This is a genomic window from Chryseobacterium culicis (assembly GCF_002979755.1).
Taxonomy (GTDB): Bacteria; Bacteroidota; Bacteroidia; order Flavobacteriales; family Weeksellaceae; genus Chryseobacterium; species Chryseobacterium culicis_A.
The window spans coordinates 230,686-346,028 of sequence record NZ_PCPP01000003.1 but is presented as its reverse complement, the minus strand read 5'-3'; the positions used below and the strand labels follow the sequence as shown (position 1 = coordinate 346,028).

At 36.2% G+C, this 115,343-nt stretch carries 114 protein-coding genes and 1 riboswitch (2 of these 115 only partly in view); of the genes, 66 read left to right on the top strand and 48 right to left on the bottom strand.

All coding sequences use genetic code 11. The annotated features are described in order from the left end of the window. From CQ022_RS18130 to CQ022_RS18105, 6 genes are all read left to right on the top strand, one after another. On the top strand, positions 1-1,881 hold the 3' portion of the coding sequence (locus CQ022_RS18130) for a family 20 glycosylhydrolase (protein WP_105683703.1). 384 nt of this gene lie to the left of the window's left edge; 1,881 of the gene's 2,265 nt are visible here — the last part of the coding sequence; the start codon falls outside the window, past its left edge; it ends in the stop codon at positions 1,879-1,881. Between the two features lie 8 nt (positions 1,882-1,889). After that, a complete protein-coding gene (locus CQ022_RS18125; RefSeq protein ID WP_105683702.1) occupies positions 1,890-2,531 on the top strand; it encodes a Crp/Fnr family transcriptional regulator in 642 nt (213 codons plus the stop codon). Positions 2,532-2,793: 262 nt separating this feature from the next. Next, positions 2,794-3,588: a sulfite exporter TauE/SafE family protein gene (locus CQ022_RS18120; protein ID WP_105683701.1), complete on the top strand. Its 795-nt coding sequence runs from the start codon at positions 2,794-2,796 to the stop codon at positions 3,586-3,588. Positions 3,589-3,671: 83 nt separating this feature from the next. Beyond that, entirely contained in the window at positions 3,672-5,093 is a 1,422-nt protein-coding gene (locus CQ022_RS18115; protein WP_105683700.1) for an MBL fold metallo-hydrolase, read from the top strand. Positions 5,094-5,103: 10 nt separating this feature from the next. Then, positions 5,104-5,667, top strand: a complete 564-nt coding sequence (locus tag CQ022_RS18110) for a YeeE/YedE family protein (protein ID WP_105683699.1) — start codon at positions 5,104-5,106, stop codon at positions 5,665-5,667. Positions 5,668-5,695: 28 nt separating this feature from the next. Then, entirely contained in the window at positions 5,696-6,178 is a 483-nt protein-coding gene (locus CQ022_RS18105; RefSeq protein ID WP_105683698.1) for a DUF6691 family protein, read from the top strand. 53 nt (positions 6,179-6,231) lie between these two features. Here the strand turns inward: CQ022_RS18105 and CQ022_RS18100 are convergent, their stop codons facing one another. From CQ022_RS18100 to CQ022_RS18085, 4 genes are all read right to left on the bottom strand, one after another. Continuing rightward, positions 6,232-7,632: a TolC family protein gene (locus tag CQ022_RS18100; RefSeq protein ID WP_105683697.1), complete on the bottom strand. Its 1,401-nt coding sequence runs from the start codon at positions 7,630-7,632 to the stop codon at positions 6,232-6,234. Between the two features lies 1 nt (position 7,633). Next, positions 7,634-8,791, bottom strand: a complete 1,158-nt coding sequence (locus CQ022_RS18095) for an HlyD family secretion protein (protein ID WP_105683696.1) — start codon at positions 8,789-8,791, stop codon at positions 7,634-7,636. A gap of 5 nt (positions 8,792-8,796) precedes the next feature. Beyond that, positions 8,797-9,162, bottom strand: a complete 366-nt coding sequence (locus CQ022_RS18090; RefSeq protein ID WP_105683695.1) for a DUF3302 domain-containing protein — start codon at positions 9,160-9,162, stop codon at positions 8,797-8,799. A gap of 225 nt (positions 9,163-9,387) precedes the next feature. Beyond that, positions 9,388-9,993, bottom strand: a complete 606-nt coding sequence (locus tag CQ022_RS18085) for a Crp/Fnr family transcriptional regulator (RefSeq protein WP_228421773.1) — start codon at positions 9,991-9,993, stop codon at positions 9,388-9,390. 108 nt (positions 9,994-10,101) lie between these two features. Here CQ022_RS18085 and CQ022_RS18080 point away from each other — a divergent pair, with 108 nt between their 5' ends. The 8 genes from CQ022_RS18080 (at position 10,102) to CQ022_RS18045 (ending at position 22,700) form a co-directional block, all read left to right on the top strand. Next, a complete protein-coding gene (locus tag CQ022_RS18080) occupies positions 10,102-11,100 on the top strand; it encodes an isoaspartyl peptidase/L-asparaginase family protein (protein WP_105683694.1) in 999 nt (332 codons plus the stop codon). Between the two features lie 196 nt (positions 11,101-11,296). Beyond that, positions 11,297-11,851, top strand: a complete 555-nt coding sequence (locus CQ022_RS18075) for a hypothetical protein (protein WP_185126826.1) — start codon at positions 11,297-11,299, stop codon at positions 11,849-11,851. A gap of 20 nt (positions 11,852-11,871) precedes the next feature. Next, positions 11,872-12,534 carry a copper homeostasis protein CutC gene (locus CQ022_RS18070; RefSeq protein ID WP_105683693.1) on the top strand — a complete coding sequence of 221 codons (663 nt, stop codon included), beginning with the start codon at positions 11,872-11,874 and terminating at the stop codon, positions 12,532-12,534. Positions 12,535-12,663: 129 nt separating this feature from the next. Further along, entirely contained in the window at positions 12,664-15,132 is a 2,469-nt protein-coding gene (locus CQ022_RS18065) for a beta-mannosidase (protein WP_105683692.1), read from the top strand. A gap of 234 nt (positions 15,133-15,366) precedes the next feature. Then, positions 15,367-16,275 carry an AEC family transporter gene (locus CQ022_RS18060; protein ID WP_105683691.1) on the top strand — a complete coding sequence of 303 codons (909 nt, stop codon included), beginning with the start codon at positions 15,367-15,369 and terminating at the stop codon, positions 16,273-16,275. A gap of 331 nt (positions 16,276-16,606) precedes the next feature. Further along, a complete protein-coding gene (priA, locus tag CQ022_RS18055) occupies positions 16,607-19,054 on the top strand; it encodes a primosomal protein N' (RefSeq protein WP_105683690.1) in 2,448 nt (815 codons plus the stop codon). 161 nt (positions 19,055-19,215) lie between these two features. Next, on the top strand, positions 19,216-20,685 hold the full coding sequence (gene dacB / locus CQ022_RS18050) for a D-alanyl-D-alanine carboxypeptidase/D-alanyl-D-alanine-endopeptidase (protein ID WP_105683689.1): 1,470 nt from the start codon (positions 19,216-19,218) through the stop codon (positions 20,683-20,685). 83 nt (positions 20,686-20,768) lie between these two features. After that, positions 20,769-22,700 carry a M1 family metallopeptidase gene (locus tag CQ022_RS18045; protein ID WP_105683688.1) on the top strand — a complete coding sequence of 644 codons (1,932 nt, stop codon included), beginning with the start codon at positions 20,769-20,771 and terminating at the stop codon, positions 22,698-22,700. A gap of 65 nt (positions 22,701-22,765) precedes the next feature. Here the strand turns inward: CQ022_RS18045 and CQ022_RS18040 are convergent, their stop codons facing one another. Beyond that, a complete protein-coding gene (locus CQ022_RS18040) occupies positions 22,766-23,644 on the bottom strand; it encodes a cupin-like domain-containing protein (RefSeq protein WP_105683687.1) in 879 nt (292 codons plus the stop codon). A gap of 158 nt (positions 23,645-23,802) precedes the next feature. Here CQ022_RS18040 and kbl point away from each other — a divergent pair, with 158 nt between their 5' ends. The 5 genes from kbl to gldG all read left to right on the top strand — a co-directional run bounded on the left by kbl (position 23,803) and on the right by gldG (position 29,001). Continuing rightward, entirely contained in the window at positions 23,803-24,999 is a 1,197-nt protein-coding gene (gene kbl, locus CQ022_RS18035; protein WP_105683686.1) for a glycine C-acetyltransferase, read from the top strand. A gap of 243 nt (positions 25,000-25,242) precedes the next feature. Continuing rightward, on the top strand, positions 25,243-25,893 hold the full coding sequence (locus CQ022_RS18030; protein ID WP_105683685.1) for a hypothetical protein: 651 nt from the start codon (positions 25,243-25,245) through the stop codon (positions 25,891-25,893). Positions 25,894-25,986: 93 nt separating this feature from the next. After that, entirely contained in the window at positions 25,987-26,538 is a 552-nt protein-coding gene (locus CQ022_RS18025) for a CopD family protein (protein WP_105683684.1), read from the top strand. A gap of 59 nt (positions 26,539-26,597) precedes the next feature. Beyond that, positions 26,598-27,326: an ABC transporter permease gene (locus tag CQ022_RS18020; protein ID WP_105683683.1), complete on the top strand. Its 729-nt coding sequence runs from the start codon at positions 26,598-26,600 to the stop codon at positions 27,324-27,326. 4 nt (positions 27,327-27,330) lie between these two features. Further along, positions 27,331-29,001, top strand: coding sequence for a gliding motility-associated ABC transporter substrate-binding protein GldG (gldG, locus tag CQ022_RS18015; protein WP_105683682.1), 1,671 nt, complete (start codon positions 27,331-27,333; stop codon positions 28,999-29,001). 225 nt (positions 29,002-29,226) lie between these two features. On the opposite strand, the gene CQ022_RS18010 is transcribed toward gldG, so the two are convergent. Continuing rightward, complete coding sequence (locus CQ022_RS18010; protein WP_105683681.1) at positions 29,227-29,865, bottom strand: hypothetical protein; 639 nt, start codon at positions 29,863-29,865, stop codon at positions 29,227-29,229. A 110-nt stretch (positions 29,866-29,975) separates the two neighbouring features. Further along, entirely contained in the window at positions 29,976-30,404 is a 429-nt protein-coding gene (locus tag CQ022_RS18005) for a DUF4268 domain-containing protein (RefSeq protein WP_105683680.1), read from the bottom strand. A 152-nt stretch (positions 30,405-30,556) separates the two neighbouring features. On the opposite strand from CQ022_RS18005, the gene CQ022_RS18000 reads away from it, so the two are divergent. The 4 genes from CQ022_RS18000 to CQ022_RS17985 all read left to right on the top strand — a co-directional run bounded on the left by CQ022_RS18000 (position 30,557) and on the right by CQ022_RS17985 (position 32,500). Next, on the top strand, positions 30,557-30,964 hold the full coding sequence (locus tag CQ022_RS18000) for an RrF2 family transcriptional regulator (protein WP_105683679.1): 408 nt from the start codon (positions 30,557-30,559) through the stop codon (positions 30,962-30,964). 88 nt (positions 30,965-31,052) lie between these two features. Then, positions 31,053-31,232 (top strand): hypothetical protein, encoded by a 180-nt coding sequence (locus CQ022_RS17995; RefSeq protein WP_105683678.1) that lies wholly within the window; start codon positions 31,053-31,055, stop codon positions 31,230-31,232. Between the two features lies 1 nt (position 31,233). Continuing rightward, positions 31,234-32,121: a sulfite exporter TauE/SafE family protein gene (locus CQ022_RS17990; RefSeq protein ID WP_105683677.1), complete on the top strand. Its 888-nt coding sequence runs from the start codon at positions 31,234-31,236 to the stop codon at positions 32,119-32,121. An 88-nt stretch (positions 32,122-32,209) separates the two neighbouring features. Continuing rightward, positions 32,210-32,500, top strand: a complete 291-nt coding sequence (locus CQ022_RS17985) for a putative quinol monooxygenase (protein WP_047376912.1) — start codon at positions 32,210-32,212, stop codon at positions 32,498-32,500. A 134-nt stretch (positions 32,501-32,634) separates the two neighbouring features. Here the strand turns inward: CQ022_RS17985 and CQ022_RS17980 are convergent, their stop codons facing one another. Together CQ022_RS17980 and CQ022_RS17975 are read right to left on the bottom strand one after the other, a co-directional pair. Beyond that, a complete protein-coding gene (locus tag CQ022_RS17980; protein WP_105683676.1) occupies positions 32,635-33,927 on the bottom strand; it encodes a T9SS type A sorting domain-containing protein in 1,293 nt (430 codons plus the stop codon). Positions 33,928-34,122: 195 nt separating this feature from the next. Continuing rightward, positions 34,123-34,929, bottom strand: coding sequence for a T9SS-dependent choice-of-anchor J family protein (locus CQ022_RS17975; protein WP_105683675.1), 807 nt, complete (start codon positions 34,927-34,929; stop codon positions 34,123-34,125). Between the two features lie 95 nt (positions 34,930-35,024). On the opposite strand from CQ022_RS17975, the gene CQ022_RS17970 reads away from it, so the two are divergent. The 9 genes from CQ022_RS17970 (at position 35,025) to CQ022_RS17930 (ending at position 44,560) form a co-directional block, all read left to right on the top strand. Beyond that, positions 35,025-37,130, top strand: a complete 2,106-nt coding sequence (locus tag CQ022_RS17970; RefSeq protein WP_105683674.1) for a TonB-dependent receptor plug domain-containing protein — start codon at positions 35,025-35,027, stop codon at positions 37,128-37,130. A 16-nt stretch (positions 37,131-37,146) separates the two neighbouring features. After that, entirely contained in the window at positions 37,147-38,262 is a 1,116-nt protein-coding gene (locus CQ022_RS17965) for an HmuY family protein (RefSeq protein ID WP_228421771.1), read from the top strand. 21 nt (positions 38,263-38,283) lie between these two features. After that, positions 38,284-39,162 carry a hemin ABC transporter substrate-binding protein gene (locus CQ022_RS17960; RefSeq protein ID WP_105683672.1) on the top strand — a complete coding sequence of 293 codons (879 nt, stop codon included), beginning with the start codon at positions 38,284-38,286 and terminating at the stop codon, positions 39,160-39,162. Beyond that, positions 39,146-40,186 carry a FecCD family ABC transporter permease gene (locus tag CQ022_RS17955; RefSeq protein WP_105683671.1) on the top strand — a complete coding sequence of 347 codons (1,041 nt, stop codon included), beginning with the start codon at positions 39,146-39,148 and terminating at the stop codon, positions 40,184-40,186. The genes CQ022_RS17960 and CQ022_RS17955 overlap by 17 nt, the downstream gene beginning before the upstream one ends. Continuing rightward, positions 40,186-40,959 carry a heme ABC transporter ATP-binding protein gene (locus CQ022_RS17950; RefSeq protein WP_105683670.1) on the top strand — a complete coding sequence of 258 codons (774 nt, stop codon included), beginning with the start codon at positions 40,186-40,188 and terminating at the stop codon, positions 40,957-40,959. Before CQ022_RS17955 ends, CQ022_RS17950 begins: the two co-directional genes overlap by 1 nt. Before the next feature lie 2 nt (positions 40,960-40,961). After that, positions 40,962-41,612: a class I SAM-dependent methyltransferase gene (locus CQ022_RS17945; protein WP_105683669.1), complete on the top strand. Its 651-nt coding sequence runs from the start codon at positions 40,962-40,964 to the stop codon at positions 41,610-41,612. A gap of 4 nt (positions 41,613-41,616) precedes the next feature. Then, the gene (locus CQ022_RS17940) at positions 41,617-42,645 is read left to right on the top strand and encodes a hemin-degrading factor (protein WP_105683668.1); all 1,029 of its coding nucleotides are present in this window, start codon (positions 41,617-41,619) and stop codon (positions 42,643-42,645) included. 162 nt (positions 42,646-42,807) lie between these two features. Beyond that, positions 42,808-43,680, top strand: coding sequence for a ChaN family lipoprotein (locus CQ022_RS17935; protein ID WP_105683667.1), 873 nt, complete (start codon positions 42,808-42,810; stop codon positions 43,678-43,680). Between the two features lie 244 nt (positions 43,681-43,924). Further along, positions 43,925-44,560 (top strand): peptide deformylase, encoded by a 636-nt coding sequence (locus tag CQ022_RS17930; protein WP_105683666.1) that lies wholly within the window; start codon positions 43,925-43,927, stop codon positions 44,558-44,560. A gap of 168 nt (positions 44,561-44,728) precedes the next feature. Here CQ022_RS17930 and CQ022_RS17925 read toward each other — a convergent pair whose 3' ends face one another. Genes CQ022_RS17925 through CQ022_RS17915 form a run of 3 tightly spaced genes read right to left on the bottom strand, consistent with a single transcriptional unit; the run spans position 44,729 to position 46,256 of the window. Further along, positions 44,729-45,154: an organic hydroperoxide resistance protein gene (locus CQ022_RS17925; RefSeq protein ID WP_105683665.1), complete on the bottom strand. Its 426-nt coding sequence runs from the start codon at positions 45,152-45,154 to the stop codon at positions 44,729-44,731. Then, positions 45,155-45,589: a MarR family winged helix-turn-helix transcriptional regulator gene (locus CQ022_RS17920; protein ID WP_105683664.1), complete on the bottom strand. Its 435-nt coding sequence runs from the start codon at positions 45,587-45,589 to the stop codon at positions 45,155-45,157. A gap of 34 nt (positions 45,590-45,623) precedes the next feature. Continuing rightward, positions 45,624-46,256, bottom strand: a complete 633-nt coding sequence (locus CQ022_RS17915) for an NAD(P)H-dependent oxidoreductase (RefSeq protein WP_105683663.1) — start codon at positions 46,254-46,256, stop codon at positions 45,624-45,626. A gap of 254 nt (positions 46,257-46,510) precedes the next feature. Here CQ022_RS17915 and CQ022_RS17910 point away from each other — a divergent pair, with 254 nt between their 5' ends. Next, a complete protein-coding gene (locus tag CQ022_RS17910) occupies positions 46,511-47,263 on the top strand; it encodes an SDR family oxidoreductase (RefSeq protein ID WP_105683662.1) in 753 nt (250 codons plus the stop codon). Between the two features lie 6 nt (positions 47,264-47,269). Here the strand turns inward: CQ022_RS17910 and CQ022_RS17905 are convergent, their stop codons facing one another. The 14 genes from CQ022_RS17905 to CQ022_RS17840 all read right to left on the bottom strand — a co-directional run bounded on the left by CQ022_RS17905 (position 47,270) and on the right by CQ022_RS17840 (position 59,342). Then, a complete protein-coding gene (locus CQ022_RS17905; RefSeq protein ID WP_105683661.1) occupies positions 47,270-47,581 on the bottom strand; it encodes a hypothetical protein in 312 nt (103 codons plus the stop codon). Between the two features lie 69 nt (positions 47,582-47,650). Further along, entirely contained in the window at positions 47,651-48,610 is a 960-nt protein-coding gene (locus CQ022_RS17900; RefSeq protein WP_105683660.1) for a protein-glutamine glutaminase, read from the bottom strand. Between the two features lie 513 nt (positions 48,611-49,123). After that, positions 49,124-49,852 (bottom strand): lipoyl(octanoyl) transferase LipB, encoded by a 729-nt coding sequence (gene lipB / locus CQ022_RS17895; RefSeq protein WP_105683659.1) that lies wholly within the window; start codon positions 49,850-49,852, stop codon positions 49,124-49,126. 31 nt (positions 49,853-49,883) lie between these two features. Beyond that, entirely contained in the window at positions 49,884-50,618 is a 735-nt protein-coding gene (gene trpA / locus CQ022_RS17890; protein WP_105683658.1) for a tryptophan synthase subunit alpha, read from the bottom strand. Positions 50,619-50,740: 122 nt separating this feature from the next. Then, positions 50,741-51,919 (bottom strand): tryptophan synthase subunit beta, encoded by a 1,179-nt coding sequence (gene trpB / locus CQ022_RS17885; protein ID WP_105683657.1) that lies wholly within the window; start codon positions 51,917-51,919, stop codon positions 50,741-50,743. Between the two features lie 4 nt (positions 51,920-51,923). After that, positions 51,924-52,469 carry a GNAT family N-acetyltransferase gene (locus tag CQ022_RS17880; RefSeq protein WP_105683656.1) on the bottom strand — a complete coding sequence of 182 codons (546 nt, stop codon included), beginning with the start codon at positions 52,467-52,469 and terminating at the stop codon, positions 51,924-51,926. After that, a complete protein-coding gene (locus CQ022_RS17875; protein WP_105683655.1) occupies positions 52,466-52,978 on the bottom strand; it encodes a hypothetical protein in 513 nt (170 codons plus the stop codon). The genes CQ022_RS17880 and CQ022_RS17875 overlap by 4 nt, the downstream gene beginning before the upstream one ends. Positions 52,979-52,993: 15 nt before the next feature. Further along, entirely contained in the window at positions 52,994-53,677 is a 684-nt protein-coding gene (locus CQ022_RS17870; protein ID WP_105683654.1) for a phosphoribosylanthranilate isomerase, read from the bottom strand. Positions 53,678-53,688: 11 nt separating this feature from the next. Then, positions 53,689-54,462: an indole-3-glycerol phosphate synthase TrpC gene (gene trpC / locus CQ022_RS17865; protein WP_105683653.1), complete on the bottom strand. Its 774-nt coding sequence runs from the start codon at positions 54,460-54,462 to the stop codon at positions 53,689-53,691. A 183-nt stretch (positions 54,463-54,645) separates the two neighbouring features. Beyond that, positions 54,646-55,632: an anthranilate phosphoribosyltransferase gene (gene trpD / locus CQ022_RS17860; protein ID WP_105683747.1), complete on the bottom strand. Its 987-nt coding sequence runs from the start codon at positions 55,630-55,632 to the stop codon at positions 54,646-54,648. Positions 55,633-55,676: 44 nt separating this feature from the next. Next, positions 55,677-56,276, bottom strand: a complete 600-nt coding sequence (locus CQ022_RS17855) for an anthranilate synthase component II (protein ID WP_105683652.1) — start codon at positions 56,274-56,276, stop codon at positions 55,677-55,679. A gap of 51 nt (positions 56,277-56,327) precedes the next feature. Beyond that, positions 56,328-57,752, bottom strand: a complete 1,425-nt coding sequence (locus CQ022_RS17850; protein WP_105683651.1) for an anthranilate synthase component I family protein — start codon at positions 57,750-57,752, stop codon at positions 56,328-56,330. A 253-nt stretch (positions 57,753-58,005) separates the two neighbouring features. After that, positions 58,006-58,647, bottom strand: coding sequence for a hypothetical protein (locus CQ022_RS17845; RefSeq protein WP_105683650.1), 642 nt, complete (start codon positions 58,645-58,647; stop codon positions 58,006-58,008). A gap of 242 nt (positions 58,648-58,889) precedes the next feature. Next, the gene (locus tag CQ022_RS17840; protein ID WP_105683746.1) at positions 58,890-59,342 is read right to left on the bottom strand and encodes a cupin domain-containing protein; all 453 of its coding nucleotides are present in this window, start codon (positions 59,340-59,342) and stop codon (positions 58,890-58,892) included. A gap of 194 nt (positions 59,343-59,536) precedes the next feature. Between CQ022_RS17840 and CQ022_RS17835 the strand changes: the two genes are divergently transcribed. The 4 genes from CQ022_RS17835 (at position 59,537) to lysS (ending at position 63,057) form a co-directional block, all read left to right on the top strand. After that, positions 59,537-59,755 (top strand): hypothetical protein, encoded by a 219-nt coding sequence (locus CQ022_RS17835; RefSeq protein WP_105683649.1) that lies wholly within the window; start codon positions 59,537-59,539, stop codon positions 59,753-59,755. After that, on the top strand, positions 59,755-60,129 hold the full coding sequence (locus tag CQ022_RS17830) for a c-type cytochrome (RefSeq protein WP_105683648.1): 375 nt from the start codon (positions 59,755-59,757) through the stop codon (positions 60,127-60,129). The genes CQ022_RS17835 and CQ022_RS17830 overlap by 1 nt, the downstream gene beginning before the upstream one ends. A gap of 3 nt (positions 60,130-60,132) precedes the next feature. Continuing rightward, on the top strand, positions 60,133-61,062 hold the full coding sequence (rlmF, locus tag CQ022_RS17825) for a 23S rRNA (adenine(1618)-N(6))-methyltransferase RlmF (RefSeq protein WP_105683647.1): 930 nt from the start codon (positions 60,133-60,135) through the stop codon (positions 61,060-61,062). A gap of 297 nt (positions 61,063-61,359) precedes the next feature. Then, a complete protein-coding gene (gene lysS / locus CQ022_RS17820; protein WP_105683645.1) occupies positions 61,360-63,057 on the top strand; it encodes a lysine--tRNA ligase in 1,698 nt (565 codons plus the stop codon). A 36-nt stretch (positions 63,058-63,093) separates the two neighbouring features. On the opposite strand, the gene CQ022_RS17815 is transcribed toward lysS, so the two are convergent. Genes CQ022_RS17815 through CQ022_RS17805 form a run of 3 tightly spaced genes read right to left on the bottom strand, consistent with a single transcriptional unit; the run spans position 63,094 to position 65,961 of the window. Next, positions 63,094-63,609 (bottom strand): ClbS/DfsB family four-helix bundle protein, encoded by a 516-nt coding sequence (locus tag CQ022_RS17815; RefSeq protein ID WP_105683644.1) that lies wholly within the window; start codon positions 63,607-63,609, stop codon positions 63,094-63,096. 7 nt (positions 63,610-63,616) lie between these two features. Continuing rightward, complete coding sequence (locus tag CQ022_RS17810; RefSeq protein ID WP_034695999.1) at positions 63,617-64,621, bottom strand: cytochrome d ubiquinol oxidase subunit II; 1,005 nt, start codon at positions 64,619-64,621, stop codon at positions 63,617-63,619. Then, positions 64,618-65,961 (bottom strand): cytochrome ubiquinol oxidase subunit I, encoded by a 1,344-nt coding sequence (locus CQ022_RS17805; RefSeq protein ID WP_105683643.1) that lies wholly within the window; start codon positions 65,959-65,961, stop codon positions 64,618-64,620. The genes CQ022_RS17810 and CQ022_RS17805 overlap by 4 nt, the downstream gene beginning before the upstream one ends. Positions 65,962-66,195: 234 nt before the next feature. Between CQ022_RS17805 and gyrB the strand changes: the two genes are divergently transcribed. The 7 genes from gyrB to CQ022_RS17770 all read left to right on the top strand — a co-directional run bounded on the left by gyrB (position 66,196) and on the right by CQ022_RS17770 (position 76,748). Next, positions 66,196-68,130 carry a DNA topoisomerase (ATP-hydrolyzing) subunit B gene (gene gyrB, locus CQ022_RS17800; RefSeq protein ID WP_105683642.1) on the top strand — a complete coding sequence of 645 codons (1,935 nt, stop codon included), beginning with the start codon at positions 66,196-66,198 and terminating at the stop codon, positions 68,128-68,130. An 82-nt stretch (positions 68,131-68,212) separates the two neighbouring features. Next, positions 68,213-68,635, top strand: a complete 423-nt coding sequence (locus CQ022_RS17795) for a DUF5684 domain-containing protein (RefSeq protein WP_105683641.1) — start codon at positions 68,213-68,215, stop codon at positions 68,633-68,635. 509 nt (positions 68,636-69,144) lie between these two features. Then, the gene (locus tag CQ022_RS17790; protein WP_105683640.1) at positions 69,145-71,067 is read left to right on the top strand and encodes a DUF3857 domain-containing protein; all 1,923 of its coding nucleotides are present in this window, start codon (positions 69,145-69,147) and stop codon (positions 71,065-71,067) included. 36 nt (positions 71,068-71,103) lie between these two features. Then, the gene (locus CQ022_RS17785) at positions 71,104-72,996 is read left to right on the top strand and encodes a DUF3857 domain-containing protein (RefSeq protein WP_105683639.1); all 1,893 of its coding nucleotides are present in this window, start codon (positions 71,104-71,106) and stop codon (positions 72,994-72,996) included. Continuing rightward, complete coding sequence (locus tag CQ022_RS17780) at positions 72,996-74,936, top strand: DUF3857 domain-containing protein (protein ID WP_228421769.1); 1,941 nt, start codon at positions 72,996-72,998, stop codon at positions 74,934-74,936. The genes CQ022_RS17785 and CQ022_RS17780 overlap by 1 nt, the downstream gene beginning before the upstream one ends. Positions 74,937-75,028: 92 nt before the next feature. Then, on the top strand, positions 75,029-75,853 hold the full coding sequence (locus tag CQ022_RS17775; protein ID WP_105683638.1) for an RsiV family protein: 825 nt from the start codon (positions 75,029-75,031) through the stop codon (positions 75,851-75,853). Between the two features lie 43 nt (positions 75,854-75,896). Next, a complete protein-coding gene (locus CQ022_RS17770) occupies positions 75,897-76,748 on the top strand; it encodes a diacylglycerol/lipid kinase family protein (RefSeq protein WP_105683744.1) in 852 nt (283 codons plus the stop codon). Positions 76,749-77,147: 399 nt separating this feature from the next. On the opposite strand, the gene CQ022_RS17765 is transcribed toward CQ022_RS17770, so the two are convergent. Both CQ022_RS17765 and ggt read right to left on the bottom strand, forming a co-directional pair. Then, positions 77,148-78,428, bottom strand: coding sequence for a dicarboxylate/amino acid:cation symporter (locus tag CQ022_RS17765; RefSeq protein WP_105683637.1), 1,281 nt, complete (start codon positions 78,426-78,428; stop codon positions 77,148-77,150). 191 nt (positions 78,429-78,619) lie between these two features. Next, complete coding sequence (gene ggt, locus CQ022_RS17760; RefSeq protein ID WP_105683636.1) at positions 78,620-80,308, bottom strand: gamma-glutamyltransferase; 1,689 nt, start codon at positions 80,306-80,308, stop codon at positions 78,620-78,622. A gap of 201 nt (positions 80,309-80,509) precedes the next feature. Between ggt and CQ022_RS17755 the strand changes: the two genes are divergently transcribed. After that, the gene (locus CQ022_RS17755; protein WP_105683635.1) at positions 80,510-81,475 is read left to right on the top strand and encodes an NAD-dependent epimerase/dehydratase family protein; all 966 of its coding nucleotides are present in this window, start codon (positions 80,510-80,512) and stop codon (positions 81,473-81,475) included. Between the two features lie 84 nt (positions 81,476-81,559). Then, a complete protein-coding gene (locus tag CQ022_RS17750) occupies positions 81,560-82,312 on the top strand; it encodes a polysaccharide deacetylase (protein ID WP_105683634.1) in 753 nt (250 codons plus the stop codon). 88 nt (positions 82,313-82,400) lie between these two features. On the opposite strand, the gene CQ022_RS17745 is transcribed toward CQ022_RS17750, so the two are convergent. Beyond that, a complete protein-coding gene (locus tag CQ022_RS17745) occupies positions 82,401-83,606 on the bottom strand; it encodes a metallophosphoesterase (protein WP_105683633.1) in 1,206 nt (401 codons plus the stop codon). Between the two features lie 67 nt (positions 83,607-83,673). Beyond that, the gene (locus CQ022_RS17740; RefSeq protein WP_105683632.1) at positions 83,674-84,741 is read right to left on the bottom strand and encodes a 3-oxoacyl-ACP synthase III family protein; all 1,068 of its coding nucleotides are present in this window, start codon (positions 84,739-84,741) and stop codon (positions 83,674-83,676) included. 101 nt (positions 84,742-84,842) lie between these two features. Here CQ022_RS17740 and CQ022_RS17735 point away from each other — a divergent pair, with 101 nt between their 5' ends. The 8 genes from CQ022_RS17735 to CQ022_RS17700 all read left to right on the top strand — a co-directional run bounded on the left by CQ022_RS17735 (position 84,843) and on the right by CQ022_RS17700 (position 91,134). Beyond that, positions 84,843-85,412: a hypothetical protein gene (locus CQ022_RS17735; protein ID WP_047376865.1), complete on the top strand. Its 570-nt coding sequence runs from the start codon at positions 84,843-84,845 to the stop codon at positions 85,410-85,412. A 3-nt stretch (positions 85,413-85,415) separates the two neighbouring features. Next, a complete protein-coding gene (ubiE, locus tag CQ022_RS17730) occupies positions 85,416-86,147 on the top strand; it encodes a bifunctional demethylmenaquinone methyltransferase/2-methoxy-6-polyprenyl-1,4-benzoquinol methylase UbiE (protein ID WP_034695974.1) in 732 nt (243 codons plus the stop codon). Positions 86,148-86,150: 3 nt separating this feature from the next. After that, the gene (locus CQ022_RS17725) at positions 86,151-86,933 is read left to right on the top strand and encodes a porin family protein (RefSeq protein WP_105683631.1); all 783 of its coding nucleotides are present in this window, start codon (positions 86,151-86,153) and stop codon (positions 86,931-86,933) included. A gap of 140 nt (positions 86,934-87,073) precedes the next feature. Continuing rightward, positions 87,074-87,376, top strand: coding sequence for a hypothetical protein (locus CQ022_RS17720; RefSeq protein WP_105683630.1), 303 nt, complete (start codon positions 87,074-87,076; stop codon positions 87,374-87,376). Next, on the top strand, positions 87,376-87,663 hold the full coding sequence (locus CQ022_RS17715; RefSeq protein WP_034695967.1) for a cell division protein ZapA: 288 nt from the start codon (positions 87,376-87,378) through the stop codon (positions 87,661-87,663). Before CQ022_RS17720 ends, CQ022_RS17715 begins: the two co-directional genes overlap by 1 nt. Positions 87,664-87,895: 232 nt before the next feature. Then, a complete protein-coding gene (gene rny / locus CQ022_RS17710; protein WP_185126825.1) occupies positions 87,896-89,461 on the top strand; it encodes a ribonuclease Y in 1,566 nt (521 codons plus the stop codon). Between the two features lie 73 nt (positions 89,462-89,534). Next, positions 89,535-90,776 carry an MFS transporter gene (locus CQ022_RS17705; protein WP_105683628.1) on the top strand — a complete coding sequence of 414 codons (1,242 nt, stop codon included), beginning with the start codon at positions 89,535-89,537 and terminating at the stop codon, positions 90,774-90,776. 178 nt (positions 90,777-90,954) lie between these two features. After that, positions 90,955-91,134: a hypothetical protein gene (locus CQ022_RS17700; protein WP_034695964.1), complete on the top strand. Its 180-nt coding sequence runs from the start codon at positions 90,955-90,957 to the stop codon at positions 91,132-91,134. 81 nt (positions 91,135-91,215) lie between these two features. Here the strand turns inward: CQ022_RS17700 and CQ022_RS17695 are convergent, their stop codons facing one another. The 4 genes from CQ022_RS17695 to CQ022_RS17680 all read right to left on the bottom strand — a co-directional run bounded on the left by CQ022_RS17695 (position 91,216) and on the right by CQ022_RS17680 (position 95,469). Next, positions 91,216-92,151, bottom strand: coding sequence for a YeiH family protein (locus tag CQ022_RS17695; RefSeq protein ID WP_105683743.1), 936 nt, complete (start codon positions 92,149-92,151; stop codon positions 91,216-91,218). A gap of 222 nt (positions 92,152-92,373) precedes the next feature. Then, positions 92,374-93,249, bottom strand: a complete 876-nt coding sequence (locus CQ022_RS17690; RefSeq protein WP_105683627.1) for a LysR substrate-binding domain-containing protein — start codon at positions 93,247-93,249, stop codon at positions 92,374-92,376. Between the two features lie 195 nt (positions 93,250-93,444). Next, positions 93,445-94,752, bottom strand: a complete 1,308-nt coding sequence (locus CQ022_RS17685; RefSeq protein WP_185126824.1) for a voltage-gated chloride channel family protein — start codon at positions 94,750-94,752, stop codon at positions 93,445-93,447. A gap of 31 nt (positions 94,753-94,783) precedes the next feature. Continuing rightward, a riboswitch (Fluoride riboswitch) is annotated at positions 94,784-94,851 on the bottom strand. 150 nt (positions 94,852-95,001) lie between these two features. Next, entirely contained in the window at positions 95,002-95,469 is a 468-nt protein-coding gene (locus CQ022_RS17680) for an acyl-CoA thioesterase (protein ID WP_047383407.1), read from the bottom strand. A gap of 120 nt (positions 95,470-95,589) precedes the next feature. Here CQ022_RS17680 and CQ022_RS17675 point away from each other — a divergent pair, with 120 nt between their 5' ends. The 3 genes from CQ022_RS17675 (at position 95,590) to CQ022_RS17665 (ending at position 96,551) form a co-directional block, all read left to right on the top strand. Continuing rightward, positions 95,590-95,946: an arsenate reductase family protein gene (locus CQ022_RS17675; protein WP_105683626.1), complete on the top strand. Its 357-nt coding sequence runs from the start codon at positions 95,590-95,592 to the stop codon at positions 95,944-95,946. Then, positions 95,943-96,284: a hypothetical protein gene (locus CQ022_RS17670; RefSeq protein ID WP_105683625.1), complete on the top strand. Its 342-nt coding sequence runs from the start codon at positions 95,943-95,945 to the stop codon at positions 96,282-96,284. Before CQ022_RS17675 ends, CQ022_RS17670 begins: the two co-directional genes overlap by 4 nt. 78 nt (positions 96,285-96,362) lie before the next feature. Further along, the gene (locus CQ022_RS17665) at positions 96,363-96,551 is read left to right on the top strand and encodes a hypothetical protein (protein ID WP_105683624.1); all 189 of its coding nucleotides are present in this window, start codon (positions 96,363-96,365) and stop codon (positions 96,549-96,551) included. A gap of 57 nt (positions 96,552-96,608) precedes the next feature. Here the strand turns inward: CQ022_RS17665 and gcvT are convergent, their stop codons facing one another. Genes gcvT through idi form a run of 3 tightly spaced genes read right to left on the bottom strand, consistent with a single transcriptional unit; the run spans position 96,609 to position 98,677 of the window. Further along, positions 96,609-97,685 (bottom strand): glycine cleavage system aminomethyltransferase GcvT, encoded by a 1,077-nt coding sequence (gene gcvT, locus CQ022_RS17660; RefSeq protein WP_105683623.1) that lies wholly within the window; start codon positions 97,683-97,685, stop codon positions 96,609-96,611. Positions 97,686-97,694: 9 nt separating this feature from the next. Then, complete coding sequence (locus CQ022_RS17655; RefSeq protein ID WP_228421767.1) at positions 97,695-98,165, bottom strand: hypothetical protein; 471 nt, start codon at positions 98,163-98,165, stop codon at positions 97,695-97,697. A 2-nt stretch (positions 98,166-98,167) separates the two neighbouring features. Continuing rightward, positions 98,168-98,677: an isopentenyl-diphosphate Delta-isomerase gene (gene idi / locus CQ022_RS17650; RefSeq protein ID WP_105683621.1), complete on the bottom strand. Its 510-nt coding sequence runs from the start codon at positions 98,675-98,677 to the stop codon at positions 98,168-98,170. Positions 98,678-98,994: 317 nt separating this feature from the next. Here idi and CQ022_RS17645 point away from each other — a divergent pair, with 317 nt between their 5' ends. Both CQ022_RS17645 and CQ022_RS17640 read left to right on the top strand, forming a co-directional pair. Then, on the top strand, positions 98,995-99,405 hold the full coding sequence (locus CQ022_RS17645) for a phosphoheptose isomerase (RefSeq protein ID WP_002980498.1): 411 nt from the start codon (positions 98,995-98,997) through the stop codon (positions 99,403-99,405). Positions 99,406-99,491: 86 nt separating this feature from the next. Beyond that, positions 99,492-100,451: a D-2-hydroxyacid dehydrogenase gene (locus CQ022_RS17640; RefSeq protein WP_034695946.1), complete on the top strand. Its 960-nt coding sequence runs from the start codon at positions 99,492-99,494 to the stop codon at positions 100,449-100,451. A 70-nt stretch (positions 100,452-100,521) separates the two neighbouring features. On the opposite strand, the gene mscL is transcribed toward CQ022_RS17640, so the two are convergent. After that, a complete protein-coding gene (gene mscL / locus CQ022_RS17635; protein ID WP_047432100.1) occupies positions 100,522-100,899 on the bottom strand; it encodes a large conductance mechanosensitive channel protein MscL in 378 nt (125 codons plus the stop codon). A 246-nt stretch (positions 100,900-101,145) separates the two neighbouring features. Between mscL and CQ022_RS17630 the strand changes: the two genes are divergently transcribed. Further along, a complete protein-coding gene (locus CQ022_RS17630; protein ID WP_165791683.1) occupies positions 101,146-102,663 on the top strand; it encodes an NAD(P)H-hydrate dehydratase in 1,518 nt (505 codons plus the stop codon). A gap of 94 nt (positions 102,664-102,757) precedes the next feature. Here the strand turns inward: CQ022_RS17630 and lgt are convergent, their stop codons facing one another. Together lgt and yidD are read right to left on the bottom strand one after the other, a co-directional pair. Then, a complete protein-coding gene (gene lgt / locus CQ022_RS17625) occupies positions 102,758-103,606 on the bottom strand; it encodes a prolipoprotein diacylglyceryl transferase (protein WP_105683741.1) in 849 nt (282 codons plus the stop codon). A gap of 450 nt (positions 103,607-104,056) precedes the next feature. Next, entirely contained in the window at positions 104,057-104,308 is a 252-nt protein-coding gene (gene yidD / locus CQ022_RS17620; RefSeq protein WP_034695943.1) for a membrane protein insertion efficiency factor YidD, read from the bottom strand. A gap of 102 nt (positions 104,309-104,410) precedes the next feature. On the opposite strand from yidD, the gene CQ022_RS17615 reads away from it, so the two are divergent. Further along, positions 104,411-105,688 carry a replication-associated recombination protein A gene (locus CQ022_RS17615; protein ID WP_105683740.1) on the top strand — a complete coding sequence of 426 codons (1,278 nt, stop codon included), beginning with the start codon at positions 104,411-104,413 and terminating at the stop codon, positions 105,686-105,688. Between the two features lie 40 nt (positions 105,689-105,728). On the opposite strand, the gene CQ022_RS17610 is transcribed toward CQ022_RS17615, so the two are convergent. The 5 genes from CQ022_RS17610 to CQ022_RS17590 form a co-directional block, all read right to left on the bottom strand. Further along, entirely contained in the window at positions 105,729-106,169 is a 441-nt protein-coding gene (locus tag CQ022_RS17610; RefSeq protein ID WP_105683619.1) for a hypothetical protein, read from the bottom strand. Between the two features lie 116 nt (positions 106,170-106,285). Further along, a complete protein-coding gene (locus CQ022_RS17605) occupies positions 106,286-108,505 on the bottom strand; it encodes a DUF2339 domain-containing protein (protein WP_105683739.1) in 2,220 nt (739 codons plus the stop codon). A 113-nt stretch (positions 108,506-108,618) separates the two neighbouring features. Then, on the bottom strand, positions 108,619-109,329 hold the full coding sequence (locus tag CQ022_RS17600) for a hypothetical protein (protein WP_105683618.1): 711 nt from the start codon (positions 109,327-109,329) through the stop codon (positions 108,619-108,621). Positions 109,330-109,693: 364 nt separating this feature from the next. After that, positions 109,694-110,542: a prephenate dehydratase gene (pheA, locus tag CQ022_RS17595; RefSeq protein WP_105683617.1), complete on the bottom strand. Its 849-nt coding sequence runs from the start codon at positions 110,540-110,542 to the stop codon at positions 109,694-109,696. 309 nt (positions 110,543-110,851) lie between these two features. After that, the gene (locus CQ022_RS17590) at positions 110,852-111,265 is read right to left on the bottom strand and encodes an acyl-CoA thioesterase (protein ID WP_105683616.1); all 414 of its coding nucleotides are present in this window, start codon (positions 111,263-111,265) and stop codon (positions 110,852-110,854) included. A gap of 136 nt (positions 111,266-111,401) precedes the next feature. Between CQ022_RS17590 and dnaA the strand changes: the two genes are divergently transcribed. From dnaA to CQ022_RS17565, 5 genes are all read left to right on the top strand, one after another. Continuing rightward, positions 111,402-112,856 carry a chromosomal replication initiator protein DnaA gene (dnaA, locus tag CQ022_RS17585; RefSeq protein WP_047376841.1) on the top strand — a complete coding sequence of 485 codons (1,455 nt, stop codon included), beginning with the start codon at positions 111,402-111,404 and terminating at the stop codon, positions 112,854-112,856. Between the two features lie 100 nt (positions 112,857-112,956). Then, on the top strand, positions 112,957-113,406 hold the full coding sequence (locus tag CQ022_RS17580) for a low molecular weight protein-tyrosine-phosphatase (RefSeq protein ID WP_105683615.1): 450 nt from the start codon (positions 112,957-112,959) through the stop codon (positions 113,404-113,406). Between the two features lie 5 nt (positions 113,407-113,411). Beyond that, positions 113,412-113,912 (top strand): nuclear transport factor 2 family protein, encoded by a 501-nt coding sequence (locus CQ022_RS17575; RefSeq protein ID WP_105683738.1) that lies wholly within the window; start codon positions 113,412-113,414, stop codon positions 113,910-113,912. Positions 113,913-113,916: 4 nt separating this feature from the next. Further along, on the top strand, positions 113,917-114,615 hold the full coding sequence (locus tag CQ022_RS17570; protein WP_105683614.1) for an SAM-dependent methyltransferase: 699 nt from the start codon (positions 113,917-113,919) through the stop codon (positions 114,613-114,615). Positions 114,616-115,080: 465 nt separating this feature from the next. Next, a protein-coding gene (locus CQ022_RS17565; protein ID WP_105683613.1) for a lytic polysaccharide monooxygenase crosses the window boundary here: on the top strand, positions 115,081-115,343 show its 5' end (the start). It continues 1,537 nt past the right edge of the window; only the first 263 of its 1,800 coding nucleotides appear in the window; it begins with the start codon at positions 115,081-115,083; its stop codon lies off the right edge, out of view.

Genomic DNA, 115,343 nt, shown 5'->3' with positions numbered 1-115,343 from the left:
TTCGAACAATATAAAGAGAGTAAGAAAATTCCGGCAATGAAGATTGAAGACCAGCCAAAATTTGCCTGGCGTGGAATGCACCTGGATGTTTGTCGTCACTTTTTCACCGTAGATGAAGTGAAACAGTACATTGATTATCTGGCGATGTATAAATTGAACACGTTCCACTGGCATTTGACAGATGATCAGGGATGGAGAATTGAAATCAAAAAATATCCAAAGCTTACTCAGATCGGCTCAAAACGTAAAGAATCCATGATCGGGGCTTATGTTGACAATACGTTTGACGGAAAACCTTACGGACCTTATTTTTATACTCAGGAACAAATAAAAGAAGTGGTAAAATACGCTCAGGACAGACATATTACGGTGGTCCCGGAAATTGAAATGCCAGGGCATGCATTGGCAGCTTTATCAGCATATCCTGAACTGGCATGTACCAAAGGTCCTTTTGAATCTGCTACAAAATGGGGTGTTTTTGATGATGTTTTTTGTCCGAAAGATGAGACGTTTACTTTTCTGGAAAACGTTTTGGATGAGGTAATCAAATTATTCCCTTCCCAATACATTCACATTGGAGGTGATGAGTGCCCGAAAACACGATGGAAAGAATGTGCACACTGCCAGGAATTGATTAAGAAAAATAATTTAAAAGATGAACATGGTTTGCAAAGCTACTTTATTCATCGGATTGAAAAATATGTCAACAGCAAAGGACGAAAAATTATTGGCTGGGATGAAATTTTAGAAGGTGGATTAGCTCCTAATGCAGCAGTAATGAGCTGGACAGGGGTGGACGGAGGTATTGAAGCTGCAAAATCAAAACATTTTGCTGTAATGACACCCGGAGCTTATTGCTATTTTGATCATTATCAGGGAGATCCGCAATCTGAGCCTAATGCTTTTGGTGGTTTTACTCCTTTAGAAAAAGTATATTCTTATAATCCTATCCCTTCCGAACTGAATGCAGAACAGGCTAAATACATCATGGGAGTTCAGGCTAATCTGTGGACAGAGTATATTTTAGATTTCAAACAGGTACAGTATATGATTTTTCCAAGATTAATGGCACTTTCTGAAGTGGGATGGGGAACATCAGATCCTAAAGATTATAAAGAGTTTGAAAACAGAGTGATCAACCAGTTTAAAGTTCTGGATGATATGAAGGTAAACTATGCAAGAAGTATTTATAATATCACCGGAAAAGTAATTCCTTCCAATACTGGAATTGCCTACGAATTGTCAACCTCACAAAACACAAACGGAATAAGATATACACTGGACGGAACAAATCCTTCCATTAATTCTAAAACGTATCAGAATGCAGTTCAGATTCCTAATTCTTTAACCATTAAATCAGCTTATTTTGAAGAGGGTCAGCTGAAAAGTGCCGTGTCTGTACAACCATTTACCATTTCAAAGACAACAGGGAAAAAAATAACCCTTGAACAACAGCCAAGCGAAAATTATTCTTTTGGAGGAGCTTTCACCTTAGTAGATGGTATTATCGGAAATGTAAAACAACTGGGTAAAACATGGCTAGGGTTTCAGGGGAAAGATGTAGTGGCAACAATTGATTTTGGCCAGAAAACACCTTTTTCAGAAGTTTATTTCAATACCCTTGAAAATAAAGGAAGCTGGATTCATCTTGCTAAATCGGCAAAGATTTTTGTTTCTGATGATAACAGGAATTTTAAACTGATCAAAGAAGTAGAGGCATCAGAAATTCAAAATGCCAGCGGAAAAATCAAAGTGAATGTAGGAGCACAGAATGCAAAATACCTGAAAGTAAATATTGAAAATGCAGGTATTATTCCGGCCGGAAATCCCGGAGCAGATTCCAAAGCATGGTTGTTTGTTGATGAAATTGGTGTAAATTAGAATAAAAAATGCAGGACGACACCATACTTTCTTCAGAATTTTCCTCATCACCGGAGTTGGTAGAAAAGCTGTATCAGTATGGTACAACGAAAAATTATCATGAAGGAGATATTATTTTAGATGAAAATGCTTCCATCCGTTCTATTCCTATCGTGATGAAAGGAATGCTGAAAGTGATCAGAACAGAAGAAGACGGACGTGAAATTTTACTGTATTATATCAAAGCCGGAGAAAGTTGTATCATGTCTTTTCTGGGCGGGATGCACAATGAAAAAAGCATCGTAAAAGCTGAAATTGAAGAAGATGCAGAAATCCTTTTCCTACCCGTAGACAAAGTCTCTTTATTCATCAAAGAACATCCGGAATGGCTGGATTATATTTTCAGATTATATCATAAAAGATTTGAAGAACTCCTGGATATCATCAATGCCATCGCTTTCAAAAAAGTAGACGAAAGACTTCTTAGCCTGCTTCAAAAAAAATCTGAGCTTACAGGCTCTGAAACCATTCATACCACTCATGAGCAACTTGCCAATGAGCTGGGAACAGCAAGGGTAGTGGTATCAAGACTTTTAAAACAGCTGGAGGAAGAAGGAAAACTCAAACTGGGAAGAAACAAAATTATTCTCTTGAACCCGCTCCAGTCATAGTAAATACTCAATTTAATCAAAGGTACTCACATTCCCCTGCTCTGGGGGAGGAAAAATATTTAAAATTTTTGAAGGGACAGTCAAAGTCATTGCGAACCAAAGATGAAGCAATCTCAAAGAAGAAAAATTACTCTAACTTCTTTGTGTCCCTTGTGAACCTATTTGTGTTCATTTGTGTTGAAAAATCTCCTTATGTAACAAAAGTAGCTGTAGATTTTCTTTCACATTCCCATTTTTGCCTTAGAATTATTTGAATAGCAAAATGGAAATTATAGGATATGCAGCAGCCGTTTTAATAGGAGTTTCTCTAGGCTTAATCGGAGGAGGAGGAAGTATTCTCACCGTCCCCGTTCTCGTTTATCTCTTTGGTGTCGAAGCTTTTCTGGCAACAGAGTATTCACTTTTTATTGTGGGAATAAGCAGTCTGGCGGGATCTTTTTCATATTTAAAAAAAGGATTAGTCAATGTTAAGATGGCATTGATATTCGGAATTCCTTCTGTTATTTCTATTTTTCTGACCAGAATATATTTACTTCCTTTAATTCCTGATGAGGTATTCCAAATACAGAAATTCACCGTTACCAAAAATACCTTTTTACTCTTGATTTTTGCCGGGTTAATGATTCTTGCTTCTTATAAAATGATAAGAATAAGTACTTCCAAAGACTCTTTACATCATACGAGGCATAAGAATAATGCTTTGCTTGCAGCAGGACAAGGTTCGATAGTTGGTATTTTAACCGGATTGGTGGGAGCTGGAGGTGGCTTTATGATTATTCCGGCATTGGTAAATCTTTTAAAAATTCCAATAAAAACGGCAATAGGAACTTCTTTAGTTATTATTTCTGTTAATTCTCTGATCGGTTTTTTTTCTTCAGTAAACCATGTGAAAATAGAATGGAAACTATTGGTTTCTATCACTGCTATTGCCATTATCGGAATTGTAATCGGCTCACAATTATCAAAAAAAATAGAGGGTGAAAAACTGAAACCAGCATTCGGATGGTTTATCCTGGTGATGGGTATTTATATTATTACGAAAGAAATCTTCCTTTAATTTTCTTATGTAACAAAAGTAGCTGTAGAGGAAAAAAGAAAGCTGGAGATTTGTATCAAGTAACACAATCAAAAATAAATACAATGAAAATAGAACAGATTTATACAGGATGCCTTGCACAAGGTGCTTACTATATCACTTCAGCCGGAGAAGCCGCCATTATTGATCCGTTAAGAGAAACACAGCCTTATATCAACAGATTGAAAGAGGATGGAGTACAACTGAAATACATCTTTGAAACTCATTTTCATGCTGATTTTGTCAGCGGACATCTGGATTTAAGTCATAAAACAGGCGCTCCAATTGTATATGGACCGACAGCGAGTCCTGAATTTGAAGCTGTAATAGCAGAAGATCAACAAATCTTTGAAATAGGAAATATTACAATCAAAGTTCTTCATACCCCGGGACACACGTTGGAAAGCTCCTGTTACCTGTTGATGGATGAAAATGGAATTGAAAAAGCCCTTTTTAGTGGTGATACCTTATTTCTTGGAGATGTGGGACGCCCGGATCTCGCACAGAAAAGTGCTCATATGACTCAGGAAGAACTGGCAGGACTTTTATATGATAGTTTATACAATAAAATTTTGCCTTTACAGGATGAGATTACTGTCTATCCGGCGCATGGAGCCGGTTCAGCATGCGGTAAAAATATGCAGAAGGAAACCGTAGATACATTGGGAAATCAAAAAAGAACCAACTATGCTTTGAACCAAAAGGACAGGCAGAGTTTTATAAAAGAAGTGACTGACGGACTTTTACCTCCGCCAGCATATTTCGGGATGAATGTAATGATGAATAAAAAAGGGTACAGCAGCTTCGATGAAGTTCTTTCAAAAGGCTTGCATGCTCTTTCTCCGAAACAATTTGAAGAAACTGCAGAGGCTTCCGGAGCTTTGATTTTAGATGTAAGACCCAACGGTGAATTTGCCAAAAGTTTTATTCCACAGTCTGTCAATATAGGATTGAACGGAGATTTTGCCCCTTGGGTGGGCGCTTTGATTACCAATGTAAATCAACCCATCCTTCTGGTTGCTGAAAAAGGAACAGAGGAAGAAGCTGTAACCCGCTTGAGCAGAGTAGGATTTGATCATATTTTAGGGTTTTTGGAAGGAGGTTTTGAAGCATGGGAAAAGAGTGGAAAAGAAACAGATGTTGTAAACCGTATTTCTGCAGAGCAGTTTGAAACCGAAATAAAAACCCAAAAAGCAAAAATAATTGATATAAGAAAAGAAAGTGAGTACAATGCAGAACATATTCATGAAGCTTACAGCAAACCTTTGGCATTGATCAACCAATGGATTCATCAGATAGAGCCGTCGGAACATTTCTACATGCACTGTGGAAGTGGCTACAGAAGTACGATGGCAGCGAGCATTCTTCATGCAAGAGGATACAGAAACTTTTCAGAAATTGAAGGTGGCTTTAGAGCGATTGTATCTACCGCTATCCCTAAAAGTGATTTTGTGTGTCAGACTAAAATTTTAAATACATTAGATTAAAAAATAAAAAATGCTGGAGATTATAAAAGAACCCTGGCCGTGGTATATTGCCGGCCCTTTGATTGGACTTACCGTTCCTGCCTTATTGATTATGGGAAATAAATCCTTTGGAATCAGTTCCTCGCTGAGGCATATCTGTGCAGCCTGTATACCTGCCAATGTGAATTTTTTCAAATACGACTGGAAAAAAGAAGCCTGGAATTTATTTTTTGTGCTGGGAATCTTCTTCGGAGGGATGATTGCTGCCAATTTTTTACTCAATCCCGCAGAAATAACTGTTAATCCAGACCTGAAAGCCGAATTGGCAGGCTATGGAATTACAGATTACAGCCATCTGGTTCCGGTACAGCTCATGAGTTTTGAAAATCTACTGACCCTGAAAGGATTTCTCATGATGGTTGCAGGTGGATTTTTGGTAGGATTTGGAACAAGGTATGCGGGAGGATGTACCAGCGGACATGCTATTATGGGACTTTCCAACTTACAATGGCCTTCTTTGGTGGCTACAATCTGTTTTATGATCGGTGGTTTTTTAATGGCTAATATTATTTTGCCCGTCATACTTTCCCTATAACTGTAATTTTAAAAGAGAAGTTTACATCATGATAAAAGAAAAAGATAGACACAATCGGGATGTGGTATGTGTGAACGAAAGCACCCTTACTCATCAATGGTATCATAACCTGAAGTACCTTGCCGCAGGGATTATTTTTGGGATTATTTTTGTGAAAGCAGAAGTCATCAGCTGGTTCAGGATACAGGAAATGTTCCGTATGCAGTCTTTCCATATGTACGGAATTATTGGAAGTGCTGTTTTGGTAGGAATGATTTCGGTAATGCTGATTAAAAAATTCAAGATAAAAACAATCTACGGTGAACCCATTACGCTTACTCCAAAAAAGTTTAATAAAGGCCAGATCTACGGCGGATTGATATTTGGTTTTGGCTGGGCAATTACAGGAGCCTGCCCCGGACCTCTTTTTGCTCAGATTGGAACAGGAGCTTTAGCCGTATCCGTTACTTTGTTGAGTGCCGTTGCCGGAACATGGGTATATGGATATTTCAGAGATCAATTGCCTCATTAATCCTTTATAAAAAAGACTGCAGAAAATAATCTGCAGTCCTTTCGAGTATAAAATTATGAATAAATGAAGTTCTCCGCACCTAAAGCCATATAAAGATTTATACGCTCTATTCTGTACTGAAGTTCCAGATTGATGAGGTTCATTTCATTTTTCAAAAGGTCTCTTTGTTTACGGATCAGTACAAAACTGTTGTTGGTACCTACCTTTATTTGTTTCTCAGTGAGATTAATGTTGTTTTTCAGTTCATTGACAGCATTAGTAGTATAATTCATCTGCTTTTCAATAGAACGGAGATTGGCTAAAGAAGATTCCACTTCGTTCAACGCATTCAGAACCGCTTTTGAATATTCTTCAACAACCTGTTTCTGCTGAGAGTTTTTTATTTCCACATTCTTTTTAAGCTTTCCACCATTGAATAGCGGAGAAACTAATCCTCCACCCACTTTTAATAAAGGATTGGAAAATAAAGAATTAATAGCTTCCACATTACTTCCGGCACTACCCAGAGAGGAACTTATACTTATGGAAGGAAGCCTTGCTGCTTTAGCCTCCTGTACTTCGTAAAAAGCTTTTTCGATCTGAAAATGATTCGCCTGTATATCTGATCTGTTCTCCAGAAGTTCAAGGGGGAAAGATTCAGGAATACCATTCTTTACAGGGCTGAAAAAATTCTGAGTAGACAGCTTTCCTTCCGGATATTTTCCGGTGAGCAGTTCCAGGGATCTTCTGGACTGCATATTGGCATTTTTAATCTTTTCAAGATAGCCCTGCAGGGAAATAATTTCTGCAGAGATATTGGAAATGTCTAGTGCATTTGCTGTTCCTACTTTCTTTTGAATGATATACAGCTTTTCAAGATCCTTAGACTTCTGAATATAGCTCTCAATCCTGTTTTCCTGAATATTTCCTGCAATATTCAGAAAATAAGCTTTGGCAATCATCCCTGCAATAGATTGATGAAGCAGGGTATTCTGATGTTTTGCAGAAAAATAACTGCTGGTGCTCGCCATCTGTGAAGATTTATTTTTGCCCCAAAGGTCAATTTCCCAATTGGCTTTTAAGGCAAGGCGCTGAATCTGGCTGCCGCTGACCAAATTATTGGAAGTATTGGCAACAGCACTTACACTCGGGTAGAGGTCACTTCCGGCAATTTCCATAGCCAGTTCAATCTGATTAAGCTTTTCCCGGGCAATAATCAGGTCAGCATTATACAACATTCCTTCATTAATCAGGGCTTCCAGTTGAGGAGTCTTAAGATCATTGATCCAGTCATAGGAAATTGATTTTGAATTCGCTTTTCTGTCAAAAATCCAGTCATCAGGAATTTGTATATGAGCTGCAATTTCACTCTTTTCTTTAAGCTCATTTATATTCTCCTGCGTTGCTTCTTTATAACCGATGCACGAGCTTAAGCTTACTGCAAGTACACTCAATAAAATTAACTTTTTATACATGTTAATGAAGTTTAGGAATCAGGAAGTTGATTTTACTGTTGATACGCACCATTACTTTTCTGATAAGATGAAGTGGTTTAATATGATCAGAATAGATCACGGCTGTTCCTCTTGCTCCCACGGTAAGTTGTTTCTGGTTGTCTACCAGTACAAACTTGGCAATAAGCTTTCCATCGGTTTCCGGTAGTTGTCTTGCGGTATCAGGAAGTCCGGCTGTAGAACCGTTTCCGCCGAGCATTCCTCCAGCGTTATTCATGATTCCCTGGCTCGTAGCATCAATTACATATTCTAGTTTGGCTTTCACTACTTTTCCCGGTTCTGTTTTAAGAGCCAGCTCCACTTCATCACCTTTCTTTACCGTTTCCAGTTCATTCTGAGCGAAAAACCCGACTACTGACTGCTGCTTTTGGATCAGAACAAATGCAGATTTGAAAGGCGCCATAATTGCCCCTTCATTCAGCTGAACATTGGGAATTACACCATCTGTAGGAGCCAAAACAATCGTTTGGGAAAGATTCCATTTTGCCTGATCCAGCTTTGCCTGAATCTCAGAAACAGATGAATTTTCCCCACCATAAGAAGCATTGGATTTCGTTTCCAAAGACTGCTGTTGGGATTGTGCAGCACTGATTCTGGATTGAAGATCACGTACATTGGTTACCGCCTGTTCAAGATCAAACTTATTGGCTGCTCCGGCTTCCACTAATTCTTTGTATTGAGCTACTCTTTTGTTAGCCAGATCCAGCTGCGACTGCAACCCTGTAATATTTTTTCTGGATGCTGAAATATCTGCATCGTAAGAATGTACAGTGGCTTTCATACTGCTCAACTTAGCTTCCAGTGATTTAATTTCCTGTAGATAAGGCTCTCTGTCAAGCACAAATAAAGTATCTCCTTTCTTTACTTCCTGATTGGTGCTTACATATACTTTTTTTACCTTTCCCAAAACCTGAGTGGTAATGTCCACACTTCTGTTTCCTACTTTTACATCAGAGGTAATAGGACAGTAATAATTTAAACTTAATATTAAAGCGATAGATCCGAAGATAGGTAATGAATAGACAACTACCTGTGTGGTAAACGTCCAGGGGATTAGCTTTAATTTTTTAATAAGAAGCCAGCATATTCCGGCATATATTGCTACTAGTAATTCCAGCATTTTTTTTAATTTTCGATTGTTTTAAGTTCTTCTTCAGTAAAATCTGTGTTTTCCATGTCTTTTTTTGGGGGGTCCTGATTTCCGTAATCATAGTTGGCCCAGATTAAGGCAATCGGCCATAAAAGGCCTCCAAAAACAAGGGAAAGGAGGCACATGCTTTTTATGGCTTTCAGCTGAGGATGGTTCTTTTTCTCAGCTACCTTTTCCGGATAAATGTGAACTTTCCAGAAAAGATAAATTCCTGCTATAGGTAAAACAAGTAAAATGAACCAAGAAGCAGAATTTGCTATAGTATCTTCTAAACTGCCTGTTGATGCCTGAACAAAATTGCATGATAATAACAGGCAAAGAAGTAGGGATATTCTTTGCATAAAATAATTGTATGAGGTAATAATGAAATGTAAACAAGGTAGTAATCTGAGCGGTCAGTATTTAACCTGCCGATTACGCTGAATTTTAAGAAATATTAAAGGTAATTCAATAATAAGTCGTTTTTTTAGGTGATATTTTTCTCATTTTGCTTTTTAATTGGTTGTATAATAGTGTTTTGAGTAAGCAAAAATAGAGTGAATAAAGTGAGAAAAAGTATTCCTAAGTTATTTTTTTCTTTCGTTCCTTTTTTTATGAATACGTGCCGTCATCCTTGAAAGAGAGTTGGGGGTAATGCCCAGAAAATTAGCAATATACTTTCTGTTGGCATTCTGAGAAGTAAAAGGCCTTGTCTCCAGGAACTCTTCATATCGGGAATGTGGAGAGGTAGAACAAAACTGTTCTATACGTGTCTTGGCTATGCTGATGATTAACTTTAACGATTTGAGATAGACATTATAAATACCTCTGTGCTGAAATGCAATCTCCTCAAATTCATTTTTGTTAAACATGAAAATCTGGCTTTCGATTACAGCTTCTATCGTATATTTCCTTTCATTCTCCTCAGAGTAGGATTCCGGGCTCTCCATAATAGCTGATTCCTTTTCAGAAGGTAAGAAAAGATTACTTTCCACCCCGTTTTCGTCATCAAAGAAAAACCTCAATAATCCATGAGAAAGAATAAATAAATGAGTGAAAGGTCTGCCAGGTTCTGCCAGTTTTTCTTTTTTCTGAAGCAGTTTTGGGGTACTGATATTAGCCAAAATAGTAATTTCCTCATCAGTGAGTTCCTGAAAGAAAGAGATATTTCTGAAAGTTTTAAATGAGTCCATTACAGCAGTAAAGATAAATAAAAATAATTCACGGAGAATCCTTGAAGGTCATGAGGATTTCATAGAAGTTTTTTTTAGATTTGTGGGTATTATACAATTTGAGTTACCATGAACAATAACCGAAGAAGTTTTATTAAAAAACTGGGAATTGCCACAGCAGCACTTGCCGTAAACCCACTGGATTTAATGGCTGCGGAATTACCTGAACCTACTGCTACAGCTGTAAACAAACCTATTGTCCTTTCTACCTGGAATTTTGGATTAAAAGCTAATGAAGAAGCATGGACAATCCTTGGAAAAGGAGGAAAAGCTTTGGATGCCGTAGAAAAAGGTGTTCGTCTCGTAGAATTAGATCCTAAGGAAAGAAGTGTAGGCTATGGAGGCCGTCCGGACAGAGATGGAAGAGTAACGCTGGATGCCTGTATCATGGATGAAAATTATAATATTGGTTCTGTAGCATGTCTGGAACATGTTAAGAATCCAATTTCTGTTGCCAGAGCGGTAATGGAAAAAACACCACACGTTATGCTCGTAGGCGATGGAGCACTGCAGTTTGCCCTTTCACAGGGATTTAAAAAAGAAAATCTTCTGACTCCTGAATCTGAAAAAGAATGGAAAGAATGGTTAAAAACCAGTCAGTATAAGCCTATCGCCAATATTGAAAACCACGATACTATAGGAATGATTGCTTTAGATGCGCAAGGAAACCTTTCCGGAGCCTGTACAACGAGTGGAATGGCTTTCAAAATGCATGGCAGAGTAGGAGATTCTCCAATTATCGGAGCGGGTTTATTTGTAGATAATGAAGTAGGAGCAGCTACAGCAACCGGCCATGGGGAAGAAGTGATAAGAACGGTGGGAACGCATCTTGTGGTGGAGTTGATGAGACAGGGCAGAAATCCGCAGGAAGCTTGTAAAGAAGCAGTAGAAAGGATTGTAAAAATCAATCAGCGAAGAAACAAAAATCTAAAAGATATTCAGGTGGGTTTTATCGCTATCAATAAAAAAGGAGAATATGGATCTTACTGTATTCAGAACGGATTCAATTTTGCGGTATATGACCAGAAAGGGAACCGCCTTGAAACACCGGAATTTGCTTTAAAATAATTGTATAATAAAAGCAATAAATAACCAGAGTTATAAATAAATTTTATCGGAGATAAAATCCTTGCGACCTAAAAGAATGCTACAGGAAAAATCTTTGTGCCTTTGCGTTATTCCAACAAAAAATAGCAAATTAATAGGAATTTAGCCCATTTAAACAAATCAACGATACCTATTGGCTTTAGTTAAAACATAAGATATGAAAAGAACAATTATCGCTTCCTTATTTCTCATGATCGCATGTAAGGAAGAGAAGAAGGAGATGAAAACAACTGACGAACCGAAACCGATAAAGGAAAAAGTAGTTTTGAATTATGAATCCAATGAATCTGAAGAAGCGCGGGCATGGCTGAAGAAGAGTATTGTAGATTATTTCAAAGCTGATATCGGAAGTGAAGAAAAGAATAGGCAGAAGATCACAACCAAAGACTATTTCGATTATAAAACGGATGCGACAAATGTAGAGATGGATGTAGACGGAAGCCTTACCGAAAAAGAATTTCAGAATAAATGGAAGTCTAAGTTTGATACCAATAAAGCAGGAATTGGTGTTGGTTTTTTAATCTCAGCACAGGATTGGAACACTATTGAAGTTGAAAGTTGTGAGTTAAAATCTTCTTCAAAAGATGAATATATTTTCCATGTAGTATTGAAGGATGATGGTTTTAAAGCGAAATATCCATCAGTAATAAAAGTAGTTAAAGAAAACGGTTCTTTTCTGATTGCAGATGTTTTGCAGGATGAGCCAAAGTAAAATTAAATAGATACAATATAATGTCAAAAATAGAAATAGCGTGTTTTAATCCTGAGTCAGCAGTTATCGCTTTTGAAAACGGGGCAGACAGAATAGAGTTATGTGATGGTCTCAGTGAAGGCGGAACAACTCCGGATTTCGAGACCATGAAACAGCTTCGTGAAAAAATTACTGTTCCGATTTTTGTGATGATCCGCCCCAGAGGAGGAGATTTTACCTATTCGGATTCAGAATTTGAACAGATGAAAAATGATTTGGTTCATTTAAAATCTTTACATGCAGATGGTTTTGTATTTGGTATTCTGAATGAAAATGATGAGGTTAATATGGAGCAGAATGAAGCTTTGGTAGCATTGGCATCCCCGCTTCCATGTACTTTTCACCGTGCTTTTGACCGTGCTGCAAGTCTTGAAGACTCTTTAGAAAAAGTAATTGAATGTGGTTTTTCTACCATTCTTACTTCAGGTCAGAAACCTAATGTATCCGAAGGAAAAGAAAATCTTAAGAAACTGGTTGAGCTCTCCGATGGAAGAATAGAAATACTTGTTGGAGGCGGACTTCGTTCGTCCAATATTGAAGGAATTAGAGCATCTACAAAAGCTGGTTACTTCCATTCTTCAGCCATTACCGATGGAGGTGCTTTTGCCAATCCGGATGAAGTAGTGGCTTTAAAGAGTAAATAAGATAATGATATGCACTTTTAATTTGTCATTCCAAGCGCAGCGGGAATCTAAATACTTAGAGTAGAGATTCCTTCGTCCCTCGGAATGACAAAATCACTGGTGTTGTAACGATACAAAACAAATTTATTGATGAATAGAACGATCCTTTTTGCTTTCCTTTTCACACAGAACATCCTTTCTGCACAGTTTTCTCAAAGAAATTTGTCTTCTGAAGACTGGCAGTTCAGAAATTCAAAAGATCAAAACTGGCTTCCCGCAAAAGTTCCGGGGACAGTGCATCTGGATTTAATCAGTAACAAGATTATTCCGGATCCTTTTAAAGATGAAAATGAAAAGAAAGTACAATGGGTGGAAAATGAAGATTGGGATTATCAGACGGCATTTATTGTTTCCTCTCAGGAATTAAAAAACGATAATATTGATCTTGTTTTTAACGGGTTAGATACCTTTTCAGAAATTTATTTGAATGGAAAACTGCTCAAGAAAACGGATAACATGTTCAGGAAATGGGAGATTCCTGTGAAACAATATCTGAAAACAGGTAAGAATACAGTACGGATTACATTTAAATCTGCAGTAAATACCGGAAAGGAATTAGCGAAGAAAGTTCCATTTACCATGCCGGAATCACCAAGAAGTTTTGTGAGAAAAGCACAATATCAGTTTGGCTGGGATTGGGGACCAAGGCTTGTTACTGCAGGAATATGGAAAGATGTTCAATTGGAATTCTGGAATAACGCCAAAATTATTACGGTTAAAGACATTCAGAACAAAACTTCTAAAGCTATTAATGATTTACGTTTTGATGTAGAAATTTATGCTGAAAATGCGGGTGATTACACATTGGATCTTAATAAAATCCACCAAAAAATATCTTTAAAAAAAGGAATCAATACAATTTCGGTTCCTTATGAAACGAAAGGGATGAAGCTTTGGCAGCCTAACGGCCGTGGGGAAGCTAACCTCTATGATTTCGAAGTAAAACTTTCTAAGGATCAGAAAAATATTGATGGTAAAAATATCAGGATAGGACTAAGAACGGTAGAATTGGTACAGGAAAAAGATGAAAAAGGAAAGTCATTCTACTTTAAAGTGAATGGGCAGCCATTGTATATCAAAGGAACCAACTGGATTCCCGGAGACAGTTTTTCACCAAGGATGACCAAAGAAAAATATCAGAAGCTGATCAAAGATACTAAAGATGCCAATATGAATATGATCCGTATCTGGGGCGGAGGGATCTATGAAGATGATGAGTTTTACAATGCCTGTGATGAAAACGGAATTTTAGTGTGGCAGGATTTTATGTTTGCAGGAAGTTTTTATCCGGCAGATGAAGCTTTTTTAAATAATGTAAAAGAGGAAGTAAAAGATCAGGTCAACAGACTTCAGAACCATCCGTCAATTGCTTTGTGGTGCGGAAATAATGAAATTGATGAGGCTATAGTCAACTGGGGATATCAGAAACAGTTTAAATATTCAAAAGACGACTCATTGCAGGTTTGGAAAGACTATAAAAAGTTGTTCCATGATGTCATTCCCAATGCACTGTCAGAAAACCTGAAATCAGATAAAAATATATATTGGCCAAGCTCTCCATCCATTGGTTGGGGACATAAAGAAAGCCTTACAGAAGGAGATTCCCATTATTGGGGTGTTTGGTGGGGTGAACAGCCCTTTGAGATTTACAACGAGAAAGTAGGACGTTTCATGTCGGAATATGGTTTTCAGGGCACACCCATCCTTGAAACCACAAAATCTATGTTTTCAGGAACTCCCGAGTTGAACCTTCAAAATCCAACAGTTAAAGCTCATGAAAAACATGCAAGAGGCTGGGATATTATGAATGAATATCTGAAGCGTGATTATAAGATTCCCACAGATTTTGTACAATATAATTATGTTTCACAGCTTTTGCAGGCAAGAGGAATGCAGATTGCCATTGAAGCTCACCGCCGCGCAAAACCTTACAATATGGGAACGTTGTATTGGCAGCTCAACGACTGCTGGCCAGTGGTTTCGTGGTCTTCCATCGATTATCTCGGAAACTGGAAAGCCTTCCATTATCAGGCAAAAAGAAGTTTTGAACCTGTGTTGGTATCCATAGCTGAGACCGATAAAAGCTATGATGTTTATCTGATCAGTGATTTGATGAATACACTAAAGCTTGATACAAAATTTGAATTGATTGATTTTAAAGGAAAAACACTTTGGAAATCCAGTCAGTCAGATGATATTAATGCTGATGTAAGTAAGAAAATTAAAAGGATCAGTAAATCAGAATTAGCTCAGTTTAATCTCTCTGAAACGGTTTTAAAGATCAGTTCTGAAAAGGATACAACATTTGAAAAGCTGTTCTTTTTCAATAAACCTAAAGATATAAAGCTTTCAAAACCAAATATCAAAATCAGAAAAATATCATCCACTCAAATTGAAATCTCAACAGATATTTTAGCCAAAGATATTTATTTGATTGGAGATACTCATTTCAGTGATAATTTCTTTGATCTCTTGCCGGGAACCCCAAAAAGAATTACCCTTTCAAAACCTTTGGAAAAAATTGGAGTAATGAGTCTTTGGGATGTGATGACAGAGTAAAATTGATTTTTGAAAAAAAACTCTTAAGAAGTCAGCCGCCAACCCTTGTCAAGGGTTAAAACCTTGACAAGGGTTATAAATTTCCGGCAGGTAGATCTCCAAACCTTATAGGTTTTCAAAACCTATAAGGTTTAATACTGAAAAACTTCATTAGAAATTCTACCAAAAAAATATAAATTTTACCCTTCCAACTCAAAAATCAGCCGTAAATTTGCACTATATTTCTTTATAGTTATGGTAAATTTTGTTCTGATTGCAGTGTGTATCATTGCAGGAATGATATTCAAAGCAACAAAATCTATCCACCCCGATGCCCATAAAGGTATCAACACCTGGATTCTTTATCTTGCTCTTCCGGCAGTTTCGTTTAAATATCTGCCTAAAGTAAAATGGACAACAGAGATGCTGTTTCCCATTGCAGCCACATTTTTAATTTCTGTGTTCTGTTTCTTCTTTATGATGTTGTACAGCAAAAGCAGAGGTTATTCCAGGCGGTCCAGGAGTACTTTGGAATTAGCCAGCGGATACAGTAATACTTCATTCATAGGCTTTCCGTTAATCAGTGCTTTTTATGGGGAAGGTCTGCTGAGTATTGCGATTATCTGTGATCAGACCATGTTTTTTGCCCTTTCCACACTCGGAATTATTGCTGCCGTAAAAGGAGGAAGCAAATCAGGAAAAGTAAGTGCCTTATTTATTTTAAAAAGACTGGTGACATTTCCTCCGTTAATAGGTTGTATTTCCGCCCTGGTATTGTCGCAGTTCATAGATTTTACTGTTGCAGAACCGTTTTTTGATAAATTAGCCGCTACGGTAAGCCCATTAGCTTTGTTTTCAGTGGGATTACAGCTGAAATTCAATGGATGGAAAAAACTGATTCCTCAGATGTCAATGTCGATGCTTTATAAATTGATTCTCGCCCCTGCAATTGTGTTGGGAATGGCTCTGTTATTGGGAATAAAAGGAGATGTGGCAAAAATTACTGTTTTTGAAGCGGCAATGCCTACACTTGTTACTTCGAGCATCATTGCAGAACAGTTTAGGCTGAATACAAAACTCACCAATCTGATCATCGGAGTCAGTATTATTGTCGGATTTTTTACCTCTGCATTTTGGTATGAGATGACTCAACTCTTTTTTTAATGGTAAATCAAGGTTTTTATTAATATATCCGAGATTTATACTTAACTTTTTATGTGCATTAATTGTCATTTCATAGGAATGCATTTGCTGAGTAAAACGCCCTTGCGAACGAATTAAAATGATTCATCTAATCTTTTGCGGACATTGCGTTTAATCCAGGTTTTGGCTAAAGCCTATTGAAATTTTACTTTTATCAAACGGACTAAAGTCCGTTTCTATTGAATGTTTTTTCTAAATTGGATTTCAAGGTCTGTTAAAGAAGCTTGAAACAATCTCCACAAAGTTGCAGTTCTCTAAAGAAAAATCTAATTTTACACTTTAAATATTTCCCTTGCAATACGCTCAAATTGTTTTACCCCTGAACCTGAAAGGATCTTTTACCTATAAAGTTCCTGAAGAAATGATGTCTGAAATCCAACCTGGAATGCGTGTTCTGGTACCTTTTGGCGGAAAGAAAATCTATACGGGAATTGTATTTGAGCTTCATAATAATGCCCCGGAAAATTTTGTAGCTAAGGAGGTGATCAGTATGCTGGATGATAAACCGATTTTGCCTGAAGAACAGATTAAATTCTGGAACTGGCTTTCGGAGTATTATTTATGCAGTCTTGGAGAAATTTACAGGTTCTCATTTCCTTCTTCTTTAAAACTGGAAAGTGAAACGTATTTAAAATTAAAACCATGTGCTGTTGTTGATTTTGAAAATCTGGATGTCAACGAAATGTACCTGATTCAGGCGCTGGAAGTACGGCAGCTGATTAATCTCACGGATATTGAAGCTTTTATTCCTAAAAAGGATATTATTAAAACAATCAATTCATTGATTGATCTTCAGTACATTGAGATTGATGAGAAAGTTGCTGAAAAGTATAAAGCGAAGGAAGTTGCTTATGTAAGAATCAATGATGAGGTTTTGGCCAATCAGAATCTTACAGACATTCTTTTAAAACTGAACAGAGCTCAAAAACAGAAAGATCTTTTCCTTCTTATTTTGGAAAAGCAGACAGAAAATCCGGATGTTCCTATTAAAAAATCGGAGCTGTTTGAAGATGGTTACTTCGGAAGCTCTCACTTCAAACCTTTGGCAGATAAAGGTCTTGTGGAGGAATATTACATGCAGAAAGACAGGATTGAAAGCTATGAAGGAGAAATTGAAGAACTCGAAGAACTTTCAGAACAGCAGAAAACAGCAAAATCTGAGATTGATGAAGCGTTTGAAGAAGGGAAGAATGTTTTGCTTCACGGAGTGACTTCCTCAGGGAAAACTCATATTTATTTAGAGAAAATTGATGAATGCATGCGTGACGGAAAAAATGTTCTGTTCTTGCTTCCTGAAATTTCTCTCACCAAACAGATTACGCAGAGATTAGAAAAAAAATATGGCCGACAGCTTGGTTTTTATCATCAGAAACTGACCGATTTTGAAAGGGTAGAAGTGTGGCGAAGAATTAGGCAAAATGATATCCGTATTCTGATAGGAACCCGTAATGCTCTGTTTTTACCTTATCAGAACCTTGGGCTTATTGTTGTGGATGAAGAGCATGATTCTGCGTACAGACCAAGAGAAGTTTCTCCTTATTTTAATGCTAAGGATGCATCATTGGTTTTAGGCGGATTTTACAATACGGGAGTGATTTTAGGCTCTGCAACACCTTCTGTTGAAAGCTATTACAGGGCCCGAAAAGATAAGATGAAATATGTTTTCCTGAATGAAAGATTCGGGAATGTCAATCTGCCGGAATATGAACTGATCAACTTTAAAGAAGCTCTGGAATCAAAAAAGGTTTCAGGAAATTTCTCCCTGAAGCTTATTGAGGAGATCAAGAAAACTGTAGATGAAAAGAATCAGGCGATCGTTCTGCACAATCGTCGTGGCTATTCAAATGTTATAGAATGTGAGAGCTGTGGTTACGTAAATTATTGCTCCAATTGTGATGTGGTAATGACTTATCACAAAGCGGCTAATGAAATGAAGTGCCATTATTGCGGACAAAGAGCTTCAAAACCGAGAACCTGCCCGAAATGTAATTCTGAAAAGCTGAATGAAAGAGGAGTTGGAGTAGAACAAATCCATGAGGAAGTTACCCAACTGTTTCCTGAAAATGAAGTAGACAGAATGGATGTGGATTCTATGCGTAAAAAATTTGCCTACGAAAAGCTCTATGAGAAAATTGAGGAAGGAGAAACAGATATCATTGTAGGAACACAGATGATTTCCAAAGGGCTTGATTTTGATCATATTGAGCTGGTTACTATTCCTAAAGCGGATTCTTTATTATATGTACAGGATTTCAGAGCAGAAGAAAGAGCTTACCAATTGATCACACAGGTTTCAGGAAGAGCAGGAAGAGTTTCCGGAAAAGGGAGAATCCTTATTCAGACCTTTAATCCTGATCATTCTGTATTTCAGCTGATCAAGATGAACAATCCTGCGAAGATCTATAAATATATCCTTACAGAACGTCAGAAATTTCATTATCCGCCATTTACCAAGCTGATTATGATTGAAATGAAGCACAGAAGGGAAGATAAAGTAGATCGTGCGTCTCAGTTTCTGGGTTCTATCCTCAGAAAATACCTTCCGGAAGATTGTGTGTTAGGTCCGGAAAGAGCTCAGATTGCAAAGCTAAATAATCTGTATCAGTTCCAGATTATGCTTAAGCTTCCCCGTGGGAAAAACTATGAGAAATTCAAAAATATGGTTTTGATAAGTTTGAAAGAATTTGATGAAATCACTGCTTATCAAAGCATTAAAAAAGATGTTTTTGTTGATTTTTAACAATTTTTAACAAACTTTACACTCTTTTATAACGCAACAGTGGCTCGTTATATAACAATAATTTCTACTTTTGGACGTTGATTAAGTGTTTGGCTCTTTTATTGGATGATTTAACCTGTCATTTTTTATAGAGTCAAAACTATAGAACAAAAAGAAGATAGATGGTAAATTTCAGAAAATATATTTCAAGTGCGGCGGTGTTGGCTTCTGGTCTTTTCCTGGCTCAATCTACCGTTTCTACCGTTCTTTATTCTCAGAATTATGACAATCAAAAAAGCAGTTTAAACCTGCCATCACCCGTTAGTACGATGGTGGAGAAGACTGTTTTGTCAGCAAAAGAACTGGTAGACATTAATGTAAACACAATGATGGCGGATCCTGTGCTGAAAAATGCAACCTGGGGATTCGTAGTGTACGATCCGAAAACGAAGAAGGTAATCTCTTCGTACAATGAAAATACTCCTTTAGTACCTGCTTCTACTACCAAACTACTTACAACGGAAACGGCATTAAATATGCTGGGTGAAAACTACCGTTGGATGACTCAGTTGGAGTACTCAGGAACTATAGATGAAAATGGAGTTTTGAATGGAAATCTTTATGTAATAGGAAGTGGTGACCCATCTTTGGGAACAAACAAAGCAGGAGCGGCCTCTTATAGAGATATCATTTCAGATTTCGTAGGTGGTGTTTCAAGAGAGGGAATCAAAAAGGTAAATGGTGATATTATCATTCAGACAGCGCTTTTCAAAGGCAATATTTCAGTGCTTCCGGAAAATGTTGTATGGTTGGAAAACAATAATTACTATTTGCCGGTAGGAAGTACCCGCGATATCAATCCGGCCAACGAAAAACTGATTGTTAAAAAAGGAGGTTTCTCTACAGAAAAGAAGTTTTTCTATGTTTCTCCTTATAATCATCAGATGGTATATGCTGATAAATATGAAGGAAACGGGGCTTTAACAACCAAACTTCCTGATGCTCCGGCTTACCTTGCCAACTCTTTCAGAACAACATTGGTGAAAAGCGGAATTTCTGTTACCGGAAAAGTAACTCCGAAAATGACAGATGCAGCTCCGGAAGGAAGAAAAATGCTTTCAGCGTATAAATCACCTACTTTGAATGATATTATTTATTATACCAATCAGCATAGTGATAACTCATTAGCAGAAGCTTTGCTGAGAACGGTAGGATATCAGAGAATGGGTGACCAGACTTCAGAATCAGGGAAAATTGTAGTAACCAATCACTTGAAAGATGCAGGGTTTGATATGATTGGTCTTAACTATATCGATGGGAGCGGGCTTTCAAGAAGTAATAATGTAACCCCGATTTCTCAGGTGAAGTTTCTTACTTCTTTAATGGATCAGAAATATTACAGATCTTATCTGACTTCTCTGCCAATCGGAGGACAATCCGGAACATTAAAAAGAATGTTTAATGTAGGAGGGAACGGGCAGGTTTTTGCTAAAACAGGAACTTTAAATAAAGTAAAAACATTAGCAGGATATCTGAAAACAAATTCCGGGAAAACATTGGTGTTTTCTTTAATGGTAAATAACTATTCAGGATCTGTAGATATGGTAAAGAAAAGGATGGAGAAAATTCTTGAACCTGCATTGGATCTTTAAAAATTTTTTATTTTATATATTATAACAGCCTTTTAATCATTGATTAAAAGGTTTTTTTTATATTTGATTAAATTTTTCTAAACATGACAAAATTGTACCTTTTGGTGTTGGGATTTTTATTATCTCAACAATTCTATGGCCAGAAGCAACGGCAAAATACGGATATGAAAGGATTGATCGAAAAAGAGAAAAAATCCTTTACTCAAAAAATGAATATCGGGAATACCAATCCCAATACGCTCAATTACGATTTACAATATCAAAGAATGGATGTTAGCCTGGATCCTGCAGTATATAATATCTCCGGATCAGTGACTTCTCATTTTAAACCAACACAAAGTATGGGAAGTATTTATTTCGATCTTTCCAACTCCTTAACGGTTTCTCAGGTGAAATATCATGGAACCAATATCACAAGTTTCCAGCAGCTTCCTTCCAAAGAACTTAAAATTGATTTTCCGGCTTCTATTCCGGCCAATACACTGGATTCTCTTACGATCTATTATGCAGGAGCACCTTCTACAGCGAATGATGCTTTCAAAACTGCTCTTCAGAGCGGAACTCCGGTTCTTTCTACGTTGAATGAGCCTTACGGTGCACAGGATTGGTTTCCTACCAAACAAAGCTTAAATGATAAGATCGAAAGATTTGATTTTAAAATTACAACGCCATCCAATTACAGTGTGGCAGCCAATGGAAAACTGATGTCTGAAACATTTCCTTCAGGATCTACAAAGCTTACTTTCTGGAGAACCATGTATCCTACACCAGCTTATCTGATTGCATTGTCCATTACTAATTTTGTGAAGCTTACAGATACCATCGGAAATCCTCCGTTTCCTTTTGTCAACTATATCTATCCGTCCACGAATTCCAACCAGACCAGTCTGAATAATATTCAATGGACGAAGCAGATCATGGGTACTTTTGAAACCTATTTTGGAACTTATCCTTTCCGTAATGAAAAATATGGACATATGGAATTTATGTACGGAGGCGGTATGGAACATCAGACAATGTCTTCTATGGGAGGCTGGAGTAAACAGCTTATTGCTCATGAACTTGCCCATCAGTGGTTTGGGGATAAAGTAACTTGCGGTGCCTGGAATGATATCTGGCTGAATGAAGGTTTTGCTACGTATGGTGAACATCTTGCCAATGAAAAACTGCTCATGACCAATACTGAATTTCTGAATTATCTACAGGGGCAATCCAACTACATTACCGCGAGTACAACAGGAAGTGTTTATGTGCCGGATAACGGACTTTCGAGTATCAACAGAATATTTGACAGCAGATTATCCTATTCCAAAGGAGGATATGTGCTGAGAATGCTGAAGTGGATTTTAGGAGATGCTGCATTTTATCAGGCACTTAAAGACTATCATGCAAGACCCAATCTGGCTTACAGTTATGCTCGTACTGCTGACTTTAATGCTTCTTTGCTTCAGTCTACCGGAACAGATTTTACAGAATTTTTTAATGACTGGATATATGGAGAAGGATATCCTACTTATACTATCAAATGGATGCAGGGCGGTAATCAGGCTTTATTTAAAGTTTCTCAGACGCAAAGTAGCTCTACAGTTAGTTTTTTTGAAATGCCTTTACCTATTAAAGTGACAGGAACTTCGGGGCAGACGGCTTACTTTGTTCTTAATAATACATCCAATAACCAAAGCTTTTTGCAGTCGGTAACTTTCCCTATTGCAAGTGTTCAGTTTAATTATGAATATCAGATTATTGAGAAAAACTCTACGGTTACCCAGGATAATACTTTAAGTGTTTCTTCCGTTGAGAAGGAAGGTTTTGGCTTATATCCAAACCCTGCAAAAAATGAAATTAATCTGAAAGGAATTAATAGGGCTGTGGATTTTACGATTCATGCTATAGATGGAAAACTGGTAGGAAAAGGAACGTATCAGCCAGGCAAAGCAATTGGAATTTCAGAATTGATTCCCGGAGCTTATGTTATTACTATTGACGAAAAGAGTATTAAATTTATCAAGCAGTAACACGGAAGAGATTAAAGGATAAATCCTTATTTTTTCGAAATCAATATAACAAAACAAAGAAGCTTTCAAATTTGAAAGCTTCTTTGTTTTCTGGCTGCTCTGGCTCCTCTTTTTCTGGCCAGCCTGACCTTGTAAGAGAACCATTTTTCTTTGAATATTTTACGCATGAGATTATCAAAATGCCTGGTGATGACCAGGTTTTTAAAACCCCTCCATTTTTCGAGAGGGCTTGATGGAAGTGCTCTTACCGATATAGAATATCCTTCTGTATCATATTGAATATAATGCCACCATCCGGAAGGAATATAAAGGGTTTCTCCGGGATGAATGATGGCTTCGTAGCCATTTAAATAAAGAAGAGCCGGATATTTTCGGTAGTCAGGGTTTTTAATCTGAGCCAGGCTGTGGAAATTATAGGGCAGTTTATACATACAATCAGACTGTTCCCACGGGAAGAGCCAAATCCTTTTGATTCCCTGAAACTGTGTAATGAAAACGTGCGACATGTCGATATCAATATGGTTTCTGGTGACAGAACCTTCACCTCCAAAAAACATAAAAGGCAGCCATTTTAGTAGTTTACCATGGGTCACATCATTGTAAATAAGATCGTTCTTAAGTTCAGGTTTTATTTTTAATAGATTAAATAAGAAAAGTCTGTGTTCAGTTGGGGTAGACTGTATCAGGTCAAGATATTCTGAAAAAGTAGACTGAGCTATAGGATCACTGGCTACTCTGTCCAGGGAATCAAGCTCACTGCCATATATATTCACCCTGTGATCTCCTGCAATTTCCTTGAAGTATTCATAGTTCCACTTTTTGAAAGCCGGACTTTCCGGATGGATAAAGTTTTCAAGAATAATAGGAACTCTCGGCTTCATATGACTGTTGATAAAGGTTTCTGAACTGATTGTCTTTATTTTTTGTACCGGCTTTAATCTCATGCATTAAAAATTTAAACAAATATAAATATTATCCTACTAAATTTATAGACTAATAGTGTTAAAACTGATTCCTGAATTGATTTTTTAGAATTAAGCTTATAAAAGGTTTTATTTTACTGCCTTTTTAGTAAATTAGCACATCTAAAAAATTACTAAAAATGATCTCTGAAAAATACCTTCAACATTTACAGAATGAACTTCAGAATATTGAGAATGACGGACTTTACAAAAGAGAAAGAATCATCACGTCTCAGCAGAGTGCAGAAATAGAAGCGAACGGAAAAAAACTTTTGAACTTCTGTGCGAACAATTATCTGGGATTATCAAACAATCCGGAAGTTATGAAAGCTTCTCAGGAGATGATTCAGTCTCACGGATATGGAATGTCTTCTGTACGTTTCATCTGTGGAACACAGGATATTCACAAAGATTTGGAGAAAAAAATTGCTGATTTCTTAGGTCTTGAAGATACCATCCTTTATGCTGCTGCATTTGATGCAAACGGAGGAGTTTTCGAACCATTATTTACAGAAGAAGATGCTATTATTTCAGATGAACTGAACCATGCATCAATCATTGATGGTGTTCGTCTTTGTAAAGCTGCGAGATACAGATATAAAAACAATAATATGGCGGATCTGGAAGCGCAACTGATTGCAGCTTCTGAAAAGAATCACCGTTTCAAAATTATTGTAACAGACGGAGTATTCTCAATGGACGGTATTGTTGCAGATTTAAAAGGTGTTTGTGACCTTGCAGACAAATATGATGCTTTGGTAATGGTAGATGATTCTCACGCTACAGGTTTCATTGGGAAAACAGGCCGTGGAACTCACGAAGCTAATGAAGTAATGGGTAGAGTAGATATCATCACTTCTACTTTAGGAAAAGCTTTAGGAGGTGCTTTAGGAGGTTTTACTTCCGGTAAGAAAGAGATCATTGATATGTTGAGACAGCGTTCAAGACCTTATCTGTTCTCTAACTCTTTAGCCCCGGGAATTGTAGGAGCTGCTTTGAAAGTATTGGATATGATCTCTGATGATACTTCTCTTCGTGATAAAGTAATGGAAAATGCAGAATATTTCAGAACGGAAATGAAAGCTAAAGGTTTTGATATTCCTGAAGGAGATGCTGCAATTGTTCCGGTTATGCTTTATGATGCACCTCTTTCTCAGAAAATGGCTGAAAAGCTTATGGATGAAGGGATTTACGTAATCGGATTCTTCTATCCGGTAGTACCAAAAGGAAAAGCGAGAATCAGAGTACAGTTATCTGCGGCTCACACAAGAGAACATTTGGATAAAGCAATTGCTGCTTTTGAAAAAGTTGGAAAAGAATTAGGAGTGATCTCTTAAGATAAAAAATCTACTTTTGTAGAATAAAAAACAGGATTTCTTATTTAGAGAAATCCTGTTTTTTTATTCAGAGGATTGGATGTATTGACCATAAGGAAAAATTGAAATACATTAAAAATACACCACTTTTACAATAATAAATGCTATTTCTTTTAGTAATTAGATAATTGTAATTAAAAAAATGTTATTGCTGAATAGATGATAATATAATATATTTGGAACACTAATTCTAATAACCATTTTGTGAAAAAATATTTACTTCTTTTTGTTTTTTTTAGCTTTTTCAATACAATTTATGCTCAATCGGATGATTACAAATCAATACTTACTGTAAGTGCTTTTGCTCCTTTTCGTGACCAGCGCTATAATGTAGGTTATATGCGGAAAATAAATGAAAGATGGTGGATTGGAAGCGAATTGGCCTATGGAACCGACAAAATAATGCCCGTAAATATGAGCAATTTTGAAGGGAAAAACAGGGTTTTTGAGATAAGACCTGAAGTTTTTTACAGTTTGGCGCCTCAATCAAGATTAAAACATTTTGTATCAGCAGAAGCTTTCTATTTAAATCAAATAGGGAAAAATATTTCAGGAAAATATTACGACGAAAATGATGTGTATTATTCTTTTAGCTCGGCAGATTATAAAAGAACCAAATTTGGAGTAAATATTAACTACAGCATTTTGCTTCATAAAGAATCTTCATGGTTTGGCTTTATGCCTAAAATAGGCTTGGGTATCAGACAAAAAAATATTTCTTATACTAATATGACAGGAAAGGAAGAAGATTATGCTCCTGTAGATGGTCTTCCTTTTGATTATCATTCAAATCGACAAGGTTCCAATCTGCGTTTCAATTTTAATGTTGATATGAAATTCATTTTCAAATTCTAAAAAATATTGAATCTTTATTATTTTAAGCTAAAGATTTTAGATTAAATTCTCTTTTTTTCCGAAATAAACTATCTTTGCAAACAAATTTTTAGGATGCTGTATACCATCATCAAAGCTTTACATATTATCTTCATGGTAAGCTACTTTGCGGGAATTTTTTATCTCGTGAGAATTTTCGTTTACTATAAAGACACCGATGAATTTACTGAAGAAAAAAAGAAAATTCTGAGAGAACAGTACACTTTTATGGCCAGAAGATTGTGGAATATTATCACCGTTCCGGCAGGAGTAATCATGGCGGTATGCGGATTGGTCATGATCTTTTTAAATACCGGGCTGATGAAAATGCCGTGGTTTCATTTGAAACTGACTTTCCTTATCGGGCTTGCCATTTATCATTACTGGTGCTGGAAAAAAGTTCTTCATTTAAAAGAATTACATGGGGATACACTGCCCATTGCCAATATCAAACTGAGACAGGCGAATGAAATTGCAACATTCATTCTGTTTCTGGTTGTATTTACCGTCATTTTAAAATCGATGGTGATTGAATACTGGTGGCAATTAATTGCAGGATTTTTCGTTCTTGTATTTCTGATCATGATGACCGTGAAACTGGTTAATAAAAATAAAAAAAACAAATAATTGTGGAGTAGGACGTATGCCTTCATACATTCATCCTTTTTACATCTTACAAAAAAACTATGATTGCAATTTTAAAGAAAGAACTTTGGAGTTACTTTGGAAACTGGAGTGCATGGGTGATTATCGCCGCTTTCAGTTTGATAGCAACCCTTTTCCTGTTCTTTTTCGACAACGATTCTAATATTTTTGAGATCGGAATGGCCTCGCTGCAGAGCTATTTTGTATTGGTTCCATGGCTGTTGATGTTTATCATTCCAGCCCTTTCCATGAAAACTTTTGCAGAAGAACAGCAAACCGGAACATTAAACTGGCTTTTCTCGCAGCCGTTAAGAGTTTCAGAACTGGTAACCGGAAAATTCCTTTCTGTATGGATCGTTGGAATTTTATGCCTTATTCCTTCATTGATTTACCTTTATACGGTATACGTGTTGGGAGTGCCAGCAGGAAATATTGATCTTGGAATGACCTTCGGAAGTTACATTGGTTTGATTATTTTAATCGCCGCATTTTCAGCCGTGGGAATTCTAGCATCTTCATTATCACAGAATCAGATTATGGCTTATCTGCTGGGTGTTTTCATGTGCTTCATTATGTATTTTGGAATCGAACAGCTGGCAAGTTATAAACTATTGGGAGGCGCAGATTTTATCCTTCAGAATATTGGCTTTTATCAGCATTTCTTAGGCTTTACAAGAGGCCTTATTGATTTTAAAGATGTAGCTTATTTTGTACTTGTCATCGGTGCTTCATTAGTATTGTCTAATCATTTTATTAACAAAAAGAAGTAGAGTTATGAAGAAGTTCAATGCTAAATCTCCACTGGGAATTTTCTTAATTGCCATTGTTCCATTGGTAATTATCCTGACTTATTCAGGGATAAGATTAGACTTAACAAAAGAAAAAAGATATACCCTTTCCGATAACACCATCAAAGTCCTGGAGTCTGTTAAAAAACCTCTGACTGTAGAAGTGTATCTTGAAGGTGATTTTCCGGCAAGTTTCAAACAGCTTCAGAGCGAAACGAAATTTATGCTGGAAGAGTTCAGAAAAATTAATCCAAAGATTGATTTTAAATTTATAGACCCTATTAAAACAAAAATGTCTCAGGATACCCTGATGGCAATGGGTATGCAGCCGTCTATTCTTCCGGATGTAAAAGATGGGAAAATCTCACAGATCACGCTTTTCCCTTATGCCGTGATCAAGCATGGAAATGATGGTGTTTCTATACCATTGGTAGTACAGCAGGCAGGAATTGATGCTGATCAGCAGTTGACAAGATCTATTGAAGGTCTGGAATACAACCTTGTTTCCAATATCAAAAATATTGCAGCGGCTAAGAGAAAGAAAATCGGGATTCTGGTTAATCAGGATGAATTAAGTCCGGACGAATTTCAGGGATTTGTACAACTGGCCATGGAAAATTACGATGCAGGACCTATTATTCCTAAAAATCAGACTGAGCTTTCCATAGAAGATATTCCGTTATTGAAGCAGATGAGTGCTTTGGTGATCGCAAAACCAAGAAAAGCATTTACAGATAATGAAAAAGTAATTCTTGACCAGTATATCATGAACGGAGGGAAAACCCTTTGGATGATTGATGCCGTAAATGCTGAAATGGATACTTTAACAAGATCCAAAAAAGTAATGCCTTTCCCTGTAGATATCAACATGACAGACTTCTTTTTCAATTATGGGTTGAGAATCAATCCTGCTTTGGTAAAAGATGTTAAGAAGTTTGCCCTGTTAAGACTGGTGACAGGAGAAGTAAGTGGAAATCCTCAGTACACAAGCTTACCCTGGCCGTATTTTCCTCTGGGAATTGCAGAAAATAATAATCCGATCACCAAAAATATTAACCCTGTAAAGTTTGAATTTCCAACTTCCATTGATACTTTAGGAGGAAGAAAGAATATCAAAACAAAAGTTCTTTTCGAATCCAGTGAAAGAACCTTGCTGAAACAGGTTCCGAACTACGTAGATTTAAAAGAGGTTGCAAGCGTAGACAGTCTTGGACAAATGGAAAAACCAAGTACACCGAAGATCTTCGCTGTAGCATTGGAAGGGAAGTTTAATTCTGCCTATGCCTCAAGAATTGAAAGAAAATCTTATCCTGGCTTCAAAACATCAAGTCCGGAAAATAAAATGATCGTTATTGCAGACGGAGATGTTGGCAGGAACAAAGTGATCAAAGGAAAACCGCTTCCATTGGGAGTTGATTTGTTAACGAATGAACAGTTTGGAAACGAACAGTTCCTGAGAAATGCTTTGGATTATTTGCTCGATGACAGCAACCTGATGGAACTCAGAAACCGAAATATCGAAGAAAGACTTCTTGACAGACAAAGAATTACTGAAGAGAAAACCAATTGGCAGTGGCTGAATTTACTGCTTCCATTGGTCATTATCGGCCTTATCGGAGGATTGTTCTTCTGGTTAAGGAAAAAGAAATTTGGATAAAAAATAAAAAAGAGAAATCGTAAGGTTTCTCTTTTTTATTTTATAGCTATAAGATGTAATCACTTATTGGACTGATGACTGAAATTATGTAAAGAAATTTCAGTATTATCAATCTGGATATCCAAGGATATTAGAAATATCGACCAGATTGGTATTTGTACTTTTAGGTTAAAAAAAATGAAGTCTATTTCATTTCATAATTTTGAGGTAAAAGAAGAATATAAATTATTGCTGATACGCTTCTTTTGGAAGTAGAGCCGCTGTCCTGTAATAACTGATGTCAGTGGTTATCTGTGCCTGAAGATCCTGGAAAGTGTCATAATCATAATGTATCCAGTTTTCTTCATGATCAGGATCAGGGGTTTTATCTACAGCCAGCTCAAGTTTTCCGTCTTCCTGATAGCTGCATTCAATGGCGGCATATTTTTCCCCTTTTTCATCATGGGTATACCAGCATTTAATGGTCCTTTCAAGTTGCGGCTGATGAGTTTCATTGTCGATAACCTGTGAACAGATAAAGTTTTCCGGGTCATCCGTTTTGAAAACAGTTTTAGAAATTAAGGGCAGATCGTCTACAGATAAGGAATATAATTTATTGGTGGAAATAATAAAGCCATCTGCAGCTTCCTTTTTTTCAATATCAAAAAAGTCAGATTTTTCTTTAAGATAATCCACTACCTGCGCCTCGTCGTCTTCTTCACTTAAAAAATAATTGATGTTGTAAATATTATCTTCATTGATAAATTCAATTTCTTTCAGGAAATCGGAACCTTCTTTATAATAATACAGATGATATTCGCTCAGCTTCACAGCATTACTTTTGGAAATAATCTCTCCAAAAATGTTTTTGTACACTTTTCTCATTTTTAATCATGTTAGTTTGTTTCATCTATTAGTTTAAGTGGTGTGGCAAAGATAAGTTTTCTTTTTTATCTTAACCTGAAGTGTAAAATAGTATTTATTTCGTAAGTATTCTATATGTCCTTTATAAAATCCTCATATTCGTAGTAAAAGCGTTCAAAACCGTCCATTTTGTCTACAAAAAATTCAAAAATTTCCTGCCATGTATTTTTGTTAAAAATGGAAACATTATGTTTTTCAATCCATATTCTACTGATTATCTTACCGTTATCAAGCGTGAAATGCTCTTCTTTCTGAAAATCTCCGATGAAATCTTTTAAAATATCTTCCAATGACCAGATCTTCTCGTAGTAAGCATTCCGAAAGATCTCATCTTTCATTTCGATATCCAGAGAAACTTCTACTTTTTTATTGTCGGCAGAAAATTTAAATGCCATGTCCTTGATTTTGGTGTCATAAAGAATCCATTTTCTGGGAAATGATCTTCCAAAAGCTGTCCAAAATTCCTTTTTTAATTGCTGTGCCTCTTGTTTACTGAACATATGGCAAACATAATGATTTAATGGGAGAAAGGCAAAAGTGTGGTACCTAAAACCGTAAAATTACGGAGAGAAAAATTTATCTTTTTACTCTTTTGCCATTTCGTTTTTCTCCCTTTTTTCAAATATTAAACAATTTTCTTATTTTTGCTGTAATGCTTTCAAAAAAATCTCAATATGCGTTTAAGGCGCTTTCATATCTTGTAGAAAAAAGAAATGAAGGTCCGATTCTTATTTCTGAAATTGCGGAACATAAAAAGATTCCCTTAAAGTTTTTGGAAAATATCCTTCTTGAATTGAAAAAATCAGACATCCTTGACAGTAAAAAAGGAAAGGGTGGAGGTTACTTTTTCAAAGAAAATCCTGAAGATGTGACGCTGGCGAAGATTATTCGTCTTGTAAATGGTCCTATTGCGATGCTTCCCTGTGTAAGTCTGAATTTTTACGAAAAATGTGCTGATTGCAATGAAGATCACTGCGGGCTTCACGATGTACTGATAGAGGTTCGGGATGCTTCCCTGAACATTCTGGAGAAAAAAACTTTAATGGATCTGGTAGATTAACCTGATCCTTTTTTTTGAATTAATAGTCTACTTGTTTTGTAGGATAAATATTTTATCAGATATTTGCACTACTTCAAATGAATAAATTATGATTTCAAAAGAAGAGGCAAACCAGTTACAAAAGCTTACACCTTCTATTCCTGCAGTACATTCGGCTGCTGCACGTGTTATATCTGAAAACAGGTCTGTAGAAAACAGACCATCGTTAAATGTCTTTATGATCAGTGCTGCTGATGATGAAGGAGTATGGATTAAAACGGTTTTGTAATATGGTGATCTCAAGAAAAATTCAGGTAAGGCTTAATGTCCTTTTTGTGACCGTTGTTATGATATCCATTGCTGTTTTTTCAATGTATGAATTGGGATATCTTGAAGAGCTGCAAACGATTCTGGCTAAAGATCATTATATTTTTTACTGGATGCTTTTGGTAGGTGTTTTTGCAGAAATCGTTGCAGGATCCATGGGAATGGGATATGGAGTCATTTGTACCACCACACTTATGCTTTTGAATATTCCGCCACATATTGTAAGTGCAAGTATTCACTCGGCAGAAAGTTTTACAACGGCAGCGGGAAGTATCAGCCATATCAGATTGAAAAATGTCAGTAAGAGTTTAGTGAAGAAACTTGCAGTGCCTGCAGTTATCGGGGCTGTTATTGGTGCAGTCAGTCTTACTTACCTGGGAGAATATTATGCGAAGATCACCAAAACACTGATTGCTTTTTATACTTTATATCTTGGGATTCAGATTCTATCGAATGCATTTAAAGAAAAACAAAGTAAGGCTCTGAAAAGAAAAACCAATCTGACCAGGCTGGGAGTTATAGGTGGTTTTATAGATTCTTTTGCCGGAGGAGGCTGGGGCCCTTTGGTAACGGGAACATTGATCAAAAATGCATTTACCCCAAGATTTGCAGTGGGAAGTTCTACAGTGGCCAAATTCATCCTTACCATCACAGCAGCCGTTACCTTTTTCTTTACTCTGGGAATCCAGCACTGGAATATCATTCTCGGGCTTTTAATTGGAGGAATTATTACTGCTCCTTTCTCAGCGATGCTCACTGCTAAGCTTCCTGTAAAGAAAATGTTTGTGATTATCGGAACATTGGTGATTGTGATGAGTTCTATAACTATTTATAAATCAGTTTTTAATTAAAAATTATGCATTGTATTGAAAAATAAAGGGCTTAAAAGGATATTCGGTTTTGAAAATATTTTACTTTTACATCACTAAATATTAGAACATGAATTTACATATCATTGCACTTTTTAAGTTTAATGAAAATTATCTGATGGATGCTGTAGAGCTGTTTCAGAACCTTGTGAAAGAAACAAGAAAGGAAGAAGGCTGTCTGCAGTATGACCTTATTGAGGATAAAGATAATAAAGGAACTTTTTTCCTGATCGAGCTTTGGGAAAGCGTTGAGCACCACAACAGACATAACGGTCAGGATCACCTTTTAGATTTCCGTAAAGATGCTTCCAAAATTATGGAAAGCTCAGCAGAGGTTTATAAAGGATTTAAGATATATTAATCTTTTAATATTTGAAGATTTAAGAATTTAAAGATTTAAATATTTTTAGTTTCCTTAAAGAATAAAAGGCGGTTCCAATACTATGAAACCGCCTTTTTTATTAGAAAAAATAGAAAGTATTAAAATAAAATATTTTATTTCACGATAAGCTTTTTCGTTTCCGAATGGCCACCGTAAGTAATTTTTACAAGATAATTTCCTGATGTAAGGGTAGAAAGGTTCAGATCCTGCTTATAGAATCCTGCCTGATTGGTAAGTTCCGCAGAATATACCTTTTTCCCGGTAAGATCATAAACTTCTACATTCCCTTTGTTCCCTGCTTTTTCTTTAACATCAAAAAGAACAGTTACTTTTTTATCTGCTGTTGCCGGGTTAGGATAAATACCGAAAGAAGCTTTTTTTCCTACTTCAGTAATTCCCAAAGTTTCAGTGATCTTTTTGTATTTGAAATACATATTTCCTGTACTTGCTCCACCATTGGTTGTGAAATACATTCTGTAGTAATCATTTCCTTTTTTAACGTAGTATACAACATCATTTTTTACCGTTCCGATACCTTTCCATGAGTGTCCTACAGTGGTAATCGCTGATGAGAAACTTGCATTGGCAGGAATTGCATAAGCTGTTGTTTGCTGAGTTTCTGGTTGTGTCATTGCTACTTTAACATTCGGGCTTTGGATGGCTCCGGAAAGCGGGTACATCTGTACTCCCATATAGAATGTATAGTATTTGGTAAATACGAAATCCCATGCAGTTCTGGACGGCTCCAGACTTGGTACTTTTGCTCCGGTATCAAAGGAGAAATAATTGAAATAAGAATCATCTGTTCCGTTAGCTAGAGTTCTTGTTTCTGTAGCTCCCCATGATGTACCGTTCCATTTTGAGTATTTGAAGGTGTATCCTGCGAAGGCATCCTCAATAGCAAACTTAATATAAGTTCCTGAAGCATATTTTAACACAAAAATAGCTTTCCCCTGAATATGGTGATTTACCGGGTTGTAAACTCCCCAACCTGTGGAAGGGATATTAGGGTTTGGAGAGGTCACAGGCCCCTGTTCAAAAGCTCCCTGGCTCCAGTCTGTGGTCTGATCCGGATTGTAAAGCGGTGCTCCCCATGAAGCTTCATTACTGATGCTGATATTATCCCAGTCAGCTAAATTGGTTGAAGCAGTGAATACTTCAATATCTTTAGCATCATTTACTCTTGATCCGAATGCATAGTTTGAGTTTCTATAAAAAGCAATATCCCACGTATTGGCTGGCTGAGAAACCATATTACCGTCTGCAAGGTTTACAAACACACGGTTTTGGTATCCGCTTCCCATTGTCATATTTACCTGTGAGTATCCCAACGCGTCAGTCTGTGCTAAAACAGTCTGCTGAACAGACATTGCCAGTACTGAAGCCAATAATAGTTTTGTTTTCATAATTTATTTTTTAAATCCTTATTTAGAATGATTCCACAAAAATATATAATTATTTTTAATCAGTCTAAATAAAAACATGATTTTTATCGTGTTTTTATTTTAAACATTCTCATACCTAAGAAAAAGCAGACACGAATAAAGCCGGAAGGAGTGATCCCGCCGGCTTTAAAAAGGCAAATAATAGTCTAATAAACCTTATTTTTTGATGAATTTTGATTGGATCGTTTTTCCTTCTGCAGTTTCAATATTCATAAAATATACTCCTGACTGAAGAGCGCTGATATCAAATCTTTGTCCGTTCAGTTTTCCTTCCGCTGCTTTTTGTCCTGCTGCTGAATAGATTTGGATGTTTTTAGGATCTTTTTTTACAATAAATTCTAATGCTGACTGATCAGAATTTAAGGCAAATCTGAAGTTTTCTGTTGATTTAATATGGTCTGACACTCCTAAAGAAGCAGTAGTATTGTACACCACATTATCTACCTGAATCGCAACGTGAGTCGCTGTAGGAGTGAATTTAAATACAATATATGAACCTGTTGATGCCGGAATATTCACACTGATATTCTGTACTGTACCAATAACCGATACGTTAATAGGGCTTCCTACAGGAACGAAAGTTGACATATCTGCAGGGTTGGATGCTACTCCTATCTGAATGCTTCCAGGTCCGGGAGATGGTGACACCAATGTAGTATCAAAAGTCAAAGTTTTATTTCCTGTTGGAGTTTCAATCTGTGGAGTAATCAGATAAGAAGAACCTGTAGCATTGTTTCCAGCATACGACTGAACGAATCTGTTTGAATCTCCCGCTACAATCATTCTTGGAGGTACAGGAGGAAACTCACCTGTTATGGGTGCCACGATGGCAGACCATCCAAATTGTGGGAAAGTGGTATTCCCAGCTGTAAAATTGTTGAAATTTTCATTGATGTTAGACACCTGAGCATTCGCCGTTAAGGCTGTAAACATCAGAGCTCCTAAAAGTAATTTTAATTTCATGAGATTATTTTTATTTAGAATTATTCCACAAAAATATACAATTATTTTTAATGAGTCTAAATAAAGTTTTATATTTGTCGAAAATTTGTACCCTTATGAAGAAGAAAGTGCTTTCCGTTCTATCGTTATCCGTGGCCTTATGGGTAAATGCACAAGAAAAGGATTCTCTTAATCAAAAGAAAATTGAAGAAGTTGTTATTACAGGACAGTATATGCAGCAGTCCATTAACAAGTCCATCTATAAGGTTGATGTTATTGATGCAGAGCAGATTAAAAATATGGCAGCCACGAATGTTGCAGAAGTTTTAAATCAAAGTCTTAACATACAGATTACTCCAGATACCCGCTCAGGAAACTCGACAGCAAGAATTATGGGACTTAATGGGGATTATGTGAAAATTCTTATAGACAATATTCCGGTAGTAGGGGATACAGGATTAGGCAGTAATATCGACCTTACTAAAATTACTTTAAGCAATATAGAGAGAATCGAAATTGTAAAAGGAAGTATGGGGGTTGAGTACGGAAATGGTGCCGTTGCCGGTGTAATCAATATTATTACAAAGAAAACCAGTACAAAAAAGATCAGTGTAAGAGGTTCTTTACAGGAAGAAACGGTAAGAGACCAGTATGATCTTAAGAAAAGAGGAAACGGAAGACATATTCAGAATCTGAATGTAGATTATAATATCAGTAATGAATGGTTTGCAAGTATCAATTTCAACCATAACCAGTTTATGGGATTTGCAGGAGAAAGCAAAGGCTATAAATATTTCGGACAGGATAACCAAAGAGGATATGAGTGGAATCCTAAAGATCAGTATGATGCTTCCGCATTGTTGAGATACAGCAAAAACAAAACAACATTCTTTTATAAACTGTCTTTCCTGAATGAAAAATTCAATTTTTATAACCCTGAGGTAAACAGAAATCCTCTTAATGACGGGTTGGGTGGAGTAGCCTACGAAAGTAGAGACAGAGAATATAATACCAACCGTTGGGTTCATCAATTCAATATCCAGACCAATCTGGGACATATCCGCTACATGGGAGATTTCTCTTACCAGAATCAGGATAGACAATATTTCGACTACAATTACGATATTCCGAACAGAGCTGTGAAAAGCAAACAGGAAAAACAGTCTTATTATAAAACAGATGTCATCTATTCAAGAGGGATGTTTAGTAACTTCCTGGATAGTAAAGTCTTTGATTTCCAGTTAGGATATGAATTAGATTATACCAATGGATATGCTGCACTGATTGCAGGAGACTTCTTGGGGGAAGCCGTAAAAAGAAAGATATTTACCTATTCCAATTTCCTTTCAGCAGAATGGAATGTTTCTGATAAATTCTCTTTAAGACCGGGCGTAAGACTTTCTTTGAGTGAGAACTTTAACAATCAATATAATTACTCTCTGTCAGCTAGGTATAAGACTTCTGAGAATTCAAATCTTAGAGCAGTTGTAGGATCTGCCAACCGTTTTCCTAAATATGATGAGTTATATACCTATTTTGTAAACATCAATCATGATGTACAAGGAAATCCTGATTTAAATCCTGAAAAAGGGTTCTCAGCAGGACTTTTCTGGGATCAGAATTTTGTAACTCATAATGACTGGAGAATTGCTTACGGAGCAGATGCATTGTATCTGGATGTTCGTGACAGAATTGAAATGGTAATGGTAAAAGAACCTTCTACCTACAAATACATGAATCTTAATACGTATAAAAACTTATTGATTTCAGCAAATGTAGATTTCAGAAAAGATCAGTTTGCCTTATCATTAAGAGGATCTGTAAGCGGAACATCAGTATCATTGATTGATTTAAAATCTTCGTCCCCTACAGACTTCCAGTATTTGGTACAGGCAGGAGCTACAGCAACCTATAAACTGAAAAATACAGATACCAATTTTGCCCTTTATTACAAATTCACAGGTCCGGACAGACTTTATGTATCAGACCCAACAGAAGGTTTCCGCCTTGGAAAAATAGACAGCTTTCATATGATGGATTTCATCGTGAGCCAGCCCTTCTGGAATAAACATTTTGAAATTTCTGCCGGGGTAAAAAATATATTTGATGTAACGAGATTAAACTCTACCGCAGTGGCAGGTTCTGCTCATACCGCGGCGAATGGGTTTGTTAATTTATACTATGGCAGAAGCTATTTTGCCCGATTAATGTTTCAATTTTAAATAATAAGTTACGATTATGAAGTATTTAAAAATATTATCTGTTCTTTCTATCATGGCTGCCACACAGTCTTGCCTTTCCGCAGACGAAGATCCGGTTCCGGTTCCTCCTATGACAGGGTCTGAAGTAAGTGTACAAATTGGCGGTCCTACAGAACCTAATCAGGTTTGGATTGATTTGAGTGACTATACCAATCCGGCAGTTAACAGCAGAACAGACTGGGATCTTGGTTTTTATAGTGGCGATACCTATAGAGTGATTATGAACGGATCTCTTGCCATGACGGTGATTAAAATACCGAACGCTTCAGACATTAGTAAAGTAAAAGAATCTGATATATCAAGCTTGAAAGACATTGCTCAGGTGGGAACATTTGATGCAGCGAACATGAAATATGTTGACAACCCGAACGGAGATTTTCTTAATCAGACTTCCGGAATAGATGCCATCAAAGAAAATGATGCTGAAAATCCTGTTTATCTGATCAATTTAGGGAGAGAAATACCTTCTGCAGCCAATATCGGGGCAGGTTCTGTTTCATTGTCCGGTGATCCGAGAGGATGGAAAAAGATTCAGATCCTGAGAGCTCAGAATGGATACAAAATCCGTTATGCAGACGTAAATGCAACAGGAACAGATATTAAAGAATATCTTATTACCAAAGATACAGAATACAACTTCTCATTTTTTAACCTGAAAACAGGAACTCCGGTAAAAATTCAGCCTAAGAAGAAAAAATGGGATCTGGTCTTCACAACATTTACCAATGAAGTATTCATGGGGCCTACAACCAGTGCAGGAAGTTATTTTTATGCTGACTTTGTAGCAACGAATACCCTTAATGGAGTAGGAGCTTACCAGGTAAGTGTTACAGGAAGTCTTGATGCGGCTTACAATGCATTTAAATTAAAAGATGTGGAGCCAGCAAAATTCGTATTCAATGACCAAAGAGCGATTGGAGATAAATGGAGAACCACTACCGGTACTGCATCCAATCCGGTTCCTTTTGTGTATGCAGACCGTTTCTTTGTATTGAAAGATGCCGAAGGTTTTTATTTCAAACTGAGATTCAATACCATGAAAAATACGAAAGGAGAAAGAGGATACACCAATTTTGAATTCGAACCTTTATAAATAATCAAATAATAGTATATCATGAAAAAATTCATCCTTGCAGCTTCTGTTCTTGTAGCAGTATACTCTTGCAAAAAAGCAGAAGCAGGAGCAAAAGAAAATACTACAGAAGCTACTTCTGAAGCACCAAAAACTAACAATAAAATAGTAACGCTAAACGGAGGAATTACTGAAATCGTAGCTGCTTTAGGCCACGAAAAAGAAATCGTTGCCACAGACGTTACCAGTACTTATCCGGCAAGTTTAAAAACTACCGCTAAAGATTTAGGGCACATGAGATCCATGACCATTGAGCCGATTATGGCGGTATCTCCTACCTTAATTTTAGCTTCTGATAAAGATATCAACCCTGAATTAATGGGGAAAATCAAATCTTCCGGAATTAAAACTGAAGTTTTCAAACAGGAATACACTGTGGAAGGAACTAAAAAACTGATCGAGCAAGTAGCAAAAGCTATCGGAAATACAGACTATCAGAAACTGAATGACAAGATTGATGCAGATCTGAAACAGGTACAGCCAATCGCTAAAAAACCAAAGGTATTATTCATCTATGCCAGAGGAAATATGTTGATGGTGAGCGGTAAGAATACACCAATGGCTTCATTAATCACCCTTGCCGGCGGAGAAAATGCAGTGACTGATTTTGAAGATTTCAAACCATTGACTCCGGAGGCTGTTGTAAAAGCTAATCCTGATGTATTGTTCTTCTTTGAAACTGGTTTACAGGGTGCAGGAGGTAATGAAGGAGCACTTAAAATGCCGGGAGTATCCCAAACCAATGCAGGTAAGAACAAGAAGATCATCGCAATGGACGGAGGTTTAGTATCAGGTTTCGGACCAAGAGTAGGAGAAGCAGCAGTAGGATTAAACAAACTTTTAATTGAAAGCACAAAGTAAACTATACTTTTATCTTATTATAAGTGCAGTACTGCTTACTATTATAGCAGTACTGTCACTTAATACAGGGGTCTATGATTTTGGAGACAACTCTCCGTTCAGGGCACTCTGGCAATTTATAAAAGGAGATCCCCATTTATCATTGAGTGATAAATATGTGATTTGGGACGTAAGAGCAGCCAGAATTATCATGGCTATTTTAGTAGGAAGTATGTTGTCGGTTTCAGGAACAAGCCTTCAGGGGCTTTTCAAGAATCCTTTGGCAACGGGAGATTTAATAGGACTTACATCAGGAGCAACCCTGCTGGCTGCAATTGCGATTGTTTTAGGAGGACATTTCAAAGAATATCTTCCTGAAGTTGTACAATTTTCACTGGTAGGCATCGCGGCTTTTATAGGTTCTTTTTTATCTATGATGTTGGTGTACAGAATTTCAACAAGCGGAGGAAAAACCAATGTGGTGATGATGTTGCTTACCGGAGTTGCAATAACAGCGATAGGCTTTTCAATAACAGGATTTTTAATCTATATCTCAAAAGATGAACAGCTTAGAGATCTTACTTTTTGGAATTTAGGAAGTTTGGCAGCAGCAACATGGACGAAGAATATCATTCTGGCCATTGTTACAATTATTGCTTACATTATTTTATTGCCTAAAGGAAAAGCATTGAATGCAATGATGCTTGGAGAAAAAGATGCACAGCATTTGGGAATCAATGTGGAAAGGCTGAAAAAGCAGATTATTATCATTGTGGCTTTAATGGTGGGTAGCTGTGTGGCATTCTCAGGAACAATTGGTTTTGTAGGTCTTATTGTACCTTATATTTTAAGACTTTTATTCAAATCCAATTATGCTTTTATTTTGCCATTGTCGGCTATGTGTGGAAGTATCTTGCTATTGACGGCAGATACATTCAGCAGAAGCATTGTAGCACCATCAGAATTGCCAATCGGGATTTTAACAGCGTTAATGGGAGGACCTATTTTTATTGCTATTTTGGTTAAATTTAAAAAATCACTGTAATGATTAAGGCACACCAGATTAATTATAAACATAAAGAATTCCGTATCCTGGACGGCGTAGATGTCTCTCTGGAATACGGTGAATTTCTCGCCATTGTAGGACCCAACGGAGCAGGAAAGTCAAGTCTTCTGAGTGTTCTGGCAGATGAAGTGAAATCCGGCAATAACAAAGTTTTATTTAAAGATAAACCAATCAGAGAATGGAATATCAGAGAGCTTTCCAAACACAAAGCAAAATTTTCACAACATAACAGCAATGATATTCCGCTTGAGGTGAAGGATGTAATCATGATGGGAAGATACCCGTATTTTGATGCCCAGCCTGGAAAAGAAGATCTGGAAGCCATGAACAATATGATGTACGAAACTGATATTTTTCATCTGAAAGAAAGAGAATACAATACACTTTCAGGGGGAGAAAAACAGCGTGTACACCTTTCAAGAGTAATGGCACAGCTTGAAAATGAGATCCCCCATAAACTGGTTTTTCTGGATGAACCTTTGAATAATTTAGATATAAAACATCAGTATAAAGCATTGGAAATTATCAAAAATTTCACCAAAAAAGCTAACAGTGCTATTGTAGTTTTGCATGATCTGAACCTTGCTGCACAATTTGCAGATAAGATTTTATTAATGAAATCAGGACAGGTTTCCGCCTATGGAACTCCACAGGAAGTTTTTACTGAAGAAAATATCAGCAATGCTTATAATTTTCCCTGTACCATCTGCGGACATCCTATTACCAATAACCCAATGATCATTTTTGGATAACCATGGAAAAAGACGAATTAAAAATCCTCGCTCAGAATCTTGCCAACCCTCAGGGTGAAAAAGGCATCGAGATTGGTGAAATGATGAATGCTACCAACATCAGTATGACGTTGGAAAGCATCAAAACACTTGTGATAGATGACGGTCAACAAATCCTTGAAATAGGACACGGAAATGCCGCACACCTGAAAAGTATAATGAGTCTTGCCAAAAACCTCAGATATACCGGGATTGATATTTCTGAAACCATGCACAATGAAGCCAAAAGACTCAATAAAGAATTTGAAAACCAGTCAGATTTTGTTTTGTATGAAGGCAAAAATCTTCCTTTTCAGGAGAGAACCTTCGATAAAATATTCACCGTCAACACCGTTTATTTCTGGGAAAATCCGGTAGAATTTTTAAACGAGATCTACAGGGTTTTAAAAGATGACGGAACATTCGTTCTTACATTCGGGCAAAGAGAATTCATGGAGAAGCTGCCGTTTACGGAATATGACTTCACCCTGTACAGCAACAGTGAAATGGAAGAACTGATCTCCAAAAGCCATTTTAAAAGAATGAAAACTTCTGAAAAAGAAGAAGAAATAAAAAGTAAAACAGGAAACGAAACAATACGAAGAATTTATACAATTTTAACCATAAAAAAGTAAAGTAATGAGCACATTAGTTAATGATTTAAAGGAAAAATGGGAAGCTCTGAAAGCAGAAAATCCACATGTCAGAATAAGAAATGCAGCAGCACAGTTAGCGGTAAGTGAAGCAGAATTGCTGGCAACAAGCATTGGAGAAGGAGTAACTGTCCTGAACCCGGATTTCCAGGGAATTCTTACAGAAGCTGAGCAATTAGGAAAAGTAATGGCTCTTACCCGTAATGATGAATGTGTTCATGAAAGAAAAGGAACTTACCTGAACGGAGATTTCAGCAGTCCTCATGCACAGCTTTTTGTGGGCGAAGATATCGATCTTAGAATTTTCCTTAACCACTGGAAATTTGCTTTTGCCGTATTGGAAGGAGAGAAGAAAAGCCTGCAGTTTTTCGGAAAAGACGGACTGGCACTTCACAAGATTTATCTGACTAAAGACAGTAATGAAGCTGCTTTCGATGCGATTGTTGAAAAATTCAAAACGGAAGATCAGAATCAGGCACTGGCTTTTGAAGCAGTAGCTCCAAAACAGGCTGAAAAAGCAGATGCTGAAATTGATGTGGAAGGTTTCAAAAAAGCATGGACAGAGTTGAAAGATACCCATGATTTCTTCATGATGACAAGAAAATATGGAGTAAGCAGAACACAGGCTTTACGATTGGCTCCGGAAGGATTTGCTAAGAAAATTGATAATGCTAAAGTGGTAAACATCCTTGAAGATGCTTCTGAAAAGAATACACCGATTATGGTTTTCGTTGGAAACAGAGGAATCATTCAGATCCACACAGGAAACGTTAAGAAAACACTTTGGCACCAGCAGTGGTTCAATGTAATGGATCCGGATTTCAACTTACACCTTGATGTAACGAAAATTGCAGAAGCTTGGATTGTTAAAAAACCAACAGAAGACGGAGAAGTAACTGCTATCGAAGTATTCAACAATGAAGGAGACTTTATTGTTCAGTTCTTCGGGAAAAGAAAACCTGGAATTCCTGAACTTCAGGAGTGGAAGGATCTTGTAGCAACATTAGAGAAATAATAATTAGATGATTTGAATGGGACCGTTTTGTTTGTAAAATTCAAAGCGGTCTTTTTTATTGCAAAGAAGTAAAAAAAGCAAATTTTCATATAAGCAGATTGACAAGTACTGTGTAGTAAATGACAAAATATTTGTTTAATTTGTGATTAAATACAACATAAAATGAGAAACATTTTCATAGCAATACTGCTTGCCGGTTTCTGTTCATTGAAGGCGCAGGACTTTAAAGCTTACCAGTTTTATGATAAAAAAGGAAAGGAAATAAAAACCGAAAAACTGGTGAAAGAACTGGCAGATTATGATGTGGTCTTTTTTGGAGAAAATCATAACAGTTCTATCAATCACTGGCTTCAGCTTAAAATTACAGAAGCTCTGTTTGCCAAAAAGAACGGTCAGCTTATTTTAGGAGCAGAAATGTTTGAAAGAGATAATCAGGCGCAGCTGGATCAATATTTAAACGGAAAATTTGATGCTAAAACATTGAAAGACTCCGCCCGTTTATGGAATAATTACGCAACAGATTACAAGCCTTTGGTAGATTTTGCCAAAGATAAAAAACTGAATTTTGTGGCCACCAATATTCCAAGAAGATATGCCTCTCAGACAGCTAAAGAAGGCCTTGAATCTTTAAATAAATTAAGCGGAAAAGAGAAAACATACATTGCTCAGCTGCCTATCAAAGTTACGCTGGACACACCAGGATATCCAGAGATGAAAAAGATGATGGGAGACCATGCCGAGGGAACAAGAGTGATGAATTTTATCTCAGCTCAGGCTACAAAAGATGCAACCATGGCGGAGTCTATTCTGAAAAACTTCCAGGCCGGAAAAACATTCATCCATTACAACGGAAACTATCACAGCAAAGAATTTGGGGGAATCTATTGGTACATCAAACAGAAAAATCCTAACCTGAAAATGGCGGTAATTTCTGTTTTTGAATCAGACGATCCTGAACTGAAAGTTCCTGCCAAAGACTATATCCCGACAGATTTCAATCTGATTATTCCGGGTGATATGACGAAGACTTTTTAATTTTTTTTACAAAAGTGTAATTCTGACGAAGGAAGAATCTTACTATAATTATGAGACTCTTCATTACATTACATCCCTTTCAGAATGACAAAAATCAATTACATACATTGAATTCAATAGGAACGGGCTTTAGCCCGTTCATTTTTTATATCAACTTCTATTGGCTTTAGCCAAAACTTAAAATTCAGGGATTAATAACTATTTTTATTCTACAATATTTACCTTTGTACTACATTCAAAAAATATGAAGAAATTACCCATCCTGCTGATCTTTTTTATCGGACTGTTGAACGCTCAGAAACTTACTTCCAATGAGATTTCCATTATTAATCAGGGCGATGTAAATACAGCATTACCGATCTATCAGACCACAGATGCCAGTCAGCACAAAACATTGCTGAACATTTCTTCAGAAGCAGATCCTCATGATCCGAATACGGCAGTTCTGGTCAAAAGAATGAAAGAATCCCTTTTGTCAACAGATGGTGGAGTAGGAATTGCTGCTCCTCAAGTAGGAATCAACAGAAAAATAATCTGGGTACAGCGTTTTGATAAAGAAGGAACTCCGTTGGAATACTTTATCAATCCGGTGATTGTATGGCGATCCGATCTTCAGAACCTCGGGCCTGAAGGAGATTTGTCTATTCCTGAATTCAGAGATCAGTTCTACAGAAGCAAAGTCATTCAGCTGGAGTATGTAGATCTGAAAGGACAGAAATATTCAGAAATTGTAGAAGGTTTTACAGCGGTTATTTTCCAGCATGAAATCGACCATCTCTTCGGAATTCTGATTTCAGACAAAAAAGAAAAAGAGAAAAATGATTCTTATAAAAAGGTAGATGCCTATCAGAAAAGTGATCTAAATAAAGACAGAAGGTAATGATGAGTTATGAATTATAAATTATGAATGATGAATGATGACATGCTGGTACTAAAATATTCTCAATCATCTGTGTTCATCTGTGAAATCTGTGGGAAAATAAAATAAAAAGGAGCTGTTTCCATGGAAACAGCTCCTTTCGTTATAACTATGCTTAAAAAAATTGGATTAATCGTTGTTGGTTACTGAAAGTTTCACCTCCATATTGTTTCTGGTCGCATTAGAATAAGGACAAATTTGATGAGCCTTTTCAGTTAAAGCCTGAGCTTCTTCAATAGAAACTCCGGGGATATTCACATCAAGTTCTGCTGCCAGTCCAAAACCTCCGTTTTCAATCTGTCCTATGCTCACTTGTGCAGTTACGGTTGTTTCTCCGGTTTTCACTTTAGAAAGGCTGATTACTCTGTTCAAAGCACTGTCGAAACATGCAGAATATCCGGCTGCAAAAAGCATTTCAGGATTGGCAAAATCATCATTGGCTCCTCCCAGGCCTTTTGGCATTCTTACCTCAAGATCCAACACTCCGTTTTCACTTTTTACATGTCCGTTTCTGCCACCTTTAGCGGTAACCTGAGTTGTATATAACGTTTTCATTTATTTTTCTATTTTGTTTAATATTTTTAGTACTGTGTCTTTAAGATGCAGCAGTTCTTCCGGCTGTATTCCCAGTTTTTCCTGAATTTTTCCCGGAATTTCACATGCCTTTTTCTGAAGCTGTTTTCCTGCTTCGTCTAAAAATACTTCAACCACTCTTTCGTCCTCTTTTTTTCTTTTTCTGTTGATAAATCCTTTAGATTCCAGTCTTTTAAGAAGAGGGGTTAACGTTCCACTATCCAGATACAGTTTTTCTCCGATATGGGTTACCGTAAGTCCGTCACCATCCCATAATATCATCATGACAAGATACTGCGGATAGGTAATGCCCAGCTCATCAAGAAAAGGACGGTAAAGCCCTGTAATCTCTTTAGCAATTACATACAGCGGAAAGCAAATCTGGTTTTCTAATTTGGGTGTATTCGGATTTTCCATAATATTGAGTACGACGAAAGATTCGATGAAGGTATTACTTTTTTATGATAAATTCATCCATTGGAATTCTGACTTTTTTCATAGAAGACAGCCAGTCATTGGCTTCATCACGGTATCCAAGGTATAAAAGACTTACACTTTTTAGTCCTAATTCTTTTAATCCCAATACTTCATCTACTACAGCATTGCTGAATCCTTCCGCCGGAGTACTGTCGATTTTAAGTTCTGCAGCCTGTGCAAGAGCAATCCCTAAGGCAATATAAGTTTGACGTGCAGTATGTGCAAAATGTTCTTCAGGAGTCTGAGCTCCATACATTTCTTTAATTTTATCGGTATAGCTTCCGAAACGACCTCTTGGAAGATCTCTTACATCGGTATGATAATCGTAAACTTTGTCAATCTTTTCATTAGAATAGCTGTCCCATGCTGCAAAAACCAAAACGTGAGAAGAGTCTCTCATCACTTCAGGGTTTAAAGCTCCTGCCACCATTTTTTCTTTCAGTTCCTGATTTTCCACTACAATGATTCGGAAAGGCTGCAATCCGGATGAAGTAGGAGCCAGTCTTGCTGATTCTAAAATAGTAGTAAGGTCTTCCTGTGAAATTTTTTTATTGGGATCATAAGCTTTTACGGCATGTCTCCAGTTTAGATTTTCTATTAATGACATTTTTTATTGTTTTAAATTAAACTATTGGGTGATTGTAAACTTCCTGATTTTTATAGTGAAGTAAATTAACACTGCAAATATATAGTCAATTTAATTGTGTGCAATTTAATTTTGAAAGATTTTATTGATGTCAATTATTGATAAAGCTAAAAAAGATAAAAATTAATTTGTCTATGGGCTCAATTCCGCATGATTCGGATTTTTTCAAAGGCTCTGTATTCCAATCTTTGCAATAGAAATTTAAACTAAAAACAATGCAGAGATTTAAAAACAAAACAGCTTTAATTACGGGTGGAACTAACGGTATGGGATTGGCTGCCGCTCAGCAATTTATTGAGGAAGGAGGATCAGCGATTATCACAGGGAGAAGTGAAGACACAGTAAATGCTGCTCTGGAAAAGCTAGGAAAAAAGGCTTTTGGAATTGTCTCTAATGCCGGAAGTATAAAAGATCTGATGAACCTTCAGCAGGAAGTCAGAAAATATACAGAACATATTGATCTGGTCTTTGCCAATGCAGGATACGGGAGATTTGCTCCGGTGGAATATGTAGATGAAAACCAGTTTGATGAACTCTTTAATATGCTGGTAAAAGGCCCTTTTTTTACAGTACAGCAGGTATTACCATTGATGAAAAGCGGAAGTTCCGTTGTTTTCAATACTTCAGTAGCTACGGAAATTGCCATGCCTAATTTTTCGGTCTATTCTGCAGCCAAATCAGCAGTACAGTCTTTCATTAAAACTTTTGCAGTGGAACTTACAGAACGTGGCATCCGTGTCAATGGAGTGAGTCCAGGACATATTAAAACCAATATTTTTAATAATACGGGTTTAACCGGAGAGCAGATTGAAAGTGCCATTCACGATATTATTCCTACCATCCCTTTTAAAAGACAGGGAGAACCGTCAGAAATAGCTAATGTAGTTCTGTTTCTTGCTTCAGAGGAAGCTTCATACATCCATGGAGCTGAAGTAAAAGTGGATGCCGGAATTTCTGTGATCAGATAGTCAGGATTATTTGACCTCTTTAATTTGTTTGATGATATTGGTTTTATTTTCAATCCCTATATCATAGGTTTTACTTTTTTTAAAGCTCATTGTAGCTTTTTCTATAAGACTCTTGTAATCCGGTGATTTCTTTGAAATATAAAAAACCTGAGCACTTATTCCGATGGCCACACGAACAACTTCATTAGGTTTGTCCGGGTCTTCCGTAATATCTGTGATGGTGGAATTGTTATACCATGTTAAGTTTTGTGAACTGGAATTACCGGAACAAGATGTAATCATAATAAAAAGTAATAATAAATAGGACCAGGCTTTCATAGCAAAAAGTATTAAGTAAAAAGCTCCTGCAATGTATCAAAATAAATGCAGGAGCTCTGTATAAATTAGTTAAAATCCGCAGCTCGCTACACTTGGTGCAGGAGAAGGAGAACATCCTGAAAGGGATGAGAATATATTCAATACACAATTGGTATTTACATAATTGTTATCATACAGTAAAGATCCTGATGGACTTCTGTAATATACATTTCCTGCTGTATTGGCAAAAGAAGATACAGAAGCAGATCCACAGCTTGTGTTGGTACAAGCGGCTCTCCATGCTGCGTCAGTTACAGGTCCGCTGGAGAATAGTGAAGGGTCGATGATTCTTTTCTCAACAATTCCGGAAGCATTTTTGAAGCTTACCAATATGGCTACGTGATATACCCATGATACGCAGCAAGTTCCTGTAGAAGCTCTCAGGTTTCCGTAAACGAACTGCTTTTCACAGTCGTAACCTGCATTAAGGAGAATTTGTCTCATTTTGTGAGCTCTTGCATAACATCCATCCACTGGATATCTGAAAGTGATACATGGAGAAGATGCTGTAGAAGTACCACAAGCCTGATTTTTAATCTGCGTAAATAAGCTGTTCAGTGTTGCCAGATTAGGAATAACACTCACTGCTTTTTTGCTGTCTCCTCTCTCTTCTTTATTGAAAACAGATTTGAAATAACGGATATCATCATCAGTAGGTTTATCTACTTTTGCAATTTCATTGGTGTTGGTTTTCAGGAAAATATGAACAGGAGTTTCGTTTTCAACGGCTTGTCTGATCATAGAAATATAACCTGCATTTTCCTTACTGTCTTTAATGTGGTATGGCTGAGCACTCACCATAAAAGAGACTTTAAATTTTCCCTCTTCTTTTTCAATCCCTACCGGAACAGTTTTACCGAAATCTTTCATCGCGATTTCATTAGACTCTTTAGCAACAAGATTGGGATCCTGATTGGCACCTGAATCTGAACAGGCATTGAATGACAGCATCGTCACGAATACCATCATGGATAACAGAAATTTTTTCATAGTTTTTATATTTTGGTAGTTAATTTGCAGTGAACTTTATAATGGTGATAGTTCACTATTTTGTGACATTAAAAGTAATAAAATTTAAAATATGAGCAATATTTTTTTAGAAAAAAATAAATTATTTTGTTGTTTTATTGATTTTATGATATTAAAAATACTGTTAAAAATACTGATTTTTATAGAGATGTTCAGGAGAAATAGAAAATTATTAAAATAATATTTTTTTGATTTTTGCAGTCTGGATTCCTGCGGAATAGACAAGTTGGATGGATAATTTATCACTAGAATACGGATGTTTTTAGTACGTATCTTTTCTTTACTCGCTTTGTCATTCCGTAGGAATCTAAACTCTTATTTTATCTTCATTCATTATCATAAGCTTTCTGTGTCTGGATTCCTGCGGAATGACAAACGTTGTGGATAGTCTAAGCGAATAAAAATAACATTATCATAAAATAAGCCCGGTTTCAACTATTGAAACCGGGCTTATTTTATGGTAAGTAGTCTTGACTATTTGTAAATCAATTCTGCCTGAAATACCTCTGCAAAATGTTTTCTGATCTTAGCCTTGAGTTCCTCCATTTCTTCAGGAGTTAATTCTCTTTCAAGTTCTCTTTTTAAAGAAGTAACCTGTTTGTCTTTGATTCCACACGGAATGATGTATTCAAAATAACGCATATCCGTATTTACATTCAGTGCAAAGCCGTGCAGGGTAACCCAACGGGAAGCTTTCACTCCCATAGCACACATCTTTCTTGCATAGGGTTTTCCTACATCCAGCCATACTCCTGTTTCTCCCGGAGAGCGTTCTCCTTTAATCCCATATTCGGCAATGGTTCTGATGATTACTTCTTCCAGATTCCTCATATATAAATGAATATCTGTAAAAAAGTTTTCAAGATCCAGAATAGGGTAGCCTACAACCTGTCCGTACCCATGATACGTAATATCTCCACCACGGTTTACTTTTACGAAAGTAGCATCAATTTCTTTCAGCTTATCAATACCGGCCAACATATTTTCCTCGTGCCCGCTTTTTCCCAAAGTATACACGTGAGGGTGCTCTACAAAAAGAAGGTGATTGGGCGTAATACTATGTTCCTCTGCAGGAAGATCCCTGTTTTTTATTTTGGTGTCAATGATATTTTTCATCAGTTGTTCCTGATAATCCCAGGCTGGCTGATATTCTTTGACTCCTAAATCTTCAAATTCTACTGCTTTATTTAGATTTGTATTCATTTCAATTTTTGATATACAAATTTAGTGATTTTTACCCTTTTATGGAATGGATAAAATCTATAGCCGTTTTCTTCCAGTCTTTATCGTGAAGCAGGATATTTACAAAGGCTGTTCCGATAATACCACCGTCTGCTTTTTCTGTAACATTTTCAAAGTCTTCTTTCGATTTGATCCCAAATCCGATCATCACCGGATTTTTGAGTGGAAGAGAAGCTACCCTGGAAAGGTAGTTTTCATTTTTTACCACTGCATTTTCATTACCTGTTGTAGAAGAAGAGCTTACTGCATACAGAAAGCCTGAACTTAAAGAATCCAGATAAATCATTCTTTCATCCGAAGTTTCCGGGGTTACCAGAAAGGTGAAATTAAGGTTATATTGTTGTAAAATCTGCTGGTAATTTTTCTCAAACTCAATAGGAGGGAGATCGGGAAGAATCAATCCTGAAACACCACTTTCCGCACATGCCGCGCAGAATTTTTCAAATCCGAAGCTCAAAACTGGATTGATATAACCCATCAAAATAATCGGAATTCTGATTTCGCTTTTGATCGCTTTCAACTGAGATAACAGTTTTTCAATCGTCATTCCATTTTGTAAAGCAAGTTCATGTGCTTTCTGGATTACAGGCCCGTCCGCAACAGGGTCTGAATAAGGCATTCCGATTTCGATCATATCTGCTCCGGAATCCTGAATCAGTTTTATAATATCAGCGGTATCTTCCAGATGAGGAATTCCTGCTGTGAAGTATATATTTAGTTTTTTCATTTTTTATTGTATTAAAGTATAATGTACAATGTACAATGTACAATGTACAAAGTATAATGTATAAAGTATTATGTATTGAAAGTTAGGATAGGAAATACATTGTACATTTTACATCCGACATTTTACAAATTTTTGAGATACGTTTCCATATCCTTATCTCCACGGCCGCTCAGACAAATAACGACAACATCAGTTGCATTAAATTTCTTTTTGTCCAAAACTGCCAGCGCATGAGAACTTTCCAGTGCCGGAATAATTCCTTCCAGTCGGGTCAGCTCAAAAGCACATTGTAAGGCTTCATCATCATTAATACTAAAGAATTCTGCTCTTTTCTCTTTAAATAAATGGGCATGGAAGGGTCCGATTCCAGGATAATCCAGTCCTGCGGAAATTGAATGAGGCTCGATAACCTGTCCATCTTCTGTCTGCATCACAAGGCTTTTACTTCCATGAAGAACTCCAAGTGTTCCCAAAAAGGTAGTCGCTGCAGATTTCCCTGAATTGACTCCCAATCCTCCGGCTTCAGCAGCGATAATTTTTACCTCTTTTTCTTCTACAAAATGATAAAAAGTTCCTGCTGCATTACTTCCTCCGCCTACACAGGCAATTACGTAATCAGGATTTTCCCTTCCGATTTTTTCTTTAAGCTGTTCTTTAATTTCTTTTGAAATAATACTTTGAAATCTTGCTACCAGATCCGGAAAAGGATGAGGTCCCACAACACTTCCAATCACATAATGAGTGGTCACAGGATTGTTGATCCAGTCTCGTAATGCTTCATTCACCGCATCTTTCAGCGTTTTTGAACCTGAAGTAGCTGCTACAACTTCTGCACCCAGCATTTTCATTCTTGCTACATTCGGAGCTTGTCTCTGAATATCAATTTCTCCCATATAAACAATACACTCCAGCTCCAGCAAAGCACATGCTGTAGCGGTAGCAACGCCATGTTGTCCTGCTCCGGTTTCAGCAATAATCCTTGTTTTTCCAAGACGTTTTGCCAATAGAACCTGTCCCAGTGCATTATTGATCTTATGAGCTCCGGTATGGTTAAGATCCTCACGCTTTAAATAAATCTGAGTCCGGTATTTATCGCTTAAGTTTTTAGCAAAATAGAGTGGTGTAGCCCGTCCTACATAGTTTTTAAGCAAATCCTGATACTCCGTCTGAAAATCTTCAGATTCTATGATTTCAAGATAGTTTTTTTGCAGTTCTTCTACATTAGGATAGAGCATTTCGGGGATGAAAGCACCTCCAAATTCTCCATAATATCCGTTTTCATCGGGGTTTTTATAATTCATTTTTTTATTCTTTAGTAATTAAATAAGCGTTATTTTGTGAGCTTAACTGATTCAGCAGTTCTTTTCTTTCCTGTGATGTATGAAAAATTAAAATATCATCATCTTCAGAATTTACCCAATTGGAGCCTATACTTTCTTTGATCATTTTGGCTTTGTCATAGAGTATTTCTATATCACATTTTTCATAAAAAGGACGAAGATCTGAGTGGCAAAAACCAATAGTTTCTTTATTTCTATGAATAACATTTTCCTTGAAACGGCTCACCAACGCTGCACCATATCCTTTCTTTTTATGAGTGGCTACAAGTCCTACAGCTTCTGCAAAAGCATATGCTGTGTCTGCTATTTGTAAGGTAAAATCAAAATTTACCCTCAAAACTGCCAATATATTTTCATCTTTATCCATCAGAAAATGAAATTCCGAATCTTTGAAAAACATCCGGAAATAGGCTGATTTCATGGTGTTCCAGGCAGAAATATCCCAAAGTTTCAAGATATGTTCTATCTCATTTTCTGTTAAATCTTTTGTTTCTTTTATCTGATACTTCATGGGTTTAAACTATTAATAAAAGTAAGATGGTAGTCATGCTGTTGCTTGGTAATCAGTTTTTTATAATATAATAATTCTATTTTATGCATTAAATCAATTAAGGTTGCCTTATCTATTTTGGATTGATACATCGTGATGGCAATTTCCAGGTTGTCAATCAGATAATAAGGGTCAGAATCTTCATACAACAGAAATATTTTAGCATAAATCAAGCCCAAGTCATATTTTATCACTGTTCTGACATGGTTATCTAAAAATTTATCCGAAATAATCACCAGATAATAGCTGTTCCATAAGCTGATTCTCTCAAAGAAATACTGGATATCTCCTTCCTCAAAATCTTTAATAATGCTAATGAATTCAGATAACAATCCGCCAACTTCCCAATGTTCCACGTTGCTGTCGTTCTGAGCAACAAAATGATACAGGTTCTGGATCTTTTCATTTCCGAATTTAGGGGGAAATAATGTTTTGTAAAATGTCTTCTTTAGCAAATGTATATTCATCATTGTGTGTTTTTTTAATTATCTATTCTGTTGATACAGATTTTTGAATTTTTTTATTCTGTCAATATCTTTATTTCCAGGTTCTGTTTCAAATTTTGAATTGATATCTAAAGCAAAAGGCCTCTGTTTCAATGTTTCTGTATTCCCGATATTTTCTTCTGAAATCCCACCACTTAAAAAGTAGGGCAGAGGAATGGTAAAATCATTCAGAATATTCCAGTCGAATTGTTTTCCCGTTCCGCCAAATGCTTTGCTGTCAGTATCGAATAGGTAGTAGGTAACAGGTTGCAGGTTGGAGGAAAGAGTTTGTGCTATTTTATCTTTGTTGTCAGAATCAATATTTCCTATTCTAATTACTTTAATGATTCCAACCTTAGGATTCAGTTTTTGTCTTAGTTCAGCAATAAAATTATTGCTTTCATCACCATGAAGCTGTACAAAATTTAAATCTGCGTGCTGAACAATCTTTACAATGATATCTATTTCTTCATTGACAAAAACGCCCACTTTTCCCTGATGATCAATGGTTGATATCTCTTCTAAGCTCAGGTGGTTCAAAGCATATCTTGGCGATTTTTCATAGAAGATAAAACCAAGGAAATCTACCCTCATAGAAATCAATTCCTGAATCTGTTCCGGTTTTGTGAGACCACAGACTTTGAGTTTTGGCAGCAGGTTTGAGTTTATAGGTTGCAGGTTCATTGTTATTTATTTTAAATTTGAGAAGCAAATTCTTCAAAAGCGCTGGCCGGATTTGTATTTTTCATGAAATACTCTCCCATCAGGAAGCCGTCAAATCCTTTTTCCTTTAAAAATTTAAAATCTTCAAGACTGTAAATCCCACTTTCTGCTACCGATAATACTTCTTTTGGAAGCTGATTTTTTAGCTGAACGGAATGTTGAAGATCAACTTTGAAATCCTTAAGGTTTCGATTGTTTATGCCTACCAGATCAATTTTTGAGTTGAAATGTTTTAGCTCATCTTCGGTATGAATTTCCAGTAAAACTTCCATTTTCAGCTCATGGGCAAGTGCTGTGAATTCTTCTACCTGAGCAGGTGAAAGGCAGGATGCAATCAGTAAAATGACATCTGCACCTATACTCTTGGCTTCATAAAACTGATATTCATCAATCATAAAATCTTTTCGCAGGATAGGAATTTTAATATCATTCCTTACGCTAAGAATATCGTTGAAGTTTCCTCCAAAAAAATCATTGTCAGTCAGGATGGAAATTCCGCTGGCTCCAAAATTTTCGTAAGCTGAAACCACTTCCAAAGGTTCTACACTATTGTTAATGATTCCTTTTGAAGGAGACTGTCTTTTAAATTCAGCGATAATTCCACTTTTATTTTTGATGGATTCTTTCAGAGAATAGGTTGATCTTCCAAAAGATTGAGTGTCTTTTAATTGGTCAAGAGAAATGCGTGATTTTGCTGATGCAATTTCCTCATTTTTTCGTTCAATAATTTTATCCAGTATAGTCATTTGATACAGAATTTAATAAAATGATAAAAATGTTAAACCATTAAGGGATATTAAGATGATAAGATAAATTAAGTTCCATCAAAGATGGAGAATGAAGAACTTCGCTGAATAAATAGTTTTAGCTATGATCTTAACTATTCTTCATCACTTAAAAATTCTTAACGGTTAAAAAAAATAATAAGACTAATTAATTAAAAGAGTAAAACTGTTTAATGCTTTTCCGCTTTGCAGACTTTCCTTAGCTAAAAGAAGACAGTCTTCATAGGTTCCGAATTTATGCGTGTTGTAAAGGGCTACTGACGCATTGGCAAGAATCACAGAGTTCTGCTGTTCTGTACCTTTTCCTTCCAGAATATTCATAAATATTTTTGCCGTTTCCTGAGTAGATTCCCCGGCTTTAATATCTTCCAGCGTTACAGGATGGAAGCCTAAATCTTCTGCAGAATAAATTTCTTCCCCGTTTTTTGTAATGATTTTACTGTCATCTGTAAGGCTTATTTCATCATATCCGTCAAGACCATGTACAAGAATAAACTCACGATCTTCTTTTTGAAGGAGATATTGATAAATCCTTGCAATTTCCAGATTATACACCCCAATCATGGAATATTTTGGTTTTGCAGGATTGACTAACGGGCCTAAAAGATTAAAGAATGTTCTTAGTCCCAGAGATTTTCTCAACAGTCCTACTGATTGTAATGCAGGGTGAAAATAAGGAGCATGTAAAAAGCAGATATTAGCTCTTTCAAGATCCTCATTCAGTTGTTCTGAAGTGTTTTTGAACTGATATCCCAGCTCCTCCAGTACATTGGATGAACCTGTAATGGTAGAAGCTCCGTAATTTCCATGTTTGGTTACTTTCTGTCCGGCTCCGGCCACTACAAAACTTGCTAATGTTGATATATTGATGGTGTCTTTTCCGTCACCTCCGGTTCCTACAATATCAATGGCATCATTTGCATCAATATTTACTGGAACAGCCATTTGTAACAAAGCTTCCCTAAAGCCTTCCAGTTCTTTCAATGTGATATTTCGCATCAGGAAAACACTCATGAAGGCAGTCACTTCTGCAGCATTGAATTTATTCTGTGCAATCTCAATCATCATCGCTTTGGCTTCTGATTTTGACAGGGTATTATGGTTGAACAAGTATTGCAGTATTTCTTTCATTTGTGGTGTTTTTATTGTTGTTGTAGGGATTTCTAATGTTTCCATTACACAAGGAAATTTTTAATGATTACTTCTCCTTCGGGCGTTAAGATGCTTTCAGGGTGAAACTGTACTCCATGTACATCATACGTTTTGTGCTGCAAGGCCATGATCATTCCGTCTTTATCTACAGCAGTAACTTCCAGTTCTTCCGGAAAATCTTCAGGATTGACGGCCCAGCTGTGATACCTTCCTACTTCCAATCCGGAACTTAAACCTTTGAAAAGTTTGATGTCTTCTTTTGTCAGCTCAGTAGTTGTAGCTACTCCGTGGAAGATTTCAGACAGGTTGATTAAACTTCCTCCGAAAGCTTCCGCAATAGCCTGTTGTCCGAGACATACGCCAAGAATACTTTTTGTAGGAGCGTATTCTTTAATCAGCTCTAATAAAATGCCTGCTTCTTCAGGAATTCCGGGCCCTGGAGAAAGAATGATTTTATCATATTGATCAATCTCTGCAAGGGTTATTTCATCATTTCTTACCACGTCTACTTTTTGATCCAGAATTCTTTCAATAATCTGGACAAGGTTATAGGTAAAGCTGTCATAGTTGTCGAAAACGAGAACTTTAAGCGGTGGCTGCTGAGTGTTTATATTGTTGTTCATTGCTTTTTTTGTTAGATAGTTGCTGGTTATTTTTTGTGGCTTGTTGATAGACTATTTTTCAACTATTTTTTCTGCTTTTTCCACTGCTTTTTTGAGTGCATTCAGTTTATTATTAACTTCCTGCAATTCATTTTCAGGAACTGATTTTGCGACAAGACCGGCACCCGCCTGATAAAATAAAGTGTTGTTTTTGCTTAAAAATGTTCTGATCATAATAGCCTGGTTGCAGGTGCCATTCAATCCGATGATTCCAATACAGCCTCCGTAATAGCCACGGGAATCTTTCTCATATTCATTGATCAGTTGGAGCGCTTTATGTTTGGGAGCTCCACTGAGTGTTCCCTGAGGGAAGGTGGCAGAAACCATTTCAAGAGGGTTGATATCATTCGCCACATCTGCGGTCACTTCACTTACCATATGAATAACGTGAGAGAACAGCTGGATTTCTTTAAGCTTAGTTACTGTAACATTTTTTCCAAGTTTACCAAGATCATTTCTTGCCAGGTCAACCAGCATGGTGTGTTCTGCATTTTCTTTAGGATCAGCTTTTAAAACTTCGATAGCCTCAAGATCCGTTTCCAGATTTCCTGTTCTTTTAGAGGTTCCGGCAATAGGGTGGATAATAGCTTTATTGTTTTTGATGATTAACTGGCTTTCAGGGCTTGATCCGAATAGTTTATAATTTCCGTAATCAAAATAGAAAAGGTAAGGAGAAGGATTGATGTTTCTCAAGGCACGGTAAACATTGAATTCATCTCCTTTGAATTTCTGCTCAAATCTTCTGCTTAGAACCAGCTGGAAGACATCACCGCGCATACAATGTTTCTGGGCTGTTTTTACCAGTTCAATATAATCTTCGTCTGTAATATTAGAGGTTTCCTCACTCGTTTTTTCGAAAGGATAAACCGGAGTATTCTGATTTTTAATAAGGTTTTCTAAAAGATGAAGTTCAGATTTTACATCTTTAATAAAATTTTCAATGATATACATTTCATCATTGAAATGGTTGATCGCAATTACATATTGGTATAATCTGTATCTCAAAACAGGAATTTCAACTTCCTTGCTTTGCTCTTTAAGATGAATGTTTTCAAAAAACTGTACTGCTTCGAAGCTTGTGTATCCAAAAAGGCTCTGTGCAGTTTGTTCTATAGGATCATGAGTTTCTTCACATTTAAAAGTATTACGGAAGTCTTCAAATATATCCGTGATATTTCGCTCATTAATCAATTGCTTTACGGGAGCAGAAGCAGGAAGCTTAATTTCAAATTCGTTGAGGTTCTTCACTTCAATTCCGGCAATGGCATTCACTGCGATAAAGGAAAAATTATTGTCAATACTTTTTGAATCTGAGCTTTCCAGAAGAATGGTATCCCTGAATTTATCTCTGATTTTAAGATAAATGTTCATGGGAGTATGAAGGTCTCCCAGTGTTTTTTTCGAAACAGTTTTTATTGTAATTGTGTCAGTAAACATCTTGTTGTTTTTTTATTTTTTTAAAATTGAGGAATAAAAAAAGGCTTTAACGGTATCCGTCAAAGCCTATATATTGTTTTTTGATTATTTCTGCTGTAATTAACAACATGACAATACCTTCAGACCCGACGAAGAGTTTGAAAGCCACCACCAAATATTGTTGTTCATTTTTAACATGGGACAAATGTAGAAATTTTTTTAATACAAAAACTAAAAAAACTAAAGAAATACAAAAACTTAATATGAAAATCCTTTATTTAAGCTGTTTGAGCTCTTGTTTCAATTCCTTGACTTTTTCTTTATAAGTTTCATCATTATAATATTCTAAATAATTTTCCATGGCAGAAATGTATTCTTCAATGAATTCCTTATTCGTTTTGTCTGCCTCATACTTGGTTTTTGCAGAATTGACGGGAGCTTGCTTTTCATATTGCAATAAAATTTGTCCTTCCCTGGACTGATCATACAGGATAACTATGTTCTTTTCGTATCCGGGAATGTATTTTACCGGAATATCCTTGTCATCAGGTATTCTGATTGAATTACTGATAGGATAGATGGCTGCGCTGGTAGTGGAGAAAAAAGTAGTGACGTATTTTCCGTCCTGCTTTTTCACAATCGCTTCATAATCGTGGATATACATATCATTCAGTGTAGAATTGGTTTCTACATCTGAAGTGATGATAGCGGTACTTTCTACTCCGTATTTATTTAAAAACCAGGCGTTCAAAAATTGTCCTCCAAATCCGTTTAAGATAGCCAGTGGAAGGATTGGAATCAGAAACCATGCTTTTTTGGTCAGATAGGAGAGAAGTCCAAAGAATACAAATAACAGCACCACAGTATAAAAACCATGATGGCTGATAAAAAACAGAATTTTTGAAATTAAAACCATGTTTTAAATATAATAATCTTTTACTTAAACGCTGAGATCGCGAAGATGTTATTAATATGAATGTAAAAAGGTCGCAAAGGCGTTTCACTCAGCAAGGTGCATTATGATTAAGGAGTATTGATTCGCAGGTATTAATGTGACTGGGAAAAATAATCATAAGTCATTAGCTAAACGAAGTGGCCTTGCGAACAAAAAAATAGAGTTTTATCATAATTGCTTTGCGAACATAGCGTTTAAAACAACTATTTTACGGGTTCAGACAAAGGAATATCAGGAGTTCCGCTGTAGAAAACAATCAGGGTTGCTCCTTTATCTCCGGTTTTTCCTCTGTGGGCAATGTTGACCATTTCAGGAAGAACCTGGCCTTTTCTTACCCATTGTGTTTTGCCGTCTTCTTTTCTCTCGATCTGGATTTCTCCTTTTTCTACATAAGCTGCATTAATGATAGGGTGCTTATGCCAATCCAGAGCTTTGTTGGGAGGAACTGCAATCTTCAGAATTGATATTTCAGGCTGTGTTGTGGGATAAGCCGGATACACCGTTCCATCCCACGACTTTGTTGTTTTTAAAAGCGTTACCGATTCAATTTTATCAGAATATTCTGAATGAGGATCGTTTGATGAGTTATCACATGAAAGAAGGAGGGAAGAAAGTAGAGCAACAAACGCTGTACTTAATACATTTTTTTTGGTCATAAGTTTCATATTTTTAGATTGATTTTGGTAATTTGTTATACAAAAATAACAACCTAATTTAAATTTCCCTACTGTTTGAATTATTTTTTAATCATCAGATTAAAATCCAGACCGTAAAAATATTTCTGAAAGAAAACATTTGTCATAAGTTTAAAAGTTTATTTTTTATACTTTTGCTTCCAAATTAGAATAAAATGAAAAAAGTATTAGCAATCGCATTTATCGGAGGTTTATTATTAGCAAGCTGCAAGAAAAAGCCAGATCATTCTTTACAGGATAGCAACACGTTGCTTGAAGAGCCAGAAGCAACTACTGTTGTAGATTCTACGGCTAAAACTGCTGCTCCAGCTGCTGCAACTCCGGCTGCTCCTGCACCAGAAGCTGCTAAAACAGATTCTACAGCTAAGAAATAATGAAAAAAATACTTTTAGCAGGAGCTTTTGGTCTTATGATCATTTCCTGTTCTAAAAAAGAAAATACAGCAGAAGTGGCGGCTTCTTCTGAGACAGCTGCTGTTTCAGAGCCGGCAAAAACCAATCTTTCAGGTGATCAGATCATGGAAACATTGGATTGCTCGGGATGCCACTCTGTGAATGAGAGAATGATAGGACCTTCTTATAAGGAAATTGCAGGAAAGTATTCTGAAAAGGATACCGAATTGCTGGCTTCCAAAATTATTGAAGGCGGAAGTGGAGTTTGGGGAAGTGTGCCTATGGCTGCCCATCCACAGGTATCTAAAGAAGATGCCAAAAAAATGGTGGAATATATTTTAAGTCAGAAGAAGTAAAATATGTCCGCTGAAAAATCCAGTCTGCACACAAGAAATCTGCATCGTAATCCCTATGATTTTGATCAGCTTATTTCTTGTGTGCCGGAACTGAAACACTATGTTTTCGAAAATGCTTATCAGACGGTAACCATTAATTTCAGTATTCCAAAAGCTGTAAAACTGCTCAACAAAGCGCTACTCTTACATTTCTATAACATCAAAGGCTGGGACATTCCCGATACCAATCTTTGTCCTCCCATTCCCGGACGTGCAGATTATGTACATTATGTTGCTGATCTCCTGGCGGAACCATCAGATAAAATCCCTGCAGGAAACTCTGTAAAAGGGTTGGATATAGGAACCGGAGCCAATCTTGTGTATCCTTTAATCAGTCACAGGTCTTATGGGTGGACGATGCTGGGAACCGATATTAATCAGGATTCTCTGAAAAATGCTCAGAATATTTTGGATCAAAACCCGGATCTTTCCTCTGTTATTCAGTTAAAACATCAATCAAATGCTGATCATATCTTTAAAAATATCATAGGTTCTGAAGACAGATTTACCTTTACGATGTGCAATCCTCCTTTTCATGATTCTGAAGAGTCTGCAATGAAAGGGAACATCAGGAAAACAAAAAATCTTAATAAATCAAAGAAGGTTAAACCTTTGCTAAACTTTAGTGGTCAGCAATCTGAACTATGGTGTGAAGGAGGTGAATTGGCCTTTATTACTAAAATGATTAACGAAAGTGCATTATTTTCATCTCAGGTTCTTTGGTTCACGTGTCTGGTGTCTAAAAAAGACAATCTCAATAAACTGATTCATCTTTTAAAGAAAGTAAAAGCCGTAGAAGTGAAAACGATTGATATGGCTCAGGGACAAAAGATAAGCAGAATGCTGGCCTGGACATTTATTCCTCAGAAGGATAGAAGAGGGTGGCTTGTATAAAAGTTTAAGATTCAAAATTCAAAGTTTTTAGTTAAGTTACTGGTTGCTGGTTTTTTTTGTTGCAAGTTTATTTCGTTGATGCTTAAAATTAAGGATAGACGTTCTAGCTCTATTAAAAAAATCATCATTCACTTGCGAAGCAAAATTCACTATTGACAGCATCCCGAATCTTATATCCCAATATCCTGAATCTCGTATCTCAGCACCATTCCTCTTCACATTTTAAAATTTCTGAAAAAAGGCATTGATGATCAGGTCAAAAATGCCTAAATTTGTACGCTTTTAGAAAAATAAGAAATGCAATTATCAGAACAAGAAATCATTAGAAGAGAAAAGCTGAATAAGCTTACTGAAATGGGGATTAATGCGTTCCCTGCGGATGAGTATACCATTACAGATACTACAGAATCTATAAAACAGGACTTTTCTGAAAGTAAACAGGTGAAGATCGCTGGTAGATTGATGTCCCGCAGAATTCAAGGTAAGGCTTCTTTTGCTGAATTGCAGGATTCTAAAGGAAAAATCCAGGTTTACTTCAACAGAGACGAGATCTGTCCGGGTGAAGATAAAGAACTCTATAATGAAGTATACAAACACCTTTTGGATATCGGAGATATTATCGGTATTGAAGGAGAATTGTTTACGACTCAGGTAGGAGAGAAGACGGTTTTAGTAAAAAACTTTGTTCTTCTTACGAAGGCATTACGTCCTCTACCTCAGGCTAAAACTGACGAAAACGGTGTTGTACACGACGGATTTACAGATCCTGAATTAAGATACAGACAGCGTTATGTAGATTTGACGGTAAATCCACAGGTTAAAGAAATTTTCGTGAAGAGAACAAAAATGTTCAATGCTATGAGAACCTTCTTTAATGATGCAGGATATTTTGAGGTGGAAACCCCTATTCTACAGTCAATCCCTGGTGGAGCTGCAGCAAAACCGTTTATCACGCACCACAATGCACTGGATATTCCATTATATTTAAGAATTGCCAATGAATTATATCTGAAAAGATTGATCGTAGGTGGTTTTGATGGAGTATATGAGTTCTCTAAAAACTTCAGAAATGAAGGAATGGACAGAACTCACAATCCAGAGTTTACCGCTATGGAAATCTATGTAGCTTACAAAGATTACAACTGGATGATGGATTTCACTGAGAAATTATTGGAATTCTGTGCTACTCAGGTTAATGGAAATTCAGAATCTACTTTTGGTGAACACACCATCAATTGGAAAGCTCCTTATCCAAGAGTTTCTATGACAGAAGCGATCCTGAAATATACAGGATTTGATATCACAGGAAAGACAGAGAAGGAATTATATGATTTTGCAAAGTCTATCGGTATCGAAGTAAACGAGACGATGGGGAAAGGAAAACTGATTGATGAGATCTTCGGTGAGAAATGTGAAGGAAACTTCATTCAGCCGACTTTCATTACGGATTATCCGATCGAAATGTCTCCACTGACAAAGAAACACAGAAGCAAAGAAGGCTTAACAGAGCGTTTTGAATTAATGGTATGTGGTAAAGAAATCGCAAACGCCTATTCAGAGCTTAATGATCCTATCGATCAGAGAGAGCGTTTTGAAGCACAGATGGCTTTATCTGAAAGAGGAGATGATGAAGCAATGTTCATCGATCAGGACTTCTTAAGAGCATTGGAATACGGTATGCCACCAACTTCAGGATTAGGAATCGGTATGGACAGATTAATCATGTTCTTAACGAACAATGCCTCTATCCAGGAAGTATTATTCTTCCCTCAGATGAGACCTGAAAAAGCAGTTCCACAGATTGAATTAGGTGAAGATGAAAAAGTAATCCTTGAAATCCTTAATTCTCAGGAAGAAGCAATGTCTTTAGCTGAAGTAAAGGAAAGAAGCCAGTTATCCGGTAAAAAATGGGATAAAGCTTCCAAAACTTTGACAAAGAATAATATTGTGAAAGTAGAGAAGATTGACGAAAATCTTTTGATGAAATTAGCTTAAGATTCCTCAGAAAATACAAATATAAAAGGTACAGAACTATTCTGTACCTTTTTCTTTTTTCCATTTTCGAAGCTGTGTCCTGAAATTCTTAAAAGGAGCTACGGTATTGATATGAATCCATTTCCAGACCGGCCACTGAGCAGGGGTTGTTGCCCATTTTCTTTGTCCGGGAGTGAATAAAGTGTTGTGATCAAGGCTTTCTATCCATGCAATAATTTCATTAACCTGATTTTGCAGAAGTTCTCTTTGCTGTTGTAAACTATGAGAACCATATTCATTATAAAAAGATTGGTATAATCCTTTCAGGTTATTCCATTTATAGTCAGGAGTAGGTGTTTTTACTTCCAGTCCTTTTCTTTCATCATTTTCCCATTGTAAAAGCAGATGGGTCCATCCTAACTGATAGGAAATATTTTGCGATGGCGTTTTGTCAACTCCCTGTTGAAGAAGGTCTTTTTCATCTTCCTTGATGGTATTAAATTCCTGATCGTAGAGCTTATATCTTTTCTTGAGTTCCTCAATAAGCTCTGTTTTATCCTGATAGCTCTGCATTGTAAATCTATTTTCTCAACTTACTGAAAGAAGCCATCAGATAAAATAAAAACGGCAGGATAAATAATGAACCGAGCATCAAAGCCCATCCCAATGCTGCAATAGTTTTTGGCGGCGCCATATGCTCCAATAATGAAAGATGCTGTCCGTTTCCTAATAAAATAATATCCGGATTGTGCTGATACGTAGCAGCTACTAAAATCATCACCATTTGAAATCCTGCCAAAGCACGTACAGGAAGTAATTTCTGACGGTTCATCGCTCTTAAAATAAGCAATAAGGCAATCGTTGCAAAGGCAATCGCCATAATCCCCAAAGGTTTGGAAAATACCCACATCAAAAGAGGAATATCCGAAATATAAGCGGTCACAAATACCAGAATTCCTGTAATCACAACGAAGATCATCGTCTGTTTGGATTTTCTGATCATTAATAAAAGATCTGCCTTATCACGGGTTTCTCTTAATGAAAAGATAGAAGCAAGATAGGCACAAAGCGCTACAGTAAACAAACCTACAGAAACTCCAAACCAGTTCAGCCAGCTGAAAACATACAAATCCAGAAAACCTACAGCATCAGGATTGATAGAATGTGAAACAGTTGCTGCAGCAATTAATCCCAAAAAGAAAGGGGTTAAAAGACTCGCATAATAGAAGATCTGGGTGTACAGAACCTGCCAGTTGTCCTTTACTGCATCGTAATGTCTGAACGTAAATGCTGTTCCTCTCGCGATAATCCCCAAAAGCATCAAAACCAAAGGAATGTGAAGATAGGTAGACATGGTCGTATAGATTTCGGGGAACCCTACAAAGAGAATTACAATGGCAATGATCAGCCACATATGATTGGCTTCCCATACAGGAGCAATAGACTCATACATGATTTCCTGAGTCTTATTTCTGGCTTTTTTATGAGTGAAAAGCTCTACAATTCCCGCTCCAAAATCAGCACCTCCCAGAATAATATAAAGACAGATAGATAGCCAGAGAAAACCTATTACAATGTAGATCATGATTTGTTGTTTTTATCGTTAAACTGAGAGTCGGTAGGGTCGTAAAGCTTCGGTACCATTTGAATCTGTCTTTTTAAAAGGAAGATAAGAATCAATGATAATGAGACGAAAATAGCAGTAAAGAAGTAGAATGAATACTGTATTCCCGGCATTGGTGTTACCGCATCTACCGTTCTCATAATTCCGTAAATAATCCAGGGCTGCCTGCCGACTTCCGTCACTGTCCAGCCTGCTTCCAGAGCAATATATCCGAAAGGTGTTGCTATTAAGAACGTTTTTAATAACCAATTTTTACTCAGCCATTCTTTTTTGAAGAAGAAAGCATATAAATAAATAGCTCCAATACCAATCATCACCACTCCGAAGAAAATCATAATCTGAAAAGCGTAATGAACAACCGCAATCGGAGGCCATTCATCTCTCGGGAAATCTTTAAGACCTTTTACTTCAGAATTGAAATCATTGCTTACCAGAAAGCTTAAAACTTTTGGAATTTTTATAGCATATTTTATTTCTTCCTTTTCCTCATCAGGAATTCCTCCAATCACAAAAGAAGCACCTTTCTCAGTTTCAAAATGAGCTTCCATTGCAGCCAGTTTAATAGGTTGTCTTTCTGCTACTGATTTTGCTGCAATATCACCACTTAAAGGGGCACCAAATGCTCCAATCAAAGCAAATCCTACAGCAATTCTAAAAGCTTTGGTATGAAATTCAATATTTCTTTTACGCATAATCATAAAGGCATGCACTCCGGCTACAGCAAATCCTGTGGCACAAAATGCAGCAACCGTCATATGAAGAGCCTGCGGAAACCATGCGTCATTAAACATCGCTTTAATAGGATCTATATTAAGATACTGTCCGTTTATATAATCGAAACCGGTTGGGGAATTCATCCATGAGTTGGCTGCTACCACCAGAATTCCGGAAGCCAGCCCGCTTACTCCTACAAGAAATCCGCAGAACCAGTGAAACCATTTATTGAATCTTTCCCAGCCATATAAGAAGAATCCAATGGCAATAGCCTCGATGAAAAAGGCTGTTCCTTCCAATGAAAAAGGCATTCCGAAAATAGGACCTGCATGTTTCATAAAGCCGGGCCACAAAAGTCCAAGTTCAAAAGATAGCATTGTTCCGGAAACAGCTCCGGTAGCAAAAAGAATAGCTACTCCTTTGCTCCATGCTTTTGTCAGTCCTTTGTATACTTCATTATTGGTTTTTAAGTATTTCCAATGGGCAAAAGCCATGAGAAAAGGCATCACCATACCCACACAGGAGAATATAATGTGAAAACCCAGAGATAGTGCCATCTGGGCGCGTGCTGCTATAAAATCATCCATAATATCAACTTTTCAGTAAATAAATTTACGCATAAATTATTGATGTTGAATATGATTTACAACAGTTGATATTTCACCTATACATTTTAATTTTGAATCTTTTATTGGAATACTTTTCCTTATGTTTTCACTAAGAAAACTCTACATTTTTTTGACACTTTTTAACTTTCATACCTCGAAAAAAATCACGATATTTGTAAGTCTTTGCATAGAGCAAGATTTTTAATATTTAATATGAGTCAAAAACAATATACAGCTAGTAGTATTCAGGCATTGGAAGGAATGGAGCACGTACGTATGCGTCCTTCAATGTACATTGGTGATGTAGGAGTCAGAGGGCTTCACCACTTGGTTTATGAAGTAGTAGATAACTCTATTGACGAGGCATTGGCAGGGTACTGTGACACGATCTTCGTTAGCATCAAGGAAGGAAACGGAATTGAAGTAAGTGATAACGGTAGAGGTATCCCGGTTGATTTCCACGAAAAAGAGCAGAAATCTGCCCTTGAAGTGGTTATGACAAAAATTGGAGCCGGAGGTAAGTTTGATAAAGACTCTTATAAGGTTTCAGGAGGTCTTCACGGGGTAGGGGTTTCGTGTGTGAATGCACTTTCTAACGAAATGGTAACTACAGTTTACAGAGACGGGAATATCTATCAACAGATATATTCTAAAGGAAAAGCACAGACTCAGGTTGAAGAAATCGGTCACAGTGACATAAGAGGAACTAAACAGTTTTTCCAGCCGGATGATACTATATTTACAGAATTAATCTATAATTACGATACATTAGCAAGCCGTTTAAGAGAGCTTTCTTACCTAAATAAAGGAATTACGATTACGCTTACCGATGAAAGAGAAAAATTGGAAGACGGTTCTTTCCGTTCAGAAATTTTTCATTCTGAAGGGGGATTGAAAGAATTTGTTGCTTACATCGACGGTAGCCGTGAATCTATTATGGAACACGTGATCTTCATGGAAGGCGAAAGAGATGATATTCCTGTTGAGGTGGCGATGCGTTATAATACATCATTTAACGAAAATCTTCACTCTTACGTTAATAATATCAATACGCACGAAGGAGGTACTCACCTGGCAGGTTTCAGAAGAGCTTTAACAAGAACTTTAAAGAAATATGCTGATGAATTAGGACTTCCGGCAAAAGAAAAAGTAGAAATTACCGGTGATGACTTCCGTGAAGGACTTACAGCTGTAGTTTCTGTAAAAGTAATGGAACCTCAGTTTGAAGGACAGACCAAAACAAAACTAGGGAACTCTGAAGTTTCCGGTGCTGTTGATAAGATTGTAGGAGAAATGCTTACTAACTTCCTGGAAGAAAATCCTAATGAAGCTAAAATCATTGTTCAGAAAGTTGTTTTAGCAGCTAAAGCAAGACAAGCAGCTAAAAAGGCTAGAGAAATGGTTCAGAGAAAATCTCCAATGGGAGGTTCAGGTCTTCCGGGGAAACTATCTGACTGCTCATCTAAAGATCCGGCTGAATCTGAAATCTTCCTTGTAGAGGGAGATTCCGCAGGTGGAACAGCAAAGCAGGGTAGAGACAGACACTTCCAGGCTATTCTACCATTAAGAGGTAAGATTTTGAACGTAGAGAAGTCTATGCTTCATAAAGTGTATGATAACGAGGAAATCAGAAATATTTATACTGCACTTGGAGTTTCTGTAGGAACAGAAGAAGATAGTAAAGCTTTAAATATGGCAAAATTAAGATACCATAAAATTGTTATCATGACCGATGCCGATATTGATGGATCTCACATTTCTACATTGATCCTTACTTTCTTCTTCAGATATATGAAGGAACTTATTGAGAATGGATATATCTATATTGCTCAACCTCCTTTATATCTATTAAAAAGAGGGAACAAAAAAGTGTATGCCTATAACGAAAAAGAACGTGAAGAGTTTACTTTAGAAATGGCTCCGGATGGTAAAGGTGTAGAAGTACAGCGTTACAAAGGTCTTGGAGAAATGAACCCTGAACAGCTTTGGGAAACAACCCTGAACCCTGAACACAGAATTCTGAAGCAGGTAACTATTGATAATGCAGTAGAAGCAGACAGTGTATTCTCTATGTTGATGGGGGATGAGGTACCACCGAGAAGAGAGTTTATCGAGAAAAATGCGAAATATGCAAAAATTGATGCATAAACGTTTTTAAAAATATAATAAAAAAAGCTTCTAATTATTTAGAAGCTTTTTTTATATTTGGATAAACCAAAAAAACAATAATATGTTAACTCTTTTACAAACAGACCCTTATAATGGGACAGATGCAGTGTCTGGTGCAGCCGCTGCAGGATTAGGGATCGGAACAATGTTCTTCGGCCTGCTATGTTATATATTCTATGGATATTGCATGTACAAAATCTTCCAGAAAGCAGGAAGACAAGATGCCTGGGCCGCCTTTATTCCTATTTATAATACAATTGTGCTATTGGAAATCGTGAAAAAACCCATTTGGTGGATCATTCTTTTCTTTATTCCATTGGTAAACATTTTTGCATGTTGGGTAGTATATGACAGGCTTGCTAAAGGATTTTCCAAAGAAACGCCTCTCTACACAATTCTGATCCTTCTTTTTGGATTTATCTTTATTCCTGTACTGGGGCTTGGAAGCGATCAATTTGATAGTAAACTGGTTCCGAATGATTAAAAAGAAAGAAAAAAAACTAAAAGACTTCAGTATTGGAGTCTTTTTTTATGAGCAGATTTCAGGATTGTAGAATTAATTGTACTTCTTCTTATTATTAATTCTACAATATTTGAAATACATGAATCATATTTTATTCTATTTTTGGAACGCAGACAATATGAAGTTTTACCCTTCATAAAAACAGAATAAATATTCCCTCTCCAAAATAGAATGATTATAAATATTCTGTTCTAACTTTTCAGAAATAGAAAATGAAAAGTTGATAATGTGTTCATATCCTTATAGGTACATGTAAAACTGTACTTTTTAAGTATTAGGTTGAAGGCTTCATATGTTGAAGCCTTTTATATTTTTTTTAACAGTTATTAAGATTTTATTATTTTTGTATAACTTTAATAACTATGATGAAAATATTAGTCTTGGAGGCTTTATCTACCGCCTCATTCTATTTCGCGCAGAGCGATCCTGTTTCTGCAATTTCTACGAATTCTCAAAATCAATAAAAACCGATGAAAATTAATGCTAAACTTACAGTAGCGGTGAGCTGCCTTGTATTTAATACATCTTTTGCACAGCATAAATTCCTTTCTCCACCTTTATTTGATGAAGCTGATCTAAAAAAAACGAATTCACTTATAGAAAAGGATGCCCCTGCTGAAATTCTCTACAATAGTGTTCGATATAATATCATGAATGATAATTCTTTGGAAAAAGAGTGGTATTCAAAAATTAAAATCTACGACAAAAAGCGCTCAGAAGATTGGCTTAATATAAGCATTCCTCTTCTTACCGATGAATCGCTGAGTAAGTTTGAAGTTAGAATATATAATCTCTCCAATAATAAGGTCGAAAAAATCCTAATTGATAAAAAAGAACAGTTAAAAGAGAATTTTACTGAAGGGATAAATATTTATAAACTTGCCTTACCTAATATTTCAGACGGATCTGTAATAGAATACAGTTATAAAGTGACGAGTAATAATATCTCCAATCCGGTATATTTTCTGGAATACAATATTCCGGTTGTTTATCAGGAATATAATTTGGAATATCCTGATGAGCCTATTACATATTCTTTTAACAGTACAGGAAGTATTTTTAAACCAAAATACCATATTTCCACTACTGAGGATCGTTTAGGAGCTTTATATAATGTTTTCAGATTTGGATATGAGGATATGAAATCTATTCAGAAGGAAAAATATGTAAAAGACCTGAATAGATTCAGAGGGAAAATTAAACCTGAACTTAAAAGATTTTCAACCAAATATTTTACTTATAGTGAGTTTAAAGATTGGAATAACCTTGCAGACAAGCTTTATAGTTTTGATGACTTTGGAAGTTTTTTAAAAGGTAATGTGAAAGATATTCTTCCCGAGAATATTAAAACCTATTATGATCCTTTAGGAAGAGCAGATAAAATTTTCAATTTTGTTAAAGAAAATTATAGATGGAACGAGAAGGCAGGAATAATGGCTTCCCAGAATTTAAGACAGCTTATAAAAACAAAATCTGGCAATAGTGCAGATATAAATCTTCTTTTGACTATGCTTTTGAGAGATGCCGGAATTGAAGCTAATCCTCTTCTGATTTCTACTGTTGATAATGGTATTCTGAATGTTATTTCACCTAATATCAATAATTTAAATTTTGTTTTGACATCCGTTAAAATTAATAATCAAATTTATTTTTATGATGCAACTTCCTTCAATTCTAAGGTAAATATGTTACCAGAGAGGGATTGGAATGATTTCGGAATTTTATTGGAAGGAAAAAAAGGAACATCTCTGTCATTCTCTAATACCAATATAAGTAAAAAAGAGATGAATATCAAAGCCAGCTTAGACCTTGGGAATTCTTTAGTAAAAGGAATTTTCACACAAAAGGATAGCGGGATGTATGCAATTAACTCTTATGATGAATTTGATAGAAACAAAGATAAATATAAACAGGTGTTTCCGTCGCGATATAATATAGATGGGAAAAATGTAGAACCAAAACTCCTGGACAATGGTGATTTTGAAACTCAGATGGCATTTTCCGATTCTAACCTGATGGATGTAATAGGAGACAAAATCGTGATCAATCCCATCATGTTTTTAAATGCTGAAAAAGAATTGTTTGATCAGTCCCATGAAAGGAAATATCAGATTGACTTTATTTCGGCTTTTAATAAAGAAAAAAGAATAGAACTTGAAATTCCTGAAAATTATAAAGTGTTAAGCCTTCCGAAAGATAAAAAGATGGCTACGGACGATCAGGAAATATCTTTTTTATACAAGGTTGAAACGCTTGGTAATAAAATAATAATTACCTCAAAAATAGGTATTGCCAGTCAAAATTATCCTAAAGAATACTATCCGTTTTTTAAACAAATCTGGAAAACGATCTCTGAAACGGAAAATCAGGTCATTAGTTTGGTGAAAAAATAATATAAAATTTTAATAATTCATTTAAAATTAGCAGTAATGATGAAAATATTAGTCTTGGGGGCTTTATCTGCCGCCTCATTCTATTTTGCACAGAGCTATCCTGCCTCTGCAATTCCTGAAAATTTAAAGAAAAATGCTAATCTGGTAGTCAGAAAAGATCTGACGACTGTTAACATTCATAAGATTGATGATATAAAATATCAGGTTAATACGGTAAAAACTGTTTTAAATAAAGATGGTGATGATAAAGCAGTTGCTTACATTTCCTATGATAAAGGAAACAGTATCTCTGATGTGAAAGTTACCATCTATAATGAAGCAGGAAAGAAAATAAAAAGTTTTTCAAAATCAGATTTTGGTGATTTTGCCAATAACCGTCACGGAATTTTTTATTCTGATAGCAGAATTCTGGTTTTTAATTATACTCCAACGGAATATCCCTATACAGTAGATTTCTCTTATCAGATATCAGATAAAAATACTGTTTTTATTCCTGATTTTGTGCCTTTCTTTTCTACCAATACCTCTTTGGAAGAAGCGGAATTTAAAATTATCAACACATCTGGGATAGAGCTTAGAACGAAAACTTATCCGTCAAAGTTCAATTATGCATCAGTTGCAGAAAGTGGGAGTGCTAATGAAAAAGTATTTACCTACAAAAACGTTCCCGCCATTGATGATATTTCTTTAATTCCACAACCTGCCAAAATTTTACCGAAAGTAAGTTTCTCTCTGGCGAAATTTAATCTTGCAGGAAAACAGGGTACTTTAACGAACTGGACAGATTTTGGAACATGGTATTATAATAACCTTGTAGAGCCTGTTGCAGTTTCTACTCCGGCTATCAAATCTGAGATAGCATCGCTGAACTTACAAGGATCTGTAGAAGATAAGGTAAAGACGATTTATCAGTATATGCAGAATAAGACCAGATACATCTACGTAGGGCTGGGAATTGGCGGATGGCTTCCAATGCTTCCTGATGAAGTGGACAAAAAAGGATACGGAGACTGTAAAGGACTTACCAATTATATGAAAACTCTTCTTGATGAAGCAGGAGTACCTTCTTATTATTGTGTTATTAATTCCGGAGCTTCCCAGATATCTTTTGATCCGGACTTCCCAAGAATGGGAGGAAACCATGCTATTTTAATGGTGCCTACAGAAAAAGGGAATATCTGGCTTGAGAATACATCCCAACAAATTGCATTCAACCACCTGGGGTACAGTACAACAGACCGAAATGTACTTTCAGTAAAGAAAACGGGGATAGAACTGATCAATACTCCTGTATATTCTGCCGAACAGAATAAAGAAAAACAGGTCATGAAAATCAAAGTAGGAGAGGATAACAGTATTCAGGGTGAAGGAAGTTTTCATTACACAGGATATCAGTATGATTATAATTTAGCATTTACCGCTTTAAGTCCCAAAGAAAGAAATGATGCTTTAAAAAGATCTTTGGATATTTTGAACTTTGAAAAAGTAGAAATGAAAAATTTTGTCAATAATAGAGACAATGCTTTCATAACCTATGATATTGATTTTAAAGCCAGCCATTATGCTAAAAAAGTAGGAAACAGTTTAATATTCAGAGCGGTTCCTATATACAACGATGCCATCCATAAAACGGACGAAAGCCGTGAACTTCCTTTTGAAATCGGACAATCTTATGAGGACGAATATGAAATCAGTTTCAGCCTTCCCAATGGATATAAAGTAGAAGAAACTCCTGAAAATATCAACCTTAAATCTGAATATGGTTTCTATACCTTAAATTTTGTAAAGAATGGAGAGGGGCTCATCGTGAAAAGAAAAATACAAATCAATAAAGGAGCTTATCCCAAAGAAAAATATAACGAATATGTAAACTTCATAAAGAAAACAATAAACATGGACAATTCAAAAATTTTAATTACAAAGGCATAATGATGAAAAAAATAGTATTGTTATTGGTTTGTTCTACAAACCTTATATTTATTAAAGCACAAAAACATGAGTTTTTAGAGGCTCCAAAATTTTCAGAAGCAGATTTATCAAAAGTTAAATCTTTACTGGATGAAAATGCACCTGCTGAAGTTTTGTACAGATCTATACATTTCAGAGTAGATGCATCTACCGGTGATCTACACAGAGAATATATTTACAGAGTAAAAATATACAAAAAAGATAATGCGGAAGACTTATTAAATGTAGAAGTTCCCCTTTATACGGGAGTTAATGAACATGAATCATTAACTAAATTCAAGGCATTTACCTATAATCTGGAAGGTGGAAAGGCTGTACCGGTAAAGGTTGAAAAAAGCTCCAAATATAAAAGCAAGGAAAATAAAAATACTACGGTTAACAAATTTGCTTTTCCTAATGTGAAAGACGGATCGGTATTAGAATATCAGTATGAAGTGATCACACCGTTTGCATTTCTTTATACGATTCCTGAAATCGTTATTGAGCTGGATACTCCTTCACTTTACACAGAATATGTTATGGATACTCCAGTGAGTATTTCTTATAATATTAACTATACCGGAGGTCTTACTCCTAAATATAATGAAGTTTCTGACAGAACATTATATGGTGCCCAATATAGAACATACAGATTCGGCTTTGAAAATTTGAAAGGTTTTAAAGCGGAGAAGTTTGTGAGAAATAGCAGAAACTTTCGTACAAAAATCAGTGCTGAGCTTCATTCCACCAATTTTGGAGAACTTAAATTATACTCATCTTCCTGGGAACAGATTAAGAAAAGACTCTATGATAATAATGATTTCGGAGGTGAGCTTAAAAAAACAAAACTGGCGAAAGAAAATATGCCGGCAGGAATAGCTGATATGAAAACTGATCTTGAAAAAGCAAATGCCATATTCAGATATGTTCAGAAAACATTTACATGGAATAAAGATAAAGGAATCTATACGGAAGACGGTATCAAAAAACTGATTGAAAGCAAAACGGGTAATGCCGCAGAAATTAACCTGTTCTTAATAATGCTTCTTCGTGAAGCAAATATTAAAGCGGATCCATTACTTATTTCAACGGTAGAGAACGGTTTGATTAATATTGTATCTCCCAACGTTACCAACACCAATTTTGTTTTAGCAGCTGTAGAAACTGCAGGAGGTATCCAAACCTTTGATGCTACTTCAAAACAATCTTCCATGAATGAACTTCCTTTAAGAGATTGGAACCAATTTGGTATTTTACTTGGTAAGGAGAAAGCTGTTCAACTTCAGATGGTAAATACTAAACCGGGAAATACTTACCTTACTGTAAATGCGAAAATTAATGAAGATGGAAGCGTTTCTGGTGCTTATTCTGACAGAGATACTGGTGTGTTTGCAATGTATGTAAAGGATGATTATGATGAAAACCCTGAAAAATATAAAAAGCAGTATAAAGAGAATTTCTCAATGGATTTCACGGATATTGATTCAAAAGTATTGGAGAATGGTGAGTTTGAAAGCAGCATGAAGTTTTCTTCAACGAATCTTATTGACAAGGTAGGAAAGAAAATGATCATTAATCCGATGTTGTTTTTAAATAAGAATTCCAATGAATTTGATCAGACGGAAGCCAGAAAATTCCCTATCGATTTTGGGTCACCAACTACCAAAATAAAAAAGGTGATTCTTGAAATCCCTGAAGGATATGTGATTGAGGAAATGCCTAAAGAGAAAAAAATTGTTACAGAAGATAAAGAAATAGAATACAACTATTCTGTAAAACAAATAGGAAATAAACTGGAGGTTACCACTACCTCAAAAATTAGCAGTTCAGATTATCCGAAAGAATATTATCCTGCATTTAAACAAATCTGGGGAGTTGCTTCAAAATTTGAAAATCAGGTGATCAGCCTTGTTAAAAAGTAATATTTGACAGGAGTTAAACAAAAAAATAAAATTTTTTCAAAAACCATTCATCTTTTGAATGGTTTTTGTATTTATACCCCAAAAATAAAATTATGAAAAATACGATTGCTGTTATAGCATTATCTTCTTTCTTGGCAGTTACCGCCTGTAAAAAAAATGAAACGGCGGCAAAAGCAGAGAATATAGAAAACAAAGCAAGTGAAGAATTTGTAGTAGACTCTGTAAAAGTCAGTGACTCTACAAAAATTACTGACTCTTTAAAAGTGAGCTACACTTCAAAGCTGTTGGTTTTTCCTACTTTAAAAGATAAAAAGCTAGTGGACAGCATCTATTTCCAGAATGAAAAAATTAAAGATTTCTCCAAAACCGGTCTTCAGGCTTATCTGGATAGTGAAAAGAATAGTTATTTCAACTCTGTTAAAAAAGATAATAAAGACTGGGCTTCAGACGTTACTTATGCTCAAAACTGGTATTCAAGTTCCCATATGAATCTTATTTCTAATACAAACGGCTATATGCATATCCAATATGTAGGAAGCGGATATGAAGGAGGAGCGCATGATAACTACGGATTTTCCGAAAGGGTTTTTGATCTTAAAAACAGCAAAAAATTAGAATTGAAAGATATTACTTCATTACCTAAAAATAAGATTGAAGCCATTCTGATGAAAAATATTGATAAAATTAACAGCGGAACAATGGATGGAGATGGAGAAGTGAAAAACTCAGAAATGCTTTTAGTGGATAAAATTCCGGCCTCTGATAATTTTTATTTTGATGATAAAAACCTGTATTTTCACTATAGTCCCTATGAAATTGCTGCTTTTGCCGCCGGAGACATTACAATTCCTGTTTCATGGGAAGACCTGAAGGGCACTTTAAATGCAGAATTTAAAGAAAGAATGAAAATTAAGTAAATTAATGCTTCCAGTTCTGGAAGCATTTTTTAATTTTGTGGTGATGGACAAAGTAGCTTTTATTATCAATCCTTTTTCGGCCAAAAAAAATTATCAGCCGTTTTTGAACGAACTTAAAACAAAGGTGAATAATCCTTTGTATTATGTTTCAGAATCTATTGTCGGGACCGATGAATTTATTCAGGCTCATTTCGAACAGGTAGATATTTTTGTGGCGATAGGAGGAGATGGTACCATTTCTACAGTAGCCAAAAACCTTATTAATACAAACAAAATTCTGGCTATTTTTCCGGCCGGTTCTGGAAACGGGTTTTCCAATGAAACACGATTCAGTAAAAATCTTGATGAACTGTTAGAGAAAATAAAAGTTAAAAACTCCAGAAAGATTGATACTTTTACTGTAAACGACAGGCTTTCCATCAATGTTTCGGGAACGGGATTTGACGGTAAAGTGGTGAAAGAGTTTGAAAAAACAAGCCGTGGATTCAAAAACTATATTAAAGTTTCCCTGAAAACATTCTTCAATTATAAGCCCATCAAAGTAAAGTTTGATGATGAAGAATACCAACAGTATAACGGCCGTTATCTGATGATGAACATTGCCAATACCCGTCAGTTTGGGAACAATGCTTACATTGCACCAAAAGCCAGTAAAAGTGACGGTTTGGTGGATATGGTTTTGGTGAAAAAATTTCCACTGACCTATTCTGCGCTGTTTGCTTTCAGAATGTTTACCAAAAGACTGAAAGATGATGAATATGTGACTTATCTTCCAGTATCTGAAATAACATTTAAAGTAAATACCAAAAACTGGCATCTGGATGGTGAATTTAATAAAATCAAATCACCAATCCATGTTAAAGTACAGCCTGCAAGTTTGAATATTTTGGTGTAGGGTACAGGTTGCTGGTTGTTTTTGTTGCTAGTTGTTTTTGTTGCTGGTTGTATTAGGTTGTCATTATCTTGGCTCTTGAATCTTGGTTCTGTATCAAAATTCACCATTCACTTACGAAGCAAAATTTACTATTGACATCATTTCTAATCCCTGCCACCTAATCCCTATTACCTAACATCTGCTTAATTACAGCCTGCAAGTTTGAATATTTTGGTGTAGGGTACAGGTTGTTGGTTGTTTTTGTTGCTGATTTTATTAGGTTGTCATTATCTTGGCTCTTGGCTCTTGAATCTTGGCTCTGTATCAAAATTCACCATTCACTTGCGAAGCAAAATTTACTATTGACATCATTTCTAATCCCTGCCACCTAATCCCTATTACCTAACATCTGCTACCTTCTTACATCTCCAGCTTTTTCTCAATTTCAGCCGGATGATCCAGGCAGTACTGAAGCTGTTTTTTGTCGAGCTGTTTTTCCCAGTTGGCAACCACTACAGTGGCTACAGAATTTCCGATAACGTTTGTTAAAGCCCTGCATTCACTCATGAATTTGTCGATTCCAAGAATTAAAGTCATTCCTGCAATCGGAATTTCAGGAACGACTGCCAGAGTTGCTGCCAGAGTAACAAATCCTGCACCTGTAACTCCTGCTGCACCTTTTGAACTTAACATAGCTACCAAAAGAAGCATCAGCTGTTTTTCAATAGGAAGATGAATATTTAATGCCTGGGCAATAAAGAGAGAGGCAAGTGTCATATAAATATTCGTTCCATCAAGATTGAAAGAATATCCGGTAGGAACCACAAGACCTACAATAGCTCGTGAGCAGCCTGCTTTTTCAAGTTTTTCCATAATACCCGGTAAGGCAGATTCTGATGAACTTGTTCCCAAAACGAGAAGAAGTTCCTCTTTAAGGTAGAAAAGGAGTTTGAAAATATTAAATCCGTTATACCATGCTACTGCTCCTAATACCAGAACAACAAAAAGAATAGAGGTAATATAGAATGTACCCACCAGAAATATAAGGTTGAGTACAGAATGAAGTCCGTATTTTCCAATCGTGAAAGCCATTGCTCCGAAAGCACCTATGGGGGCAAGTTTCATAAGCATGTGGACAATTTTAAATACTGGAGTCGATAAATCTTGTAGAAAATCGGTTACTTTCTGGCTTTTTTCTTTTGTTAAAACCAAAGCGACTCCCATTAAAATAGCACCCAAAAGAACCTGGAGAATATTTTCACCCACCAATGGACTGAATAAAGTCTCCGGAATAATATTCATAATAAACCCTGTGAGCGTTGACTCATGAGCTTTTGTTTGGTATTGCGAAACATCACCTGAGAGGGTAGATGGATCAATATTCAAACCATGACCAGGTTGTAAGATATTTCCTACCAATAATCCGATGATAAGAGCAAGGGTTGAAAATGTGAAAAAATAGATCATTGCTTTGATAGCAATTCTTCCCACTTTTTTCAAATCGGTCATGTGGGCAATTCCTAAAGTAAGGGTAATGAAAATTACCGGAGCGATAATCATTTTTACCAATTTGATGAATCCATCTCCTAGAGGTTTCATCTTTTCTCCCAGTTCAGGATAAAATTTTCCCAGAAGAATACCCGCAACAATGGCTATAATCACCTGGAAATAAAGCTGATTGTGTATTTTTTTTGCTTTCAAAGAACAGTCGTTTTGTTTTTTTAAGGGCGAAAATTAAGAAAATTTATCTAAAAACATGACAAAAGTCATTGAAAGAATCTTCTGAGCAGGCTTTATAGGCAAAAAACTCCGGCTTCATTTCTAAAAGACAATTATCCTTTTAGAAATGAAGCCGGAGCCCTATTTAGTTTTAACGGATGGTAAAATGATAATTATTCTACCGCTACAGAATCATCGCCACGACCGTCTGCCACTGCGTGAATATTTCCGTTGTCATCAAGAACAATCATTTCTGTTTTACCAATGTATTTTGTCTTTTCAATGATGTAATTCTTACTTTTCAGTTCAGAAATGGTACTTTCAGGGAAATTATTTTCCACGGTGATGGTTTCCGGCAGCCACTGATGGTGGAACTTTGGAGCATTCACTGAAATATTGGCATTCAGCTTAAAATCCACTACATTCACAATGGACTGATACACTGAAGTTGGAATTGTAGTTCCTCCCGGTGTTCCCACAACCATATAAGGTTTTCCGTTTTTAAGAATAATCGTTGGGGTCATAGAAGAAAGCATTCTCTTGTTGGGCTGTATTGAATTGGCTTCACCCCCTACGGCTCCAAACATATTCGGTACACCTGGTTTGATGGAGAAATCATCCATTTCGTTATTTAAAAAGAATCCTGCCCCTGAAACCAGTACTTTACTTCCATAATACCCATTAAGAGTTGTGGTTACAGAAGCCGCATTTCCCTCTTTGTCTAATACGGAAATATGAGTAGTCTGCATAGATTCTTTAGGCTGTTCTATGATTTTACCCACTTCTGCACTTGGAGTTGCTTTATCAAAACTAAAGCTTTTCCATCTGCCTTTCAGGTATTCGTCAGAGATCAGATAAGACGTTTTATCCTGAATAAAATCAGGATCTCCCATATATTCTGCTCTGTCTGCATAAGCCCGGCGTTCTGCCTCAGTCATAATCTGGACTGCTTTTGTAGAATTTTGCTGGTATTTTTCAAGATTTTCAAAACTTGCCATTCTTAGCATCTGGGCAAGAAGAACCCCACCACTCGAAGGTAAAGGCATCGTAACTACATTGTTTCCTTTATAATCAAATTCCAGGGCTTTTCTTTCAGCAACCTTGTAATTTTTAAGATCCTCCAGTGTGATAATTCCATTTCCTCTTTTCATTTCGGCAATCAAAAGATCAGCAGTTTTTCCTTCATAAAAACCTTTAGCTCCCAATTTCTGGATCAGTTTCAATGTTTCAGCTAAGTCTTTTTGAACCAAAAGATCTCCAGCTTTCCATGGAGCATCTTTTACAAAAATGATGGAAGATTTATTATGTTTCTGGAATTTTTCTCTTTGGTTATTCAACATTTCTGCTTCCTTATCCGTAATGGCAAAACCTTTTTCCGCCAGATCAATTGCCGGTTGGATAATTTTTTCCATAGGAAGTTTACAGTATTTCAGAGTAGCAAAGAATCCTGCCACACTTCCGGGAATACCTACCGCCAGTCTTCCGTTTTGGGAAAGGTCAGTATCTGCTTTTCCTTTTTTATCGATGTACATATCTCTGGAAGCCTTTTTCGGAGCTGTTTCTCTGTAATCCAATGTGAATTTTTCCCCATTACTTTTTACACCCACCAGGAAGCCACCACCACCGATGTTTCCTGCCTGAGGATACACTACAGCAAGAGCATATTGTGTAGCTGTTACAGCATCGTAAGCATTTCCGCCCATCCTTAAGATTTTAGCTCCCGCTTCACTGGCTAATGGGTGTGCAGACACTACAACACCTTTATGTTTTACCTGTACTTCTTTGATAATATTGATATCTGTAAATTGAGCCCAGCTGAAATGAGCAGCCAACAGCATCGAAGCAATTAAAATCTTCTTCATATGATTGTTTTTCTTGGAAACAAAATTATTGAATTTTCAGTTAATCACAGCCTGATGATCATTGCATTTGATTTTTTCTTTCATTGAGATGATCTAATGCGAGATATATGTACTTTATCAGGACAATGTTTTTAAATACACCTTTTTTATTATGGTTGACATGTTTTTTTTACTTTTGTACAATTCTAAAAAAATCTGAAAATGGAATCCTATACGGAAAGAATACTGATTACAGGTGCCTTGGGACAAATTGGTACCGAACTTACGAACAGACTTGTTGAAATCCACGGAGCGGAAAACGTTGTTGCTTCAGGATTGGACAGATGGCAGGAAGGAATTACTTCTGCCGGACACTATGAAAGAATGGATGTTACCAATACACAATTGGTAAGACAGGTAATTCATGATTATGAAATCACTACAGTGTATCACCTGGCTTCACTTTTATCCGGAACTTCTGAAAAGCAGCCTATTTTTGCGTGGAAACTGAATCTTGAACCCTTACTTCATTTTTGTGAAATGGCGAAAGAAGGGCTTCTTAAAAAGATCTTCTGGCCAAGTTCTATCGCTGTATTTGGAAAGGGAATTCCAAAGCATGAGGTAGGACAGGATGTCGTGTTGAACCCTACAACGGTTTACGGAATCTCTAAAATGGCAGGGGAGAAGTGGTGCGAATACTATTTCGATAAATATGGGGTAGATGTAAGAAGTATCAGATATCCTGGATTGATCTCCTGGAAAACTCCAGCGGGAGGTGGAACTACCGATTATGCCGTTGAGATTTTCTACAAAGCTATTGAAGAAGGAAAATATACAAGTTTCATTTCTGAGAATACCGGAATGCCAATGTTGTATATGGATGATGCCATCAATGCTACTCTGAAATTAATGGACGCTCCAAAAGAAAGTTTAACAGTTCGTTCTTCTTATAATTTGGGTGGAATGTCATTTACTCCAAAAGAACTGGCAGAAGAAATCAAGAAAGAAATTCCGGATTTTGCAATTGATTATAACCCGGATTTCAGACAGGCAATTGCAGATTCTTGGCCAGCTTCTATTGATGATTCAGTCGCTAAAAAAGACTGGGGTCTGACGTATGATTTCGGAATTTCTGAAATGACAAAGGACATGATTAAGAATTTAAAAGTAAAATTAGGTAAGGATTAATTATGTAAAGTAATACTTTAATTGGTTTTATTTTTAACATCTGATTTTTAATATTTTATATAATTTATATAAACTTTAATTTAAATGGTATTATTGACTTTTAACATCACTTGTATTGAGGCTGAAGTAAAAAATGGCTCTCCTATTACCGATGATGAGAGATTGAAAATCATAGAAAATAATACCAGAGCAATTCTTAGAATTTTAGATATTCATGATATCAAATCAAGTTTTTTTGTAGAGGTTTCTCTCACTGAAAAACTTCAGAATTTAATAAAAGCAATTTCATCCAAAGGGCATGAAATTGCTTTTTATAATAAAGGATCAAATCCGGAAGAAATTGAAAATGCCAAGAAGAATATTCAGGATCTTCTGGAAAAACAGATCAGAGGAATTCGTCAGAAAGATGTAAAAGTTTCACAGGAAATTTTGAAGCTGATGGAATTTAATTATGTTTCCAATATCGATAATGCCAATATTCTTTTTCCTTTCAAAAGACTCAAAAGAGATACGGTAATTACAGAAGAGGACGGATTGAGTATCGTTCCGGAGAGTATCTCTCCTTACAGCCAGCTGCCTTATAATGATTTTGTATTTCAGATTCTGCCAATGAAGTATTATCAGAATATGGTTCTGGAAACTTTGCAGAACGAAGAGTTTGTTTTGATTTATCTCAATACGTGGCAGTTTACAGATTTCAAGAAATACCGTTTTGATATTCCTTTTTACCGAAGCTTATTTTCGGGCAAAAAAATGGAGGACAAATTAGATGCCCTCCTTACTTTTCTCAATGACAGGGAAATGGCGACTTCCCGTATGAAAGATTATATTTTTTAGGTTGCAGATGTTAGGTTGCAGGTTTCAGGTTAAAGGGATTAGGGAGGAATTTATGTATGATAAACCTCTAGCCTTAAACCCTAAACTTCTAACTCAGCTCAAAAAGAGTGATTTCTGGCAATACACCCACTCTTCCCGGATATCCTAATACGCCAAATCCTCTGTTTACGTATAGTAATTTTCCCTCGCTTTCATATAAGTCGGCCCATTTTGGGTATTTGTATTGTACCGGAGACCATTTTACATTTTTAAGATCCAATCCAAACTGCATTCCATGGGTGTGTCCTGAAAGAGTTAAATGAATGTTTGCAGGGTGTTTTTTTACCACGTAATCAAAATGGGTAGGGTCGTGGCTCATTAATATTTTAGTGGCAGATTCCGGTACGCCTTTTAACGCATCATCTATTCTTCCGAATTGAGGGAATGGTTTCAGTCCCCAGTTCTCAACCCCCAGAATATAGAGTTTCTCTCCATTTTTTTCAATGACTCTGTGCTCATTTCTCAGCATATCAAAACCAGCCTGCTTTTCATAGCCAATCAATGTGTCAAGGTTTTCTTTTTTAGCAGCAGGGGATTCCCAGGTTACATAATCTCCGTAATCGTGGTTTCCTAAAACGGCAAATTTACCATCTTTAGCCTGAATTTTTGAAAACAAAGGAATGAATGGTTTGAATTCATCTGCAACATTATTTACCATGTCTCCGGTAAATAACACAAGGTCGGGCTTCTGTTCATTGATCAGGTCGATAGCATGTTGTAATTTTTTTGGATCAGAGAAGCTTCCGCTATGGACGTCAGAAATTTGGATGATCTTGTAGCCTTTGAAACTTTTGGGGAGATTGGCAAAATTTACTCTTACCCTTCTTACTGTATGTCTATATTTTCCAAACGTAATTCCGTCAATGAAAAGAGCTGAAAGCACTCCGCTCATTCCCAGTCCTACCAGGCTCAGGAACTTCCTTCTTTCCGGGAAGAAATTTTCAGTGGGTTTGGCAAAACCAATCAGGTAGCCTCCGGTTCTGATGATATCATCAATTAATAAAAACAGGACCACGAAAATTTTAGGAAGGATGAAAATTAAAAATAATGAAATCATGATCTGAGCCCTTACCATACTTCGGTCTGATCGTTGGTAATGAGTGACTTCATAGGCGAAAATTCCATATACGGCTAACGATATTACCCAATATCCGATTCTGATCCAGAAATTATCGGTAAGCGTTCTGACAGCCTGATAAATATACACTTCCAAAAAAAGGAAGATTCCGGCGATGATTAAAAAATTCTTTTGCATGTTCTGATCAAAAAAAGCACAAAGAATAACTTCCCTGTGCTTTATATTTTTTGTTTATTAAATATTTTTAAGGAAATCTGTAAACGATAGCATTGATGTTCATTCCGGCTCCTACCGAAGTCATCACAATGTTACCTTTTTCTTTAAACGATTGACCCTCCATTTTTCCTTTAATTATGATATCATACATGGTAGGAATTGTTGCTACTGAAGTATTTCCAAGATCCTGGATCGTCATAGGAGAGATCGCATGATCGTATTCTTTTACGTCATAAAGCCTGTGAAGTCTTTCAATCATGGCGTAATCCATTTTAGCATTGGCCTGGTGAATTAAGATTTTATCTATATCTTCAATAGAAAGACCTGCATCAGTAATGGTGTCCTTGATAGCATCCGGTACGTTTTTAAGAGCGTATTCGTAAATCTTTCTTCCTAACATTCTTACATAAAGACGCTTCTGATCTGCTTCTTTATTGATAGAAGGTTGATTTTCAAGGTAGTTTAATTCCGGTCCGTTATCACAGATCGTGTTGTGGGCAATAATTCCTACATTCTCTTCGTCAGTTGCTTTTACCACTACCGCTCCGGCACCATCGGCAAAAATCATTCTGTTTCTGTCATATGGATCAGTTACTCTGCTTAATGTTTCAGCTCCGATGACAAGAATTGTTTTTGCCACTTTAGCTTTAATTAAATTATCAGATAAAATCATTGCTTCTACCCATCCTGGACATCCGAAAACCATGTCATAGGTTACGCATTTTCTGTTTTTGATCCCCAGTTTATTCTTTACTCTTGCTGCCATTGTTGGCATAAAATCAGCATATCCGTTTTCGGTAACTTCCCCGAAATTGCTTGCGTAGATGATATAATCCAATTCTTCGCCGTCTACTTTTGCATCCTCAAGGGCAATTTTTGCAGCTTCATAACCGATTTGAGAGTTGGAAAGATCATCCTCAATGAATCTCCTGTTTTCGATTTCTGTAATTTCTACAAATTTCGCAATGGTCTCTTCCACAGGCTTTTCAATCTTTACTCCGTCTTCAGTGTAGAACTCGGAATTCATGAAGTAATCTCTACCAATAACTCTGTTCGGAATATAAGATCCAGAGCCAATAATGATCGTATTAGGCATTCGTTTATATGATTTTTTTAAAGATGCAAAGTTAATAATTAATATTAATAACGGAGAATTAAAAATATTATTAAATTTGCAAAAATTGTACTTTACATTCTATGAAAAACAATTCATCCTTAAAAGGCTTACTTATTGCAGCTGTGGCGTTTATCGTTGCCTTTGGGATCTACTTCCTTTTTTTAGCCAAGAAGAATTATTATGTTGTAGATAATCCTACCCCGAATACGTATTACTTTAAGATCAATAACGGGTCTGAAGGCATTATTTCTGCGGGACAGTATGTGCATGTGGATTTGAATAAAGGGAAAAACTCTATTCAGGTTTTTGATCAGAACAAAAAAATGCTTTATGATTCTGCATTTGAAGTGAATAAACTTCGAGGTCTGATTAATATCACCCACCAGGATTACTACGTAAATGATCAGTATTACGGATATAATCTTAAAAAAGATTCGTTACTGGCAAACCTTGATAAAACAGTTATTGACGGAAAGGATTATTACGGAGGAGCGAAACGCTTCAATAAGCTTTACACAGAAGATTTTTATTACAATGTAGATGAAGACTATGACAAAGTGATCAAAAATATCCAGAAAGTGGAATCACGATCTAAAATCTTCAGAAAGCAGGATTACCTAAATTATTATAAAGAATATTACAAGTTTTAAGTTTTGACAAAAGATATCACCAAAGTTACTCCCTACAATTCAGAGGCTACAAAAAAAAGCCAGGTAGAGGATATGTTCGACAATATTGCGCCGAAGTATGACCTTCTGAACCGTGTTTTATCCATGAAAATTGATATTTTGTGGAGAAATAAACTGGTAAAATGGATGAAAAATGATAATCCGCAGGAAGTGCTGGATGTGGCTACAGGAACGGGAGATCTGGCAATTACGATTGAAAAAGGAACCGGTTCTAAAGTAGTTGGATTAGATTTATCACAACAAATGCTGAATGTTGGCGTTATTAAAATAAAAAAACTTAAATTAGACGGCAAAATTTCCATGCAAAAAGGAGATGCAGAAAATTTACCTTTCGAGGACAATAGATTTGATGCTGTTTCCGTTGCATTTGGAGTAAGGAATTTTGAAAACCTTACCAAAGGTTTGGCAGAGTTAAGAAGAGTAGTTAAAGATAACAAAAGTGTTTATATACTGGAGTTTTCAAAGGTTGAGGGTTTCATGGGGCCATTTTATATGTTTTACTTTAAAAATATATTACCTGCCATTGGCAGACTGGTTTCTAAGGATAATAGGGCGTATACATACCTTCCGGATTCTGTAAATGCTTTTCCTTTCGGGGAGAAGATGAAGCAAATTCTTTTAGATACGGGATTTAAGAAAGTTGAATATAAAAAATTAAGTTTAGGTATAGCCACAATTTATAAAGCAACAAAGTAACCTATGAATAAATTTCTATTAAAAGCACTGGTTTTAACCTCAGTAAATGTTGCCGTTTTTGCAAACGCGCAATTCAGAACCCGAAACAGAATGGATAAGTTGGAAGATTTCGACGAACAGAAATTCAGTTGGGGGTTTTATTTGAACGGGAACAGACTGGATTACCGCATTGTTTTGCATCCGAAATATGGGATGAATGATAATGAAAACCTTGTTACCTCCAAGGAAAGTTATAGTTTCGGTGCCGGGCTTATTGCAAAATGGAGACTGAATGACTATCTTGATGTAAGAATAGAACCAGGTTTACAGTTTGCACAAAGACAGTTGACTTTTAATACTCAATCCAATGACATTTATGCAGGTGGATCTTTAACGAATCCTCCTTTTATGCCATTCCCTTTACAGGAAAAGGATAAAGTAAGAGAAATTAAATCTACGTTGATCGATATTCCGGTACTTTTGGAACTTCACGGACAAAGATGGTACAATTCAAGACCTTATGTGGCAGCAGGGGTGAACTATGTGGTGAACCTTCAGTCTAACGCAACTTCTACAGATGATAACATGCAGGGGATCTACAGATCTACCACTCACAACTTCGCATGGTCTGCAGAAATGGGAATTCAGTTTTATTTCAACAAATTTAAACTGACTCCTGCCGTAAGAGGAACATTCTTCATGAACAATGAGAAGGTGGCGGATAACGCTACTACACCTCCTTACTGGTCGTCTGCTATTTCTACATTGCAGACAAGAGCAGTAATGTTCGTTCTGAAATTTGAATAAAAAAATATTTCATTGAAAAATACACAGGAGGTGCGCTGGCGCCTCCTTTTTTGTTTGTATTTCAAAATATAGAGCGTTTTATTTTTGTTAGTGCTATTATTTTTTTATTTTTGCTTTTAGTTAGAATATACAAACCTGAAATGCTTCAAGATTTAGAAAACAATTTTTCAGAATTAGAGAGAAAGATTTCGACTCTGCAAAAGAACTATAAAAATCTTACGGAAAATTTAAGAGAATTAAATATTGAGCATGAAGACTTGAAGAAGAAGTATGATGAGGAAAGAAGAAAGAATCAGGTATTAGCAGAAGAACAAAAAAATATAAAACTTTATTCAGCAATATCAGGAAATCCTGAACACAATAGATTAATGAAGAACCATATCAACAGATTGGTGAAAGAAATTGATTTCTGTATTGCTCAGCTTCAAAACAGTGGATTATAATGGAGGTAAGGAGAATAACCGTCAACATTGCAGGAAGAGTGTATCCGCTGAACGTACCGGCAGCAGAGGAAGAAACTTTGCGTAAAGTAGGGAAGCAGATCGAGAATATGATTAAAGATTTTGAACAAAACTTCGATGTAAGAGATAAACAGGATGCTTTGGCTATGTGTGCCCTTAAACTGGGAACCAATGCAGAAGTAGTTTCTCTTAACTACGAAAAAAATATTAATTCAACCAACGAGAGGTTAACGCAGATTAACCAATCGTTGAATGAAATCGGGAAATAGATTTTTTTTCCTGAAAAATTACTGCCTACAATAATTCTAACACATTAAAGGTAAACTCAACGCTAAACAATTACCGAACAAATGTCCATCGAATGGCGTGCCGGACTTCCGGATTACAGACAGTGGAAATCAGTTCAAATCGTGTTGATTAGGAGTTTACTCTCAATCTCTGGATTATTGTAGGCTTTTTTTATGTAAAGAATATGAATACAATTAAAACTCAATATATATTATGATAGAAGTTATAGTCGGTGTTGTTTGTTTAGTAATCGGAGCCGTGGTGGGAATGTTTTTTTCCAAAAGTTCTCTGAATACTAAAGCAAAATTCATCATAGATGATGCCAATAAAAATGCCGAAAACCTTATAGAAAAAGCTAACGTACAGGCTGAATCCATAAAGAAAGAAAAGAACCTTCAGGCTAAAGAAAAATTCCTGGAACTGAAATCACAGCATGATGCAGATATTCAGTCCCGTGAAAAGAAAATGCAGGAAGTTGAAAAGAGAACGAAAGACAAAGAGCATAAGCTGAATGATGAACTTAGCAAGACTGGAAAGCTTGAAAAAGATTTAGACAAGCAGATTGCAGATTATGCTAAGAAGAATGAAATTCTGGAAAGAAAACAGCAGGAGTTAGATACAGCTACCGCTAAGAAAGTAGAAATACTTGAAAAAATCTCGAATTATACAGCAGATGAAGCGAAAGCAGAATTGGTAGAAACCATGAGAGCTGAGGCTAAAACAAGAGCTCAGGCACACGTTCAGAGCATCATGGAAGAAGCTCAGATGAATGCTAAAAATGAAGCGAGAAAAATCGTTATCCAAACAATTCAGAGAATCGGAACTGAGCAGGCTATCGAAAATTCAGTATCAGTTTTCAATATTGAATCTGATGAGGTAAAAGGTAGAATTATCGGTAGAGAAGGTAGAAATATCCGTGCTTTAGAAGCTGTAACAGGAGTAGAAATTATTGTTGATGATACTCCGGAAGCAATTCTTCTTTCATGCTTTGACCCTGTAAGAAGAGAGATTGCAAGATTATCCCTTCACAGATTGGTAACCGATGGTAGAATTCACCCGGCAAGAATTGAAGAAGTAGTAGAAAAAACAAGAAAACAGATCGAAGAGGAAATCATTGAAGTAGGTAAGAGAACGATCATTGATTTAGGAATCCACGGATTACACCCTGAATTGATCAAAATTGTAGGAAGAATGAAGTACCGTTCTTCTTATGGACAAAACTTACTACAGCACTCGAGAGAAGTAGCTAACATCGCTGCAACTATGGCTGCTGAGCTAGGATTAAACGTAAAATTAGCAAAAAGAGCAGGTCTTTTACACGATATCGGTAAAGTTCCTGAGCAGGAATCAGAATTACCACACGCCCTTTTAGGTATGCAGTGGGCTGAGAAATACGGTGAAAACCCAGAAGTTGTAAATGCAATTGGAGCTCACCACGACGAAATTGAAATGAAGTCATTATTATCTCCAATTATTCAGGTTGCCGATGCCATCTCAGGTGCAAGACCGGGAGCAAGAAGACAGGTATTGGAATCTTACATCCAGAGATTGAAAGATCTTGAATCTGCAGCGTTAAGCTTTGATGGTGTATCCAGTGCTTATGCAATCCAGGCGGGTAGAGAGCTAAGAGTAATGGTAGAGAGCGGAAAAGTGAATGATGAAGTAGCTTCTCAGCTTTCTTACGACATCTCTGAGAAAATACAGAACGAACTTACTTATCCGGGACAGGTAAAAGTAACAGTAATCAGAGAAACGAGAGCTGTGAATATTGCCAGATAATAATCGTAAAAAGATATTTAATAAAAACCTTTCAAGAAATTGAAAGGTTTTTTATTTTTATCAAAACTTAAAAATGCAAGAACTGTCCTTGTCTTCAAAACTGAAGTACATATTCTCTATTCCCGTTATTATTTCTGCCTTAGGCTATTTTGTAGATATCTATGACCTCCTTCTATTTGGGATTGTAAGAATTCCCAGTCTAAAGGCATTGGGACTTAATCCTGATGCAGACGGAACCTTTATTCTGAACTGCCAGATGGTAGGACTTCTTATCGGAGGAGTGTTCTGGGGGATTTTTGGAGATAAAAAAGGGAGACTTTCTGTGCTGTTTGGCTCTATCCTGGTATATTCATTAGCCAATATCGCCTGTGGTTTTCTTCCTTATTTTCCGAAAGAGCATTTGGTGTACCAGTATGCCGGTTTAAGGTTTATTGCAGGTATTGGTCTTGCCGGAGAGCTTGGAGCGGGAATTACCCTGGTTTCTGAAAGTTTACCGAAGAATTTAAGAGCAATCGGAACCTCGGTGGTAGCTGGTTTCGGATTAATGGGTGCTGTTGTAGCTCAACTTACCGTAGAACTGGCCGGAGGCTGGAATATTTCTTACATCATCGGTGGGATAATGGGAATTATGTTATTGATACTAAGAATAAGTGTATCAGAATCCGGAATTTATAAGAATATAGAGCATAAAGATGTTTCAAAAGGAGATTTTCTCTCCTTTTTTACCAATAAAGACCGATTGATTAGATATCTAAAATGCATCGCAGTAGGATTACCCACATGGTATTGCATTGGGATTTTGGCCGTTTTAGCCAATCAATTTGCTCCTGAATTAGGGATTACAGAGATCAACCCCGGAAAAGCAATTATGTGGGCCTATGTGGGTATTTCTGTAGGTGATTTACTGAGTGGTTTTATTTCCCATGCTTTAAAATCACGTAAAATGGCTATCTTTTATATGCTGATCTTTACTCTCATCGGTGTTGCTATCATGCTGTTCGGGAATACCAATACAGAAACAAAATACTATTTGTTCTGTGTATGGCTTGGCTTTGGAACAGGATATTGGGCGATGTTTGTAACGCTGGCAGCCGAACAGTTCGGAACCAATATCAGAAATACCGCAACCACAACAGTTCCGAATATGGTAAGAGGACTGGTGCCGGTAATGATATTTGCTTTTGATTCTCTTAAAGGTAATTTCCCGGTTGTGGAAAGTGCTGCGATAGTAGGAGTCGTAGTATTTGGGCTTGCGTTTTATTCTTCACTTACGATTTCTGAAACGCATGACAGAGATCTTGAATTTACAGAATAATTTAAACTGTTTAAAAAAAATAAATAGGAGATTCCTTATTTTGAATACAATAATTAAGTTATAATCAATAAATTATTAACTTTTATATTGTTTTTTGTTGTGAGTGTTTAATATTTGTTTAACTTTGGAAGGTAACTAAAACTAAATTATTTAATTAAAACTAAATCTCACGAACATTATGAAAAACGCTAAAAAACTGAGAAAACAAGACTTGAAAAATATTACAGGAGGAATAAGCGGTAATCCGGATTTATCTCTTTGCGGATGCAGCTGCTCAGGATCTGTAACAGGACCTTGGTATTGTGTACAGTATATCGGTTGCCCGCAGGTATATACTTGTGGTGAAGCCGCAATCTAAAGAAAATTATTTCAATTAGAAATAAACATTTCCACATTTAATATGCAGCACCCTTTTGATATCAAAAGGGTGCTGCTCTTTTTAATGGATAATATAAAGAAGGCTACCAACACTTATGGTTATCCACAGGATAACTGCCATAGCTAAAGGTTTTAATCCAATTGACTTCAGCGTTTGGAGAGAAAGGGTGGAACCAATGAAAAATAAAGTCAGATTCAGCCCGGATTTTGCCAAAACAGTGATAGAAGCACTGAAACGATCCAGAAAAGGAAAATAGGTGTTCAACAGAATCGCTACAATAAAATACCCGATAAACCAGGGAATCTTTATTTTGGAATCTTTGCTTTTAAAAATGAACATGGTGATCAATGAAACAGGGATGATCCATAAAGCACGCGCCAGTTTTACAGTAGTTGCTATTTTTAATGCTTCATCACCATATTTACTGGCAGCACCTACTACGGAACTAGTATCGTGAATTCCTACGGCACACCAAAGCCCAAACTGTTCTTGTGACAGATTCAGAAGATGTCCTATGGCGGGATAGACAAATAGTGCAATAGAGTTTAACGTGAAAACAATAGCTAACGCAAGGGAAATCTGTTTTGTACTTGGCTTAATAATGGGAGATACTGCTGCAATGGCACTCCCGCCACAAATAGCTGTTCCTGCAGAGAGCAAATAAGATAAAGGCCTTTCCAGTTTAAATACTTTTCCCAGAAAATATCCCAAAACCATTACTGTAACAATACTTACAACTGTTAAGAGTAAACCTGTTTTTCCGGCGTGAAGCGCTTCGTCCAGCTTCAGTCCGAATCCTAAACCTACAATTGATATCTGTAATAGCAAATGAATATAATGATGAAGATGTTTTTCAAAAGGATTTCCGATAAAAACAGCCAGACCAAATCCCAATACAAGAGCTATAGGAGAAGAGATAAGCGGAGTAAGACATACTACTGCTAAAACAATAAAAAATACTTTCCGTGTCATTTCATTTTGAATGAAATCTTTCATAATGCGAACTTTTAAAATCTGCATCAAAATTCCGGAATTTAGTATTACAAAGTAAATCGTATTTTGTTATAATGGATAACCAAAAGTTATAATTAAAAAAGTAAAAAGTAAAAAGTAAAAAGTAAAAAGTAAAAAGTAAAAAGTATTTCAGATAAGCACCTATAGTAGCTGGCAAATTATTAATACTTTTTACATGAATACTTTGTACATTATACAAATGATTTACTCTGCAAATCTTAGGAAAAGGCTGATCAGTTCAGATTGCTCGCCTTTAGGAAGGATAAAATGAAAATCCCTTTCAATACTGAAGTTTTTAATATCAATAACCGTCAGAATATTGTTTTTCAGCTCATTCAGTATGGTGCTGATAGAAAGAAATGCCATACATTCTGAGTGGAGAAGATAATTTTTAATACTTTCACTGCTTCCCAACTGCATAACGGTATTCAGTTCATGGATATTGATTTCCTTTTCTTTGAGTCTGTTGTGTATAAACTCAAGAGTACCTGAACCTTGTTCCCTGAAAATCAGATCCAGCTGATAGAGATCTTTTAAATTTAAAGTTTTATGGGCCAGAGCGTGGTCGGATTTTGCTGCCAAAACAATTTCATCAGGCTTAAAAGTCTTGTATTCAAAGTAAGAAGACTGAGATTCGCCTTCAATAATACCCAGATCAATTTTTTCTTCTTTTAAAAGTTGGGAGATCGTTTCTGTATTTCCCGTAAGAAGTTCAATCTTGATATCTTTATAATAAGAATTGAATTTGGCCAAAATTTCAGGTAAAATATACTGTGCAACGGTTGTACTGGCTCCAATAATCAGTTTTCCTTTATGCTGTTGATTGATTTGGCTGATCTCAAACTCCATATCACGGTAGATATTTCTGATCTTCTCTGCATGTTCAAACAGGATTTTCCCGCTTTGAGTCAGCTGAATAGAAGTTCCTTTACGGTCAAATAACTTGGCGCCTATCTGAGTTTCAATCTCTTTAATATGTTTGGTAACAGCGGGCTGGGAAATGTGAAGCTCTTCTGAAGCTTTCGTGAAACTTAATCGGGAAGCTACCGTATGGAAAACTTTTAATCTGTAATCGAACATGGGGTAAAATTACGAATTATAGTTGGAAATGGAGAAGGAGATGTTAGTGAGTTTGAGAGTGGGAGGGCTTGAGCGTAGCTGGGTTTGTGTTTTGAGATACGGGATTCGAGGGTTTAAATTTGTAGGTAACCAGTAACTATCAACAAAAACAACTAGAAACTAGAAACAAAAAATAACCAGCAACTAAAAGACAACTTATAAAAAATCCGAAATAGATTTATCCTGCTGACTTTCAAATCGTCTGTTTTTTGCTTCTCCGATTTTCTGTTTCGTATAAATACTGTTGTGACCGGAAAGAAGATAAGAAACAACACAGGCAATAGCTACATAGACGCCACATTCAGCTCCGAATAATTCAATTCCCATCAGCATACACGCTAAAGGAGTATTGGTAGCTCCGGCAAATACCGCTACAAAGCCCATTCCTGCCAATAATCCGAACGGAAGCGGAATAAAAAGAGATAAAGCACTTCCTAAAGTAGCGCCAATAAAGAACAGGGGAGTTACTTCTCCACCTTTAAATCCGGCGGATAATGTCACAATGGTAAGAACCATTTTTAAAGCAAAATCATAGAAAGGAAGCTGTTTTTCAAATGACTCAACAATCACAGGAACTCCCAATCCTATATAACGGGTTGTGCCCATCGCAAAAACAGCAAGCGCAATAATAATTCCTCCCACAACAGGGCGAAACGGAGGATATTTGATTTTTGATTTGAAAACGGAGCTCATCCAGTGGATCATTTTGCTGAAAGCTGCGGCACATATTCCGAAAGCTATTCCTGCCAGAATACTATAGAGAACTGGTAAAAACTCAAGCTTTGGAATAAAATCAATATGATAATGGGTATGCTTTACATTCCAGAGATTGGTAGCCCAGTCGGCCAGAATTGCAGAAACAAAGGCAGGAAAGATAGCATTGTAACGAATTCTTCCGATTAGAAAAACCTCAAGTCCAAAAACGGCACCTGCCAGTGGAGTTCCGAATACAGAGCCAAATCCGGCTGCAATAGCTGCAATAATTAATATTTTTCTTTCATTTCTGTCCAACTTAAAAGGTCTGGTAAGCTGATCCGCGATAGCACCTGCCATTTGAAGTGCCGTTCCTTCACGGCCTGCAGAGCCTCCGAAGAAATGGGTGACAATAGTTCCGAGATAAACAAAAGGCGCCATCTTAAACGGAATAATTCCCTTCGGTTCATGGATGGTATCAATGAGCAGATTGTTTCCAGCCTCCACATCTTTCCCGAAATAATAATAGAGAAGTCCAATCAGGAATCCCGCTGCTGGCAGCAAAGCAATCAGCCACAGATGATTTTCCCTGAAGTTCGTTGCCCATTCTAAGGATTGAAGAAACCCTGCAGAAGCTGTTCCCACTAAAGCTCCAATAATTGTACTGATGCACAGCCATTTTAAAATATAAGGCAGAGCCGGAAACTTTCTGAAGAAAAAATGAGTGTGAAAAATTGCTTTTTTACCTAATGTTCTTTGGTTTTTTGACATGATAATCCTGATTAGTTATTTGTTAATAATCTTTTAATCAGGCGTCATCAGCTTTTGTAAAGCGGTTGGGTAAGGAAGAACACCATTTCCTTTTGTTCATGCAAATATAAAAAGAAGAATCTGTTTTTCAAAAGAAATTCTTTGTTGCAGGTTGTTTGGGTTGCTGGTTGCTTTTGTTGCTAGTTACGGATTACCAACAATCATAAACTCTAAACCTTAAACCCTTTTATCCTGCATCCCAAATCTCATCTACAGAAAAGGTTTCATCTCATCTTCAATCTGTGTTCTCAGTTCCATCAGGCGTTTGGCATATATTTCCTGCTGTTTTTCCTCTTCGGTTGTTGGGATCCATTTCGGGACAGGTAGTTTTTTTCCATTTTCGTCTACGGCAACAAAAACAATGATACAATGTGTTTTTTTCTCAAAGTTCGGCTGCTTCAGGTTTCTTGAAAAGACATTAATGGCAATATGCATGCTTGAAGTTCCGGTATAAATTACCTGGGCATCAACTTTTACCACTTCACCGATTTTAATAGGATCATAAAAACGGATTCCGCCCACATACACGGTGACAGAATAATTCCCACTCCAGGTGGTCGCACATGCATAACCGGCCTGGTCAATCCATTTCATAACACTTCCTCCATGTACATTTCCTCCGTAATTAACATCTGAAGGCTCCGAAATAAACTGAAAAGTAATAGGCTTGTTCTGCATCTTTATAAAATTTGAATAAAGTTATTTAATAATTTCCAAAGTTTTAGATTAAATCCTACTTTTGAAAGACGAAACTTTCAATGAAAGAGAATTTTAACAATAACAGATTTAGAAACCGTAATGAAGAAAGTATTTTATCTCAACACATGTGATACCTGCAGAAAAATTTTAGCGCAATTTGACCTTACAGAGTGGGAGCTTCGCGAAATTAAAAAAGAGCCGATCACGAAAGAAGAATTGGCGGAAATGCATAAAAAAACAAAATCATACGAAGCTTTATTCAGCAAAAAATCTACTCAGATCAAATTGAGAGGTTTGGATGTAAAATCTTTGACAGAAAAAGACTTTAAAGAATTGCTTCTGGATCATTATACCTTTTTGAAAAGACCTGTCTTTATCACAGATAAGGAGATTTTCGTAGGAAATGATAAGAAAAATGTAGAAGAACTGCAGAAATTCTTTGGTGTACATGAATGAAATATCTGATTTCCATATTGCTTTGTCTTGCCGTCAGTGTAAAAGGACAGACGGTTTACAGAACTCCTTCGGGTACAAAGTTTCATACATCATCATGCAGAATGGTGAAAAATGTTTCTTCCAGCCTGTCTGTAAATAAAGCTCTGGAACTTGGACTTCAACCTTGTAAGCTCTGTAATCCTGGTCAAACATCAGGATATGGATTGGTTTCCAGCCCTAAAAAAGTAAGTGGTATCAATAAAGGAAATCAATGCTTGGGAACAACCAAAAAAAGAACCAGATGTAAGCATTATACCAGCATTGGTAATGACTATTGCTTTCAACATGTTCCAAAATAAATTTTATCTATAATTTGTGATTTATTTCAATGAGTTAATTATTAAATACTTAACTTTATGATCACTAAAAAATAAATCATGATAAACAACTTTTCAAAAACAAAGAGTCTTAATAGATTAGCTTTAAAAAAAATTAATGCTGGAGGTAATACTCTTCCGGTTAACTGTAATAGATTATGTGGGAATGCAGGCGGAGTGATTTCCAATACACCCGGAGTAGGTGATGTATGCTCTCCTGATAGAAAAATCTGCTGTATCTGTCTTTAAACAAAAAAGAGGCTGTGAGCAAATCACAGCCTCTTCTCTTTTAATATTTTTGTCCAATTATACAAAAGGAGCTTTCACCACTTTTGCAGGAATATTTTTATTTCTTACCTGAATGAAGATCTCAGAACCTAATTTGAAATGAGGTTTGTCTACATAAGCAAGACCTAAACCAACTTTCTTCATTGGAGACTGTGTTCCGGAAGTTACTTTCCCGATTACATTCCCTTCAGCATCTACTACAGGATAATCATGTCTTGGAACTCCTTTATCTGTAAGTTCAAAACCAACTAATTTTCTTGTAACACCTTCTTCTTTCTGTTTTGCGAAAACATCTTTAGAAACGAAGTCTTTATCAAACTTAGTGATCCATCCTAAACCAGCTTCAATAGGAGATGTGGTATCATCGATATCATTTCCGTAAAGACAGAATCCTTTTTCAAGTCTTAAAGTATCTCTGGAAGCTAATCCACAAGGAATTATTCCTTCTTCTTTACCTGCTTCCATTACAGCATCCCAAAGTTTTTCAGCACTTTCGTTATTGAAATAAATCTCAAAGCCACCGCTTCCTGTGTATCCTGTGTTTGAAATGATCACATTATTTTCTCCTGCAACACTTCCTACTGTGAAATGATAGTAAGGAATTTCTGAAAGATTTACTTCGGTAAGTTTCTGAAGGATTTCAGTAGCTTTAGGTCCCTGAACTGCTAATAAAGACATTTCATCAGAAGCATTGGTCATTTTAGCCCCGAAAGTATTGTATTTTGAAATATGATTCCAGTCTTTGTCGATGTTAGATGCATTAACTACCACAAAATATTTGTCATCTTCCATTTTGTAAACGATAAGGTCATCTACAATTCCGCCGTTTTCGTTAGGAAGACAAGAATACTGAGCTTTTCCGTTTTCTAGTGCATCTACATTATTGGTAGTTACAAACTGTAAAAGATCTTTTGATCCTGGCCCTTCGATGAAAAACTGTCCCATGTGGGAAACATCAAATAATCCTGCTTTTTCTCTTACTGCAAAGTGCTCTTCTGTAACCCCTGAATATTGAACAGGCATTTCAAAACCTGCGAAAGGTACGATCTTAGCTCCCAAAGAAACATGTTTGTCGTACAAGGCTGTTTTCTTCATATTTAATTTTTATTTCTTTATTTTAAAACTGTTAAAAGTCTCATTGAATAGGGTCATATAGTTTCCGTTCCAGAATTTCTGGCCACAGTTGATGGAAACTAAATATAAGTTTTTGTCTTTTTGAAAAGCTTTGGTGATCCAGAAAAGCTTTTCCTTTTCATCAAAGTGTTCATACAGATATTCTGTATATCCTTTCTGGCTCTTTTTTTCTTTTACTTTTTTCTCTTCATCTTTCGATTGATAAAGGGCAAGGATGAATTTTTTCACTTCCTCTTTTGGAAGGGCAAGATCATGATATTCCGAAATGGTAACAGCACCTATCTGGCTGGTAGGGAAAATATTAATAATCTCACTGTCATTCGTAGATTTCCAGCCCTCCGGAATCGTAATGGAGTAATTGGGATTTTCATATACTTTTGCTTTTTGCGCAAAAAACAGACTTCCCGTTAAAAGAGCAGAAAAAAACAATATTTTTTTCATTATTAAAAATGGTGTTTATATTCTTCCAGAATGATTTTGAACCACTCTGTAAAGTTTTCAGGATGTTCAGCAATTTCTTTATCCAGATTTTCAGGAGTAATGAATCGTACTTCTTCCACTTCTTCTTTATTTAAATTGAAATCCGCTTCGTGATTTCCTACAAATACATGATCCAGCTCGTGCTCCCAAAGGCCGCCACCCACATCTGCTTTGTAAATAAAATTGAATTTTTCTGAAAGTTCCGCCTCAATTCCCAGTTCTTCCCTTAATCTGCGCACAGCTCCTTCCTGATAAGTTTCCCCTTCTCGTGGGTGCGAGCACACAGCATTGGTCCATTGGCTAGGAGAATGATATTTTCCTGAGGCTCTTTTCTGAAGAAGCATTTCTCCTTTACTGTTAAAAAGAAATACAGAAAAAGCACGGTGTAACAGGCCATTGATGTGAGCCTGCTGTTTTTCCATCAGTCCTAAAACTTCATCTTCAGGATTTACTAAAACAACATATTCTTCCATTCCTACAAATGTAAGAGTAATAAATGTATTTTGGAAATTTTTAGATAAACATCATGCTTTTTATAATAATGGTAATAAAGTAAAGAAAGCTTGCCGATAAATTGATCAATGGGCTGATCTGTTTTTTACAATCTCAGTTTTCTCTGCTTAAAAAGAAAATGCAAAACGAAAAATTTTAACTATTTTGCAGGAAATAATTAATAAAATATTGATATTATTCTTTAAATAATAGTTTTTGTAGTATAATATTAACATAAACTAAGATTAACGTGCCTGATAGTTGTAAAAACGCTAACTTTGTTACTTAATATTTAGTAATGGAATTAGAATACATTGAACACATTAGTCCTATTCTAAAGGATGGAATAAAAAATTACTTAATAGATATCGACGGAACCATTACTGATGATGTTCCCAACGAAGAGCCGGAAAGAATGGTGACCTGCGAACCTTATCCTGATGCTCTGGAAACAATCAACAGATGGTATGACGAAGGACATCAGATCTGCTTTTTTACTTCAAGAACCGAGAATCTAAAACAAATCACTATCGACTGGCTGGATAAGCATGGCTTCAAATACCATAGCGTGCTTTGCGGAAAACCAAGAGGAGGAAATTATCACTGGATAGACAATCACCTGGTAAGAGCTACAAGATATAAAGGAAGATTTACGGATTTGGTTGAAAAGCAAGTAACCATTGAAGTATTCAAAGAAGACGGCGAATAAAAATATAATTCAAAGATTTAAAAATTAAATGGGAATCAGTTCCTTTAATTTTTAAATCTTTCATTTTTTAATATACTTGATATTTTATGAAAGTTTTAGCAAATGACGGCCTTGATCAATCTGGAATAGATGCATTGACAGAAAAAGGCTTTGAGGTGATCACTACAAAAGTTCCGCAGGAGTTTTTAGTAGATTATATTAACGAGCACAAAATCCGCACCCTGCTGGTGAGAAGTGCTACCCAGGTAAGAAAAGATATTATTGACGGATGTCCGTCCATTGACATTATTGGTAGAGGAGGTGTTGGTATGGATAATATTGATGTAGACTATGCAAGAGAAAAAGGGATCCATGTGATCAATACGCCTTCAGCTTCTTCAGAATCGGTGGCTGAACTTGTTTTTGCTCATTTGTTTTCAGGAGCAAGATTCCTTCAGGATTCCAACAGAAAAATGCCTTTGGTAGGAGATACTGAATTTGGAGGTCTTAAAAAGGCCTATGCAGCCGGTATTGAATTAAGAGGAAAAACAATTGGTATTGTTGGAATGGGAAGAATCGGGCAGGAAGTGGCAAGAATTGCTTTAGGACTTGGAATGAGAGTGGTAGCAGCCGATAATAATGTTGGGAAAGCAAGTATTAAGGTGAAATTTTACAACAACCAGTTCATCAATGTTGACATAGAAACAGAACCGTTACAGGAAGTTTTAAAACATTCAGACTTTATTACGCTGCATGTTCCGGCACAGAAAGACGGCTATATGATTGGGCAGAATGAATTTGAAATAATGAAAGACGGTGTGGCTATTGTCAACTGTTCAAGAGGTGGAGTTATTGATGAGACAGCTTTAATTCAGGCTTTAGATTCAGGTAAAGTAAGATTTGCCGGATTAGATGTTTTCATTAATGAGCCAACTCCTTCTAAGGAAATTCTTACCCATTCTAAAATCTCTCTTACCCCTCACACGGGAGCTTCTACCCTTGAAGCACAGGATAGAATCGGGCTTTCTCTTGCAGAGCAGATTTCAAGTATCTTACAGATTCAATAATTTGAATGATATAATATAATAAAAGCACCTCAATCGAGGTGCTTTTTTATTGTAAAACTGTTTATGCAGCTTATATATTTTTACTTTTCAATAAGTCTCTGATCTCAGTCAGTAATTTTTGATCTTCCGTAGGTCCTGCAGGAGCCGGAGCATCTTTTTTGTTTACTTTATTAGCCAGTTTAATGATCCAGAAAAGAACCATTGCAATACAAAGAAAACTGATGACTGCTGAAAGGAAATTCCCGTAAGCAACACCATTCCATGTAAGTTTTGCAATGTTTTCTGCGCCGGCTGCTTTCAATGCCGGATTTAATATCAGAGGCGTGATTACATCTTCTACCAAAGACGAAACAATTTTTCCAAATGCTGCCCCAATGATCACACCGACAGCAAGATCGAGAACATTACCCTTAAAGGCAAACTCTTTAAATTCCTTTACAAATCCCATAATTTATATTTTTTTTAATTAGTATATACACAAAAATATAATTAAAAAATGTAAAGAACACTACGTTTTATAGTTTTTTATTCCCAAAATATTGAATTTTATGCCGAATTCCTATGATCTGTTTTTAATGAATATTTTGACTTTGTTTCAATATTTTATTTCATTAGTGATGACTGTTTATTTTTATTAATGACGTGATATCATAATGAAAAATCTTTTGTAATTTGCTTAAAAGTTGATTTGCCTATGAAAGTTTTCACTGCAGAACAGATACGCAGCTGGGATCAGTTTACGATTTCTCAGGAGCCGGTTTCTTCCATTCAATTAATGGAAAGGGCTTCAATGGTTTTGGCTCATTGGATCTCAGAACATTGTAAAAATCATAAAAAACTGGCCGTATTTTGTGGCAAAGGAAATAATGGAGGGGATGGATTGGCTGTTGCAAGAATACTTTATCTGAAAGGTTTTGATGTGGATGTGTTTATAAGTGATTCTAAAATAAAATTTTCAGAAGATGCTTCTGTTAATCTGAAAAGGCTCCGGGATTTGTCAGGAATTTCAGTCAGAAAGTTTGATCAAAATGAATATTATAATTTTGATGATAAAACAATTATTGTTGATGCTCTTTTCGGAACAGGATTGTCCAGACCGTTGGAAGGAGAATACAAAACGCTAGTTGAACAGTTGAATACCAAAAAGAATATTAAAATATCCATTGATATTCCTTCCGGGTTGTCTGCTGATGAAATGTTTACCCATGATTCTGTTATTCTGAAAGCCGATTACACGCTCACCCTTCACTGCTGGAAACGCACTTTTCTACATCCGGAAACTGGAAAGTATACCGGAAAAGTAGAAGTATTGGATATTGATTTAAGTCAGATATACGCTGATACAACTGATTCTGAATATTCAGTTATTGATGATCAGCAGGTAGGATCGATATTCATTCCGAGACAGGAGTTTTCCCATAAAGGCAGCTATGGTAAGGCGGTTATCATAGGCGGAAGCTATGGAAAAATAGGTGCCGCAGTGTTGGCAACACAATCAGCTTTAAAAACCGGGGCAGGACTTACTTTTACGCTGGCTCCAGAGTGCGGCTACGAAATTTTACAGATTTCATGTCCTGAAGCCATGTTTATAAAAGGAGGAGAGCAGGTCATGACAAATTTTGAATTTGACAAGGATTTTACCTGTGGCATAGGGCCTGGTCTGGGAACTCATTCCGATACTGAAAAAAGCTTTCTGAGTTTTCTGAAAAACTATTCCCAACCTTTGATTTTGGATGCTGATGCTTTGAATATCCTTTCAAAAGATCCAAAATATTTAGAATTAATTCCTAAGAAATCCATTATTACTCCTCATCCGAAAGAGTTTGAAAGGCTTTTTGGGAGTACAGATCATTCTTTTAAAAGGCTTGAATTAGCCAGGGAAAAAGCAAAGGAACTGGATATTTATATTGTATTAAAGGATCATCACACACAAGTCATTACTCCACAAGGAAATGTATTTTATAACATAACGGGAAATGCCGGTCTTGCAAAAGGAGGAAGTGGAGACATTCTTACCGGAATTCTGACCTCGCTTTTAGCGCAGAGATATTCTCCGGAGCAAGCCTGTATTCTGGGTGTTTGGCTGCATGGAAGAGCGGCGGATATTGCTTCTGAAAAACATTCAAAAGAATCTATGCTGCCTACAGATGTCATTGATGAATTCGGGAATGTTTTTGAAGAGCTGAACAGAAAGGTGGAGAAGAGCCTGTAATGAGACAATAGTGAAATAATTTTAAGATATTAAAAAAGGCAAATCTGTATTTCTACAAATTTGCCTTTTTATATGTTGGTCTTTTTGCTTACGATTATTCCGGCTTCTCGTTTTCAGCCTGAGTGATCTTAAATTTCTTCGAAACAATCATAATGACAACTCCTGCAATCATAAATGGAATAGAAAGAACCTGGCCTGTATTAAGACCACCTATCTGGATGAATTCATCGCCTTGTGGCTCTTTAAGGAACTCAACGAAGAATCTGATGGCCCAAAGAATGATAAAGAACAGACCGAATAACCATCCCTGTTGGTATTTTTTATCTGTTTTTCTGTAAAGTATCCATAATAAAATGAATAATAAAACATATCCTACCGCCTCAAATAACTGGCTTGGATAACGTGGTACAGTAAGCCCATACTCACTGCTCTGTTGTGGGAAAAGCAAAGCAAACGGAGAATTTGGATCAGCAGGTTTACCTACAATTTCAGAATTGAAAAAGTTCCCCATTCTTACAAATGCGCCTCCTAAAGCAACTACAATCCCCAATCTGTCATATACCCAGAATGGATTTTTTCTGATGATTTTAAATGAATAATATAGAGTGGTGAAAATCAAAGCGATTGTTGCACCATGGCTCGCCAGACCTGAAAACCCTGTGAATTTAAAACCATTTTTTGTGCTTATTGGTAAAAATACACTCCAGAAATCCTCTTTAAATAATTCCGGCTGATAAAAGATAACATGTCCTAATCTTGCTCCAAGTATAGTTCCGATTAATGTCCATGTGAACAAAGGTTCCAGGTATTTTTGGTTAACATGATCAATCTTAAAGATTCTTGTCATTAAAATATATCCGAAACCAAAGGCAAATACAAACATTAAACTATAAAAATGAAGAGTAAATGATCCGATATGAATACCTTTCGAAGGATCCCATATTTTAAATGAAGTTTTAAGTTCTACTTTATCAGCATCAGTGATGGGGTTTACTGACTTTACTGCATACTTGAAAGTGGTAATGTTTTCTTTGGTAACTGCAGTATCAATAAGTTTGAAATTTTTATCAAAAAACTGGTACTTTGAATCTTTGTACTTCGCTAAAGTGGAAGCACCATAGTTATAATAAGCAGGTTCAAAATTGGATTCATTAAGGATCACAACAAAAGATTGGTTCTTGTCTGATTCTCTGTCTGGAAAAGCCGTAAGGTCTCCCATTTCTGTAGTAGAATAGATTTTTACAGGAACATTGCTTCCATTGATATCTAAAGTTCCGTCAGATAAACCTCCAGGGTATTCCTGTGCAAAAAAAAGCTGCGTTGTAAACGCAAACAGCACAAGATAGATTCTGAAAAAGATAGTATTCATTTTTCTATTGATTTAATAGTTTGATTATTGACATTTATGTTTGGGTGGAACAGGGTCATAACCGCTTCCTCCCCATGGGTGGCATCTTAAAATCCTTTTAAATCCCAGCCAGAAACCTTTAAAGACACCATGTACCTGAAGCGACTCAATCATATAGTGAGAGCAGGTAGGTTCGTAGCGGCAGTTTTTGGGAAGTAAGGGCGAGATGAACCATTGGTAAAATTTGATCAAAATTACCAGTGGAAATGTAATGATTTTATTGAATGTAAGTTTCAAAACAATGCAAAAATAGGGTAAAAAAATGAAAATTAGTTTAAATTTGTTATAAGTTTCGGAGATCAGAAATCCGGAACTTTGATCTTAAAAAATAGAATTACTTTGAACCAAAATATTCCATTAGCTGAAAAATTAAGACCCAAAACCCTGAATGATGTATTGGGGCAGGAGCACCTTACCGGAGACAAGGGAACAATCCGAAAAATGATTGAAAACAACACCTTGAATTCACTGATATTCTGGGGGCCTCCAGGCACCGGGAAAACTACGCTGGCTGAAATTGTTTCGGAGCAGTCGGGGAGAAAATTCTATAAACTGTCTGCGGTTTCTTCAGGGGTGAAAGAGGTACGTGATGTGATTGAGGATGCCAAAAAGCAGAATCTGTTTTCAGGAAAATCACCGATTCTGTTTATTGATGAGATCCACAGGTTTAATAAGTCTCAGCAGGATTCATTACTGCATGCAGTAGAAAAAGGCTGGATTGTTTTGATTGGAGCCACTACAGAGAATCCAAGCTTTGAGGTGGTTTCGGCTTTGCTTTCAAGAAGTCAGGTGTATATTTTAAAGGCTTTGAGTTACGAAAAACTTGAAGAATTGATCGATATTGCTTTTGGAAGATACAATAAAGATGAAGGAACAGATTTTACCATCCTTGAAAAAGAAGCTTTCATTCAATATTCCGGAGGGGACGCCAGAAAACTTATTAATTCTGTAGAATTGGTTTTGAATCAATATAAAAACTCTGATACAAAGGAAATTCTTAATTCTGATGTTCTTGAAGTGCTTCAGGAGACTATGGCGCTGTATGATAAAAACGGAGAGCAGCATTATGATATTATTTCAGCCTTTATCAAATCGATGCGTGGTGGTGATCCGAACGGAGCGGTGTACTGGCTGGCGAGAATGATAGCCGGAGGGGAAGATATCAAGTTTATTGCAAGAAGAATGCTTATTCTGGCTGCTGAGGATGTAGGGCTGGCTAACCCAAACGCTTTGGTGGTTGCCAATAATTGTTTTCAGGCGATTAATGTAATCGGGAATCCTGAAGCAAGGATTATATTAAGTGAAACGGCTGTATATCTGGCGGTTTCTCCTAAAAGTAATTCAGCATATATGGCTATCAATGAAGCGCTGGCTTTAGTGAAACAAACAGGAAATCTGCCTGTGCCACTTCATTTAAGGAATGCCCCAACAAAACTCATGAAAGATCTGGATTATGGTAAAGAATATAAATATGCCCATTCTTATGAAGGGAATTTTGTAGAACAGGACTTCCTTCCGGAAGAAATCAGGAATGTGAAACTGTATGAACCTGGTAATAATTCTACAGAAAAGAAAATTTATGAAGAACTTAAGAAAAAGTGGAACAATAAATATTAAAATAAAAAGGATGCTGTTGTAAGCATCCTTTTTTATGATATTAATTTTCGGTAGTGTAAATAAATAATGTTTTCTTACCGTTGTAATCTTTTGTTTCTGTTCTTTTCTTGATTTCAGGATAAATTACAGTGCTTGTGTCTGTAAATTCATACCCATCAATAAATACAGGATTATTTGCCGGGATTTTATATTGTACATTGATGTCAGATAATGGCATTCTGTCAAATATATTTTCTCCGTTTTTGAATTTATATTCAGTTAACCCTTTTGTAAAAACAGAACTGTATTTTTTTAAACTTTGCGGAAGGCTTGCCGGAGTATTGTATACTTTTGAAACCTGCAATACGTTCTTTCTTGTATTGAACAATTCTACTGTTCCAATAGCGTTGTCAGCCACTGCAAACTTCACAGCAGGATTTTTTTGCTGTGCAAATAAAGTAGCGGAGGATAGTATTAAAAAAGAATAGAGTAATTTTTTCATAATCAGAATATGTAACTGTTAAAAACGTGATAAATATAGTTATTTTTTATAAAATTTGAATAAAATCTTGAATTGTTTTAAATTTTATTTAGAAATAAAAACTTTTACCCTGATTATCAGTCTGTGCTTTCTTCGGTTTTGTCTTTTTTATCCATCATATTTTTGATCATATTTTTCAGGCGTTGGAAAGTGAAAGAACTCAATAGTAAAATAATTCCGAGCACAATAAATGCGCTGATTCTTGAAATATTGTCCATTTGCCATACATCGTAACCATAAAGCTTTAATACCATGAGCCCTATCAGTGCAAAACCAATTTTGTTATATTCCTGAATATTTTTTTTCAAACCATTATAAATAAAAATACTGGCAAGAATTGTCCATATAATAGGAAGATAAAGAATATTGAAATGTTTACTTGCTTCATAAGACTGGGTAAGACTATGGGAAACCATTACAATATAAGAATGGTGCAGTTCACAACTTACAGAAATGATAAGTGCTAAAGACAGTATCCAGTATGAAATCTGTTGTTTGTGAAACGCAGAAGAAGGAATGATTTTATAACCTATATAGATAAAGGGTATCCATTGTATCAGATGTAAAAAATAGAAACTTATATGTAATTTTTTTGTTAAAATAGCGGTGATAACAGGCGGTGTAGAAGCGGATGTATTAATAATCAGCAGGAAAAAAAACAGATAAATCAGAAGAGTCTGAATGTCATTTCTGATATTCAGGGGTTTTCTGAAAAGTAATAAGATAAAAATATAATAAATACTGAATAAAAGTCCTACGCTGGTAATTGCTGACCACGGCATTTCCGAAATGTGATACGTGATTTCAAGGAGGAAAGTAATATAAATAACTCCGTAGCTGATGATCGTAATAAGATCTTCAAAAATATTATTGGCTTTCCCTTGTAGTTCTTTTGCCGTATTCCTTAATAAATATAAATTAATCATGATGGAAACTATGGTAAACGAACTGGTAATAAACGGAGGATTGAATATAATATTGAAATCTTTTGTCCCAAAATATTCTGTCCAGGTTACAAGCTGGGCGATCATAACTAATGGGAACAGAATGTAAAAGAAAATTTTGAAAATCTTATGACCTGTTTTTTTCCATATGAAAAGAAGGAGAGTAGCTTCTATTGCCCAAATACTGGTGATGAGATGGGTTTTAAACTGAATGGCAATTGCAATGGTTATAAGACTGGTAACAAGTCCTGCGAATACAGAATAAGCAATTCCAAAGTTTTTGCGGGTATATTCCCTAAACAGAAGAACAGAATTTAAAGCAGTAAAAATAAGAGGGAAAATAATCGGAGGCTCATATTTTAGGGTGTCAAAAATATAAAGCAGTCCTAAAATACTCGATAAATTTAAGAGCGCGAGTATTAAAATATCAGAGGTTGAAAGTATATTTTTTCTGAAATAGTCGTGCAGGGCAAAAATGTAGAAAATCACATAGCTGATCAGATAAAAAGTAATGCTTAAAAGTTCGGGACTTTCATCGGTCCAGAAGAAAAGATAGGCTGTTGTGAAAATATAAGCGGTCCATCCCACGCTTTTCCAGTGCTTCAGAAAAGAGGCTGCCAGCATTCCGGTGTTTAAAAGAGTAATATAAATAAAAAGGAAAAGATAATTGCTTTGTCCCGTACTGATCATCAGAGGAGCTGAAAAACCACCTATCAGGGAAAAGATAATCAATACTTCACTCTTATAATAATAGGATAAGATGATAGAGGCTGCGGTAATCAGTGCGGTTATGACAAAGGCGGTGTTTTGGGTAAACAGATGATATTCACGAAAGGCAATTGTGGCTGTAAAATATAAGACGGCAATTCCGCCTCCTGTAATGATGGAAGAGAAGGCTTGGTAATTTTTTCTCAGAAAATGTCCGGTTATGATAATTCCTGCTCCGGTACAGAAACCGATTCCAGCTCTTGCAGTTTCTCCAATCCAATTTTTATCGATAGCGTATTTCACGAAATAACCAATCCCAAGAACGAGGGTGAAAATACCAATAATGGTAAGGGTATTTTGTTTTAAAAAATCAAGAACAGGAGTATGCCAGTCTTTTTGAACTGGTGTTGAGGTCTTTTCACTATTTTCATGATGTTTTGCCTCTTCATGATAAACCTGCTGTGGTATAAAAGTTTCTTCCGTTGGTGTTTTCTTATGAACGGCTTCAGTTTGAGCCGGAGGAGTATTATTGAGTTTATAATTAAGATCAGAGATCTCCTTTTCAAGCTTTCTGATTTTGGTGTTCAGGTTGTTGAAAATAATGAAGATGATTATAAGGAGTATGACAGCAACAAATTCATTCATTTCATTAGTTTTTATCAAATATAAAGAAATGTTTGATATGCTCATTTAAAAAATTAACCCATCGCGGTATAAGCGATGGGTTAAATGGTATAGATAACTAACAATATGTTTTACTAGTTTGATACTTTGTAAATGTAGAATGATGCAATACTGGATCCCAATAATCCTACAGTGAAAACACCGGCATCGGTAAGTCCGAATGATACTTTGTCACCCGCCTGGAATGAATACAAAGAATGGATGCTGGAATCAGAAAGTGTTAAGTTAACTGCCAATGCAAGGTTAACACCACTGAAAGGACGGCTGTCTATTATTGTTGATACTCCTGTTCTGGTTCTTGCGATACCGATTCCCGGAGTTCCTGATAATAGGGATGCCTGTAATCCTGTTCCATATCTGAATGCAAATCCGACAGCATATACACCGGTTGACGGGATGTTATAAGCACCGTCGCCATCTGTAAATAAAGAGGAGCTACCAATGTTTCGGTCGGCTGCTAAAAAGTTGACAGGCTGGAAAGATGCTGGGAAAGCTCCTACGCTCAGAAGAGTGATGCCCGTTGTTTTTTTCGCTGCATATACAGAAGTATTAGTTCCTGATGCTGCTATTAATAGCGCTGGATCCACACTGTAAACCTGAGTAGTTCCCTGGTTAATTGCTAAAACTTGATATCCGGGTAGCGCTGTAGCTGCAGGGGTATCACGAACTTTCATAGTTCCGTTAACATCTAAAGTTGCAGATGGAGTAGCTGTATTGATACCTACTTGTGAGAATAATGGTAACGCTGCACATGCTAACATTAAGCTGTAAAGTTTAGTTTTCATGATCAAGATTTTTAATTAGTTGCTAAGCAAATATACAATAAAAATTATACCCAGCATTGTGATATTTATAATTTTAATGTTAATATGATGTAATATATTTAAACATATGTTTATATTTTAATTGATATTTATGCATAATTCAATTACGACTTATTATATTTAATTTTTATTTAAATTATTGTTTATCAGTGCTTTATAAAAAGATAATTCTCTCTATAATGTGGGTTATTTTTTATTTAAACAAAAGAAATTGTAGTAGGGTTATTTAGGGTAAATTTTTTTTGAATTTTGTATTTTTAAGAGTAGAAACAAAAAAAACACCGCCTTAACAGCGGTGTTTTTTGTATAGATTTATTGATTTTTTCTAGCTCTCCAGAAGAAATTCTTTATAATTTCCAAGAAAATCAACATTGGCATTGAGGGATTCCAACTCTTTTAGTGCGTTTTCATGCAAGACCTCTTTCCATGGCCCTTCAACATTGATGAAGAAGAAATAATTTCCCAATCCGGTCTTTAAAGTTCTGGATTCAATTTTACTGAGATTCATTTTTCTCCACGCAAAAACAGATAAAACCTGATGCAGTCCACCAGGATGGTCTTCCGGAAGAGTGATCAGCATTCCTGATTTTTCGCCCAGTGTTTCCAGTTGATCATTCTGATATGTATTCTGTTCCTTCGAAATGATGATAAATCGGGTGTGGTTCTGTTCAAAATCCTGAATATTACGGTTGATGATTTTCAAACCATATAAATTAGCGGCAAACTGGTTGGCTACTGCTGCAATAGGAGTGCCGGGATTCTCAGAAACAAATTTAGCGGCAGCGGCAGTTGAAGAGAAATCCTGTTTCGGAATCTCTTTATAATGAGTATCCAGAAAATGAAAGCTCTGTGCAAGCGCCTGCGGGTGAGAATATATTCTTTCAATATTCTTTATGGCGTTTTCCGGATGAATCATTAGATGGTGAGCAATAGGCATTACTGCTTCTGCTTCTATTTTAATAGACGGAGTCTTATATAAATAGTCCAGCGTCATAGATACGGTTCCTTCAATAGAGTTTTCCAAAGGTACAACCGCTTTTACTGCTTCTCCGTTTTCAACCGCATTAAAACAATCCAGAATACTGGCTTGTGGTAATAACTCTTCATTGGGAAATAGTTGGGCAGCGGCAAGCTGGGTAAAACTGGCATGAGGTCCCAAAAATGCAATCTTCATAATATATAATATAAGGGATGATTAAAATAAAGGTACAAAGGTGCGAATTAATTCATAAATAGAGTGCGTGTGACGGTTTTGTTTTGTTACGGGTTGAGAGTTGCTGGTTTATTTTGTTGCGGGTTTCTTTTGTTATGGACTAAGTAGAGATAAACATCTTAATGGCGTTAAAAAATTCACCTTTCACCTGCGAAGCAAAATTCACCATTGACATCAATGGTCTTCCATCAATATTTTACAGGATATCTCCCTAATCCCTAATCCCTAATCGCTAATCGCTAATTCCTGCTACCTGATATCTACTACCTATCACCCCTCCTTCCAACTCTTCTCGATCATTTCCATCAGGAACTCCGGACACTTGATGACTTTGTTGGTTTTTGCATCCAAAAAGAATAGAGTAGTGGAAGCTTCTGTTATTTTAATATGCTCTTCATTGTAAATTTCATATTCAAATTCAATTCTTACGCCCGGAATTTTTTTTACATACGTATGAATTTCTAATTTTTGATCATATAAAGCTGGGCGGATATATTTAATTTTATAGTCGGAAACGGGCAGCCAAATTCCTTGGTTTTCAATTTCATCGTATGAAATTCCTATGCTTCTGAAGAGTTCAACTCTCGCTACTTCGAAGTACGTTGCATAGTTTCCGTAGTATACATATTTCATTGAGTCTGTTTCTGCGTAACGTACTCGTATTGAGTGTGTTGTGTGTATCATTTTACGTGTTAAATTATACATACAAATATATTTTTAAATAATCAATACCTGCAATATTTTTTTTTGAAAAGAAAAAATTGGACCTTTGTCTTCCTTCTAAACACAGTACAAACAAAGAATAATCGGGGCTTAAAAAATGGATGACAATTTAATGATGATATGGCAGAAATGCCTTCAGTTTATGCGCGATAACCTCAACGCTGCTGAAGACAATTCTGACCTTAAAAAACTTGAAAAATCTTTCGATATGCTATTCGATAAGGTTCAGCCGCTTTCATTGGTGGCCAACAACCTTACGTTGATCGTACCGAGCGATTTTTACAAGGAATATATAGAGGACAATTATCTGTCCTTGCTTTCTGCTGCCCTGAAGAAAAATATTGGAAAAGGAGTGAAATTATGGTATTCTGTGATGGAAAACAGACCAAAAGGTGAAGAAAAACCAGTTACCATGAACATCAAGGGACAAAGTGTTCCTACTCCAAAAACACAGGAAACAATGCCACAAGGTTTTTCTGCTAATATTGTAAACCCGTTTGTAGTTCCTGGAATTAGAAAAGTAAATATAGATTCTAACCTGAAGCCTGACTATTCTTTTGATAGTTATGTAGAAGGTGAAAGCAATAAATTTGCAGCCACTGTAGCAAGATCTATTGCAAAAAGACCTGGTGCAACAGCTTTTAACCCATTATTTTTATACGGAGGTTATGGAGTTGGAAAAACACACTTAGGACAAGCGGTTGGTCTTGAAGTAAAAAACCAGTTTCCAGATAAAGTAGTTCTTTATCTGTCTTCTGAAAAATTTATCCAGCAGTTTATCTCTGCTGCCAAAGCACATAAACAAACTGAGTTTGCGAATTTCTATCAAATGGTAGATGTACTGATTATTGATGATATTCAGTTCCTGTCTGGAAAATCAGCTACTCAGGACAGTTTCTTCCATATTTTTGATCACCTGCATCAGAATGGAAAACAGATTATCCTTACTTCCGATAAAGCACCGGCAGATATTATGGATATTCAGGACAGAATTGTTTCCCGTTTCAAATGGGGACTTTCTGCAGAAATCAAATCACCGGATCTGTCCACAAGAAGACAGATTATCGAAGATAAATTAAGCAGAGACGGAATTGTTCTTCCGGGAGATATGCTTGACTTCCTTGCTGTGGAAACGAAAACCAATGTAAGAGAACTTATCGGAGTAATTAACTCGGTGATTGCTTACTCTACAGTATATAAGAGAGACCTTAGTCTTGAATTGCTTAAGGAGACGATCAACAGAATTGCTGCCAACCAGAAAAAGATCATCAATATTCCTTACATTCAGGAAGTGGTGTGTGATTATTTCGGAATCAAAAAAGAGCAGTTGCTTTCTAAAACAAGAAAAAGAGAGATTGCTTTGCCAAGACAGCTTGCGATGTACTTCTCGAAAGAATTCACCAATTCTACATTTACCAAAATCGGTGAGGAAATGGGAGGAAAAGATCACTCTACAGTAATGTATGCTTGTGATACTATCAAAGATGTTTCTAAAATTGATAAAGAAATCAAGAAGTACGTAAAAGATCTTACGGAAAGAATCAAACAATAAATAGCATTGAGCTTAAATAAATTAAAATGAAGGATAGTTTTATTCTTCATTTTTTATTTAGTTTTGTCGTGATAAAAGACTCTTTTTAAATAAACAGCATATGAAAATATTAATGGTTTGTCTAGGAAATATATGCAGAAGCCCATTGGCAGAAGGAATTATGAAAGCAAAACTGCCGGATAATTGTACGGTAGATTCAGCCGGAACCATTTCGATGCACGAAGGAGAGCACCCTGACAAAAGAGCCATTAAAACTGCTGCTCATCACGATATTGATATATCAAAACAAAGATCAAGACCTATTACCAGAATAGATTTTGAAACCTTCGATAAGATCTACTGTATGGATATTGATGTATTGGGAGATGTAGTTTCTAAAACTAAAAATGAAGAAGAACGACAGAAAGTATCTTTGTTTTTAGAAGTATTGGGAGACCACAAAAATGCTGAGGTTCCGGATCCTTATTGGGGAGATATGAAAGATTTTGAAATGGTATTCCAGCTTTTGGATAAAGGATGCACCGCAATCAGAAACCAAATATCAAAATAATAATCATGAAAAAACTGCTGTTACTGCTTGTTTTTAGCTGTGGTTTGTCTTTCGCTCAAACCAAAGATGAAACAGAAATCCGTAAAGTTATGGATGACTTTATGGGGTGTATTAAATCCAGAGACGAAGCCAGATATCTTTCTTTATTTCAGGAACCTGTCCTTTGGACCGGGATATATAAAGACAGAACACAGGCTAAGCGTCTGGAGAAAAATCCTAAGGCTGATTACTATTTTGCAGATGATTATAAAGCTTTTATCAAAAGTTTTAAAGATGATAAATCTGAAGAAAAATTTGACAATATTAAGATAGTGGAAGATGGAGCTGTTGCTTCTGCCAATTTCGATTATAGCTTTTGGTACGATGGCAAAATGGAAAACTGGGGAAAAGAAATCTGGACACTTATGAAGATCAACGGAACCTGGAAAATTACTTCTGTTACTTTTTCCATGGACCTTACAAAATACTTCCCTCAACCTACACTTAACGAAAGAACTAAAAAATAATACAATGCTTTTTTTACTCCCTGCTTATTTATCTGAAAATACTTCTATCAGCCACTTTTCACCTGTTTTGAAAGATTATATCATGCAAACAGATTATTTTTTCGTGGAAAACGAGAAAACAGCGCGAAAGGTTGTGAAATTTTTTGCTCCTGAAAAAAAACAGGCCGATCTGAAGTTATTCTTATTGGATAAATACACTGAAAATGCAGATATCAAGGAAGCTCAGGAACTGATGATGAAAGGGCAGGACTTCGGATTGTTGTCGGAAGCCGGATTGCCTTGTATTGCAGATCCCGGAAACCTGATTGTAAAATGGTGTCATGAGAAAAACATCAGAGTGATCCCAATTTCAGGGCCTTCATCCATTATTCTGGCTTTAATTTCCAGTGGATTCAACGGGCAGGAATTTACTTTTCATGGTTATCTTCCAATTGATAAAGGAGAGAAAAAGAAGCAGATCATGAACCTTGAAGGGCTTGTTCAGAAAACCGGATATTCACAGATTTTCATGGAAACACCGTACAGAAATAATCAGCTTTTTGAAGATCTGTGTAAATTTTTATCACCGAATACTAAGCTTTGTATTGCTGCCAATATCAACGATCCGGAGCATGAGTTCATTAAAACAAAATCAATAAAAGACTGGCAAAAACAAAAGCCGGAACTGCATAAAATTCCTGCAGTATTTGTACTGGGAAAATAAACTATACTCCTGTAGCTTGATAATAAGTATGAGAGCTGTTGAGTAGAAAATAGAAAAAGGCTGTGAATATTTCATGGCCTTTGCTTTTTATTTAGAATCGGCTGGAATATTATAATAGGATTTGTAAACTCCTCTTTTTTTTGTTCTTTCATTTATTCATGTATAATTTTAATTGAAAATATTTCAACTATTAGTGATAAGTATCATGGGATTTATATATTTTTGTAATATAAAATACCCTAATTTTATATTTAAATATAACGCAATATGGATTTTACAATTTTAATGTAATTATTAATATTCATGATATTGTTTTATATAGTTTGGCTTTTTATTATACATATTATAATTGAACTGTTTTAAACGCTGCAGGTTAATATCGCTTGTATTTTTTGAATTATTGATGATGTAAGTTCCGTTTTGCTTACAATCAATTCAGCCCAATCAACACCAAAATATTAAAATATGATGACACGTAAAATTTTTTTTCCGGTATTGCTGATGCTGGCCATACTGGTACCTTCTTTAATCCATGTATCCGCACATGGATATGTAATGAGCCCTGCCTCACGAGGATATCAGGGAAGCCTGGATAAGGCTGCATTGGGTTATTCTGCCGCATTTGGAATCTATGGCTCTGTAATTAATGAACCCGCTTCTCTGGAAGCTCCAAAAGGCTTTCCTGCATTGGGGCCTGCGGATGGAAAGATTGCGTCCGCTAATGGAAG

Bases quoted from the DNA above. Each gene is read 5' to 3' on its own strand.
- CQ022_RS18090 (WP_105683695.1), bottom strand. From the start codon at position 9,162: ATGCAAAGAATATCCCTACTTCTTTGCCTGTTATTATCATGCAATTTT.
- CQ022_RS18125 (WP_105683702.1), top strand. From the start codon at position 1,890: ATGCAGGACGACACCATACTTTCTTCAGAATTTTCCTCATCACCGGAG.
- CQ022_RS17935 (WP_105683667.1), top strand. From the start codon at position 42,808: ATGAGAAACATTTTCATAGCAATACTGCTTGCCGGTTTCTGTTCATTG.
- CQ022_RS17600 (WP_105683618.1), bottom strand. From the start codon at position 109,329: ATGAAAACTAAACTTTACAGCTTAATGTTAGCATGTGCAGCGTTACCA.
- idi (WP_105683621.1), bottom strand. From the start codon at position 98,677: ATGGAAGAATATGTTGTTTTAGTAAATCCTGAAGATGAAGTTTTAGGA.
- CQ022_RS18000 (WP_105683679.1), top strand. From the start codon at position 30,557: ATGCTTTCAAAAAAATCTCAATATGCGTTTAAGGCGCTTTCATATCTT.
- CQ022_RS17685 (WP_185126824.1), bottom strand. From the start codon at position 94,752: ATGTCAAAAAACCAAAGAACATTAGGTAAAAAAGCAATTTTTCACACT.
- CQ022_RS17870 (WP_105683654.1), bottom strand. From the start codon at position 53,677: ATGAACCTGCAACCTATAAACTCAAACCTGCTGCCAAAACTCAAAGTC.
- CQ022_RS18115 (WP_105683700.1), top strand. From the start codon at position 3,672: ATGAAAATAGAACAGATTTATACAGGATGCCTTGCACAAGGTGCTTAC.
- gyrB (WP_105683642.1), top strand. From the start codon at position 66,196: ATGAGTCAAAAACAATATACAGCTAGTAGTATTCAGGCATTGGAAGGA.
- lipB (WP_105683659.1), bottom strand. From the start codon at position 49,852: ATGAATACAAATCTAAATAAAGCAGTAGAATTTGAAGATTTAGGAGTC.
- kbl (WP_105683686.1), top strand. From the start codon at position 23,803: ATGATCTCTGAAAAATACCTTCAACATTTACAGAATGAACTTCAGAAT.
- CQ022_RS17680 (WP_047383407.1), bottom strand. From the start codon at position 95,469: ATGCAGAACAAGCCTATTACTTTTCAGTTTATTTCGGAGCCTTCAGAT.
- CQ022_RS17940 (WP_105683668.1), top strand. From the start codon at position 41,617: ATGAGCACATTAGTTAATGATTTAAAGGAAAAATGGGAAGCTCTGAAA.
- CQ022_RS18010 (WP_105683681.1), bottom strand. From the start codon at position 29,865: ATGAGAAAAGTGTACAAAAACATTTTTGGAGAGATTATTTCCAAAAGT.
- CQ022_RS17580 (WP_105683615.1), top strand. From the start codon at position 112,957: ATGAAAATATTAATGGTTTGTCTAGGAAATATATGCAGAAGCCCATTG.
- CQ022_RS17795 (WP_105683641.1), top strand. From the start codon at position 68,213: ATGTTAACTCTTTTACAAACAGACCCTTATAATGGGACAGATGCAGTG.
- CQ022_RS17570 (WP_105683614.1), top strand. From the start codon at position 113,917: ATGCTTTTTTTACTCCCTGCTTATTTATCTGAAAATACTTCTATCAGC.
- trpA (WP_105683658.1), bottom strand. From the start codon at position 50,618: ATGAAAAAACTAAATATATACTTCACAGCAGGAATTCCTCATCTGGAA.
- CQ022_RS17785 (WP_105683639.1), top strand. From the start codon at position 71,104: ATGATGAAAATATTAGTCTTGGGGGCTTTATCTGCCGCCTCATTCTAT.
- CQ022_RS18005 (WP_105683680.1), bottom strand. From the start codon at position 30,404: ATGTTCAGTAAACAAGAGGCACAGCAATTAAAAAAGGAATTTTGGACA.
- CQ022_RS18085 (WP_228421773.1), bottom strand. From the start codon at position 9,993: ATGGACTCATTTAAAACTTTCAGAAATATCTCTTTCTTTCAGGAACTC.
- CQ022_RS17755 (WP_105683635.1), top strand. From the start codon at position 80,510: ATGGAATCCTATACGGAAAGAATACTGATTACAGGTGCCTTGGGACAA.
- CQ022_RS17640 (WP_034695946.1), top strand. From the start codon at position 99,492: ATGAAAGTTTTAGCAAATGACGGCCTTGATCAATCTGGAATAGATGCA.
- CQ022_RS17740 (WP_105683632.1), bottom strand. From the start codon at position 84,741: ATGCCTAATACGATCATTATTGGCTCTGGATCTTATATTCCGAACAGA.
- CQ022_RS17970 (WP_105683674.1), top strand. From the start codon at position 35,025: ATGAAGAAGAAAGTGCTTTCCGTTCTATCGTTATCCGTGGCCTTATGG.
- CQ022_RS17720 (WP_105683630.1), top strand. From the start codon at position 87,074: ATGCTTCAAGATTTAGAAAACAATTTTTCAGAATTAGAGAGAAAGATT.
- CQ022_RS17930 (WP_105683666.1), top strand. From the start codon at position 43,925: ATGAAGAAATTACCCATCCTGCTGATCTTTTTTATCGGACTGTTGAAC.
- CQ022_RS17875 (WP_105683655.1), bottom strand. From the start codon at position 52,978: ATGATGAATATACATTTGCTAAAGAAGACATTTTACAAAACATTATTT.
- CQ022_RS18095 (WP_105683696.1), bottom strand. From the start codon at position 8,791: ATGCTGGAATTACTAGTAGCAATATATGCCGGAATATGCTGGCTTCTT.
- CQ022_RS17705 (WP_105683628.1), top strand. From the start codon at position 89,535: ATGCAAGAACTGTCCTTGTCTTCAAAACTGAAGTACATATTCTCTATT.
- CQ022_RS18040 (WP_105683687.1), bottom strand. From the start codon at position 23,644: ATGAGATTAAAGCCGGTACAAAAAATAAAGACAATCAGTTCAGAAACC.
- CQ022_RS17880 (WP_105683656.1), bottom strand. From the start codon at position 52,469: ATGAAGTATCAGATAAAAGAAACAAAAGATTTAACAGAAAATGAGATA.
- gldG (WP_105683682.1), top strand. From the start codon at position 27,331: ATGAAGAAGTTCAATGCTAAATCTCCACTGGGAATTTTCTTAATTGCC.
- CQ022_RS18105 (WP_105683698.1), top strand. From the start codon at position 5,696: ATGATAAAAGAAAAAGATAGACACAATCGGGATGTGGTATGTGTGAAC.
- CQ022_RS17805 (WP_105683643.1), bottom strand. From the start codon at position 65,961: ATGGATGATTTTATAGCAGCACGCGCCCAGATGGCACTATCTCTGGGT.
- CQ022_RS17985 (WP_047376912.1), top strand. From the start codon at position 32,210: ATGAATTTACATATCATTGCACTTTTTAAGTTTAATGAAAATTATCTG.
- CQ022_RS17735 (WP_047376865.1), top strand. From the start codon at position 84,843: ATGAAAAACAATTCATCCTTAAAAGGCTTACTTATTGCAGCTGTGGCG.
- CQ022_RS17750 (WP_105683634.1), top strand. From the start codon at position 81,560: ATGGTATTATTGACTTTTAACATCACTTGTATTGAGGCTGAAGTAAAA.
- CQ022_RS17670 (WP_105683625.1), top strand. From the start codon at position 95,943: ATGAAATATCTGATTTCCATATTGCTTTGTCTTGCCGTCAGTGTAAAA.
- CQ022_RS17790 (WP_105683640.1), top strand. From the start codon at position 69,145: ATGAAAATTAATGCTAAACTTACAGTAGCGGTGAGCTGCCTTGTATTT.
- CQ022_RS17850 (WP_105683651.1), bottom strand. From the start codon at position 57,752: ATGTTTACTGACACAATTACAATAAAAACTGTTTCGAAAAAAACACTG.
- CQ022_RS18100 (WP_105683697.1), bottom strand. From the start codon at position 7,632: ATGTATAAAAAGTTAATTTTATTGAGTGTACTTGCAGTAAGCTTAAGC.
- CQ022_RS17575 (WP_105683738.1), top strand. From the start codon at position 113,412: ATGAAAAAACTGCTGTTACTGCTTGTTTTTAGCTGTGGTTTGTCTTTC.
- CQ022_RS17780 (WP_228421769.1), top strand. From the start codon at position 72,996: ATGATGAAAAAAATAGTATTGTTATTGGTTTGTTCTACAAACCTTATA.
- CQ022_RS17840 (WP_105683746.1), bottom strand. From the start codon at position 59,342: ATGACCAAAAAAAATGTATTAAGTACAGCGTTTGTTGCTCTACTTTCT.
- CQ022_RS18045 (WP_105683688.1), top strand. From the start codon at position 20,769: ATGACAAAATTGTACCTTTTGGTGTTGGGATTTTTATTATCTCAACAA.
- CQ022_RS17810 (WP_034695999.1), bottom strand. From the start codon at position 64,621: ATGATCTACATTGTAATAGGTTTTCTCTGGCTATCTATCTGTCTTTAT.
- rny (WP_185126825.1), top strand. From the start codon at position 87,896: ATGATAGAAGTTATAGTCGGTGTTGTTTGTTTAGTAATCGGAGCCGTG.
- CQ022_RS17700 (WP_034695964.1), top strand. From the start codon at position 90,955: ATGAAAAACGCTAAAAAACTGAGAAAACAAGACTTGAAAAATATTACA.
- CQ022_RS17845 (WP_105683650.1), bottom strand. From the start codon at position 58,647: ATGGTTTTAATTTCAAAAATTCTGTTTTTTATCAGCCATCATGGTTTT.
- rlmF (WP_105683647.1), top strand. From the start codon at position 60,133: ATGTCCGCTGAAAAATCCAGTCTGCACACAAGAAATCTGCATCGTAAT.
- CQ022_RS17965 (WP_228421771.1), top strand. From the start codon at position 37,147: ATGAAGTATTTAAAAATATTATCTGTTCTTTCTATCATGGCTGCCACA.
- trpC (WP_105683653.1), bottom strand. From the start codon at position 54,462: ATGACTATACTGGATAAAATTATTGAACGAAAAAATGAGGAAATTGCA.
- CQ022_RS17610 (WP_105683619.1), bottom strand. From the start codon at position 106,169: ATGAAAAAATTACTCTATTCTTTTTTAATACTATCCTCCGCTACTTTA.
- gcvT (WP_105683623.1), bottom strand. From the start codon at position 97,685: ATGAAGAAAACAGCCTTGTACGACAAACATGTTTCTTTGGGAGCTAAG.
- CQ022_RS17655 (WP_228421767.1), bottom strand. From the start codon at position 98,165: ATGAAAAAAATATTGTTTTTTTCTGCTCTTTTAACGGGAAGTCTGTTT.
- CQ022_RS17695 (WP_105683743.1), bottom strand. From the start codon at position 92,151: ATGAAAGATTTCATTCAAAATGAAATGACACGGAAAGTATTTTTTATT.
- CQ022_RS17920 (WP_105683664.1), bottom strand. From the start codon at position 45,589: ATGGAAAATCCGAATACACCCAAATTAGAAAACCAGATTTGCTTTCCG.
- CQ022_RS18025 (WP_105683684.1), top strand. From the start codon at position 25,987: ATGCTGTATACCATCATCAAAGCTTTACATATTATCTTCATGGTAAGC.
- CQ022_RS18065 (WP_105683692.1), top strand. From the start codon at position 12,664: ATGAATAGAACGATCCTTTTTGCTTTCCTTTTCACACAGAACATCCTT.
- ggt (WP_105683636.1), bottom strand. From the start codon at position 80,308: ATGAAGAAGATTTTAATTGCTTCGATGCTGTTGGCTGCTCATTTCAGC.
- mscL (WP_047432100.1), bottom strand. From the start codon at position 100,899: ATGGGATTTGTAAAGGAATTTAAAGAGTTTGCCTTTAAGGGTAATGTT.
- CQ022_RS17690 (WP_105683627.1), bottom strand. From the start codon at position 93,249: ATGTTCGATTACAGATTAAAAGTTTTCCATACGGTAGCTTCCCGATTA.
- CQ022_RS18060 (WP_105683691.1), top strand. From the start codon at position 15,367: ATGGTAAATTTTGTTCTGATTGCAGTGTGTATCATTGCAGGAATGATA.
- CQ022_RS17725 (WP_105683631.1), top strand. From the start codon at position 86,151: ATGAATAAATTTCTATTAAAAGCACTGGTTTTAACCTCAGTAAATGTT.
- dnaA (WP_047376841.1), top strand. From the start codon at position 111,402: ATGGATGACAATTTAATGATGATATGGCAGAAATGCCTTCAGTTTATG.
- trpD (WP_105683747.1), bottom strand. From the start codon at position 55,632: ATGAAAGAAATACTGCAATACTTGTTCAACCATAATACCCTGTCAAAA.
- CQ022_RS17745 (WP_105683633.1), bottom strand. From the start codon at position 83,606: ATGCAAAAGAATTTTTTAATCATCGCCGGAATCTTCCTTTTTTTGGAA.
- CQ022_RS18070 (WP_105683693.1), top strand. From the start codon at position 11,872: ATGTCAAAAATAGAAATAGCGTGTTTTAATCCTGAGTCAGCAGTTATC.
- CQ022_RS17915 (WP_105683663.1), bottom strand. From the start codon at position 46,256: ATGTCATTAATAGAAAATCTAAACTGGAGACATGCCGTAAAAGCTTAT.
- CQ022_RS17855 (WP_105683652.1), bottom strand. From the start codon at position 56,276: ATGAACAACAATATAAACACTCAGCAGCCACCGCTTAAAGTTCTCGTT.
- CQ022_RS17835 (WP_105683649.1), top strand. From the start codon at position 59,537: ATGAAAAAAGTATTAGCAATCGCATTTATCGGAGGTTTATTATTAGCA.
- CQ022_RS17905 (WP_105683661.1), bottom strand. From the start codon at position 47,581: ATGAAAGCCTGGTCCTATTTATTATTACTTTTTATTATGATTACATCT.
- trpB (WP_105683657.1), bottom strand. From the start codon at position 51,919: ATGAATTATAAAAACCCCGATGAAAACGGATATTATGGAGAATTTGGA.
- CQ022_RS17675 (WP_105683626.1), top strand. From the start codon at position 95,590: ATGAAGAAAGTATTTTATCTCAACACATGTGATACCTGCAGAAAAATT.
- CQ022_RS17630 (WP_165791683.1), top strand. From the start codon at position 101,146: ATGAAAGTTTTCACTGCAGAACAGATACGCAGCTGGGATCAGTTTACG.
- CQ022_RS17980 (WP_105683676.1), bottom strand. From the start codon at position 33,927: ATGAAAACAAAACTATTATTGGCTTCAGTACTGGCAATGTCTGTTCAG.
- CQ022_RS18120 (WP_105683701.1), top strand. From the start codon at position 2,794: ATGGAAATTATAGGATATGCAGCAGCCGTTTTAATAGGAGTTTCTCTA.
- lysS (WP_105683645.1), top strand. From the start codon at position 61,360: ATGCAATTATCAGAACAAGAAATCATTAGAAGAGAAAAGCTGAATAAG.
- CQ022_RS18080 (WP_105683694.1), top strand. From the start codon at position 10,102: ATGAACAATAACCGAAGAAGTTTTATTAAAAAACTGGGAATTGCCACA.
- CQ022_RS17775 (WP_105683638.1), top strand. From the start codon at position 75,029: ATGAAAAATACGATTGCTGTTATAGCATTATCTTCTTTCTTGGCAGTT.
- dacB (WP_105683689.1), top strand. From the start codon at position 19,216: ATGGTAAATTTCAGAAAATATATTTCAAGTGCGGCGGTGTTGGCTTCT.
- CQ022_RS17590 (WP_105683616.1), bottom strand. From the start codon at position 111,265: ATGATACACACAACACACTCAATACGAGTACGTTACGCAGAAACAGAC.
- CQ022_RS17645 (WP_002980498.1), top strand. From the start codon at position 98,995: ATGGAATTAGAATACATTGAACACATTAGTCCTATTCTAAAGGATGGA.
- CQ022_RS17815 (WP_105683644.1), bottom strand. From the start codon at position 63,609: ATGCAGAGCTATCAGGATAAAACAGAGCTTATTGAGGAACTCAAGAAA.
- CQ022_RS17945 (WP_105683669.1), top strand. From the start codon at position 40,962: ATGGAAAAAGACGAATTAAAAATCCTCGCTCAGAATCTTGCCAACCCT.
- CQ022_RS17995 (WP_105683678.1), top strand. From the start codon at position 31,053: ATGATTTCAAAAGAAGAGGCAAACCAGTTACAAAAGCTTACACCTTCT.
- CQ022_RS17950 (WP_105683670.1), top strand. From the start codon at position 40,186: ATGATTAAGGCACACCAGATTAATTATAAACATAAAGAATTCCGTATC.
- CQ022_RS17665 (WP_105683624.1), top strand. From the start codon at position 96,363: ATGATAAACAACTTTTCAAAAACAAAGAGTCTTAATAGATTAGCTTTA.
- CQ022_RS17975 (WP_105683675.1), bottom strand. From the start codon at position 34,929: ATGAAATTAAAATTACTTTTAGGAGCTCTGATGTTTACAGCCTTAACG.
- CQ022_RS17960 (WP_105683672.1), top strand. From the start codon at position 38,284: ATGAAAAAATTCATCCTTGCAGCTTCTGTTCTTGTAGCAGTATACTCT.
- CQ022_RS17830 (WP_105683648.1), top strand. From the start codon at position 59,755: ATGAAAAAAATACTTTTAGCAGGAGCTTTTGGTCTTATGATCATTTCC.
- CQ022_RS17715 (WP_034695967.1), top strand. From the start codon at position 87,376: ATGGAGGTAAGGAGAATAACCGTCAACATTGCAGGAAGAGTGTATCCG.
- CQ022_RS18110 (WP_105683699.1), top strand. From the start codon at position 5,104: ATGCTGGAGATTATAAAAGAACCCTGGCCGTGGTATATTGCCGGCCCT.
- CQ022_RS18075 (WP_185126826.1), top strand. From the start codon at position 11,297: ATGAAAAGAACAATTATCGCTTCCTTATTTCTCATGATCGCATGTAAG.
- CQ022_RS17900 (WP_105683660.1), bottom strand. From the start codon at position 48,610: ATGAAAAAATTTCTGTTATCCATGATGGTATTCGTGACGATGCTGTCA.
- CQ022_RS17770 (WP_105683744.1), top strand. From the start codon at position 75,897: ATGGACAAAGTAGCTTTTATTATCAATCCTTTTTCGGCCAAAAAAAAT.
- CQ022_RS17990 (WP_105683677.1), top strand. From the start codon at position 31,234: ATGGTGATCTCAAGAAAAATTCAGGTAAGGCTTAATGTCCTTTTTGTG.
- CQ022_RS17925 (WP_105683665.1), bottom strand. From the start codon at position 45,154: ATGAAAACGTTATATACAACTCAGGTTACCGCTAAAGGTGGCAGAAAC.
- pheA (WP_105683617.1), bottom strand. From the start codon at position 110,542: ATGAAGATTGCATTTTTGGGACCTCATGCCAGTTTTACCCAGCTTGCC.
- CQ022_RS17605 (WP_105683739.1), bottom strand. From the start codon at position 108,505: ATGAATGAATTTGTTGCTGTCATACTCCTTATAATCATCTTCATTATT.
- CQ022_RS18020 (WP_105683683.1), top strand. From the start codon at position 26,598: ATGATTGCAATTTTAAAGAAAGAACTTTGGAGTTACTTTGGAAACTGG.
- CQ022_RS17910 (WP_105683662.1), top strand. From the start codon at position 46,511: ATGCAGAGATTTAAAAACAAAACAGCTTTAATTACGGGTGGAACTAAC.